Annotated in this window: 102 protein-coding genes and 3 pseudogenes (2 of these 105 only partly in view); 50 read left to right on the top strand and 55 right to left on the bottom strand. The window is 69.5% G+C overall.

Annotated features, from left to right (window positions below; all coding sequences use genetic code 11):
- A protein-coding gene (locus FNV62_RS04100; RefSeq protein WP_413083912.1) for a HEAT repeat domain-containing protein crosses the window boundary here: on the bottom strand, positions 1-375 show its beginning. The gene continues 1,467 nt to the left of window position 1, outside the view; the window shows 375 of its 1,842 coding nt (coding positions 1-375); the start codon lies at positions 373-375; its stop codon lies beyond the left edge, outside the window.
- A 265-nt stretch (positions 376-640) separates the two neighbouring features.
- Between FNV62_RS04100 and FNV62_RS04095 the strand changes: the two genes are divergently transcribed.
- Entirely contained in the window at positions 641-1,972 is a 1,332-nt protein-coding gene (locus tag FNV62_RS04095) for a hypothetical protein (RefSeq protein ID WP_143599949.1), read from the top strand.
- Positions 1,973-2,275: 303 nt separating this feature from the next.
- Entirely contained in the window at positions 2,276-2,989 is a 714-nt protein-coding gene (locus tag FNV62_RS04090) for a DUF3472 domain-containing protein (protein WP_164404825.1), read from the top strand.
- 142 nt (positions 2,990-3,131) lie between these two features.
- On the opposite strand, the gene FNV62_RS04085 is transcribed toward FNV62_RS04090, so the two are convergent.
- The 4 genes from FNV62_RS04085 to FNV62_RS04070 all read right to left on the bottom strand — a co-directional run bounded on the left by FNV62_RS04085 (position 3,132) and on the right by FNV62_RS04070 (position 7,731).
- Complete coding sequence (locus FNV62_RS04085) at positions 3,132-4,130, bottom strand: sugar phosphate isomerase/epimerase family protein (RefSeq protein WP_143599947.1); 999 nt, start codon at positions 4,128-4,130, stop codon at positions 3,132-3,134.
- A 35-nt stretch (positions 4,131-4,165) separates the two neighbouring features.
- Positions 4,166-5,362, bottom strand: a complete 1,197-nt coding sequence (locus FNV62_RS04080; protein ID WP_143599946.1) for a Gfo/Idh/MocA family protein — start codon at positions 5,360-5,362, stop codon at positions 4,166-4,168.
- Between the two features lie 84 nt (positions 5,363-5,446).
- A complete protein-coding gene (locus FNV62_RS04075; RefSeq protein WP_097288667.1) occupies positions 5,447-6,304 on the bottom strand; it encodes a sugar phosphate isomerase/epimerase family protein in 858 nt (285 codons plus the stop codon).
- A gap of 398 nt (positions 6,305-6,702) precedes the next feature.
- Complete coding sequence (locus tag FNV62_RS04070; protein WP_143599945.1) at positions 6,703-7,731, bottom strand: sugar ABC transporter substrate-binding protein; 1,029 nt, start codon at positions 7,729-7,731, stop codon at positions 6,703-6,705.
- A 444-nt stretch (positions 7,732-8,175) separates the two neighbouring features.
- Between FNV62_RS04070 and FNV62_RS04065 the strand changes: the two genes are divergently transcribed.
- Positions 8,176-9,207, top strand: coding sequence for a LacI family DNA-binding transcriptional regulator (locus FNV62_RS04065; RefSeq protein WP_060899157.1), 1,032 nt, complete (start codon positions 8,176-8,178; stop codon positions 9,205-9,207).
- Positions 9,208-9,330: 123 nt separating this feature from the next.
- Here FNV62_RS04065 and FNV62_RS04060 read toward each other — a convergent pair whose 3' ends face one another.
- Complete coding sequence (locus tag FNV62_RS04060; RefSeq protein WP_143599944.1) at positions 9,331-10,029, bottom strand: LuxR C-terminal-related transcriptional regulator; 699 nt, start codon at positions 10,027-10,029, stop codon at positions 9,331-9,333.
- Positions 10,030-10,261: 232 nt separating this feature from the next.
- Between FNV62_RS04060 and argG the strand changes: the two genes are divergently transcribed.
- Entirely contained in the window at positions 10,262-11,710 is a 1,449-nt protein-coding gene (gene argG / locus FNV62_RS04055; protein ID WP_143599943.1) for an argininosuccinate synthase, read from the top strand.
- 273 nt (positions 11,711-11,983) lie between these two features.
- Here the strand turns inward: argG and FNV62_RS04050 are convergent, their stop codons facing one another.
- A complete protein-coding gene (locus FNV62_RS04050) occupies positions 11,984-13,117 on the bottom strand; it encodes a glutathione-independent formaldehyde dehydrogenase (RefSeq protein ID WP_054233454.1) in 1,134 nt (377 codons plus the stop codon).
- 176 nt (positions 13,118-13,293) lie between these two features.
- On the opposite strand from FNV62_RS04050, the gene FNV62_RS04045 reads away from it, so the two are divergent.
- On the top strand, positions 13,294-13,485 hold the full coding sequence (locus FNV62_RS04045; RefSeq protein WP_060896721.1) for a hypothetical protein: 192 nt from the start codon (positions 13,294-13,296) through the stop codon (positions 13,483-13,485).
- Between the two features lie 175 nt (positions 13,486-13,660).
- On the opposite strand, the gene FNV62_RS04040 is transcribed toward FNV62_RS04045, so the two are convergent.
- On the bottom strand, positions 13,661-14,959 hold the full coding sequence (locus FNV62_RS04040) for an MFS transporter (protein WP_143654301.1): 1,299 nt from the start codon (positions 14,957-14,959) through the stop codon (positions 13,661-13,663).
- A 77-nt stretch (positions 14,960-15,036) separates the two neighbouring features.
- Between FNV62_RS04040 and FNV62_RS04035 the strand changes: the two genes are divergently transcribed.
- Positions 15,037-15,594 carry a TetR/AcrR family transcriptional regulator gene (locus tag FNV62_RS04035; RefSeq protein ID WP_054233438.1) on the top strand — a complete coding sequence of 186 codons (558 nt, stop codon included), beginning with the start codon at positions 15,037-15,039 and terminating at the stop codon, positions 15,592-15,594.
- Here FNV62_RS04035 and FNV62_RS04030 read toward each other — a convergent pair.
- The 3 genes from FNV62_RS04030 to FNV62_RS04020 form a co-directional block, all read right to left on the bottom strand.
- Positions 15,591-16,544, bottom strand: coding sequence for an IS481 family transposase (locus FNV62_RS04030; protein WP_144314686.1), 954 nt, complete (start codon positions 16,542-16,544; stop codon positions 15,591-15,593). The genes FNV62_RS04035 and FNV62_RS04030 overlap by 4 nt on opposite strands.
- Positions 16,545-16,922: 378 nt before the next feature.
- A complete protein-coding gene (locus FNV62_RS04025) occupies positions 16,923-17,351 on the bottom strand; it encodes a hypothetical protein (protein ID WP_144314685.1) in 429 nt (142 codons plus the stop codon).
- A 150-nt stretch (positions 17,352-17,501) separates the two neighbouring features.
- The gene (locus FNV62_RS04020; protein ID WP_144314684.1) at positions 17,502-18,953 is read right to left on the bottom strand and encodes a purine-cytosine permease family protein; all 1,452 of its coding nucleotides are present in this window, start codon (positions 18,951-18,953) and stop codon (positions 17,502-17,504) included.
- Positions 18,954-19,198: 245 nt separating this feature from the next.
- On the opposite strand from FNV62_RS04020, the gene FNV62_RS04015 reads away from it, so the two are divergent.
- Positions 19,199-20,299, top strand: a complete 1,101-nt coding sequence (locus FNV62_RS04015; protein WP_164657601.1) for a calcium-binding protein — start codon at positions 19,199-19,201, stop codon at positions 20,297-20,299.
- Positions 20,300-20,487: 188 nt separating this feature from the next.
- On the opposite strand, the gene FNV62_RS04010 is transcribed toward FNV62_RS04015, so the two are convergent.
- The gene (locus FNV62_RS04010) at positions 20,488-20,796 is read right to left on the bottom strand and encodes a putative quinol monooxygenase (RefSeq protein ID WP_097282629.1); all 309 of its coding nucleotides are present in this window, start codon (positions 20,794-20,796) and stop codon (positions 20,488-20,490) included.
- Positions 20,797-20,993: 197 nt separating this feature from the next.
- Entirely contained in the window at positions 20,994-21,368 is a 375-nt protein-coding gene (locus FNV62_RS04005) for a helix-turn-helix transcriptional regulator (protein WP_054233433.1), read from the bottom strand.
- A 365-nt stretch (positions 21,369-21,733) separates the two neighbouring features.
- On the opposite strand from FNV62_RS04005, the gene FNV62_RS04000 reads away from it, so the two are divergent.
- Positions 21,734-22,138: an ANTAR domain-containing protein gene (locus FNV62_RS04000; RefSeq protein ID WP_225900135.1), complete on the top strand. Its 405-nt coding sequence runs from the start codon at positions 21,734-21,736 to the stop codon at positions 22,136-22,138.
- 19 nt (positions 22,139-22,157) lie between these two features.
- On the opposite strand, the gene FNV62_RS03995 is transcribed toward FNV62_RS04000, so the two are convergent.
- Positions 22,158-22,970: an SAM-dependent methyltransferase gene (locus FNV62_RS03995; RefSeq protein WP_143654297.1), complete on the bottom strand. Its 813-nt coding sequence runs from the start codon at positions 22,968-22,970 to the stop codon at positions 22,158-22,160.
- A gap of 142 nt (positions 22,971-23,112) precedes the next feature.
- Here FNV62_RS03995 and FNV62_RS03990 point away from each other — a divergent pair, with 142 nt between their 5' ends.
- Positions 23,113-24,516 carry a PP2C family protein-serine/threonine phosphatase gene (locus FNV62_RS03990; protein WP_225900134.1) on the top strand — a complete coding sequence of 468 codons (1,404 nt, stop codon included), beginning with the start codon at positions 23,113-23,115 and terminating at the stop codon, positions 24,514-24,516.
- 80 nt (positions 24,517-24,596) lie between these two features.
- Positions 24,597-24,752 carry a DUF6131 family protein gene (locus tag FNV62_RS54500; protein WP_095856802.1) on the top strand — a complete coding sequence of 52 codons (156 nt, stop codon included), beginning with the start codon at positions 24,597-24,599 and terminating at the stop codon, positions 24,750-24,752.
- Between the two features lie 96 nt (positions 24,753-24,848).
- Here the strand turns inward: FNV62_RS54500 and FNV62_RS03985 are convergent, their stop codons facing one another.
- Entirely contained in the window at positions 24,849-28,058 is a 3,210-nt protein-coding gene (locus FNV62_RS03985; protein WP_144314682.1) for an alpha-L-rhamnosidase, read from the bottom strand.
- 180 nt (positions 28,059-28,238) lie between these two features.
- Positions 28,239-30,350, bottom strand: coding sequence for an acyltransferase family protein (locus tag FNV62_RS03980; RefSeq protein ID WP_144314681.1), 2,112 nt, complete (start codon positions 30,348-30,350; stop codon positions 28,239-28,241).
- 313 nt (positions 30,351-30,663) lie between these two features.
- On the opposite strand from FNV62_RS03980, the gene FNV62_RS03975 reads away from it, so the two are divergent.
- The 6 genes from FNV62_RS03975 to FNV62_RS03955 all read left to right on the top strand — a co-directional run bounded on the left by FNV62_RS03975 (position 30,664) and on the right by FNV62_RS03955 (position 35,424).
- Positions 30,664-32,139: an MFS transporter gene (locus tag FNV62_RS03975; RefSeq protein WP_164404823.1), complete on the top strand. Its 1,476-nt coding sequence runs from the start codon at positions 30,664-30,666 to the stop codon at positions 32,137-32,139.
- Positions 32,140-32,344: 205 nt separating this feature from the next.
- The gene (locus FNV62_RS03970; RefSeq protein WP_144314680.1) at positions 32,345-32,767 is read left to right on the top strand and encodes a nuclear transport factor 2 family protein; all 423 of its coding nucleotides are present in this window, start codon (positions 32,345-32,347) and stop codon (positions 32,765-32,767) included.
- On the top strand, positions 32,767-33,606 hold the full coding sequence (locus tag FNV62_RS03965; protein ID WP_144314679.1) for an NmrA family NAD(P)-binding protein: 840 nt from the start codon (positions 32,767-32,769) through the stop codon (positions 33,604-33,606). Before FNV62_RS03970 ends, FNV62_RS03965 begins: the two co-directional genes overlap by 1 nt.
- Entirely contained in the window at positions 33,603-34,376 is a 774-nt protein-coding gene (locus tag FNV62_RS03960) for an alpha/beta hydrolase family protein (RefSeq protein ID WP_225900133.1), read from the top strand. The genes FNV62_RS03965 and FNV62_RS03960 overlap by 4 nt, the downstream gene beginning before the upstream one ends.
- Positions 34,351-34,680 (top strand): hypothetical protein, encoded by a 330-nt coding sequence (locus tag FNV62_RS55315; protein WP_225900132.1) that lies wholly within the window; start codon positions 34,351-34,353, stop codon positions 34,678-34,680. The genes FNV62_RS03960 and FNV62_RS55315 overlap by 26 nt, the downstream gene beginning before the upstream one ends.
- 138 nt (positions 34,681-34,818) lie before the next feature.
- Positions 34,819-35,424, top strand: a complete 606-nt coding sequence (locus FNV62_RS03955) for a TetR/AcrR family transcriptional regulator (protein WP_144314678.1) — start codon at positions 34,819-34,821, stop codon at positions 35,422-35,424.
- Positions 35,425-35,643: 219 nt separating this feature from the next.
- Here FNV62_RS03955 and FNV62_RS03950 read toward each other — a convergent pair whose 3' ends face one another.
- From FNV62_RS03950 to FNV62_RS03940, 3 genes are all read right to left on the bottom strand, one after another.
- Positions 35,644-35,850 (bottom strand): three-helix bundle dimerization domain-containing protein, encoded by a 207-nt coding sequence (locus FNV62_RS03950; RefSeq protein WP_143612135.1) that lies wholly within the window; start codon positions 35,848-35,850, stop codon positions 35,644-35,646.
- A gap of 28 nt (positions 35,851-35,878) precedes the next feature.
- Positions 35,879-36,274, bottom strand: a complete 396-nt coding sequence (locus tag FNV62_RS03945) for a luciferase family protein (protein WP_143599930.1) — start codon at positions 36,272-36,274, stop codon at positions 35,879-35,881.
- 221 nt (positions 36,275-36,495) lie between these two features.
- A complete protein-coding gene (locus tag FNV62_RS03940) occupies positions 36,496-37,323 on the bottom strand; it encodes an SDR family oxidoreductase (RefSeq protein WP_143599929.1) in 828 nt (275 codons plus the stop codon).
- A 77-nt stretch (positions 37,324-37,400) separates the two neighbouring features.
- On the opposite strand from FNV62_RS03940, the gene FNV62_RS03935 reads away from it, so the two are divergent.
- A complete protein-coding gene (locus FNV62_RS03935) occupies positions 37,401-37,850 on the top strand; it encodes a MarR family winged helix-turn-helix transcriptional regulator (RefSeq protein ID WP_143612133.1) in 450 nt (149 codons plus the stop codon).
- A gap of 74 nt (positions 37,851-37,924) precedes the next feature.
- On the opposite strand, the gene FNV62_RS03930 is transcribed toward FNV62_RS03935, so the two are convergent.
- Positions 37,925-38,863, bottom strand: a complete 939-nt coding sequence (locus FNV62_RS03930; RefSeq protein ID WP_144314677.1) for a TIGR03620 family F420-dependent LLM class oxidoreductase — start codon at positions 38,861-38,863, stop codon at positions 37,925-37,927.
- A 188-nt stretch (positions 38,864-39,051) separates the two neighbouring features.
- Between FNV62_RS03930 and FNV62_RS03925 the strand changes: the two genes are divergently transcribed.
- Positions 39,052-39,981 (top strand): LysR family transcriptional regulator, encoded by a 930-nt coding sequence (locus FNV62_RS03925; RefSeq protein WP_225900131.1) that lies wholly within the window; start codon positions 39,052-39,054, stop codon positions 39,979-39,981.
- A gap of 82 nt (positions 39,982-40,063) precedes the next feature.
- Here FNV62_RS03925 and FNV62_RS03920 read toward each other — a convergent pair whose 3' ends face one another.
- The 3 genes from FNV62_RS03920 to FNV62_RS03910 all read right to left on the bottom strand — a co-directional run bounded on the left by FNV62_RS03920 (position 40,064) and on the right by FNV62_RS03910 (position 42,617).
- Positions 40,064-40,615 carry a DoxX family protein gene (locus FNV62_RS03920; RefSeq protein ID WP_375336680.1) on the bottom strand — a complete coding sequence of 184 codons (552 nt, stop codon included), beginning with the start codon at positions 40,613-40,615 and terminating at the stop codon, positions 40,064-40,066.
- Between the two features lie 312 nt (positions 40,616-40,927).
- On the bottom strand, positions 40,928-41,929 hold the full coding sequence (locus FNV62_RS03915) for a zinc-dependent alcohol dehydrogenase family protein (RefSeq protein WP_143654287.1): 1,002 nt from the start codon (positions 41,927-41,929) through the stop codon (positions 40,928-40,930).
- A gap of 88 nt (positions 41,930-42,017) precedes the next feature.
- Positions 42,018-42,617 (bottom strand): TetR/AcrR family transcriptional regulator, encoded by a 600-nt coding sequence (locus FNV62_RS03910; protein WP_097282615.1) that lies wholly within the window; start codon positions 42,615-42,617, stop codon positions 42,018-42,020.
- A 198-nt stretch (positions 42,618-42,815) separates the two neighbouring features.
- Between FNV62_RS03910 and FNV62_RS03905 the strand changes: the two genes are divergently transcribed.
- Both FNV62_RS03905 and FNV62_RS03900 read left to right on the top strand, forming a co-directional pair.
- Positions 42,816-43,934 carry a PP2C family protein-serine/threonine phosphatase gene (locus FNV62_RS03905; RefSeq protein ID WP_225900130.1) on the top strand — a complete coding sequence of 373 codons (1,119 nt, stop codon included), beginning with the start codon at positions 42,816-42,818 and terminating at the stop codon, positions 43,932-43,934.
- 94 nt (positions 43,935-44,028) lie between these two features.
- Positions 44,029-44,703: a hypothetical protein gene (locus tag FNV62_RS03900; RefSeq protein ID WP_205523117.1), complete on the top strand. Its 675-nt coding sequence runs from the start codon at positions 44,029-44,031 to the stop codon at positions 44,701-44,703.
- 24 nt (positions 44,704-44,727) lie between these two features.
- On the opposite strand, the gene FNV62_RS56960 is transcribed toward FNV62_RS03900, so the two are convergent.
- The 3 genes from FNV62_RS56960 to FNV62_RS03890 all read right to left on the bottom strand — a co-directional run bounded on the left by FNV62_RS56960 (position 44,728) and on the right by FNV62_RS03890 (position 46,876).
- Complete coding sequence (locus FNV62_RS56960; RefSeq protein ID WP_263985273.1) at positions 44,728-44,856, bottom strand: hypothetical protein; 129 nt, start codon at positions 44,854-44,856, stop codon at positions 44,728-44,730.
- 276 nt (positions 44,857-45,132) lie between these two features.
- Positions 45,133-46,197: an LLM class flavin-dependent oxidoreductase gene (locus FNV62_RS03895; protein ID WP_060894646.1), complete on the bottom strand. Its 1,065-nt coding sequence runs from the start codon at positions 46,195-46,197 to the stop codon at positions 45,133-45,135.
- 118 nt (positions 46,198-46,315) lie between these two features.
- Complete coding sequence (locus FNV62_RS03890) at positions 46,316-46,876, bottom strand: NADPH-dependent FMN reductase (RefSeq protein ID WP_097282612.1); 561 nt, start codon at positions 46,874-46,876, stop codon at positions 46,316-46,318.
- A gap of 85 nt (positions 46,877-46,961) precedes the next feature.
- Here FNV62_RS03890 and FNV62_RS03885 point away from each other — a divergent pair, with 85 nt between their 5' ends.
- Positions 46,962-47,423, top strand: a complete 462-nt coding sequence (locus FNV62_RS03885) for a MarR family winged helix-turn-helix transcriptional regulator (protein WP_054233414.1) — start codon at positions 46,962-46,964, stop codon at positions 47,421-47,423.
- 16 nt (positions 47,424-47,439) lie between these two features.
- Here FNV62_RS03885 and FNV62_RS03880 read toward each other — a convergent pair whose 3' ends face one another.
- The 7 genes from FNV62_RS03880 to FNV62_RS03850 all read right to left on the bottom strand — a co-directional run bounded on the left by FNV62_RS03880 (position 47,440) and on the right by FNV62_RS03850 (position 55,880).
- Complete coding sequence (locus FNV62_RS03880) at positions 47,440-48,630, bottom strand: thiolase family protein (RefSeq protein WP_144314675.1); 1,191 nt, start codon at positions 48,628-48,630, stop codon at positions 47,440-47,442.
- Positions 48,631-48,681: 51 nt separating this feature from the next.
- Positions 48,682-49,326: a CoA transferase subunit B gene (locus tag FNV62_RS03875; protein WP_097282610.1), complete on the bottom strand. Its 645-nt coding sequence runs from the start codon at positions 49,324-49,326 to the stop codon at positions 48,682-48,684.
- A complete protein-coding gene (locus FNV62_RS03870) occupies positions 49,326-50,108 on the bottom strand; it encodes a CoA transferase subunit A (RefSeq protein WP_143599920.1) in 783 nt (260 codons plus the stop codon). The genes FNV62_RS03875 and FNV62_RS03870 overlap by 1 nt, the downstream gene beginning before the upstream one ends.
- Positions 50,109-50,145: 37 nt before the next feature.
- A complete protein-coding gene (locus FNV62_RS03865) occupies positions 50,146-51,909 on the bottom strand; it encodes an FAD-dependent oxidoreductase (RefSeq protein WP_143612123.1) in 1,764 nt (587 codons plus the stop codon).
- A 14-nt stretch (positions 51,910-51,923) separates the two neighbouring features.
- A complete protein-coding gene (locus tag FNV62_RS57475; protein ID WP_144314674.1) occupies positions 51,924-53,915 on the bottom strand; it encodes a maleylacetate reductase and hydroxyquinol 1,2-dioxygenase domain-containing protein in 1,992 nt (663 codons plus the stop codon).
- A 215-nt stretch (positions 53,916-54,130) separates the two neighbouring features.
- Positions 54,131-55,006: an AraC family transcriptional regulator gene (locus FNV62_RS03855; RefSeq protein ID WP_054233452.1), complete on the bottom strand. Its 876-nt coding sequence runs from the start codon at positions 55,004-55,006 to the stop codon at positions 54,131-54,133.
- A gap of 301 nt (positions 55,007-55,307) precedes the next feature.
- Complete coding sequence (locus FNV62_RS03850) at positions 55,308-55,880, bottom strand: ester cyclase (RefSeq protein ID WP_225900129.1); 573 nt, start codon at positions 55,878-55,880, stop codon at positions 55,308-55,310.
- A 163-nt stretch (positions 55,881-56,043) separates the two neighbouring features.
- Here FNV62_RS03850 and FNV62_RS03845 point away from each other — a divergent pair, with 163 nt between their 5' ends.
- Both FNV62_RS03845 and FNV62_RS03840 read left to right on the top strand, forming a co-directional pair.
- Positions 56,044-56,655 (top strand): TetR/AcrR family transcriptional regulator, encoded by a 612-nt coding sequence (locus FNV62_RS03845; protein ID WP_054233407.1) that lies wholly within the window; start codon positions 56,044-56,046, stop codon positions 56,653-56,655.
- Between the two features lie 274 nt (positions 56,656-56,929).
- On the top strand, positions 56,930-57,382 hold the full coding sequence (locus tag FNV62_RS03840; protein ID WP_143599915.1) for an organic hydroperoxide resistance protein: 453 nt from the start codon (positions 56,930-56,932) through the stop codon (positions 57,380-57,382).
- A gap of 162 nt (positions 57,383-57,544) precedes the next feature.
- Here FNV62_RS03840 and FNV62_RS03835 read toward each other — a convergent pair whose 3' ends face one another.
- Complete coding sequence (locus tag FNV62_RS03835; RefSeq protein WP_181647689.1) at positions 57,545-58,138, bottom strand: TetR/AcrR family transcriptional regulator; 594 nt, start codon at positions 58,136-58,138, stop codon at positions 57,545-57,547.
- Between the two features lie 147 nt (positions 58,139-58,285).
- Here FNV62_RS03835 and FNV62_RS03830 point away from each other — a divergent pair, with 147 nt between their 5' ends.
- A complete protein-coding gene (locus tag FNV62_RS03830) occupies positions 58,286-59,032 on the top strand; it encodes an SDR family NAD(P)-dependent oxidoreductase (RefSeq protein WP_144314672.1) in 747 nt (248 codons plus the stop codon).
- Positions 59,033-59,101: 69 nt separating this feature from the next.
- Positions 59,102-59,851 carry an SDR family NAD(P)-dependent oxidoreductase gene (locus FNV62_RS03825; protein WP_060898169.1) on the top strand — a complete coding sequence of 250 codons (750 nt, stop codon included), beginning with the start codon at positions 59,102-59,104 and terminating at the stop codon, positions 59,849-59,851.
- Between the two features lie 49 nt (positions 59,852-59,900).
- Here the strand turns inward: FNV62_RS03825 and FNV62_RS03820 are convergent, their stop codons facing one another.
- Positions 59,901-60,341 carry a MarR family winged helix-turn-helix transcriptional regulator gene (locus tag FNV62_RS03820; RefSeq protein WP_225900128.1) on the bottom strand — a complete coding sequence of 147 codons (441 nt, stop codon included), beginning with the start codon at positions 60,339-60,341 and terminating at the stop codon, positions 59,901-59,903.
- Between the two features lie 115 nt (positions 60,342-60,456).
- Here FNV62_RS03820 and FNV62_RS03815 point away from each other — a divergent pair, with 115 nt between their 5' ends.
- Together FNV62_RS03815 and FNV62_RS03810 are read left to right on the top strand one after the other, a co-directional pair.
- Positions 60,457-61,338 (top strand): SDR family NAD(P)-dependent oxidoreductase, encoded by an 882-nt coding sequence (locus tag FNV62_RS03815; protein WP_097282603.1) that lies wholly within the window; start codon positions 60,457-60,459, stop codon positions 61,336-61,338.
- 233 nt (positions 61,339-61,571) lie between these two features.
- A complete protein-coding gene (locus tag FNV62_RS03810) occupies positions 61,572-62,738 on the top strand; it encodes an MBL fold metallo-hydrolase (RefSeq protein ID WP_143599911.1) in 1,167 nt (388 codons plus the stop codon).
- A gap of 178 nt (positions 62,739-62,916) precedes the next feature.
- On the opposite strand, the gene FNV62_RS03805 is transcribed toward FNV62_RS03810, so the two are convergent.
- Positions 62,917-63,672, bottom strand: coding sequence for a helix-turn-helix domain-containing protein (locus FNV62_RS03805; protein WP_143599910.1), 756 nt, complete (start codon positions 63,670-63,672; stop codon positions 62,917-62,919).
- Positions 63,673-63,910: 238 nt separating this feature from the next.
- Here FNV62_RS03805 and FNV62_RS03800 point away from each other — a divergent pair, with 238 nt between their 5' ends.
- From FNV62_RS03800 to FNV62_RS03790, 3 genes are all read left to right on the top strand, one after another.
- Positions 63,911-64,576, top strand: a complete 666-nt coding sequence (locus FNV62_RS03800) for a DUF4097 family beta strand repeat-containing protein (protein WP_143605145.1) — start codon at positions 63,911-63,913, stop codon at positions 64,574-64,576.
- Between the two features lie 33 nt (positions 64,577-64,609).
- Positions 64,610-65,440, top strand: a complete 831-nt coding sequence (locus FNV62_RS03795) for an alpha/beta fold hydrolase (protein WP_144314671.1) — start codon at positions 64,610-64,612, stop codon at positions 65,438-65,440.
- 773 nt (positions 65,441-66,213) lie between these two features.
- On the top strand, positions 66,214-67,194 hold the full coding sequence (locus FNV62_RS03790; protein ID WP_144314670.1) for a hypothetical protein: 981 nt from the start codon (positions 66,214-66,216) through the stop codon (positions 67,192-67,194).
- A gap of 44 nt (positions 67,195-67,238) precedes the next feature.
- Here FNV62_RS03790 and FNV62_RS03785 read toward each other — a convergent pair whose 3' ends face one another.
- Together FNV62_RS03785 and FNV62_RS56955 are read right to left on the bottom strand one after the other, a co-directional pair.
- Positions 67,239-70,157: an AfsR/SARP family transcriptional regulator gene (locus FNV62_RS03785; RefSeq protein ID WP_225900127.1), complete on the bottom strand. Its 2,919-nt coding sequence runs from the start codon at positions 70,155-70,157 to the stop codon at positions 67,239-67,241.
- 113 nt (positions 70,158-70,270) lie between these two features.
- Entirely contained in the window at positions 70,271-70,528 is a 258-nt protein-coding gene (locus FNV62_RS56955; protein WP_263985267.1) for a carotenoid oxygenase family protein, read from the bottom strand.
- Positions 70,529-70,947: 419 nt separating this feature from the next.
- On the opposite strand from FNV62_RS56955, the gene FNV62_RS03775 reads away from it, so the two are divergent.
- The 8 genes from FNV62_RS03775 (at position 70,948) to FNV62_RS03740 (ending at position 78,434) form a co-directional block, all read left to right on the top strand.
- Positions 70,948-71,580 (top strand): hypothetical protein, encoded by a 633-nt coding sequence (locus FNV62_RS03775; protein WP_225900125.1) that lies wholly within the window; start codon positions 70,948-70,950, stop codon positions 71,578-71,580.
- Between the two features lie 199 nt (positions 71,581-71,779).
- Positions 71,780-72,994, top strand: a complete 1,215-nt coding sequence (locus FNV62_RS03770) for a carbohydrate-binding protein (protein WP_143606882.1) — start codon at positions 71,780-71,782, stop codon at positions 72,992-72,994.
- Positions 72,995-73,293: 299 nt separating this feature from the next.
- Entirely contained in the window at positions 73,294-75,387 is a 2,094-nt protein-coding gene (locus FNV62_RS03765; RefSeq protein WP_144314669.1) for an FUSC family protein, read from the top strand.
- A gap of 126 nt (positions 75,388-75,513) precedes the next feature.
- Positions 75,514-76,212 carry a nitrile hydratase subunit beta gene (gene nthB / locus FNV62_RS03760; RefSeq protein ID WP_097282594.1) on the top strand — a complete coding sequence of 233 codons (699 nt, stop codon included), beginning with the start codon at positions 75,514-75,516 and terminating at the stop codon, positions 76,210-76,212.
- The gene (gene nthA, locus FNV62_RS03755) at positions 76,209-76,808 is read left to right on the top strand and encodes a nitrile hydratase subunit alpha (RefSeq protein ID WP_144314668.1); all 600 of its coding nucleotides are present in this window, start codon (positions 76,209-76,211) and stop codon (positions 76,806-76,808) included. The genes nthB and nthA overlap by 4 nt, the downstream gene beginning before the upstream one ends.
- The gene (locus FNV62_RS03750) at positions 76,805-77,143 is read left to right on the top strand and encodes a nitrile hydratase accessory protein (RefSeq protein ID WP_143599901.1); all 339 of its coding nucleotides are present in this window, start codon (positions 76,805-76,807) and stop codon (positions 77,141-77,143) included. Before nthA ends, FNV62_RS03750 begins: the two co-directional genes overlap by 4 nt.
- Positions 77,144-77,351: 208 nt before the next feature.
- Entirely contained in the window at positions 77,352-77,993 is a 642-nt protein-coding gene (locus FNV62_RS03745) for a hypothetical protein (protein ID WP_144314667.1), read from the top strand.
- A gap of 75 nt (positions 77,994-78,068) precedes the next feature.
- A complete protein-coding gene (locus FNV62_RS03740; RefSeq protein WP_054233389.1) occupies positions 78,069-78,434 on the top strand; it encodes a hypothetical protein in 366 nt (121 codons plus the stop codon).
- Between the two features lie 57 nt (positions 78,435-78,491).
- Here the strand turns inward: FNV62_RS03740 and FNV62_RS03735 are convergent, their stop codons facing one another.
- The 4 genes from FNV62_RS03735 to FNV62_RS03720 all read right to left on the bottom strand — a co-directional run bounded on the left by FNV62_RS03735 (position 78,492) and on the right by FNV62_RS03720 (position 83,592).
- On the bottom strand, positions 78,492-80,057 hold the full coding sequence (locus tag FNV62_RS03735) for a DUF1254 domain-containing protein (protein ID WP_164657600.1): 1,566 nt from the start codon (positions 80,055-80,057) through the stop codon (positions 78,492-78,494).
- A 96-nt stretch (positions 80,058-80,153) separates the two neighbouring features.
- Entirely contained in the window at positions 80,154-81,023 is an 870-nt protein-coding gene (locus FNV62_RS03730) for a geranyl diphosphate 2-C-methyltransferase (RefSeq protein WP_143605143.1), read from the bottom strand.
- 83 nt (positions 81,024-81,106) lie between these two features.
- Positions 81,107-82,165 carry a family 2 encapsulin nanocompartment cargo protein terpene cyclase gene (locus FNV62_RS03725; protein ID WP_143599900.1) on the bottom strand — a complete coding sequence of 353 codons (1,059 nt, stop codon included), beginning with the start codon at positions 82,163-82,165 and terminating at the stop codon, positions 81,107-81,109.
- Positions 82,162-83,592 carry a family 2B encapsulin nanocompartment shell protein gene (locus FNV62_RS03720; RefSeq protein ID WP_097282588.1) on the bottom strand — a complete coding sequence of 477 codons (1,431 nt, stop codon included), beginning with the start codon at positions 83,590-83,592 and terminating at the stop codon, positions 82,162-82,164. Before FNV62_RS03720 ends, FNV62_RS03725 begins: the two co-directional genes overlap by 4 nt.
- Before the next feature lie 536 nt (positions 83,593-84,128).
- On the opposite strand from FNV62_RS03720, the gene FNV62_RS03715 reads away from it, so the two are divergent.
- Positions 84,129-85,574: a glyceraldehyde-3-phosphate dehydrogenase gene (locus FNV62_RS03715; RefSeq protein ID WP_060898151.1), complete on the top strand. Its 1,446-nt coding sequence runs from the start codon at positions 84,129-84,131 to the stop codon at positions 85,572-85,574.
- 133 nt (positions 85,575-85,707) lie between these two features.
- Here the strand turns inward: FNV62_RS03715 and FNV62_RS03710 are convergent.
- Positions 85,708-86,321: pseudogene (locus tag FNV62_RS03710) on the bottom strand (Gfo/Idh/MocA family oxidoreductase); the annotation flags it as partial.
- Positions 86,322-86,747: 426 nt separating this feature from the next.
- On the opposite strand from FNV62_RS03710, the gene FNV62_RS03705 reads away from it, so the two are divergent.
- The 5 genes and pseudogenes from FNV62_RS03705 (at position 86,748) to FNV62_RS56950 (ending at position 92,662) form a co-directional block, all read left to right on the top strand.
- Entirely contained in the window at positions 86,748-86,948 is a 201-nt protein-coding gene (locus FNV62_RS03705; protein WP_095858363.1) for a DUF6229 family protein, read from the top strand.
- A gap of 47 nt (positions 86,949-86,995) precedes the next feature.
- Positions 86,996-90,181 carry a type 2 lanthipeptide synthetase LanM family protein gene (locus FNV62_RS03700; protein ID WP_318658454.1) on the top strand — a complete coding sequence of 1,062 codons (3,186 nt, stop codon included), beginning with the start codon at positions 86,996-86,998 and terminating at the stop codon, positions 90,179-90,181.
- 276 nt (positions 90,182-90,457) lie between these two features.
- Positions 90,458-91,651, top strand: a complete 1,194-nt coding sequence (locus tag FNV62_RS03695; RefSeq protein WP_225900124.1) for a PP2C family protein-serine/threonine phosphatase — start codon at positions 90,458-90,460, stop codon at positions 91,649-91,651.
- A 238-nt stretch (positions 91,652-91,889) separates the two neighbouring features.
- Positions 91,890-92,315 (top strand): annotated as a pseudogene (locus FNV62_RS55300) (cation:proton antiporter); the annotation flags it as partial.
- Between the two features lie 218 nt (positions 92,316-92,533).
- Positions 92,534-92,662: a hypothetical protein gene (locus tag FNV62_RS56950; protein ID WP_263986834.1), complete on the top strand. Its 129-nt coding sequence runs from the start codon at positions 92,534-92,536 to the stop codon at positions 92,660-92,662.
- A gap of 35 nt (positions 92,663-92,697) precedes the next feature.
- Here the strand turns inward: FNV62_RS56950 and FNV62_RS03685 are convergent, their stop codons facing one another.
- Positions 92,698-93,270, bottom strand: a complete 573-nt coding sequence (locus FNV62_RS03685) for a dihydrofolate reductase family protein (protein ID WP_060900598.1) — start codon at positions 93,268-93,270, stop codon at positions 92,698-92,700.
- A gap of 906 nt (positions 93,271-94,176) precedes the next feature.
- Positions 94,177-95,799, bottom strand: a complete 1,623-nt coding sequence (locus tag FNV62_RS03675; protein WP_225900801.1) for a glycoside hydrolase family 76 protein — start codon at positions 95,797-95,799, stop codon at positions 94,177-94,179.
- Positions 95,800-96,361: 562 nt separating this feature from the next.
- Between FNV62_RS03675 and FNV62_RS03670 the strand changes: the two genes are divergently transcribed.
- Positions 96,362-99,250 (top strand): MGH1-like glycoside hydrolase domain-containing protein, encoded by a 2,889-nt coding sequence (locus tag FNV62_RS03670; RefSeq protein WP_144314662.1) that lies wholly within the window; start codon positions 96,362-96,364, stop codon positions 99,248-99,250.
- A 54-nt stretch (positions 99,251-99,304) separates the two neighbouring features.
- On the opposite strand, the gene FNV62_RS03665 is transcribed toward FNV62_RS03670, so the two are convergent.
- A complete protein-coding gene (locus FNV62_RS03665; protein ID WP_054233377.1) occupies positions 99,305-99,640 on the bottom strand; it encodes a hypothetical protein in 336 nt (111 codons plus the stop codon).
- Positions 99,641-99,810: 170 nt separating this feature from the next.
- Positions 99,811-101,238: a cellulose binding domain-containing protein gene (locus FNV62_RS03660; protein WP_144314661.1), complete on the bottom strand. Its 1,428-nt coding sequence runs from the start codon at positions 101,236-101,238 to the stop codon at positions 99,811-99,813.
- A 155-nt stretch (positions 101,239-101,393) separates the two neighbouring features.
- On the opposite strand from FNV62_RS03660, the gene FNV62_RS03655 reads away from it, so the two are divergent.
- Entirely contained in the window at positions 101,394-102,584 is a 1,191-nt protein-coding gene (locus FNV62_RS03655; protein ID WP_144314660.1) for an RNA-guided endonuclease InsQ/TnpB family protein, read from the top strand.
- A gap of 82 nt (positions 102,585-102,666) precedes the next feature.
- On the opposite strand, the gene FNV62_RS03650 is transcribed toward FNV62_RS03655, so the two are convergent.
- Genes FNV62_RS03650 through FNV62_RS03635 form a run of 4 tightly spaced genes read right to left on the bottom strand, consistent with a single transcriptional unit; the run spans position 102,667 to position 107,366 of the window.
- Positions 102,667-104,199 carry a beta-N-acetylhexosaminidase gene (locus FNV62_RS03650; RefSeq protein WP_144314659.1) on the bottom strand — a complete coding sequence of 511 codons (1,533 nt, stop codon included), beginning with the start codon at positions 104,197-104,199 and terminating at the stop codon, positions 102,667-102,669.
- A gap of 43 nt (positions 104,200-104,242) precedes the next feature.
- A complete protein-coding gene (locus FNV62_RS03645) occupies positions 104,243-105,082 on the bottom strand; it encodes a carbohydrate ABC transporter permease (RefSeq protein WP_097282579.1) in 840 nt (279 codons plus the stop codon).
- Positions 105,079-106,068 (bottom strand): carbohydrate ABC transporter permease, encoded by a 990-nt coding sequence (locus tag FNV62_RS03640; RefSeq protein ID WP_143599892.1) that lies wholly within the window; start codon positions 106,066-106,068, stop codon positions 105,079-105,081. Before FNV62_RS03640 ends, FNV62_RS03645 begins: the two co-directional genes overlap by 4 nt.
- 29 nt (positions 106,069-106,097) lie before the next feature.
- The gene (locus tag FNV62_RS03635; RefSeq protein ID WP_144314658.1) at positions 106,098-107,366 is read right to left on the bottom strand and encodes an extracellular solute-binding protein; all 1,269 of its coding nucleotides are present in this window, start codon (positions 107,364-107,366) and stop codon (positions 106,098-106,100) included.
- A 261-nt stretch (positions 107,367-107,627) separates the two neighbouring features.
- Here FNV62_RS03635 and FNV62_RS03630 point away from each other — a divergent pair, with 261 nt between their 5' ends.
- Positions 107,628-108,467 (top strand): GntR family transcriptional regulator, encoded by an 840-nt coding sequence (locus tag FNV62_RS03630; protein WP_097282576.1) that lies wholly within the window; start codon positions 107,628-107,630, stop codon positions 108,465-108,467.
- Between the two features lie 124 nt (positions 108,468-108,591).
- On the opposite strand, the gene FNV62_RS03625 is transcribed toward FNV62_RS03630, so the two are convergent.
- From FNV62_RS03625 to FNV62_RS03615, 3 genes are all read right to left on the bottom strand, one after another.
- Complete coding sequence (locus FNV62_RS03625; protein WP_205521658.1) at positions 108,592-109,374, bottom strand: SDR family oxidoreductase; 783 nt, start codon at positions 109,372-109,374, stop codon at positions 108,592-108,594.
- A 148-nt stretch (positions 109,375-109,522) separates the two neighbouring features.
- The gene (locus tag FNV62_RS03620; RefSeq protein WP_143614098.1) at positions 109,523-110,362 is read right to left on the bottom strand and encodes an SDR family NAD(P)-dependent oxidoreductase; all 840 of its coding nucleotides are present in this window, start codon (positions 110,360-110,362) and stop codon (positions 109,523-109,525) included.
- Positions 110,363-110,536: 174 nt separating this feature from the next.
- Positions 110,537-111,412: a helix-turn-helix transcriptional regulator gene (locus tag FNV62_RS03615; protein ID WP_143614096.1), complete on the bottom strand. Its 876-nt coding sequence runs from the start codon at positions 111,410-111,412 to the stop codon at positions 110,537-110,539.
- 222 nt (positions 111,413-111,634) lie between these two features.
- Here FNV62_RS03615 and FNV62_RS03610 point away from each other — a divergent pair, with 222 nt between their 5' ends.
- The 3 genes from FNV62_RS03610 (at position 111,635) to FNV62_RS03600 (ending at position 113,494) form a co-directional block, all read left to right on the top strand.
- A complete protein-coding gene (locus FNV62_RS03610; RefSeq protein ID WP_143599887.1) occupies positions 111,635-112,507 on the top strand; it encodes a helix-turn-helix transcriptional regulator in 873 nt (290 codons plus the stop codon).
- A gap of 159 nt (positions 112,508-112,666) precedes the next feature.
- Positions 112,667-113,233: a flavin reductase family protein gene (locus FNV62_RS03605; RefSeq protein ID WP_143612092.1), complete on the top strand. Its 567-nt coding sequence runs from the start codon at positions 112,667-112,669 to the stop codon at positions 113,231-113,233.
- A 42-nt stretch (positions 113,234-113,275) separates the two neighbouring features.
- Positions 113,276-113,494, top strand: a complete 219-nt coding sequence (locus FNV62_RS03600; protein WP_225900123.1) for a hypothetical protein — start codon at positions 113,276-113,278, stop codon at positions 113,492-113,494.
- 107 nt (positions 113,495-113,601) lie between these two features.
- Here the strand turns inward: FNV62_RS03600 and tnpA are convergent.
- Positions 113,602-113,974 (bottom strand): annotated as a pseudogene (tnpA, locus tag FNV62_RS03595) (IS200/IS605 family transposase); its annotated part runs 49 nt beyond the window's last position; the annotation flags it as partial.

The raw sequence follows: 113,974 nt of genomic DNA, 5'->3' as shown, positions 1-113,974 counted from the left end.
CGCCGCCAGGGCTGCGGGGTAGGGCGGTTCGGTCCGGTCCAGGCCCGACAGCGCGGCAGCCAGGCGGACTTCCCGATCGCGGTCGTCAACGGCCGCGGCCTCGCGGGCCCGTACGGTCGATGGATCAGGATCGAGCAGGGCGAGGGCGGTAAGGGCGTCGGCCCGGGTCAGGGCGGACGGATCGCTCTCGTAGAGGTCCGCGAGCGTGCGGAGCACGGCAGGGTCGGCCGGACGCGTCCCGACGCACGCCAGCCGGATCGCGGCCTGCCGCACGAAGGGATCGGGGTCGGTCAAACACCCCATCAGCAGCGGAAGTTCGGCCAGGACCGCCGCGCGAACCCGTCCACCGAGAGACAACGTCGCCGGCCGGCCCATAGGCATGCTCAAGGGCCGCCCAGTCCACCTCGTTCAGCTCTTCGGGTGCGCGCACGCCCGCACCCTACCGACCTCGGCGGCGACCTCGACGGTGGCATCGTCGACGGACGGAGCAAGGGACGCAGTAGAGTGCTCGAACGGGCGCGCGGGGCGCCTCCGGGTCCGCGGGAAGGGCAGAGCCCACCTGGTGTACACGAGCGCGTCATGATGGCCTACCGTCCCTTCGGCCGGTTCGGCGGACCACCGGTTCACCGAAGGAGGCTCCGTGCCGACCACACCAAAGACCGTGCCCCTGCCCGAGCGCGCCAGTCTGGAACAGCTCAAGAAGCGGGCGAAGGACTTGCGGCGGGCCGTGCGCTCCCAGAAGCCCACCGCCTTGGCGCTCGTTGCGCGGCACGCGCCCGAGAGTCGGGATCCGCTGGTCGAATTCAGCCTCGACACCGCGCAGTTGGTGATCGCCCGCCTGCATGGATTCCCGAGTTGGCCGCGCCTGCGGCAGCACCTCGCCGCGCATCCCGGGGCGTCCGGTGACCAACCACGCTCCGGCATTCGTAAGGTGGAGGACTTCTATCGTCTGCGGACCGGGTGGGCCTCCACGGCGGACGTACGCCGCTGCGCCGCGGCCGCGACGCGTGCGCATCCCGATCCGGCCGACTGGCAGCCGTTGCTCACCGCGGGCCGCAACGGCATCCGGGTCATCGCTTTCGGCTCGCCGGACGGAGTGGTGTTCGCGGAACTCACTCCGAAGCGGGTCACGTTGTCCCGGCCGGCCGTCGGCGCGTCGGCCGGCGAAGGAGCGTCGGTGACGTTCCACACCGAGTTCGGCACCATCGCGGGTGTTGCCGCACCCGAGGTCGGCAGCATGGTCGTGGAACGGCCCGCGGACCGGCGCCCGCTGGGATGGACGTTGGTCGCCGACGGTGTGTTCGTGGCTCCCAACGCGTTCTTCGTCGACGCCACCGGCCTCGTGCTGCGGACCAACGGCAGCCCGAAGGGTGAGATCGTGCCCGTCGCGGCACTGCCGGCGCGCGTGACCGCCGTCGTGGACCGGCCCGTGCCGGCCGTCGAGGACTCCGCGCTCGCCACCGAGGAGCTGACCGCGGTTCTCGCGGCGGCCGACGCGCCTCCGATCGTCGATCCGGAGCAGTGGCGACCCGGTGCTCACGCCGATCTCACACCGCACGAACGAGTCCGGCTCGGCCGCTACGGCAAGCTGCTCGTCTGGCACACCACCGGTGACCGGCCGAGTGCCGAGGACCCGTTCGTGTTCGACTTCACTCCTCAACAGGGCCCGGTTCGGGACTTCGCCGTGGTCGGCAGGAACCTCGCGGCCACCCGGATGTACTACGACTTCGCGGACGGCGCCAGTGGCACCATCGCGGTTGTGGGCCTGGTGGAAGACGCCCACATCGCCTCGGTCGTCCTGCGCCGCGACGGCATGCCCGACCTGGCGGCACGAATCACCGGAGGGACGTTCCTCATCGCCGGGCCCGACCTCACCGACCTGCCGGAACGCGGCCCCGTCACGGCCGTCCTGGTCGCCCGGGACCACTCCGGAAACGTACGCGAAGAGCTTCCCTACCAGCGGCAGGACTGACGCGACCGCACGGGAAGGACGTGGACGAATACGCGCAGGTGCGGCGCGTGGACGTCGTAGAGGGGGCGTGACGGAGCACTCGGGCAGCGTGCCCTTAATTCCCCTTACGCCCCTTATGCCTTCTATGCCCGTTCGCCTAGCGTGGTGGCGCACGACCACCGCCGGGTCCGGACCGCCGACGCGGGGGTGGTCGGCGTGAACAGGGGGGTGGGGACGATCAACAACGGAATGGCACGCCCACGGGGTCGGCGCTCTCGGGCGCGCGGGGTTCTGGGATTCGTCGCGGCCGTCTGCGCGGTGCTCATGCTGAGCACCGCGCCGGCACAGGCAGCACAACACCAGGACGCCAACGAGTACGCGATATGGAACTTCCACGGCGCCAACGGGTTCTGGAACATCGACCAGCGGGTGCAGATCACACAGAAGGCGAACCACTCGTACTGGGCCATGATGTGGGACTTCACGGCCACACCGGGCAACGGCGGGTACATGGGCCTGCAGACCGACGGGACGCGCTTCAACCACACGACCGGTGAGACGGCGATCTTCTCGCTGTGGAACGCCAACGCCGGCAGGGGGAGCTGCGGGCCGTTCGGCGGCGAGGGAACGGGACTCAGCTGCCGGCTCGCTTATGCCATCGACCGGCAGACCGACTACCGGCTCCGGGTGTGGCGCCTGAACGCGGACGCGGGAGGGCAGTGGTGGGGCGCGTGGATCCGGAACATGAAGACTGGCGTCGACACCGCCATCGGAAGTCTCCGGGTGCCGCGCAACCAGACCCTGCTCGGCGTCCCGTCCAACTTCAGCGAGTACTTCGGCCCCGCCGTCGCCTGCGCCAAGGTGCCGCAGTCGGTCGCCTACTTCACCCAGCCCGCGGCGAACGCACAGGGCAACGGCACCTACCGATACGGATCCACGTACGAACGCTCGACCCGCGGCCGTTGCACGGGCGGAAACGTGCGGCTGGTCGACCTGGGCCACACGAAGGCCGCCAAGGTGACGCTCGGCGGACGGTGACAAGTTGCCCTTCCAACCAGCTACAGGTTGGCCGGGGCTGTCTCCCGGTCGTGTGACCGGGTGACCTGGGGCAGCCGATGGCCCCGTGTCTGTCAGTGGCCCCGTGCCCGTCGGTGGGCACGGGGCTGTGCGGTGCGGGGAGCTACAGGGCGGTCGCGGCGCTCTGTAGGTTTTTGGCGGCCAGGGCCAGTCCCTCGGTCTGGGAGTAGGCGGCGTCCTCGTGTTCGATGTTCACGGCCATGTCCGGGTCGATCTCGGCGAGGGCGCGCAGGAACTCCGTCCAGTAGGGCACGTCGTGTCCGACGCCGACCGCCACGAACTTCCACGCGGGGTTCTCCGGCCAGGCGTTGCACCAGAACCCGTAGCCGGTGGGCACCTTGCCCGGCGCGTCGGCGGGCACGCGGGTGAACGAGGTGTCCAGCACGCCACGGATGTCGGCGCCGGGGCAGAGCGTCGCGTCCTTGGCCGCGGCGTGGAACACCAGCGGGCCCAGCCACTTGATGCAGGCGACGACGTCCATGCCCTGCCACATCAGGTGTGAGGGGTCCATCTCCGCGCCCACGTTCGTCGCGCCGGTCTCGTCGACGAGCCGCTTCAGGGTGACCGGGGAGAAGACCAGGTTGTGCGGGTGCATCTCGATGGCGACCCGGACGTCGTTCTCCCGGGCCAGCGCGTCGATCTCCTTCCAGAACTCGACGGCCACGCCCCACTGGTAGTCCAGGACGTCCATGTAGACGCCGTCCCAGGGATTGACGACCCAGGACGGGTACGTGGCGTCGGGGTCGGAGCCCGGTGTGCCGGACATGGTCACCACGTGCCGCACCCCGAGCAGGCCGGCGAGGCGGATGGTGCGACGCAGGTCGTCGGCGTGCTTCGGGCCGACGCCGGGGAGCGGGTTGAGCGGATTGCCGTTGCAGTTGAGGCCGGTCAGCTCCATCCCGCGGCCGGCGAAGGTCGCCAGATACTCCTCGCGCGCGGTGGCCGAGGACAGCAGCAGGTCGACCGGGCAGTGCGGGGACGGAATGAAGCCGCCGGTGTTGACCTCCACGGAGGTCAGGCCGTTCTCCTTGAGGATGTCGAGGGTCTCGGTGAGGGGCCGGTCGTGCAGACAGGCGGTGTAGGCGCCGAGCTTGAGGGCCATGTGTGTGCTCCTTGGACGCGGGTGGGGGCAGGCGGTCAGGCGGCGGGCGGAACCGTGACGGCGGCGCCACCGCCCAGGGAGGACTCGACGACGGCCCGGATGATCTCCATGGTCCGCAGCGCGTCGGCGAATGTGGCGCAGGCCGGCAGCGGCTCGGCGACGCCCGCGACCTGGTCGAGGAAGGCCCGGGCCTGGTAGGTGAAGTTGTCGGCGTTGCTGGCGCCCACACCCGGCGCCTCCATCGGGACCCCGCCCGCGAAGTACGGCAGCTGCGGGCCGGCGATGATCTGACGCGCGCCTCGGGTACGAGCCTCGGGCTGGGCGTCGTCGAAGAGGTACTCGGCGGGCCGGTGCTGGTCGAACGCGGCCCGGCCACCGACCCCCAGGATGTCGAAGGACAGTCCGTTGGGCAGGCCGAAGCCGGTGCGTGTCACCGAGAAGGTGCCGACGAGACCGGACTCGAAGCGGGCGGTGAAGGACGCGGTGTCCTCGTTCTCGACCTCACCGAACTCGTCAGAGACGGGAGCCGCGTTGTGCCCCACGACCGCGCCCAGCGGCAGGGGCCGCTTGGGGATCTGCGTCGACAGCGAGGCACCGGAGACCGAGGCGATGGGCCCCGCGACGTACTCGGCGGCGTCGATGACGTGTGAGCCGATGTCGCCGAGCGCCCCGGAACCGAGGCCGCCCTTGAACCGCCAGCTCAGCGGCCCGTTCGGGTCGGTCGCGTAGTCGCACCAGTAGCGGCCGCTGAACAAGGTCGGGTCACCCAGCTCGCCACGCCGGACGTGCTCACGGATCGCGGCGATGGCGGGGGAGCGGCGGAAGGTGTAGCCGACGGCGGTCACGACATCGGCGGAGCGCTCCAACTCGGCCATGGCGCGGGCGTCTTCCAACGAACCGGCAAGCGGCTTCTCGCACAGCACGTGCTTGCCCGCGGCGACCAGTGCCTCGGCGATCGGTCGGTGCAGCGCGTTGCCGACGACGATGCTGACGGCGTCGATCGTCGGGTCCTCGGCTACGGCCTCCCAGCTCGGGAGTGCCTTCTCGAAGCCGTAGCGGCGGGCGGCGTCCGCACCGAGTTCGACGTTGGCATCGGCGATCGCGGCCAGCCGGACCGGCGGCAGACCGGCGCCGAAGACCGTGTTGACGTTGCGGTAGCCGGCGGCGTGGCTGCGGCCTGCCATACCGGCGCCGATCACCGCGACGGAGAGGGGTTTGGCGGACGTGGTCATGGGGGTGCCTCTCTCAGGGAAGGTTCGCAAGGAAGGAATGTCGGCCCGCACCCGGGACGTCCGTGCCGGGGCGGTCGTGGTCCGTCAGGACCAGGTGGCCAGGTACTCGTCGATCTTCTTCCGCATGAAGACGGAGGATTCCTTGGCGCGTTCTTCCCAGGCGAAGACACAGGCTGTGAGGGTGCCGTCGAATCCGTGCGCGCGCAGCTCGCGGAAGAGTGCGTCGAAGTCGACCTCGCCCTGGCCGATGTCGAGGTGCTGATGGATCCGGGCCGACGTGCCGGGCGGGTTGAGGATGTAGCGGTTGCCGGAGGACGCGGTGTGGTCCAGGGCGTCGGCGAGGTGGACGTGGGTGAGCAGGTCGCCGGCGTGCTTGATGATGCCGGGAGCGTCGTTGCCGATGTGGAAGGTGTGCGGAGCGCAGTACAGGAAGCTGACGTTCGGGTGGTTGATGCCGCGGATCAGGTTGATCGCGTCGTGGCCGTTCTCGATGAAGTCGTCGGGGTGCGGCTCCAGGGTGAGGCGGATGCCCTCCTGCTCCAGGAGCGGCAGCAGATCGTCCATCGACTTCCAGAACTGGGCCTCGCTGCGGTCCGGATCCTCGGGGCGGCCGTTGAGCTCGGAGATCATGCTGTCGACGCCGAGATCGGCGGTGATCCGGATGGCGCGCTTCCAGTAGCGGACGGCGGCCTGCCGGGCCTCCTCGTCCGGTCCCGACCAGCGGAACAGGGGCAGGACGGAGGAGACGCCGACGCCCGCCGAGTCCAGCGCCTTGCGGAACTTCCGTACGGTCGCGTCGTCGACGCGCGGGTGCCGGAAGAAGGGGATGAAGTCCTCCCGGGGGGAGAGTTCGATCCATTCGTAGCCCAACTCGGCGACCACAGCGGGCAGTTCGAGGAGCGGAACGTTGCGGATCATGTAGGGGTCGAGGGCGATCTTCACGAGAGTGTGCCTTTCGGTCACGGGGAGACGGTGGAGCGTTGGGGCAGGACGTCCTCGGTCCAGCGGCGGTGCCCGGCGGTGCTCGGCGGTGCCTGGCGGTGCTCGGCGGTGCCTGGCGGTGGGCGGCGGTGCCCGGCGGTGGGCGGAGGTGGGCCGCCGCCGCGTGCGGGAGGTGGGTGGAGACGGGCGGAGGTTGGTGGACCGCCTTGTGCGCCGGGATGCCGCCACGTCGTGTCCGCCCTGCGTGTGGGGTCTTTACGTGCCCGAGCGAGATCTCGCTCTTGGCGCACGGGGGAGGACGCGCGTCAGGGAGCGCCGCGCGGCCGGCCCGTCGGTCTCCTTGGGGCCGGGGGCCGGCGGTGTGGTCACCGCCGGCTCGGCCTGCTGGGCCATGCGCATCACCGGGTGCCCTTGGCGGCGAACTGGGCGACGGCGTCGACGTTGGACTTGTCGACGAAGGCCGGGCCGGTCAGGATCGGCTGCTCTCCGCCGCCGCTGTAGTTGCCGTTCGTCTTGTAGAGCCACAGCGAGTCGACGGCCAGGTAGCCCTGGAGGTAGGGCTGCTGGTCGACCGCGAACTGGATGCTGCCCTTCTCGATGGCGGAGATGAGGTCCTTGTTGAGGTCGAAGGTCGCCACCTTCGCCTTGCTGCCGGACTCGGACGTCGCCTGCGCGGCCGTCAGCGCGAACGGGGCACCGAGCGTGACGACCTCGTCGATGGACTTGTCCTGCGCGAGCTTGGCGGTGATCGTCGACTTCACTGACGGCATGTCGGTGCCGTTGACGTAGAGGTTGTCGGTCGTGCCGCTGAAGGTCTTCTTCACACCGGCGCACCGCTGTTCCAGGTTGACGTCCCCCTGGGCCTGCACGACGCACAGGGCGTGCTTGGCGCCGGTGTCGTTGAGCCTGGTGCCGAGCGCCTGGCCGGAGACGGACTCGTCCTGACCGAAGAACGACAGCAGCCCCTGCTTCTTCCATTCGGACAGGCCGGCGTTGAAGCCGACGACCGGGATGCCGGCCGCCTCGGCCTTGGCGACCACGGCCTTCATGGCGTCGGGCTTGGCCAGGGTGACCGCGATGCCGTCGACCTTCTGGTCGATCGCGTTCTGCACGAGGTTGGCCTGGTCGGCGGCGGTCTCGTCGTTGGAGTAGATGAGCTTGACGTTGTCCTTGGCGGCGGCGGCCTCGGCGCCCTTGCGGATGGTGTCCCAGAAGGTGTCGCCGGAGGGTGCGTGGGTGACCATGGCGATCGTCATGCGGGGGGTGTCGGCCTTGCCGGCCGACACCGCGGCCCCGCTCTCGGCGGCCTTCTTCCCGCCGGAGCTGCTGGAACAGCCGGCGAGGGTGAGAGCGGCCGCGGCGGCCACCGCCACGACGGGGGCGGTTCTGCGGAATCGGGGAGAACGGGGAAGGGATGTGTGGCTCATGGCGCGTGCACCTCGCTGTGCAAGTGAGAGGGAGTGACGGGCAGTGGGCTGTGGATTCGCGGCTGCTGGATGGGGCCGGGGAGGCCGCGGCGGCCTCGGTCGGGGCGCGGTGCGCGGGAGAGACCTGCCGCATCGGGTGCGGCGGGGCTCAGAAGCGGTGGGGTGCCCGGAAGCTGTTGGCAGCCGGACACAGGCCCTGGACCCGGTGGAGTCGGTGGCCTTGGGGGCGATGACCGTCCCGGGGTCGAGACGGTGCGGTGGCTCGGGGAACTCGGTCTGCGGGACGGTGATGCGGCCGGGCTCGGAATGCCGGGAGCCGTAGCGGTCCGAGCTGACTTCGTTGGAACGTCAGGACAATTTAAAGCGCTTTAAGTCCTGGTACTATCGGCTCGTTTCGTGAACGTGTCAAGGGTGTTGCCCGAGGAGATCTGCCGGGAGGTGCGAGTGGACGACGACGCTTCCGCGAGTCGCAGGGACGGCGCGAGCAAACGCCCCCGGCTGGAGGACGTGGCCGCCCGCGTGGGCGTGTCCACCGCGTCCGTCTCCCTGGTGCTGCGTGGTGTGCCCGGCCCCAGCGAGCGCACCCGGCAACGCGTCCTGAAAGCCGCCGCCGAGCTCGGTTACCAGGTGGACCGCACCGCCAGTCTGCTGGCCAGCAGACGCACCCGGCTGCTCGGCGTCATGGTCGACATCCACAGCCCCTTCCACGCGGATCTGGTCGAGCACCTCCACACGGCCGCCGAGGAGGTCGGCTACGACCTCGTCCTCAGCACCCAGACCCGCACCCGCGACGAACACACCGCCGTCGAGACGCTGCTGGCCTTCCGCAGCGAGGCTCTGATCCTGCTCGGCCCGACCGCCTCGGGGGACGCACTCGCCGCGCTTGACCGCAAGGCTCCCGTCATCGCCGTCGGCCGCCGGATCGCCGACGCCGACCTCGATGTCGTCCGCTCGGCCGACGACGACGGGGTCGGCCAGGTGGTCGACCACCTGGTGGAGCTCGGCCACCGCGCGATCACCTACGTCGACGGCGGCAAGGGGGTCATCGCCACCGACCGTCGCCGCGGCTACCGCGCCGCCATGCGCCGTCACGGCCTGGACGCGCACATCGGGGTTCTGCGCGGCGACAACACCGAGGCGGCCGGCGAACGTGCCGCCCGCCAGCTGCTCGACGGCGCCGAACTCCCCACCGCCATCGTCGCGTTCAACGACCAGTCCGCCATCGGCGTCCTGGCCGCTCTGTCCCGTGCCGGGGTCGCCGTTCCGGGCGAGGTGTCCGTGGTCGGCTACGACGACGACGCCCTCTCCCGCCTGAGCTGTTTCAATCTGACCACGGTCAGCCAGAGCGCCCGTGAGCAGGCCCGGCATGCGGTGATCGCCGCCGTCGAGCGCCTGGACCAGGGCCGCACCGAGTCCCGCGAGGTCGTACTGACCCCACGGCTCGTCCTGCGTGGCACCACCGCGGAGCGCGTCTGACAGGCGTTTTGGGGCCACCGCCTGCACGCGGGCGCGGCGCGAGGGGGAGGCGTGGCCTACGGGGAGTGGTACCGCGACGCCGACCTGCTCGCGGAGTCGGCGGCCGTGCGGTGGGGGTCGGCGTCAGGCGGCCGGTCGCACCAGGCCCGACTCGTAGGCGAAGGCCACCGCCTGTACGCGGGCGCGGGCGCCGATCTTGGCGAGGATGTGGCTGACGTGTGACTTGACGGTGGTCGGCGCGATGGACAGCCGCGTGGCGATCTCGGCGTTGGACCAGCCGGAGGCGACGGCGGTGAGGACGTCGCGTTCCCGCTCGGTGAGCATGTCGAGCCCTGTTTCCCGCTCGGGGGTGCGGGCCGGGCGCTCCTGGCGGACGGCGTCGATGAGCGCACGGGTGACGCTGGGAGTGGTGACGGCGTCTCCGGCGGCCACGATACGGACGGCCGCGGTCAGTTCGTCGGGGGTGGCGTCCTGGGGGAGGAACCCACCGGCTCCGGCGCGCAGTGCCGCGTAGGCGTACCCCTCGTGGCCGCTGGGAGTCAGGACCAGTACGCGCGGAGGGCGCCCGCCGGCTCTGACGGGCTCGGGCGCCGGAAGCGTGGTGAGGGGCCGGGTGATGCGGCGGATGGCCTCGACGCCGTTCGGATCGGCTGCGTGGTCGCCCATCACGACGACGTCGGGACCGAGCCCGGCGCTCACGCGGACCGCCTCGGTGCCACTCGTCGCCTCGCCGACGACGGTCAGGTCGGGCTCGGACGCCAGCAGCATGTGCAGACCGAGCCGGTGCAGGGACTGGCTGTGCACGACGAGTACGGAGGTCATGACGGGCGCCCTTCGTGAGGGTGGGGGCGCCCGCCGACGTGGGTCGGGTGTCCGCCACCGCACTCCCTGTGAACGAAACGGTTTCGTTCACTTCGATGTCGTCAGCGTAGCTCCGGCACTATCGAAACGGCGTCGTTTTCTTTGTGGTCTCGGTCACTTCCTCATCGGCGGGGCACCCGACCGTCGGCAGAGCGGCCTTGCATGACCATGCGAGATGTTGCATAATTTTGCCATGTCCAAGGTCCTCACTTCCCTCCCCACCGGCGAGCGCGTCGGCATTGCCTTCTCCGGCGGGCTCGACACTTCGGTCGCCGTCGCCTGGATGCGCGACAAGGGCGCCGTCCCGTGCACGTACACCGCCGACATCGGTCAGTACGACGAGCCCGACATCGCGTCCGTGCCCGGCCGTGCCACCGCGTACGGCGCCGAGATCACCCGGCTCGTCGACTGCCGTGCCGCGCTGGTCGAGGAGGGGCTGGCCGCGCTCGCCTGCGGCGCGTTCCACATCAGGTCGGGCGGGCGCCCGTACTTCAACACCACGCCGCTGGGGCGTGCCGTGACCGGCACGCTGCTGGTGCGGGCCATGCTTGAGGACGGGGTGCAGATCTGGGGCGACGGCTCCACGTTCAAGGGCAATGACATCGAGCGGTTCTACCGGTACGGGCTGCTCGCCAACCCGCACCTGCGGATCTACAAGCCCTGGCTGGACGCGGACTTCGTCACGGAGCTCGGCGGCCGCAAGGAGATGTCGGAGTGGCTGCTCGCGCACGGGCTGCCGTACCGGGACTCGACGGAGAAGGCGTACTCCACGGACGCCAACATCTGGGGCGCCACGCACGAGGCCAAGACCTTGGAGCACCTCGACACCGGCATCGAGACGGTCGAACCGATCATGGGCGTGCGGTTCTGGGACCCGTCGGTGGAGATCGCCACGGAGGACGTGACGGTCGGCTTCGACCAGGGCCGTCCGGTCACCGTCAACGGCAAGGAGTTCGGCTCCCCGGTCGACCTCGTCATGGAGGTCAACGCGATCGGTGGCCGGCACGGCCTCGGCATGTCAGACCAGATCGAGAACCGGATCATCGAGGCCAAGAGCCGCGGCATCTACGAGGCCCCCGGCATGGCGCTGCTGCACATCGCCTACGAGCGTCTGGTCAACGCGGTCCACAACGAGGACACCGTGGCCGCGTACCACAATGAGGGTCGCCGGCTGGGCAGGCTGCTCTACGAGGGCCGCTGGCTGGACCCGCAGGCGCTGATGGTGCGCGAGTCGCTGCAGCGCTGGGTCGGCACGGCGATCACCGGCGAGGTGACCCTGCGGCTGCGCCGCGGCGAGGACTACTCGGTCCTCGACACCCGGGGCCCGGCGCTCAGTTACCACCCGGACAAGCTCTCCATGGAGCGGACCGAGGACTCGGCGTTCGGCCCGGTGGACCGCATCGGCCAGCTCACCATGCGCAACCTGGACATCGCCGACTCCCGTGCCCGTCTCGAGCAGTACGCGGGCCTGGGCCTGGTCGGCAGCGACCACCCGACGCCGATCGGCGCCGCGCAGGCGGCCTCGACCGGTCTGATCGGCGCCATGGACGAGGGTGGCGCCGAGGTGATCGCCTCGCGGGGCGAGGCCACGGACGAGGAGACGATGCTGGACCGCGCCGCGATGGAGTCCGGCACGGACTGACGCGGGTCACCGGTCGTACGTACCCGGGCGGCGGGCCCCGGCGGATTCTGTTCCGCCGGGGCCCGCCGTCGTCCGCTGCGCGAGCGGAGGGGTTCACCGCCTTGGCTCCCGTCGCCGAAAGCGACCTCGCGCATGGGGAGTGGCGGGGCCAGGCTCACGCACACACCGTCGGCCGACGTTCCCTGCCCGCCGGGAAACTCCCGGCGCACCTGGCAGGGCATCACATCGCGACAGCCGGCGAGCGCCAGTGGCCGGAGGCCGCGGTCCGCAGGGCTACGGGTGCAGTATCACCTTCGTGTAGCCCTCGATCCGCTTGTCGAACTTGTCGTAGCCCGACGGTGCCTGATCCAGGGGCAGTTCGTGGGAGACCACGAAACTGGGCTTCGCCCTGCCCTCGATGATCATGTCGCGCAGGTACCGGTTGTAGCGCTTCACGTTGCACTGTCCCGTCCCCATCCGCAGGCCCTTCTCGAAGAGCTTGCCGATCGAGACGAGGAGCTTGCCCTGCTTGGCCTGCTCGTCCGGGCCGCCGGGGTCGGAGGGCACATAGAGGCCGGGCACGCCGAGCGCTCCGGTGGCTCGAACCGTGCCGACGAGCGAGTTCAGGACGGTCGCCGGTTCTTCGCGGTCCGTGCCGTGCCCTGTCGCCTGGTAGCCGACGGCGTCAATGCCCTTGTCCGTGCCGATGCCGTCCGTCTGGTCCTTGATCTGCTCGATCGGGTTGCCCTCGGAGAAGTTGATCGGAACCGCGCCTATCTCCTCGGCCTTCTGCAGCCGTTCGGGGACCCGGTCCACGACGAAGACCTTCTTCGCGCCGCGCATCAGAGCCGAGTAGGCGGCCATGAGTCCGACAGGCCCTCCGCCGTACACCGCGACGCTCTCGCCCGGGCGGACCTGGGCGAGCTCACAACCGTGGTATCCGGTGGGGAAAATGTCGGCGAGCAATATGAAATCACTCTCGTGCTCGTTTCCCGGCGGCAGCTTCAGGCAGTTGAAGTCGGCGAACGGTACGCGTAGGTATTCGGCCTGGCCGCCCTTCCAGGGGCCCATGGCGACGTATCCGTACGCGCCGCCCGCGAAACCGGGATTGACGGTCAGACAGTAACCGGTGAATCCCTCGACGCAGTTCATGCAGAACCCGCAGGCGACGTTGAAGGGCATGACCACACGGTCGCCCTCCTTGAGTGAGGTGATGCCCTGACCGAGTTCTTCGATGATTCCCATGTTCTCGTGGCCGAAGACGATGCCGGGCTCGGCGGCGGTACGGCCCTCGTACATGTGCAGATCGGATCCGCATATCGCGGTGGAAGTGACCCGTACGATCACATCGTTCGGATGCTGGATGCTGGGCTTTTCAACCTCTTCGACCGCAACGCTGAACGGCCCTTTGTAAACGACGGCCTTCACGGCTGCCACCTCCGCTCGGTGACGCATGTATGTGATGTCCACGCCCCCGCCCACATTCTCCGCGTGACCCATCTCTCATGATTCTCCGTCCTGCGCGATCGGACAAGCCGGTAACGTCGATGTGAATAACTGCCCGGTGCCGTGCAGAGAAATGCAGTGGAGAGGGAGGCCGAAAGATGTCAGCACAGCGACTGGGAACGCTGCTTGTTCCCGTGCCGGGATTGTCCGGCACCACCTACCCGCCGGGAACGACCGTGACGGTCCGCGGCCGAGGCGCTACGGTCGACGGCTTCGTCAACGGCGACTGGCTTCCGCTGTCATGGTGGGAATTCTCCGACGGCCTGCGCGAGGACATCGCCGACCGCTGACCTTTCGCGCCGATGCCGTCGCGGGCGTCGGTGGTGACGACGGTCCTGGGCGCGGTCGTGTCGTTCCTCTGGAAATCAAAGCTCCCCGGCAGTGGGCCTCTGTGCCTGCCGGGGGCTTCGTGTGCCCACCCACCCGTCATGGACGGGTGGTGAGGGTGTCCGTGTCGGAGTCTCTCTAGTGGTGGGCCGTGGCGGGCCGGCCGCACTGGCCGGTGTTCCTGGCCCGTCCCGTGCGGAGCCGTTGGGCGGCGAGCGCGAGGGCGCTGAAGGCGATGACGGCCACGCTGTAGACGACCGAGGTCTCGTGCAGGCCGACGTTCGTGGCGGCGATCCCTGCGACCACGGCCGGGATGCTGAAGGCCAGGTAGGAGATCACGAACGCGACCGCGAACAGTTCGCCCCGCTCGGCCGGCTCGGCGATCCGGGCCAGTGTGCCGAAGCTGGCGAGAGCCGAGCCGCCGAAGCCGACTCCCGCTAGGGCGGTGCCGGACGCGGCCATGGTGAGCGAGTTCGACTCCACACCGCCCAGACCCACGGCCGTGCCGAGCAGCAGCAAGGTGGCCGAAAGCGCGAGCGTGCGCTCGGTGGGCCAGCCGCGCAGCGCGAACGCCGTGATCGAGGCGGGCACGCAGAGCAGGGTGACCACGAGGCCGCCGATGACATGGCTGGACAGGCCGAACAGGTTGGCGGCCACTGACGGACCGAGTGAGAGATACAGTCCGCCCAGTGCCCAGCTCGCCACCAGGATCGGCACGAGTGCCATCAGGTCCGTGCGCAGCCGCGGAGCGACGCCGAGGCGCGGCTGAAGCGACCGTACGACGCCGGGCCGGCGCTGTGCCGTCTCGGGTATGAGGGCGATGAGCAGTCCGGCGAGGACCAGAGCCGCGAGCAGCAGCACGTAGACCAGTCGGGTCGGGTGCGGCCCGTACTCCGCGAGGACACCACAGCCCAGTGCGCCGAGGCCCAGCCCGAAGGTGGGGGCCGCACCGGTGATGACGCCGGCGCGGTGCGGCGCGTGGGGCGGGTTGAGATCGACGAGGGTCGCGCCGAGCGTGGTCATGGCCGCGCCGGTGGCGATGCCCTGGACGAAGCGGGCCACGAGAAGGATCGAGACGTCGTCGGCGACGATGAACAGTGCCATCGCCACCGCTTCGAGGGCGATGGCCGATGCCAGGACCGGTCGGCGGCCGATGTGATCGGACAGTGCGCCGAGCACCAGGAGTGCCCCGATCATTCCTACGACGTACACCGCGAATACGGTGGTCAGCGTGGTCGCAGAGAAGCTCCACTCGTGCTGGTAGATGACGTAGAGCGGCGACGGCGCGCTCGACGCGGCCATGAAGAGGACGAAGACGGCCGCGATGGAGGCGAAGGCCACCGGTCGGCTCAGCCCCCGCCGCACGCGACCGGACGGCGGGCCACCTGGGGCTGAGGCCGACGGGACCTTCTTGTGGGACGTGGATACGTCAGGCATGCGCTCTCTCTCCGAATGCAGTGATCGCTGCGTTAGCGGTCCTCCCCTAACGCAGCGATCAGTGCGATAATTTCCGCATGACCGAAGCAACAGTCCAGCCCCGTCCCGGCGGCCGCTCCGCGCGGGTGCGCGCGGCCGTTCACCGCGCGGTCGGGGAGCTGCTCGCCGATGAGCCGGCCGAGGCGCTGACCATTCCCGCCATCGCGGCGCGCGCCGGCGTGCACGCGACCACGGTGTACCGGCGGTGGGGTTCAGTGGCGCAGCTCCTGGCAGACGTCGCCACGAGTCGGTTCAGTGGCGACGTCGTGGTGCCGGACACCGGCTCCCTGGTGGGTGACCTGGAGCGGTGGACGGGCGATGTCGCCACCGACCTCGCCGATCCCGACGTCCTCGCCCTGATGCGGGCGACGATCGGCTCGGGCCCTGAGGGCGGCAGCGCCTGCACGGCCGACCGGCACGCTCAGCTCGGGGCGATCATCGAGCGGGAGCGAGCTCGAGGAGGCAAGGTGCCGAGCGTGGAGCGGGCCGTCGACGGACTGCTCGGTCCGCTGTACTACCGCGCGATCTTCAGCGGGGAGCCCGCGTCAGGCGAGTGGGCGCGGGGTCTGGTCGCGCCGTTGCTCGCGGCGGTCTAGGTGTACTGACCTGTGAGGTTGGGGACGCGGCTGGCGGGTGGTTGGCCCTTGAGCGCGGTGTGTCCGCGGTGGTGATTGTAGGTGTGGAGCCAGACGGGGTATGCCTCGCGTCGCTCGGCTTCGCTCCGGTAGGGCTGTGCGTAGGCCCATTCGTCGAGGAGGGTTCGGTTGAACCTCTCCACTTTCCCGTTGGTCTGGGGCCGGTAGGGGCGGGTGCGTTTGTGTGAAATCCCCGACTCTGCAAGGGAGTTGCGCCAGAGGTGCGATTTGTAGCAGGAGCCGTTGTCGGTCAGGACGCGTTCGACGGTGATCCCGGCCTGGGTGAAGAAGGCGTGGGCGCGGGTCCAGAAGGCGACGGCGGTCTCCTTCTTCTCGTCGGTGAGGATCTCGCTGTAGGCGAGGCGGGAGTGGTCGTCGACGGCGTTGTGGAGGTAGCTGTAGCCGGCGCCGGAGCGGGTCTTGCGGCCCGCCTGGCGTCCGAGGGTCTTGTGTCCGCCGCCGTCGGGGATGTTGCCGAGCTTCTTGATGTCGACGTGCACCAGCTCGCCCGGGCGGTCGCGCTCGTAGCGGCGGATCACCCGGCCGGTGGCCCGGTCCAGGTGCGTGAGCCGGGCCAGGCGGTAGCGGGTCAGGACGCGGTGGACGGTGGCCGGGTTCAGGCCCAGGAGGTAGGCGATGCGGGCCGGTCCCCAGCGGCGCAGCACGCGGACCTTGATGATCCGGCGTTCGGTGCGGGTCGGGGTCCGGCGCGGGCTGCGGTGTGGGCGCGAGGACCGGTCGGCCATGCCTGCCTCGCCGAGTTCGCGGTAGCGGCCGGCCCATCGCTGAGCCGTCGTGGGTGAGACCTGGAAGCGTTCGGCGGCCCGGCGCAGCGTCCAGCCGTCCTCTACGACGCAGCGGGCCAGACGCAGGCGTCCGGTCTCGGTCAGGGGTGCATTACGGTGGAGCACGAGGGCCTTTCGGTCGGTGTAGACGTCGCAATCCACACCGAACCCGGAAGGCCCTCACTCGTTCAAGATCACCCCACCGTGAAACCTGTCACCAACCTCCGTGGACAGAACATCTAGGGCCTGTCCGGCGGATCATGCCGGAGACGCGGGGTCTGGCACGCCCATCTGCGGCGTTGTCGTCACTCGCCGACGCTCCGCGTCGACTCCCTCCTCCGCCTTGCAGCTGCACGCGCCAGACCCCGCTCACCTGCGCTGATGAGGCGCCGTTGCTTCCCTCCGACCTGATCCGCCGGGCAGACCCTAGTTCTGTGACCGCACAGGTCGGTCGGGGCGGAAGGGCAGCGGCAACCGTTCGTGCGGGAGGTGGCGTCGGCTGCGTCACACGTCGTACGCCGAGAAGTCGACGACCGCTGTCGAGTCCTCGCCGTACTGCACGGTGAGGTCCACCGCCATCGCCCCGCCTTCGGCTTCGGGGTGCAGATCGATGTGAGCGCAGACGTCCACCGGTGTCCCGGAGCAGTACTCCGACGTGAGACGGGTGCCGGGATAGGCCTCCTTCAGCCACGCGTCCAGATCCGTTCGTGTGATCGTGAATCGCGCCCGGTATTCCGTGTCCAGCCAGGCGCGGACGGTGCACTTCGCGTCTTGAGCCCCCTTGGGCAGCCCGTCCTGGTCCGCGTAGCGCATGGCGTCCTCGCACGAGGCGGCTTCCACCTGGGTCATCGGGTCGGCAGTGAGGGCCGTGAAGACCGTCCAGGCGATCCACCCCACGAAAGCCGCCGGAAACGCCACGACTGCGGCGAGCACCCATCTCCGCCTCATGATCACCCTTTGCTGTTGTTCGCGCCCCGAGCGGCGGTCGTCACTCTGCAAGACAGACAGGACGCATAAAAGTGCCCTGCGGTTCTCGGCCCTTAGTTCCGGGCGCCCATGGCCAGGTCGGCGCCCATGGCAAGGTCATGGCTCTCGGTGCTCATGGGCCGCCGATTCCAGCGTCGCGATCTCCGCCTCGGCCAGGCGGGCCTCGGCATCGACGTCGATCGACCGGGTGAGCAGCCAGTACAGCGCCGCGGAGACGGGCAGCCCGATGAACAGGGCGATGTCCGCACCGCCGAGCGCGTGGGCGGCGGGTCCGACGAAGAGCGTGCCGACGGAGAAGAACGGCACCATGACCGCGAAGCCGACCAGGTAGGCGATGATGCCGTGCCAGCCCCAGCGGCCGTAGATGCCGTGCGGGTTGAAGATCTCGGCGACCGCGTAGTGGCCGCGGCGCACCACGTAGTAGTCCATGAGGTTCACGGCGGTCCACGGAATGAACAGGTAGAGCACCAACAGCAGGAAGTTGTTGAAGTTCTCGAGGAAGTGGGCGGTGGAGGCCAGCGCCCCCACCACGGAGAGCGCCGCGGTGAGGCCGATCGTCACGAGCCGTACGGCGACGGTCGGCCGCACTCTCTTGAACGAGTCGATCGCGCTGATGAGTGTGAGAGACCCGCCGTACATGTTCAGAGCGGTCACCGAGATCAGGCCCAGGGCGGAGAACAGCAGGACGATCGCGCCGAAGCCGCTGAAGACCTTGTCGCCCGCCGCGTTGATCGAGCGGACGGTCTCGAAGTCCTTGCCCGCCCACGCGGCGAGCAGAGCCCCGAGGCACATCAGCCAGATGCCGCCGAGCGCCGACCCGAAGTACGTCCAGTAGAAGGTCTTGCGGACGGTCACGTCCGGCGGGAGGTAGCGGGAGTAGTCCGAGACGTAGATGGCCCAGCTGATCTGGTATCCGGCGACCACGCCGAACTGCGCGAGGAACGGGGTCCACTGGAAGCCGCCGAGGTCGAAGGAGCCCGGGGGATAGTGCAGGGTGAGCAGGATGCCCACGGTGAAGATCCCGAAGACGACCAGGAAGGTGTAGGTGAGGATCCGCTCGGCGCGGTGGATGACGTCGTAGCCCACCAGTGCGATGACGAACCCGATGAGTGTGACCACGACGACCCACAGCTTGACGCCGCCGTGCAATGTGGTGTGCAGGGCCTCACCGGCCAGGATCGTGTTGAAGATGTTGAACCCCGCGTACTGCACATAGGCGAACAGCCATACGAGCAGGGCCCCGACGTAGCCGAACTGCGGCCGTGACTGGATCATCTGCGGCAGTCCCAGCTGCGGGCCCTGCGCGGAGTGGAAGGCCATGAAGAACGTGCCGAGGATGGTGCCCGTGGCGATCGCGATCAGCGACCAGATGAGGTTGCCGCCCTCGGTGATGCTGATCAGCCCTACCGCCAGGGTGGCGATCTGCGCGTTGGACATGAACCACAGAGGCCCCAGGTGCCAGAGTTTTCCGTGCCGCTCGTCGAGGGGGACGTAGTCGATGGAGCGGATTTCCAGACCCGATACCCGTGGCTGCGACGATGTGGTCACGAGTGCCTCCTTTGAGCGGGTTCATCATGTGATGAGAAGATTAACCATCTGTAATCACGTTCATACTCTTGTCGTACAAGCCGAGGGGGGCCGTACCGGTCACTATGTCCGGCCGGTATGCAGTGCAACCCCAGGTGCTCCACGCCACTGAAAGGATGAAAACGGCCCCCTGCCGGGCTGCTCCGGCGACGCGCCCTGGAAGGGATCCCGCGTCAGGTGATCGCGACGACCCCCGTGGGGCATCCGTGCCGGAGAACCGTCGGAAGGGACCGGGGCGTCTGGGCGTCCTGTCCTGCAGTGCCGTCGTCCTCGCGGCGACCGCCCTCGTAGGAGCGGGGGAGGCGCAGGCCGCCGTGCGAGTGCCCACTTGTTTCGGCCGGCCGGCGACGACCACGGGCACCAGCGGGACACCGGGGCCGGACGTGATCATCGGCACCGCGGGCGCCGACGTCATCGACGGCCTCGGTGGCAACGACCTGATCTGCGGTCTGGGCGGGGACGATCGTCTCATCGGTGGACCGGGTGCCGACTCCCTCGACGGCGGAGACGGCGACGACAGCCTGATCGGCGACAATTTCGGCGCCACCGGAGCCGTGAACGCCGCCACGGGCCGGGACCTGCTGTTCGGCCGTGCAGGGAACGACACTCTGGTGGGCGACAACTCCGCTCAGCAGGGCGCCGCGGCCGGCGCCTCGGCCGACCGCCTGTTCGGCGGCCCCGGAGACGACAGCATGGTCGGTGACAGCAGGGGCGACACCGCCTCCGGGGGTGCGAACGACCGTCTCGAGGGCGGCGACGGCAACGACAGCCTCATCGGGGACGCCTTGGGATTCTTCGGCGCCTCGGGGGCCGGCGACGACGTACTCCTGGAGGGGCCCGGGGAGTTGGGTGACGCGACGGGCGACAGCGTCGCCGTCTCGGGGAACGCGAGTGGGGCCGGCGGTGACGACGTCATCGACCTCGGCGAGGACGGCGGCACGATCGCGATCGGGGACCACTCCGCTTCCGGGGGCACCGCGGTCGGCTCCGGCAACGACCGGATCGCGGGAGGAAGCGCGGGGGAGTTCCTCATCGTCGGCGACAGTTCCCTGGGGGACGCCACCGGGGCGACCGCCGGGCGCGATGTGATCTACGGGCGCGGTGGCAACGACCTGCTGTTCGGCGACAACATCGACCAGAACACCCGGAGCGTCCCGGGAGTGGGCGCGATCGACTCGATCGACGGAGGAGCCGGGGACGACATCCTCAGGGGCGGCCCCAACGCCGATTTCCTCAACGGCAACACCGGTAGGGACGACTGCGACGGCGAGCAGGGGACCGACGTAGAGATCAACTGCGAGATCTGACCGCCCAGGGTTCCGATGACCGAGCCGGAGCCGACCGTCCCGCGCGAGATTCGGCCTGCACCGGCAGACTCCTCGCCACCAGGAGAGGCACCCAACTCCCGGGCCTGCCTGCGGAGTTGTTCACGTAACCGGTTTACGTATTCCTCCGGGCACAGGGCCCGGGGTCTCCACGGGCCGCGGGCCGGGGATCACGCGCGGCCGGGGAGCTTGCTCGCGAGCACGTCGACGTACTCGATGGAGGGCGGTTCACGGAGCAGCTCGGGTCCCTTGTCCGCGAGTGCCTTGCCCACGCCGCCGACCAGGTGGGCCCGGCGGCCGGCGTCGTCGGGGAACGCGTCGAAGATGGCGAAGGTGGACTCGTCCAGCTGCACGGCGAACCACGCCACCGTTTCGGGTTCATCCTCGACGACGGACCGAGCGCCGGTCAGAAACTCCGCGAGGTCCCTCTCCCTGCCGGGTTTGGCCTGGACCCGGACCCACAAGCCGACGTTGACCATGTCAGCCGCCTCCCAGCACGCAGCTTGTGGTCGTTTTGTCACTGCCTCAACCCTGCCACGCCCAAGGGGCATGTCAACCGGGGCCTCCTTGTCCGCAAAGGCGCTCGCGGCGGCGTCCGGGTTCCGTGGCCAGACACGCGATGATCAGGTCACGCAGCGAGGGGGCGGCGACGGCGCTCTCGTTCCGGCCGCGGAGGTCAGTCCGTCGCGCGCCGAGCGGAATGGTCGAACGCCAGCGAGTGCTGCTCGGGCTCGGGCCTGCCGTCGCGCCGTGCCTCGTGCTGGTCGAGGAGGGTCAGCAAGCCCTCTACGCTCAACCCGGCCTCCGCCGGGTGCCGGAGGATGGTCCCCGGTTCGATGTGGTAGACGTTGGAGCGGCCCTGGCGGGTGTGGGTGAGGTAGCCGTCCTGCTCCAGATCGGAAATGATCTTCTGGACGGCGCGCTCGGTGAGTCGGCACCGTGCGGCGATGTCGCGGATACGGGTTCCCTGATCCCTGGAGATCGCAGCCAGCACTCGGGCGTGGTTGGTGAGAAACGTCCAGCCGGTATGTCCCTGCGGTACTTCACCCATGTCTCGAGGATACGGCGCGGCATTCGCGCATTCAAAAGGGTGAAAGAAAGTTCCTGTATCTCTTGACGTGTGAGGATCCGAAGGCCGACGCTTGGAGTAGTGAGATAGGCGGATGCCCCAGGAGCGACTGCCATGCACGAACGTCCACTCTCCGTCCAGGTCGGCAGCGAAGGCTTTTGCCCGCTTCTGAAGGTCGTGGCACGTTCGGCCGGTGGGCGGGCTGCCGCCGCGATCTCCGGTGACATCGACACCGAGCACCAACTCCAGCGCTCCCTGTGCGAAGCCCCTGCGCGGTCGATCGGCGGACCGCCGACGGCCGTGACGGGCATCCCGGCAAGAACGACTGAGCGCACAAGGAGGATGGGTTGAGCGACGACGCCGAGCAGGACCTGCGCACCGAAGTCGTCCAGCTCAAACGGGCCATGCAGACCCGGCCGGTCATCGATCTGGCCCGGGGAGTCCTGATGGCCTCGTTCGGCCTGAGTGCCGCCGACGCCTGGAACGTATTGGTCGAGGTGTCCCAGCACACCAACACCAAAGTCCACCATGTCGCCGAAGACCTGGTCGGCGCCGTCAACGGAGATCCGCTTCCCGACCCGCTCCGGCAACACGTGTCCGTGGCGGTCGCCGAAGTCCTCGGTCCCCATGCCCCCAACCATCCGAGCGCCGGGTGGACCTCTCCCACCGACCGGACGTCACGGGCGGGCGGTGACGAGGACACGCCGCCGATGTCCGACCGACGTCGTGATCTGTCGTCGGACCCGCTCTGACCCCTGGCCGTTGGCTCCGTCACGCACGCTTGCGGCCGACGCCCGCGTACACCCAGTACTCCGACGGGTTCTCCGGGACGTGGTCGTCAGGGGCCGGGCGCCACAGGGGTACGTAGACGAGGTCGGGCTCCACGAGGTCGAAGCCGTCGAAGAGGTCCCGGATCTCGCCGCGGGAGCGGGCGGTCACCGGTGATGTGGCCTTGGACCGGTACAGCTGCCCCACGGCGGCGGCCGTGTCCGGGCGATCCTGGTTCGTCGCATGCGTGAGCGCCAGCCAGCTCCCCTCGGGGAGGGCGTCCCGGAACGCGGCCACGATGCCGGCGGGGTTCTCCTCGGGCGTGATGAAGTGCAGGATCGTGATCATCAGCACCGCGACGGGCTGCTCGAAGTCGATCAGCTTCCGCACCTGCGGGGACGACAGGATGTCGGCCGGCCGGCGGATGTCGGCGTCGACGATGTCCGCGCCGGGGTTGTCGGCGAGCAGGGCGGTGCTGTGGGCCACGGCCACCGGGTCGCTGTCCACGTAGACCACCCGGGCGTCCGGGCTGGCCGCCTGTGCCACCTCGTGCACGTTGCCCTGTGTCGGGATGCCCGATCCGAGGTCGATGAACTGCCGTACCCCGGCCTCGACCAGAAATCGCACGGCCCGGCCGAGAAAGGCGCGATTGGCCCGCGCCAGCGTGCGCACCTGGGGGTCGATCGCCGTGAAGGCCGCCAACGCCTCCCGGTCTATGGGGAAATTGTGCTGTCCGCCGAGCATCGCGTCGTACATCCGGGCAACGCTCGCCTTGTCGGGATCGATCCCCTGCGGGAGACCGTCGTTGTCGGCCAACTCAACTCCCTGTCATGTACGTGATCTTGACGCCCCATCATATAGTTGCCGACCATGTGTGGCGGGACGATGCCCAGGCCACGCTGCCGGAGCCGCGCCCCACCGGAAAGGCACAACCCTGCGGAACGAAGCGCACTGTCCCATGGACGACGAACCCGCCACCGCGCGTGCACCCCGCCGGCCGGTCTTTTCCCCCGCGGCCGACGCCATCGGCTCGGAACTCGACCTGCGCCTGACCGGCAGCCATGTCGTCGACGCGCTGACGCCCGGGTTCTGCGACGCGGCCTCCGTCTACCTGTTGGAGCGCTGGCTGCTGGAGGAGAACGCGTACGCCTCCGCGGAACCACCCCAGATCGAGGCCCGTCGACTCGCGCTGCGCATCGGAACGGACGCGCCCGAGGACTGGGAGGGGCTGCTGCCGGTCGGCGAGGTCATCGTCTTTCCACGCGGGACGCCCTACACACGTGCCATCGCCACTCTTGAGACGCAACTGCTCGACACGGTCGACGCCCATACGTCCGCGCGGCTCAGCACCTCCGGCGGCGGCGACGCCCGCATGGACGTCCTCCTGCGCACGGCTTCCTTCCTCGTCGTCCCGCTGCATCTGCGTGGTATCGCCGTCGGATTCATCGCCTGCACGCGCGGCCCGGACCGGGCGCCCTTCCTGCCCGTCGAAGCCGAGGCCGTGGAGTCGCTGGCGGCGCGCGCCTGTGTGGCCCTGGACAACGCGCGCCGGTACGAACGCGAACGCCGTACGGCACTGGCCATCCGGCGAAGCCTGCTCCCCGCCACCGAGCAGGTGTTCGAGGGATGCCGTATCGCCCACGGCTACCTCCCCGCCGGGCACGACAACATCATCGGCGGTGACTGGTTCGACGTACTGCCCCGGTCGGGAGGCCGCGTCAGTCTGATCGTCGGGGACGCCATGGGGCACGGTCCGGAATCGGCCGTCGCCATGATCCAGCTGCGCACCGCCGTCCGTACCCTGGCGGGGCTGGACATCGGCCCGGCCGAGTTGATGCACCGTCTCGACGCGCTCGCCTGTGACACACCGGGAGCTTCCTTCGCCACGTGCATGTACGCCGAATGGGACGCGAGGCGCCGCGTCTGCACCTTCGTCGGAGCCGGCCATCCGCCGCCGCTGATCCGCGATCCGGGCGGACGGACCGGGCCGGTCACTCTCACCAGCCCGGGTCTGCCCCTCGGACTCGGCATGGGGACGTACGAACCCACCGTTCTGCACGTGCCCGACCCGGTGCTGCTCCTGCTCTACAGCGACGGCCTGGTCGAGTCCCGCCACACCGACATCGACCAGGGCATCGCCCGCCTCGCGGGCCTTCTCGACACGGACGGCGAGGACCCCGACCGCGTCACCGGCCCGGACACCCTGGAGTCGCTGTGCCGACGGCTGCTGCGCGGCACGTCGGCCACCAACGACGGAGCGGACGACCGTACGCTCCTGCTCACCGAACTCGTACCCGCGAAGAGCGCGCCCCCGCCGCGGGAGCCGGAGAGCTCCCCCGATCGCCTGCCGCAACCGCGTTAATCGCCTGCCGCGACCGCGTTAGGAGTTGCCCTGCGGTGGTACACGGAGGTGACGAGGGGGGCTCATTGCGGGAGGTTGCCATGCTTGTACTCGGCATCATTCTGCTCGTCGTCGGTTTCGTCACGGGCATCAGCATTCTTTGGACGATCGGCGTGATCCTTGTGATCATCGGACTCGTCCTGTGGATCCTCGGGGCTGCCGGACACGCTGTCGGTGGTCGCCGCCACTATTGGTGACTGGGCACTCGCGCGTCCTGCCGCACGGAAAGGCGGAGCAGTCTCACGGACACACACCCGCCCGCGGCTCCCGAGCCGCGGGCAGGTCCGTGCCCGTTACGTCGTGAAGCGGTGCTCGCCGGAGCCGACCCGGTACACCACGCAGCCGTCCTCCGTGCGCAGAAACGTCGCGTGGGTGTGGGTCACCGCGTCCGGGTCTTCCCCGGGGACCCACACCTCCGCGGTCGTGTTGGGAGGCACGGCGCAGCTCAGTACGAACGCGCCGGATCGCTGCCGCCATCGCGTGGAGACCAGGCCGTAGCCGGAGGTGAACGTGGCGCGGGAGGAGGTGACGTCGCCGCCCGGGCGGGGGCGTATGACGATCTCGCGGTAGCCGGGCCGACCCGCCGAGATACCGGCGATGTTGGCGTACATCCACTCGCCCACCGAGCCGTACGCGTAGTGGTTGAAGGAGTTCATGGCCGGGGTCTGGAAGCTGCCGTCGGGCTGGATGGAGTCCCAGCGCTCCCACATCGTGGTGGAGCCCTTGTCGATCTGGTAGCCCCAGCTGGGGAAGGAGCGTTGCCGAAGCAGCCGGTGGGCGACGTCGGTGTGGCCGGTGTCGGTGAGGACGGGCAGCAGCCGGGGTGTGCCGAGGAAGCCCGTCGAAAGGTGCCAGTCCTTGGCCTCGATGAGCGCGACGAGGCGGTCGGCCGACGCCTTGCGCAGCGCGTCCGGCAGCAGGTTCATCGACAGGGCGAGGACATAGGCCGTCTGCGTGTCGCCCTTCACCCTGCCCACGGCGGTGACGTAGGCGTTCTGGAAAGCGGCGCGGACGCGCTCGAAGAGGTCGAGGTAGGGGGCGGAGTCCTTGCCGAGCTCCTTGGCCGTGCGGGCCGCGAGGTCGGCGCTGTGCGCGAAGTACGCGGTCGCGATGACGTCCTTGGGAGTCTCGTCGGAGACGTTCAGCCAGTCGCCGTACCCGCCGGCCGGCCGCAGCAGGTGGTCGCTGTTCTTCTCCAGGTACTTCAGCCACGCCTGGATGGAGGGCCAGGCATCTTCCAGGACCTGTCGGTCCCCGTACGCCTGGTACAGGGACCAGGGGACCGTGACGCCCGCGTCGCCCCATCCGGCGACACCGTTGCCGACCGTACCGACCATGGGTGCCACGTCCGTGAAGGCGCCCTCCGGAGTCTGTGCGTCGCGCAGGTCCACGAGCCACTTGGTGAGGAAGCGGGCCGATTCCATCGTGTACGCCGCCGTGGGCGCGAAGACGTTGATGTCGCCCGTCCACCCCAGGCGCTCGTCGCGAGCGGGCGTGTCCGTCGGTATGGACAGGAAGTTGCCGCGCTGCCCCCAAGTGATGTTGCTGTGCAGCTTGTTGAGCATCGGGACGTCGGTCTCGAAGTCGAGGGTGAAGGGTGCGGAGGTGTGCATGACGCGGCCGGTCACGGCCGTCGCCGGGGGAGTGCCGGGGAACCCGGTCACCTCGACGTAGCGGAATCCGTGGAAGGTGAAGCGCGGCTCGTACGTCTCCTCGCCGCCGCCCTTGAGGGTGTACGTGTCGGTGGCCGCGGCGGTGCGCAGATTCGCGGTGTAGAGGGTGCCGTCGGGGTTGAGCACCTCGGCATGCCGCAGACGTACGGTCGTTCCCGCCTCGCCCGAGACGCGCAGCCGTACCGATCCGACCATGTTCTGGCCGAGATCGAAGACGAAGACGCCCGGTTCTGGTTCGGTCACCGTCTTTGCCGTGAGTTCCCCGGCCACCCGGACCGGGCCGTCCACCTGCGCGACGATCAGGCCGGGAGCGGCGTCGCCCGCGGCGCGGACGTCGAGCCAGGTACGGTCGTCGAAGCCGGGTGAGGTCCAGCCGGAGGTCTCCTTGCGCGCGTCGTACGTCTCGCCGCCCAGCAGGTCGGCGGAGACGATCGGTCCGGAGGCGGCCCGCCAGTTGGTGCCCGAGACGACGCGCTCACTCGTCCCGTCGGTGTACTCGACCTCCAACTGCGCGAGCAGCGCGGGGCGTTCGCCGTACTGATGGGGTCCGAACATACCGACGTTGCCCGCGTACCAGCCCGGAGCCACGTACGCGCCCACGGCGTTGGCGCCGGGCCGCAGGAGCGTGGTGACGTCGTACGTCTGGTACTGGACGCGTTGATGGTAGTCCGTCCAGCCGGGAGCGAGCTGGTCGCGGCCCACGCGGCGGCCGTTGAGGTGGGCTTCGTACAGGCCGAGAGCCGTGGCGTACAGGCGGGCGCGGGCCACCTTCTTGCCCGGGAGCCTGAACTCGTGGCGCAGCTGGTTGGCCGCGTACGACGCCGGGACGACCCGCCCCCAAGGCCCGGCTCCCCAGGCGGCGGCCTCCTTCGCCGCCGGCCAGCCGCTGTCGTCGAAGTCCGCCTCGCGCCAGCCGGCGGCGGGCTCCATGTCCGTCGACCTCCAGGAGTCGTCGGTGACGATTCGCTGTTCGCCGGTTGCCGTGTGCAGGACGAGGACGGCTACCAGACCGGCGGGTCCCTCGGTCGCGTTGGTCGCCGAGACCGCGAGGACGTTCTTCCCGGAGCGGACCTGAGCGAGGACGTCGATCACGGCCGGCCGGCGCCAACCCTCGTTGTCCGTCGCCAGGTCGGTACGGGCCACCTCGGTGCCGTTCACGGAGACGGCGTACACGTTGTCGGCGGTGATGGCCAGGGTCGCCGCCGTGACGCCGTCCGGGAGATCGAGGGTGCGGCGGAACCAACGGGTGGCCGCTGGCGCGCTGTTGGCCGGTTCGCCCTCGGGGAACCAGATCCAGGCGCTGCCCTCCAGCGACGGTGCGTCGGTGAGAGCGGGAGGGGCCGAGACCCATTCCGCCGACCACTGCGCGGCGTCCATGAGGCCCGTCTCCCACCATGCCGCCGCGCTCCAGGCCGAGGCGTCGCCCTTGGCGTCCCAGACACGTACGGACCAGAAGTAGCGCGTCCGCGGCTTCAGTTGGGGGCCCGCGTACGGGACGAGTACGGACTCACCGGAGGTGACCTTCCCGCTGTCCCAGACATCCGGGTGCGAGAGGCCCGATGCACTGGAGGCGACACGGATCTGATAGGCGCTCTGGCGCACCCCCGGTTCGTCCGAGGCCATCGGCCAGCTCAGCCGCGGGTGTTGCGCGTCGAGGCCCAGGGGGTGCTGAACGTACTCGACGGCGGGCGTGGTGATGCGCAGGGCACCGCGTGGCGCACCCGTTCGGGCTGGTGCGGACGCCGTTGCGGCCACTGCTGATCCGGTGTCGGCGACGGCCGCGGCCGTTGTGGCCGCCGATGCCGCCAGGAAGTTCCTCCTGCTGATCACTGGGGCCCCTCACGTAGAAACGATGAATCGATTCACGGCGGTGAACGTAGGGGCGTGCGGGATGGAGGTCAATGAGTGTGCGGGATTTTCTTGCAGAGCTTCCGGGTGGGCACGTGCTTTGGGTGAAGCCGGACGCGTTCGGGACGTGGGCGATTGAACGGTTTCAATCGCCCCGTGCGCTCAGGACGAACCGACGAGGCGGTCCAAGGAGTCGGCGAGGACGGGGGTGAGGGCCGCGGCGTAAGCCTCGGAGAGGTGGCTTTCGTCGCGGTAGACGACGGTGTTGGCGACGACGACGGGGCAGATGCCGGTACGGACCGCGCAGACCCAGGGGCGGGGGTCGACGACCGCGGCGCCGGTCGCGGCGGCGGCGCCGCGGATGGCGGACTGGCGGGTCGCATCGTGGATCGCGCCCGGCAGGTGGTTCGCGCAGGCGTGCAGTTGCAGGGAGTTGTCGGCGGCGCAGTCGACCGGGTCGCCCTTGGGCCATGGGGTGTCGAGCAGGGCGGCCACATGGGCGCCGGAGGTTCCGAGGTCCCGGAAGGTGTCCTCGAAGCCGGTGGTCCACTGCCGCAGGGTGTCGTCGGCGGGCTCGGCGGGGTCGCCCGCGTCCGAGGAGGAGACGACCACCAGGGCAGGGTGAAGGGCGTTGATCCTCGCCACGGCGTTGGAACGCCAGGTGTCGCAGGCCGTGTACGGCTTGTGGCGGTTGACGATGGTCACGCCGGCGACCTTGCAGGAGGCCTTCGTTAGTGAGACCAGCTTCCATCCGCGCTCGGTCGCGAGGCCCTGCAGCGCCGGGAACCACTGGGCCGCGTGGGAGTCGCCGAAGAGCACGACGGTTCGGGAGGACGCGCGGTTGCCGTAGACGCACGGCGGATTGCGCGTGCTGTCGTAGTCGACGTGGCAGCCGTCCCGGTAGACCGCGGACCGCGAGGACTTCACCTTCGGCAGGGCCGGGGCGAGGTTGTTCGGCAGGCTGCCGGAGGACGCGGCCAGGAGCTCGGCCAGCCGCGCCTGCGGGTCCGCCGCGTCGGCCAGCTCCTGCGCCAGTACGGGCGCGGGGCCGCCGACTTCGATCGTCGGCGGGACCGCCGCCGCCGTCAGCGCCAGCACCGTCGCCCCCGCCGACAGCCCGACGCCGAGCGCCAGGGCCCGGTTCGGCCGTCCCCGGAGCGCCCGGTGGAAGCGGACCGGGTTCTCGACGAGGCGCAGCGTCAGCCAGGCCAGGCCCAGCGCGACCGCGCACAGCCCGAGCGCGAGCGGCACCCCGGCGGTGCCGTCCGTGAGGCCCAGCGCCACCGGGGCTACGACCAGCAGCGGCCAGTGCCACAGGTACCAGCCGTACGAGAGCCCGCCCAGCCACACCATCGGCCGCCGCCCGAGCAGCCACCCCGCGCCGTGCGGGGCGGGCGCGCAGCCGCCGGCCAGGACGAGCGCGACGCCGAGGACCGGCAGGAGGGCGTGGTAGCCCGGGAAGGGCGTCTCGCCGTCGTACCAGACCGCCGCCAGCGCGACGCAGGCCAGGCCGAGCCAGGTCAGCGGGGCCGCGAGGGCGGCGGGCAGCCGTTCCAGCCGGGCCGTGGCCAGCGCCACCAACGCGCCGGCGCCGAGCTCCCAGCCCCGGGTGGGGGAGCCGAAGTACGCCCAGGGCGCCGAGGAGTTCGTCACCAGGACGCTGACCACGAACGACCCCACACACAGCGCCCCGAGCACCAGCGCGATCGGTCGGCGCCGACCGCGGGCGGCCCGCCAGCTGAGCAGCAGGAGCAGCGGCCACACCAGGTAGAACTGCTCCTCCACGGCGAGCGACCAGAAGTGCTGGAACGGCGAAGGCGGACTGTTCTGGGCGAGATAGTCCGTACCGGCCGCCGCCAGCCGGAAGTTGACCGCGTACAGCGCGCTGCCGAGGGCGTCGCCCGCGTACTCGGCGAGCCGCGCCTTCGACAGGAACAGCCATGACCCGGCCAGCGTGACCGCGATGACCAGGGACGACGCGGGCAGTAGCCGCAGAGCGCGGCGGGCGTAGAAGGTGCGGACCGACAAGCGGCCGGTGGTAGCGAGTTCGCGCAGCAGCAAGGACGTGATGAGGAAGCCGGAGATCACGAAGAAGACGTCGACCCCGACGTATCCGCCGCTGACCTGAGACACCCCGGCGTGGGAGAGCACCACGAGCGTGACGGCCACCGCGCGCAGCCCCTGGATGTCCAACCTCAAAGAGTGGCCTCCGGGTGGTGCGGTTCTGCCGCCCGCTGGGATGGTACGGACCTCGGCGGGCGTGGTGCTCGGCATCAGGCGCAACTCCTTGGGGGACTGACATGGATTGATGCCGTACTGTCCGGCCGCCGCCCGGAGTTCGGGTGAACAACGCCTCAACTTCACGAGAATCCCCGGTGTGACGAGAAGCCCCGGCGCGCGCGTCCCGATCCCGCTGGTCGGAGGGCTGACCCCGCCGTACGGATGTCGGGCGGTCGAATGGGGGAGGGGAGGTAATCCGTTCGAGCGTCGCGGTCCGCCACCTGTCCGTGGCGATGGTGGCGGCGGGTCGGCTCCCGCACGATCTCCCGGGGGATTCCTGGAATGTCGTGCTCGAGTGAGGGACGTCTTGTCGACCGATTCCGCGACGATGACCGACCATGCCGCCGTTCGTGCCATGCCGCTGGGCGAGGCGCTGGACGGCGCGCCGATGTCCCGGTTCCATGTCCGGTTCTGGCTGCTGGCGGGACTGGGCATCCTGCTGGACGGCTTCGACTTCTTCATCATCGGGGTGGCCAATCCGCTGGTCGCCAAGGACTTCACGGTCGGCTCCGCGCTGCAGGGACTGGTCTCGGCTGCCGCGATCGTCGGTGCGATGTGCGGCGCCGCGCTGCTGGGGCCGTTGGGGGACCGGATCGGCCGCAGCCGGATCTTCCGGCTGGACCTGTGGATGTTCGTGGTCTTCTCGGTGCTGTGCACCCTCGCCTGGGACGCCTGGTCGCTGGCGGCGTTCAGATTCGCACTGGGGCTGGCGGTCGGTCTCGACTACCCCATCGCCGCCGGCTACCTCGCCGAGATCCTGCCGTCCAAGAACCGCGGGCGGTGGTTGGTGGGCGCGTTCAGTCTGCAGGCCGCCGGGATCCTGCTCGGCGCGGTGGTCGGTGTCGTGGTCCTCAACGTCCGGCCGGAGGTCGACTCCTGGCGGATCATGCTGGGGTTCGGCGTGCTGCCCGCCCTCCTGATCATCTGGCTGCGGCGCGCGGTGCCGGAGAGTCCGCGCTGGCTCGCCCAGAACGGACACGAGGAGGAAGCCTGCGAGATCGGGCGGGCACTCGCGGGTGTACCCGTGACGGTGACCGGTGCCGACCGGGAACGCCTGGAGGGTCCCCCGGAGGGGTTGCGCGCGTTCCTCCAGCCGCAACTGTTCTCCCGACGGTGGAGGCGGCGCACGATCTTCACCGCGGTGCCCTGGTTCCTGATGGACATCGCCACCTACGGCGTGGGCATCTTCACCCCCACCCTGCTGGCCTCGTTCGCACTGGCCGGCGCCAACAGCACGTTCATCGCCGATGACATCGCCTCCACCAAGGGCACCGCGGTGCTGGACGTCTTCCTGGTCATCGGCTTCTGGCTGGCCATCGTGCTGGTCGACCGGGTCGGCCGGGTACCGCTGCAACTGACCGGATTCGGCGTCATGGCCCTCGCGCTGTGCATCCTGGCCGGGAGCGCCCAACTGCCGGGCGGACCGCAGGCACACCTCTCCATGGTCGTGGTCGGGTTCGCCCTGTTCAACACCTTCATGAACCTGGGCCCCAACTCCACCACCTTCACGCTGCCCGCCGAGGTGTTCCCCTCCGAAATGCGAGCCGCCGGCCACGGATTCGCCACCGGGTGCGGCAAGTTGGGCGCGGCCCTGGGCACCTTCCTGTTCCCGGTGCTCCTGGCGCGGCTCGGCGAGAGCCTGTTGCTCTACGGCGTGGCGGTCACCAGCGCGCTCGGCTTCCTGGTGACGTACCTCTTCCGCATCGAGCCGCGCGGACGGTCGTTGCAGGAACTGTCGGGACTCGATGCCGCCGCACTGGCGCCCCGTATCACCCCTCCGTGACCCGTCCGCGTCACCGGTCGCGCTCAGGCTTGCGAAGCGGACTGGCGGTCCGTATGCTCCGGTGCATACGGACTGTCGGTCCGTTTTCATTCGGGTGTCCCGCCGCGGGAAACCGTCATCACTGGATAGCGCGCTTCTCGTGACGAGTGGCCGTACCCCACGGGCTGGGATCACCGTGTCTTCGAGCAGAACGGAAACCTTGATCATGGCAATGCCGATGACGGCCGCTGAGCTGTACCGCCACGGTCTGCGACTGCTGGTGGAGAAGGAGATCCCCGGCTGGGTGGACCTGTGGGACGAGGCAGGCGTCCTCGAGTTCCCCTTCGCGCCCCAGGGCTGGCCCCAGCGGCTGGAGGGCCGGCAGGCCGTCGGGGAGTACATGCGCCACTACCCCGACCACGTGGACGTGCACGACTTCCCCGACGTGACGATTCACCAGACCACCGTCCCCGAGACGATCGTGGTGGAGATGCGCGGAGTCGGCCGCCTGGTCGAGACCGACAGCCCCTTCGACATGACCTACATCGCCGTGGTCACGGTCAGGGACGGACGCATCACCTCCTACCGCGACTACTGGAACCCCCTCGCCGTTCAGCAGCCCGGCGCCGACTTCGTAGGAGCCAACTGATGAACGCCCCCAGTGCCACCCTGGTCATCGGGGCCACCGGCACCACCGGTAGCCGTGTCGTCGCCGGGCTGATCGCCGAAGGCCACCGCGTAAAGGCGGCCGGCCGAAGCGCCACCCCGGTGGAGGGTGCGGAGGCTGTCCGCTTCGACTGGAACGAGCCCGCGACCTTCGGTGCGGCCCTCGACGGCGTCGACCGCGTCTACCTCATCCCGCCGATCGGCTCCTCGGACCCGGCCGCGGTCATGCTGCCCTTCCTCCGCCGGGCCCGATCGGCCGGCGTGCACCGCGCGGTGCTGCTCAGCTCGTCGGCGATCCCCTCGGGCGGTCCTGCGGTGGGACAGGTCCACCAGGCCCTTCCCGGCCTGTTCGAGCAGTGGGCGGTACTGCGGCCGTCCTGGTTCATGCGGAACTTCGCCGGCTTCACCCCCCACGCGCGCAGCATCCGCGAGGACGGCGTCATCCTGACGGCCACGGGAGACGGCCGCGTCGGGTTCGTCGACGCGGAGGACATCGCCGCCGTCGCCGTACGTGCCCTGACCGACGAGCAGGCCCCCGACGCCGACCTGATCCTGACCGGTCCGCAGGCGCTGAGCTACGACGACGTCGCCGCGATCATCACCGAGGTCGGCGGCCGGCCCGTCGTGCACCGGCATCTGACGTTCGACCAGCTGCGCGACCGCTGGGTGGCGGAGATACCGCTGGAGTTCGCCACGATGCTGGCCGGCATGGACCGTGCCATCGCCGACGGCGCGGAGGACCGTACCTCGGACACCGTCCAGCGCCTCACCGGCCGCCCTCCGGGCACGTTCCGCGCCTTCGCCGAACGGGAGTTGTCATGAAACAGCCGATGTTCCACGACGATCCACCCTTCTGGTTCGAGACCCTGCGCAACCTGGGTCTCGCCGCCTACGGCGGCTCGGACGTCGGCGAAGTCATCGCCACCGCCGCCCGCGTCACTCCCGGCGACTACGACAGCTGGCACGACGCCTGGCTCTCCACCGCCGAACGCCTGGAGGCCGAGGCACGCGGAAGCCACCCCGTCAGCGCACGCGACGGACTGCTGCGCGCCTCCAGTTACTACCGGGCGGCCGAGTTCTTCCTCCACGGCCACCCCGAGGACCCGCGCGTCGACCACGCCTACGAGCGCGGCGTCTCCTGCTTCCGCGACGCCATCGCCCACTTCCCCGGCGTCACGCCCGTGGAGATCCCCTACGAGGACACCGTGCTGCACGGCTACCTCTACCGGGCGACGGGCGAGGGCCCGAGGCCGGCGGTGGTGATGCACAACGGATTCGACGGCGCCGCCGAGGAACTGCACTTCTCCGGCGCACTCGGCGGGCAGGAACGCGGCTACCACGTCCTGACGTTCGACGGCCCGGGGCAGCCCGCGGCCATCCACCGGGACGGGCCGGCCTTCCGGCCGGACTGGGAGAACGTGGTCGGTCCCGTCCTGGACTTCCTCACCCGGGACCCCGGTGTCGATCCGGCCCGCACCGCGCTGCTCGGCGTCAGTCTCGGCGGCTACCTCGCGCCCCGCGCGGCCGCCTACGAGCCGCGCCTGGCAGCCGTCGTCGCCCTCGACGGTGTCTCGACGCCGTCTCCGCCCTGACCGCGCACCTTCCGCTGCCGCACGAGGAAGCCGTCCGGCGCGCGGCAGCCGAGCACGACGAGGAAGCTTCAAGGACGGGAGCGCCGGGAAGATCGCCTGCCCCGTACTGGTCTGCGAGGCGACCGACGACCTGTTCTACTCCACCACCGAGGAATCCGATCCGCGCAAGCTGTACCGGCACCTCACCGCACCCAAGACGCTTCTCAGCTTCACCGAGGAGGAAGGCGGCGACGCCCACTGCCACCCGGGTGCCCTCCGTCTGGCGGTCGCGCGTATCTTCGACTGGCTCGACGACACGATCTGACCCGTTGCGCGTCACGCGGAACGCTCGGCTGCAGCCCCTGTGCGCGGGAGGCGCAAGCCGGGCGCGAGCCGCCACTCACGCGAACCCACCGCATATCATTCCCGGGGGCCGGGACAGGCCGAAGACCAAGGAGGCCCCGTGGCCCAGCGCACAGAACGCGCGGACGCCCTGCGCAACCGAGAAGCCGTCCTGGCTGCCGCCGACGCCCTCTTCGCGGCCAGCAGCAGCCCCCACGGCGTGTCGATGGACGACATCGCCGCGGCCGCGGGTGTGGGCAAGGGCACCCTCTTCCGCCGCTTCGGCGACCGCGCCGGCCTGATCGGCGCTGTGATCGCCTCCCGTCTCGACCCCCTGCAGCGAGCCGTACGGGAAGCGCAGGACGCGGCCGGCTCCTCACCGCGGCAGCTGGTGCTGGACCTCCTCGATGCCTCACTCCGCTTCAAGATCGAGAACCGGAACCTGATGACGGCCGCGGAGGACGCCGGTCTGAGCAGCCCCTACCAGGCCGAGCACTACGGCTGGTGGCACGAAATCCTCCGTGCGGCACTGGAACGGGTGCCAGGCGTCCACAACGCGGATTTCACCGCCCACGCCCTGCTGGCCGCCATCCGCGCCGACCTCGTGGCGCACCTGATCGACGATCAGAAGATGACGCCCGAAGGCCTGCGCTCCTCGCTCGCGGTCTACATCGACAGCGTCCTTGGCGGCAGTTCCGATCAACCCGGCACGCGCAAGGACGCGTGAGTGACCGCTCCCGGCCCGCAAGCCGATGTTCGCCACCGGCCTGGACGCCGCCGCACGTAGCGCGTCATCGCCGACCACGGGCCGGCAGGGGATGACCAGTCCGGTGAGTTCCCGGGCGGAGGACGTCACGCGAGAACCGTCCCCGCAGGTCAGGAGAGAGGTACACGAGTACCTACTTCGGCGGGCGCGCCTGCCCTCGCCGCCGCGCGAAGCGCGATGTCAGCCCTGAGCCTCGTTCAAAAGGGCGCGCGCCTTGCGTTCGACCAGGACCGGAACGAAGTCGCGCACGGGCCGCTCACTGAAGGCGGTGTGAGCCGTGGCTACGGCCGCCTCGACCTGCTCGGGCGTACATGTCTTCTCGTAGGCGCTCGTGAGACGTTCGACGACTCCGCGGATGGCGTCTTCCTCGCGCGTCTCGACAGCCACGACGTCCCCTGCCCGAAAGATGTGTTCCTCAGCTTCCGCCGGAATTGTCACGCGGAAGCGCCATGTCGTGGTGATCATTGCACTCGGCCGACGGCGCGTCGCGGGAAACCGGCCACGCCTGATGGGCCTGAAGAGCGAGGCTCACCAGGGTCAGCAGCAGATCCATGTCCGTCTCGACTTCGAGGCGTATCGTCACCCACCGCGAACCGGGCACCAAACGGACCGCGGTCGCGCCCCTGAGGTGGTCTTCGAAACGCCGGATGGCGCGGGCGGTGAGGTGCAGGTCAACGTCCTGGTCCGTATGGAAGTGGACGATCTCGTGATGGACCGTGCGCAGCGCCCGCCCCGTGCCACAGCTGGGCGGTGTCTCCGTGAGGTCCGGCCAACTCGCCAGTTGCGCCATGGCGCGCAAGGCCATCGTCATGTACCCATCATGCCCAGCTCACCACGAAGTCACCATGACTTGGGGAAGCCGTAACTGAGGCGCACCGTCTGAATGTCCGGATACCGGCTCGCAGGCCGACGGGGCCTCTGCGGCGCCTTTGGCTCCCGGCGTCCGCCGTGGGTGACGTGCCATCACTGAGGCGGCATGTCGGAGCGGTCGCCGAAGCCGACGTGGACAAGGTGGTCGTCGACCTGCGGCTCTCACGCCCCGAGCCACGAGGCGGTCAGAGCCTGTACGGCCGAGCCGTCGGCGTCGGCCAGCTTGACCGCGGTGAAGCTGGCCGCGGACTCGGAGCTCTGGTAGCGGAATCGGGGCTCGGCGGCGGTCAGCGCGCCCACGACGGTCTCCGCGCACTCCCGGGCCGACTGCGCCGCGGAGAACGCCTGCTGGGTGCGGGCCAGATAGCTGTTGATCACCGACTGGTAGTCCCCGGCTCCGGCGACCAGAGCCTCGACGTCCCGGTCGGCCCGCACGTTCGCGACGAACTCGGTGGCCACCGCGCCGGGCTCGATCACGCTCACCGGGACACCGAGCTTGCCGACGACCGGGGCGAGACTCTCCATCCAGCCCTCGACCGCGAACTTGGCCGCGCAATAAGCCTCGTTGAACGGCTGGCCGACCACGCCTCCCACGCTGGTGACCGTGATCAGACGCCCTTCGGCAGCGCGAAGGTGCGGCAGCGCGGCCTTGGTGACCTGGACGACTCCGAAGAAGTTGACCTCCATGACGTCGCGGACGTCGTCGACGCTCTCCAGCTCGATGGTGCCGAGGTGTCCGGCCCCGGCGTTGTTGATCAGCGCGTCCAGCCGTCCGTGATCGGCGATCACACCGTCGACGCAGGCCCTGACCGAGTCGGGATCCGTCACGTCGAGCTGTCGGACGTCGGCGTCGGGCAGCCGCTCGAGGAGTGCCGAGGCCTTGGCGGTGTTCCGCATGGTCGCGACGACCTTGTAGCCCGCCTTTGCGGCGAGTACGGCGGTTTCCAGACCGATGCCGGTCGACGTGCCGGTGACGAGGGCGATCTTCATGACGAACCTCCATGGTTGCGTGTACACACACATATTAGAGTTGTGTGTGCGTGCACGCAAATTGGTAGACTCACCTGGTGACGGACATCAGGCTCAAGCAGGCGGAACTGCCTGTCGAGGACCAGGCGTACTACCGCCTCGTGGGGGTGAGCACTGCCCTCACCGCACGCGCGAGCGCCCGGTTGGAGGAGGACTTCCGCCTGCCGGCCTCGTGGTTCGAGGTACTGCTGTGGCTCTACCACCAGGACGGGCCGCTGTCGGCCACCGATCTCGGCTCCTGTGCGTTGATCAGCCGCAGCCAGGTCTCCCGGGTGATCGACGCCCTCCAGGCCCGCGAACTGGTCATCCGCGCCCCCTCGGCCACCGACGCCAGGTCCGTCGAGGTGACCATCACACCGCAGGGCCGCGACCTCTTCGAGCGCGCGGACGCCGCCCGCCGCGAAACCCTGTCGCCGGTCCTGGCGGACAGGCTGGACCCGGCCGAGCTCGAAGAACTGGCCCGCATTCTCCTCAAGCTCAAGGGCTGACGGCGGTATCGGCCGGCGCCGCCCCGGTGCGTGTCTGAGGGCGCACCGGGACCGGACCGCCGGACAACGCCGGCTCAACCTGAGGTGTCGACGCCGGCCAACGCCGGGGCGAGCCATTCCAACTGGTCCACGCCGACCGAGAAGTCGGTGCCGACCTGCGACAGCAGCGCAACGTGATCCGCCCCGGCGGCCAGGTGCTCGCGCACCTTGGCCGCGATCGCGGCCGGATCGCCGTGGGCGATGATCGCGTCCACCAGCCGGTCACTCACCTCGGCGATGTCCTGGTCCGAGTAGCCCAGCCGGGCCAGCCCGGCGGCGTACGACGGCTGGCCGAGGCCGGCCGACACCCGCTCCCGCGCGATCGCCCGCGCCCGGTCGCGGTCGCTGTCGGGGACCACGGACAGTCCCACGACCAGCAGCTTGTCCGGGCCGAGCACCTGCCGGGCCTGCGCGGTGAACTCGGGGGGCTGTACGGCGGGCAGCGCTCCGTCGGCGATCTCGCCGGCCAGCGCCAGCATCTTCGGACCGTTCGCGGCGATGATCCGGGGAACGGCGACGTCGGGCGCGGGCGGCTGGGTCGGGGCGGCCATCCGTTCCACGTAGTCGCGCATGGTGGCCAGCGGGCTGCCGAACTCCTGGCCCACGTCGGCCGCCTGCTGCGGGTGGCCGACCCCCAGGCCGAGCACGAACCGGCCGGGATGGGCCTGGGCGAGTACGGCCGCCGCACCGTGCATGGTCTGCGGTTGCCGGGCCCAGATATTCGCGATGCTGGTGCCGAACGCCAGCCGCTCCGTCGCCGACAGCAGCACGGCCAGCTGGACGAGGGCATCCTTGCCACCGATGACCTCGTTGGTCCACACGGCCTGGTAGCCGACGCGTTCCAGGCGGCGGACGGCCTCGCGCTGGAGATCGATGGACAGGGGGGTGGTGAAGGAGACCGGCAGGGTCACGCCGACCGGCCCCAGGGCCCGGCGGGCCGCGTCGATCACGGTAGTGGTCCCCGTGGACCCCATGAATATCCTCCTCGGATCGCCGGCCCGACACGGAGCTGGACGGTGTCCGACCGGTGATTCCACTGTGTGACCCCCGTGCACTCCAGGTCCAATGAATGTTTCGCACTACGCATCCCGATTTGCGCAACACCCCAGTTCGCGGCGGCCATTCGGGCATACGTCGATCGGCGAGGGGCTACGCTGCAGATGTGCCCGACTCGCCACCACCTGCCCAGGACCTCGACCTGAAGCTCGTGCGGTGCTTCACCGTCGTCGCCGAGCACCGGCACTTCGGTCGCGCGGCCACCGCCCTGCACCTCACCGCGTCCTCGCTGAGCCGGCAGATCAGTCGTCTCGAACAGCTCGTGGGCGCCCAACTGCTGGACCGCACCCCGCAGGGCAGCCGGCTCACCGAGGCCGGCGAGGTCTTCCTCCCGCTCGCCACAGCACTCCTGCGCTCCGCCCACCAGGCCACGGCACGGGCCCGGGCCGCCGCCCGGCCGGCCCGGATCACCATCGGCTACATCGCGAACATCATCGTCACTCCGGCGGTGCGCGAGTTGCGACGGCGGCACCCCGACGCCGAGGTGCGCTCCGTCCACCTGCCCTGGAACGAACCACGGGCCGCGCTGCTCGATCACCGGGTGGACGTGGCGGTGGCCCGGCTGCCGTTTCCCACCGACGAACTGCACGTCACGGTCCTCTACGACGAACCCCGGGCGCTGCTGGTGCCCCTGGACCATCGCCTGGTCGGCAAGGAATCGGTCACCCTCGACGACATCGCCGACGAACCCCTGTCCCGGACGCTCGACCCCATCTGGAACGCCTTCTGGCGAGTCGATCCCCGACCCGACGGACGCCCGGCACCCGATGGTCCGCTCGTCGAGGGGACCATCGAGGACAAGATCGAACTCATCGCGGGCGGGCAGGCCGTGGCCATCGTCCCGGCCTGCGCCCGCATCAACAGCCTGCGTCCCGACCTCACCACGATCCCGCTGGAGGGTGTCGAACCCAGCCACGTCGTGCTGGCCACCCGCGCCGGCGAGCGCGGCCGTCTCGTGACCGCCTTCCGCCGATACGCCGAAGCCCACCTCACCGTTCCCGACCCAGGGAGCCCTGAGGTTGGCCCTCCCGCGTGATCCGCGGAATGACTCCGTGGCGCGGCTGGCAAATGGCTGACGGCTGACGGCTGGCGAACGGCTACTGGCTACTGGCGAATGGTTAGAGGATGAGGACGATCGCGGCGCCTGTTCCGCCCAGGAACAGAGCGAGGGCCGCTTCGGCCCAGCCTCCTTTGCCCCACGGGAAAAGACGGTCGACGGCCAGCTTTCCCGGGCCGATGGCCGCGACGGCGAGTGCGGTGACAGTGATGCACACGCTGTACTCCACACCGCCTTGGGTGTCCCACAATCCATGCGCCCCGCTCACGGTCGCCATCGCATTGATCATCACGCCGATCAGGGCAGCCGCCGCCAGCGGCGTGAACAGGCCCAGAGCGAAGCCGATCCCGCCCAGGAATTCGGAGCCGCCGCCCATGGCGGCGTAGACCTTTCCGGGACGGTACCCCAGCGCGGCGAATCCCTTGCCCGTGGCGGTGAGGCCGTCGCCACCGAATATCCCGAAGAGCTTCTGGGCGCCGTGTCCTGCCATGAGCAGGCCGAACGTAAGTCTGATGAGAAGCAGGCCGCAGTCACCGGCGGAGACCGCTGCCCGCGCGGGGGCGTCGACTGTCGGAGCGGTGGGAGAGCGCAGTCGCTGCGTTAGGTAATTCACGGGGTGCTCTTCTCCGCAACGCGCTCCGGAACGGTACCGGCTGACCATCCAGGAGCTCGCAGAGCTGATCGTCCGGTCGCCCTGGCGCGTTGAACACCTTCAAGACCTTCAGGACGCCATGTACGGAGGGCTACAACGCTGCCGCACGCGGCCGGAAAGGAAGTTCTCGCGTCGGATCGCGTCGGGCCGCCGGTCGTTTTCTCGTGCGGCGATACGGCCGCACTCTCCCATCCTTACTCCATTCCTTTCCGCACGGTCGAGCGTTCGACGGGGAAGGTGCGCGAGCACTACAGGCGGGATACGAAGCGCGACTCACGGTCCGCCGGGAGTCTGGGCGATGTCCACCACGACCTTTCCTGCCGCGGTGCCCTGTTCGACCGCCGCGTGTGCGTCGGCGACGGAGTCGAGGGTGAAGGTGCGTGGGTCGAGCCGTGGCTTGAGGGAGCCCGCGTCGGCGAGGGCGGTGGCCTCGCGCATGATCTCGCCGTGGTGCGCGCGGTGGCTGCCGGTGAGCATGGGCATGAGGGTGAACACGCCGGAATAGGTGGCGCCCCGGAAGGAGAGGGGAGCGAGGGCGTGGGTGCCCCAACCGAGGGCGCTGACGACGTGGCCGGTGTACGTGCGCACGGCGGTGAAGGAGGCGTCGAGCACGGGACCGCCGACGGTGTCGAAGACGATGTCGAAGCCCTCGCCGCCGGTGTGTTTGCCGACGTACTCCGCCACGGACATCGCGGTGCGGTCGATGGGCGTGGCGCCGAGGCGCGCGACCGTCTCGGCGTGGGCGGGGGAGGTGGTGGCGTAGACGTCGGCGCCGTGGGCGCGGGCGATCTGGATGGCCACGTGTCCGATGCCGCCGGCTCCGCCGTGGATGAGGACCTTGTGTCCGGGACGGACTCGGGCGCGGTCGATCAGGCCCTCCCACGCGGTGATGAAGACCAGCGGCAGTGCGGCGGCTTCGCGCATGGACAGGGCGGCGGGTTTGACGGCCAGCAACCGGGCGTCGACCGCCGCGTACTGGGCGAGGGAGCCTTGGAGGTCGCCGACCCCGCCCGTGAGTCCGTAGACCTCGTCGCCGACTTCGAATCCGGTGACGTCGGCACCGACTTGCTCGACGACACCGGCGAGGTCGAGGCCGAGTACGGCGGGCAGGACGGTCCGGGCGTGTGCGGCCTTCCCCGCCCGGATCTTGATGTCGAGCGGGTTCACTCCGCTGGCCGCGATCTTCACCAGGACCTCGCCCGGGTCGGGGGCGGGCCGGGGGAGGTCCTTGAGGATCAGGGGTGCCCCGAACTGTTCGAGGATCGCTGCGCGCATGGCCCTGCCTTCCTTCCTGGAAGTTGTTCGTGCGTACGGAGCCGGAGGCGTGGGGCGTCTCGCGGTCACGGGTGTGCCCGGTGGCCGGTCACGGGAGGTCGTCGGTCCTGTCACGGCGGGTGTGGTCGACGAGGAGGCGCCGGGCCGCGGATCTGGCCTGATCCACCACCGCGCGGTCCTGGAGCAGCCGTCCGGACGCGAGGGCGCCGTCTATCAGGAGGCCGAGGTGGCGGGCGAGGGAGTCGGGGTCGGCGGCGCCCGCCTCTGTGCTGAGCCGTGTCAGCCAGGTGTGACGGCGTTCGGTGTGCTGCACGGTGATGGCCCGGGCCTCGGAGTCGAGCGCGGTCTCGACGGCGGCACTGACGAAAGGGCAGCCGAAGAAGCCGTGCCGGTCGAAGGCGTCGGTCAGTGCGTCGAAGAGCCCGGTGATCCGGGCCGCCGCGTCGTCGCCCGCCCGCTCGGCGGCCGCCTCCAGTTGGGCGCGCCAGGATATGTCGGTTCTGCGCAGGTAGGCCGCGACCAGCTCGTCCTTGGTGCGGAAGTGGACGTAGAGGGTGGATTTCGCCACCCCTGAGGCGGCGATCACCTGGTCCACGCCGACGCCCCGCAGGCCGTTCGCGTAGAACAGCTCGGCCGCCGTGTCCAGGATCTTCTCGACCGTGTTCGTCCTTCTCGTGCGCGTCGCCATGTGCGGGCACCTCCCTTAATCGAACAGACTAGTCCGTTCGATTAAGGGGGGCAATGTCGGCCAACGAGATCGACACCCGTCGGCGCCGAACGTTTTGGACCACCGCTCCACTGTCCCGCCGTGCGTCTGGGGTCCCGAGCCCGGCCCGACCGCCCGGTGCCCCGCTCCATATCCACTTCGACCGATATGATGCGTTTTGTGATCATGTCCGGACGGCTGCGGCGCCGTCGTTCCCCCGGCGGTGGCTGGTGGGAAGCTGCCCCGCTGTCACCGGTGGTCCTCACCGTCCTCATCACCTGCCTGGCGTTCTCCACACCGAGGGAGATCGCCGTCAGCCGACTCCTGCCCGCCGCCCCCGCCCTGGCCGCCGCGATGTGGCCCGTACTGCCCACGATCCTGCTGGGCACGTTCTGCCTGCTGGTCATGATCGGCCTCAGCTTCGTCTACACCGACCTGGGGACGCAGTACACCGCGGCCGCGATCGTCGCGGTCACCCTGGCGGCCGCCTACGCCAGCCATGTCCGACTTCAGCGGGAGGAGGCGCTCTTCCACATCCGCCTCGTCGCCGACGCGGCCCAGAAGGTACTGCTGCGCCCTCTGCCACGCCGCATGGAGGACGTCGAGATCGAGTCGCTGTATCTGGCGGCCCAACAACAGGCCAGGATCGGCGGTGACTTCTACGAAGCCGCCGCTACGCCGTACGGGGTCCGGCTGCTCATCGGCGACGTACGCGGCAAGGGCCTGTCCGCGGTGGGGGCGGCGTCGGCGGTGATCAGCTGCTTCAGGGAGGCCGCGTACGACGAGCCCGACCTGAGAGGCGTCATCCATCGTCTGGAGGTCAGCATCATCCGCTACAGCGCCGCGTTTCCGGCGCAGGACCTGCCGGAGCGCTTCGCCACCGCTCTCATCGCCGAGATCCCGCACGGCGGCGGCCACGTCAGACTTCTCAACTGTGGGCACCCTCCGCCGTTGCTCGCGCATCGCGGGAAGATCCGCGTCCTGGATCCCACCGCTCCCTCGCCGCCTCTCCATCTCGCGGCGCTCCTCGGAGACCACTACTGCGTCGACACCGTCGCCTTCACCCCGGGCGACCAGCTACTGCTCTACACCGACGGCGTGTCCGAGACCCGGGGCCGCACCGGCGAGTTCTTCCCGCTCCCGGACTGGATGCGGCGGCAGGGCCCGAGGCCGCCGCGTGAGCTGCTCGACCGGCTTCACCAGGACCTGCTGCACTACAGCGGCGGCAGGCTCAACGACGACGTCGCGGCCCTCGCGGTGAGGGTCCCGAGCACCCAGCCACCGGAGTACCCGGTGTAGGTGGCCGGATGCCGTGGTCGGGGCCCGCGGTCGGATCCGCGGTGCGGCGTGGGCGGTGACGCGACGAAGCCGACCAAGGCTCGTTGATCACCGCATGAAGAACGTCATCATGCGGCGGCAGTTGCACGTCCTGGCCACGGTTGCCGCCCTGACGCTGGGAGTTGCGGACGCGGGAAGCGCGCAGGCAGGCCCGGCGGCTCGGGGTTGCCCCACTGCGGAGATCTTCGCCACCGACAACACCGCGATCATCACGGATCCGGCCGACTCCCGGCTCAACACCCGCCTGACGCGCTTCGACCAGGAGGTGCGCAAGATCATCCACGCCCACGGAGCCAGGTCCGGCTCCTCGACGCTCCTGGACGGCGTCTTCTGGTCCGGCGACCTGAGGAAGGCCACCTACGAGCGTTCACGCGAGTTCGACGTCGACCGGGTCGGCCGCGACGGGCTCCACCACATCGCCGACGTCGTCGCCAAGCAGTACCACCAGGAATCGGTGCTCACGTTCCGCTGCCTGCCGCGCACCTCGACGGACACCGACGCGGTCGAGATCCAGGCCCCCGGCGTCAGCCGGACCCGTCTGCATGACGCGCTGCTCGCGGACGCGGAGGCCCGCGACCGGCTCGGCGGCGGCTCGGTCACCCTGGACGGGCGGCTCGTCCTCATCGCCCCGCTCGCCGACCTGCCGGTGGCCCAGAGGTTCACGGCCGAACTCGGCGTCGACTGGAACAGAGCCGAGGTGCGCTACGGGGACGAGGAGTCCGTGAGCTGAGACTGCGTCCCGCCCGGCTGAACGTCACGCGCGCCGGGGGCCGGCCGGTATGTGCGTGACGGCCACGAAGGTCACGAAGGCGGCCAGACTCCCGCACGCGAGACCGGGCCAGTCGGCCCAGTCGGCCCAGTCGGGATCGGTGGGAGCGGACATCACGGCTCTGATGAGCCTGTCCGTGGACCATGCTGTCAGCTGGACGCACGGCAGGGAACGAAGGTTGCGGCGTCAGCAACGGGAAGGGGCGGTATCCGTCGGCCCTCCGTCGCGCACTCAGTGCGCGGGCCACGGATACCGCCCCGACGGACACGGCTACGGCCGTGTCCGATGGGTCGCGTGCTCCCACAGTCGCGACCCTCCTGCAGCCGTGTCAGCCATCACGGGGTGCAGGCGGCTTGGACGGCGACGCCGGTCGGCTTGAGGGGGAACACCTCACGAGGCGATCAGCTCCCGCACCCGCGGGGCCACCTTGGTGCCGAAGAGCTCGATGGTGGTCATGAGCGTCTCGTGCGGCAGACCGTTCATCCCGTACTTGAGGTCGAAGCGGCTCGCGTCGAGCTCCCGGAGGGTGGTGGCGATCTTCTGTGCCACGGTCTCCGGTGATCCGACGAACAGCCCGCCGCCGGGGCCGACATCGTTCATGAAGTGCTCGAAGGTCGGGACGCGGAATCCTCGCTGCCGGGCCATCATGCGGATGGTCTTCTCGTAGTACGGCCAGAACTCCTCCACCGCCTGCTCGTCGGTCGCGGCCACATGCCCCGGACTGTGCACGCCGACCGGCACATCGGGCCGGTCGAACTTCTCCAGTGCCTGGCGGAAGAGCTGCGAGAAGGGGGCGAACCGCGCGGTCGGACCGCTGATGATCGCGAGCATCAGCGGGAATCCGTAGCGTGCGGCACGGACGACGGACTGAGGATTGCCGCCGACGCCGATCCAGGTGGGGATCGCTCCGGACTCGCTGTGCGGGTAGACGGGCTGGTTCGCCAGCGCCGGCCGGGTGCTGCCGGACCAGGAGACGGGCTTCTCCTTGCGCAGTTCGGCGAAGAGGCCGACCTTCTCCTCGAAGAGGGTGTCGTAGTCGCCGAGGTCGTAGCCGAACAGCGGGAAGGACTCCGTGCTCGAGCCCCGGCCGAGGATCACCTCGGCACGGCCGTCGGACACGGCGTCGAGGGTCGCGTACCGCTGGTAGACGCGCACGGGGTCGTCCGAGCTGATGACGGTGACACCGGATCCCAGACGTATGCGCGACGTACGCGACGCGATCGCCCCGAGCACCACATCCGCCGCCGAGAGCGGCATCCAGTCGACGTGGTGCTCACCGATGGCGAAGTGGTCGAGTCCGACCTCGTCGGCGAGGACACCCTCCGCCACCAGGTTGCGGATCGTCTCGCCGTGCGAGAGCGGTCGGCCCTGGGCGTCGTCGGTCACGTCGCCGAACGTGTCCAGTCCCAGCGTGATCGGGTGCCCGCCCGCGGGGGAGGCAGCACGTTCTGACATCGGCGGATTTCTCTTTTCCCGTAGCGGTCGAAAGGGGGCTCAGGCTCCCGCACCCCGCACCGGTGTCGGACGCCGGTGCGGGGCATGGGTGGGCGGCGGCGCCCCGTGATGGCTCGCGTCAGGCGGCGCGCAGCGGAGCGAGGGCGTTGCTCCACGCCACGACCTGGTCGAGGGTGGCGGTGACGGCGGCATGGTGGCTCTCGGCGGGCTTGAAGACGCTGAAGTTCTCGAAGTCGGTGAACAGGGAGAGCGCCACCTGGGAGCGGACGTCCGCCATCTGCAGTTCACCGGCGATCAGGCGCAGGTGCTCGACGGCGCGGACGCCCCCGGTGGAGCCGTAACTGACGAAGCCGACAGCCTTGTTGGCCCACTCGGCCGCCAGGAAGTCGATGGCGTTCTTCAGCGCGCCGGGCACCGAGTGGTTGTACTCGGGGGTCACGATGACGAAGCCGTCGAACGAGGCGATCTTCGCGGCCCACTGTTGCGTGTGCGGCTGGCTGTACTGGCCCATCGCCGGCGGATAGGCCTCATCCAGCAGCGGCAGCTTGTAGTCCACCAGGTCGACGAGCTCGTACTGTGCGTCGGTGCGGCGCGTGGCCAGCTCGTGCACCCAGTGGGCGACGGCCTCGCCGTTGCGTCCGGGGCGCGTGCTGCCGAGGATGATGCCGATCCTTGTCATGGTGTGCACCTTCGCTTGTATGTGTGCTTGCCGTGTCAAGTAAATGTATGAGTGCTTGCCGTGTCAAGGAGATAGGGTGTGAGGCATGCCCTACGACGAGCAGCCCCTGCGCCCCTTGGACCAGACCGAGGAGTCGCTCGTGCGCGCCCTGGCCCACGTCATGATGGCCCTGCCCCGACTGGTGGACGCGGACATGGTCGGCGACGGAGGGCTGCCCCTCTCCGAGTACACCCCGCTCATGTTCCTGTCCGAGGCGCCCCACCGCCGGATGCGGATGAGTGAGCTCGCCACCGCCTGCAATCTCTCGCTCAGCGGCATGACCCGTGTCGTCAACCGCCTCGAGAAGCAGGGATTCGTCCAACGAGCCAAGTGCCAGGAAGACCTGCGCGGTTGGAACGCCGTCCTCACCGACGACGGTCTCGCCCGCCTCCAGGAGGCCTGGCCCGCCCACCTGGCCAGCATCCGACGGCACGTCCTCGACAACCTCGCCGGCCATGACCTCGCCGCACTCACCGCCGCACTCGAACGCGTGGCGACGACACCCTGACCCGGTGGCGGTCGCCTCAGCGCTCCAGGACCAGGGCCAGGCCCTGCCCGACACCGATGCAGAGCGCGGCCAGGCCCGTGCCCGAGCCGGCTTCCGCGAGCTGATGGGCGACCGCTCCGGTGATGCGAGCGCCGGAGGCGCCGAGGGGATGCCCGATGGCGACGGCGCCGCCCTTCGGGTTGAGGATGCCGGAGTCGAGTTCCGGCAGGGCGGCGAGACAGCCCAGCGCCTGGGCGGCGTACGCCTCGTTGAGTTCGACGGTGTGCAGGGCGTCGAAGGTGCGGCCCGCCTTCGTCAGGGCCTTGCGGATGGCGTCGACCGGGCCGAGGCCGAAGTACTGCGGCTCGATGCCCGTCACCGCACTGGCGCGGATTCTGGCCAGTGGCTCACGGCCCGTCTCGGCCAGCCCGGCCTCGTCGACCAGGAGCAGGGCAGCCGCGCCGTCGTTGAGAGGCGAGGCGTTGCCGGCCGTGACCGTGCCGCCCGCACGGAAGACCGGCTTGAGGCGGGCCAGCGCTTCGAGTGAGGTGTCGTCCCGGATCCCCTCGTCGCGGGGCAGGTCCACACTCTCGACGGGGACCACCTCGGCGTCGTACGCACCCTCCTTCCACGCCCGGGCGGCCTTCTCGTGACTGGCGAGCGCGAAGGCGTCCTGGGCCTCGCGGGTGATGCCGTACTTGTCGGCGATCAGCTCTGCGCTCTCGCCGAGCGGGATAGTCCACGCCTCGGGCATCCGCGGGTTGACCATCCGCCAGCCGAGGGTGGTGGAGTACAGCTCCTGGTTGCCGACCGGGAAGGCCCGCCCCGGTTTGGGCAGGACCCACGGGGCACGGCTCATGGACTCCACTCCGCCGGCCACGGCGACGGAGGCGTCGCCGAGCGCCACCGCGCGGGCGGCCTGGATGACCGCCTCCATCCCCGAGCCGCACAGCCGGTTGACGGTGGTTCCGGGGACCGTCACGGGAAGACCGGCCAGCAGCACGGCCATACGGGCGACGTCCCGGTTGTCCTCCCCGGCGCCGTTGGCGTTTCCGAAGAACACGTCACCGATGAGGGACGGGTCCAGGGCGGGACTGCGGCCGAGCAGTTCACGTACGACTCCGGCGGCGAGGTCGTCGGGGCGCACGGCGGACAGGGCACCGCCGTAGCGGCCGATCGGGGTGCGGACGGCGTCGACGACGTAGACGTCCCGCAGGCGCTCGTTCATCGGGACTCCTTGTGGTGGGGGGGAGTTGGGCAGGGGAGGGCTGAAGCGGGGTCAGCCGACGGTGTCCGGCACGCGCACGGGGGCGCCGGTACGGCTGACGATCTCGTCCGTGCTGACGCCGGGAGCGGTCTCCACGAGGACGAGTCCGTCCTCGGTGACGTCCAGCACGCCGAGGTCGGTGATGACGCGGTCGACGCAGGCCACGCCGGTGAGGGGCAGGGAGCACACGTCGACGAGCTTCGGACTGCCGTCCTTGGCGCAGTGGTCCATGACGACGACGACCCGGCGGGCGCCGTGGATGAGGTCCATCGCACCGCCCATGCCCTTCACCATCTTGCCCGGGATCATCCAGTTGGCGAGGTCTCCGGTGGCGGAGACCTGCATGGCTCCCAGAATGGCGGTGTCGATGTGACCGCCCCTGATCATTCCGAAGGACAACGCGGAGTCGAAGAAACTCGCACCCGGCAGTACGGTGACCGTCTCCTTGCCCGCGTTGATCAGGTCGGGGTCCACGTCCTCCTCGGCCGGGTACGGCCCGACGCCGAGGACACCGTTCTCCGACTGGAGCACCACGTGCACTCCTTCGGCCACGTGCTCGGGCACCAGCGTGGGCAGTCCGATGCCGAGGTTGACGTAGTCGCCGTCCTGGATCTCCGCCGCCGCGCGCGCGGCCATCTCGTTCCTGGTCCATGGCATCAGTGCCGCACCGTCCCTCGTGCCGACGGCGCGGAGACAGTGCGCCGTTCGATGTGTTTGTCCGCGGCCTGTTCCGGCGTCAGTTCCACCACACGCTGGACGAACACGCCGGGGAGATGGATCTCGTCCGGGTCGAGCTCGCCGGGCTCGGCCAACTGCTCGACCTCGGCGATCGTGACGCGGCCGGCCATCGCGGCGAGCGGGTTGAAGTTACGGGCCGAGCGGTGGAAGACGAGATTGCCGTGGCGGTCGCCCCTGGCCGCCCGCACCAGTGCGAAGTCGGTGGTGATGCCGTGCTCGAGCACATGACGCCGGCCGTCGAACTCGCGGACCTCCTTGGGCGGTGAGGTGACGGCCACGCTGCCGTCGGGGGCGTAGCGCCAGGGCAGGCCGCCCTCGGCGACCTGGGTACCGACACCGGCGGGCGTGAAGAAGGCGGGGATGCCGCATCCGCCGGCGCGCAGGCGCTCGGCGAGCGTGCCCTGGGGCGTCAGTTCGACCAGCAGTTCACCGGAGAGGTACTGGCGGGCGAACTCCTTGTTGTCGCCGACGTACGAGCCGGTGACGCGGGCTATGCGACCGGCGGCGAGCAGGATGCCCAGGCCGCCGCCGTCCACGCCGCAGTTGTTGGAGACCACGCTCAGTCCGGTCACACCGGTCGCGTACAGCGCGTGGATCAGCACGTCGGGGACGCCGCTGAGGCCGAAGCCGCCCACGGCCAGGGACGCTCCGTCCATGACGCCTGCCAGTGCCTCCTCGGCCGTGGCAACCACCTTGTCCATGTGCACTGCGCTCCGTTCCGGTCCGGCAGACTCGCCGTCAACGGTGCAGTACGGTCCTCAGGGCTTCGAGCAGCTCGCCGTACGCCGCGGAGTCGGCGTCCGGCGCCGAGGAGGCCCGCCAGGCGATGTGTCCGTCCGGGCGGACGAGCAGGCACCCGTCCTCGGCCACCTCCGATGCCCGGCGCCACTCGCCGTAGGCGTCGCGGCTGTCCTCGGCGCCGATGCGGACGCACTTCAGAGGAATCCCCAGGGCCTCGGCGCAGTCGGCCGCGGCCGACTCCCACACGCCCCCGGACAGGCCGGTGATCAGTGTCAGGGTTCCCTTGCCGACGACGTCCAGCGTGGACAGGCGGTGGCCGTTGCCGTCGACGAGCCAGGCGTGCGGGAGTTTCGCGCCGGGGCGGGTCGTCGGCTGGTGGAAGAGCTCCGGATCCCGGGTCCATTCCTCGGCGGCACCGGTGTCCTGGACGACCGCGGAGGAGTCGTAGCGCTGGTTCATCTCGACGCCATGAGCGTTGAACTCGTAGTTCTTCAGCTGAATGGCCTCTTCCAGCGCCTGCCGTCGCTTGGTGCCCTCGGCCGTCCCGCTGCGGCACGCGGCGAGACCGTCGACGATGTCCTCCTCCTCGCTGTACTCGTCGAGTCCCAGTGCCTGGAAGATCGGGCCGAACTGGTCACGGCTGAGGTTGGCGCGATCGACGATCTGCCGGCCGACCGGTGCCCGCTCCGCGGTGTACGTGTCGAGGAGCCCCGGGCCGGCCTGACCGCGGATGACCATCGCGAGCTTCCAGGCGAGGTTGTACGAGTCCTGGATCGAGGTGTTGGAACCGAGGCCGTTGGACGGCGGGTGCCGGTGCACCGCGTCCCCGGCGCAGAAGACCCGTCCGGCCGAATACGTCGTGGCATAGCTGTGGTTGACCGTCCACAGCGAGCTCGACATGATCTCGACGGGAATGTCGCGGTCGCCGATGAGGTCGTGGACGATGTCACGGGCGGTCGCCTCGTCCATGTGGGGCGGGGGCTGGTCGATGTCGTATCCCCACACCAGCAGCCATTCGTTCCACGGCCGCACCATGCGCACCAGCCCCATGCCGATGCCGCCCATGTGGGCGCCGGGACGCATCACCCAGTACAGAACGCTCGGGCGGTGGGCCACGTGCCGGGACAGGTCGGCCTTGAAGACGATGTTCATGCTGCCGGCCTTGCCGCTCTGCCCGGCGATCGGCAGTCCGATCTGCTCCGCCACGCCGCTGCGGCCGCCGTCCGCACCGATCAGGTAGCGAGCTCGCACGGTGAACTCGTCTCCGCGCACCCGGTCCCGGAGCCGGGCGGTGACGCCGTCGGCGTCCTGTTCCAGGCTGAGGAACTCGGTGTCGAAACGGATCTTGGCTCCCCGCGCCGCGGCGTTCTTCACCAGGATCGGTTCCAGAAAGGTCTGCGGAAGGTCGATCATCTGCGCGGGGCTGGCGGCACCGTACTCGGTCGCCGCGTGCGGGCCGGTGCCCCAGCTGCGGATCCGGCCGATCTCCTCGCCGGCCAGGGCGGTGCACAGAACGGTGTCGCCCATGAGTTCGGCGGGGCTCCCGGCCGCGGCGGCCTCGCCGTCCACGCCGAGGTCGCGCAGTACCTCCATGGTGCGCTGGTTGGTGATGTGCGCACGTGGGGTGTCGGCCAGCCAGCCGTACTTGGTGACGAGCAGGGTGCGAATGCCGTACGTGGCCAGGAGCAGGGCCGCGGATCCACCGGCGGGGCCACTGCCGACCACGAGGACGTCGGTGTCGTAGGTGTGGGTCGAGTCCATGAGACTGCTCCAGGTCAGTGTGCGGGGCCGTCGGCCAGGCGGGCGATGCGGAAGGTGAACTGCAGGCTGCGCCACTCCCCGTCGACGGCACGGCCGTCCGGGGTCGGTCCGACCCGGGGGGTGAAATCCACGATCAGGCCCTCCTTGACGCCGAACACGGTGTCGGAGTCGATGTAGTGGCCGCCCTTCACGAACAGCTGGGTGACCAGGCGCTGGTGGCCGGCGGCGGAGATCATGAAGTGCAGGTGGGGCGCACGGTAGGGATGTCGTTCGACGGCCTGGAGCAGCTGTCCCACCGGTCCGTCGTCCGGGATCGGGTACTCGGCCGGCAGGGTCGTCCAGAAGCGCAGGCGTCCCTGCTCGTCGGTGCGCAGGCGGCCCCGCAGCACCGGCCCGTCCAACTCGGGCAACTGGACGTCGTAGAAACCGTCCTTGTTGGCCTGCCAGACGTCCGTGACGGCATCGGGCACGGGCCGTCCGTCCGTGTCGGTGATGAGGATGTCGGCCCACAGGGGAGTGCCGGCCACCCCCTGCGAGATGTCGCCGCCCTGCGCGGTTTCCGGCGGCCCGTCCGTGTAGAAGGGGCCGAGGACCGCTGACGGTGTGGTCTGCGGGGTGCGTGAGTGGGTGAGCAGGTCGACGATGCTGGAGACACCGAGTGTGTCGGACAGCAGCACGAACTCCTGGCGGGTGCTGGTGGAGATCTGTCCGGTACGGGTCAGGAAGTCGATGGCCTGCTCCCACTCGGATTCGGTGACGTCATTGCTCGTCACGAAGTGGTGCAGGTGCCGTACCAGGTCGCTGAGCAGCTGCCTGCCCCGCGGATCGGGTGCGTCCGCGAAGCTCTCCACCACCTGGGCGGTCAGGCGCTCCACGTCCGAAGCCACTCCGTGCGCCGCGGGGGCCGCCAGTCCAGGGGTTCGCTGAGCAGGAGTCGACGCCGCGGGAACCGCCGGACGACGGCCCTGCCAGGCGTCGCGCAACAGGCTCTCGATTCCCGTGGGCGTCAGCTCCCGGGGGTTGGGGTACGGGGTGGCGACCGCGAGCCGCGCGGCCTGCGGCAGATCCGTCTCCGCCATGCCCAGCTCGCGCAGCGAGGTGGGGCCCCCGAGCGAGGTGATCAGGTCGAACATCCCGCTCGGAGCGTCCGGCACGCCGAGTGCGCCGGCGATGCGGCTCATGGCGTCCCGAGCGGCCGGGGCGTTGTAGGCCATCGCGTGCGGCAGGATCACGGTGTGTGTCGCGGCGTGCGGCAAGTCGAACGCGCCCCCCAGCGTGTGGCACAGCTTGTGATGCAGGCCCATACCGACGGAGCCGAGGCAGGTGCCGGCCAGCCACGCGGCACGCAGGAGGTCGGCGCGAGCCGCGGTGTCGGACGGCTCGGCCACGAGAGCCGGCAGGGCGCGGGCGCTCAGCGCGATCGCGTCGAGCGCCATGGCGTCGATGACGGGGTTCGCCTGTGGCGCGTACAGGGCTTCCACGGCGTGTGCCATGGCGTTGACCGCGCTGGTGACCGACAGGCCCACCGGCAGGCCGAGGGTGAACTCGACGTCGTAGACGACGGTCTCGGGCAGGATCGCGGGCGAGGCCACCGTGGTCTTGCGTCCGTTCTGTGTCTCTCCGAGGACGGGGGTGACTTCCGAACCCGCGTAGGTGGTGGGAAGGATCAGCTGCGGCAGATCGGTGCGGAGCGCGAGTGCCTTGGCCAGCCCCGTGGTGGAACCGCCGCCGACGGCCACCAGGCAGTCGACGGAGTGTTCCCGAAGGACGTCGAGGGCCCGCTCGGTCACCTCGACCGGAGTGTGCATGGTGGCACCGTCGAACTCCGCCACGACGACGTCACCGAGGACGTCACGGACCCGGGCGGCGGCCTTGGCCACCGACGGAGTGGACAGGAGGAGGACTCGCGAACTGCCGAGTCGCTCGACCTCCTCGCGGACCTGGCCGACCGTTCCGGTGCCGAAGACGATCCGCGAGGGATGGGAGGTGTACACGAAATTCCTCATGGGGGTCCGCCTTCGCGTTGCCGTGGGTCCCTGAATTTCTGACACCGAGTGTGGGGACGGCGGGCCCTCGGACTCCTGCACGTTTCGAGCGTGTTTCTGCAGGATCGGCGCGGTGCGGTGGCTCTGGCGGGGGGCGCGGGGCGGATGCCGTGCCCGTGGCGTGCCGGAGGAAAGGGGCGGGCGGGCAGGGCCGGGGCGGGCCGCGGAACGCTGCGTCAGCCCGCGCGTCGGACCGCGGCGGGGGTCGTGCCGAGCTTGGCGCGCATCACGCGCGTCAGGTGTTCCTGATGGGAGAAACCGCAGTGGACGGCCACGTCGGGGATGGGCAGGACCGTGGTGCGCAGCATCCGGCGCGCGTGGTCCAGCCGCAGTTGCAACAGGAACTGGTGCGGAGACTTTCCGGTGCTGGTCCTGAACTGCCGACTGAACTGGCTCGCACTCAGCCCGGTGGCCGCGGCCAGATCGGAGACGCGCAGTGGGTCGGAGATGTGCTGCTCCATCAACTCCCGTGCGGACACGAGCTGCTGAGAGGTCAGCCCCGACATCGCGCCGGCCGGGGCCGCGGGCCGACCGGCCGTGTGCGCGTGGGCGAGCTGGGCGGCGAGCATGCCGACGAGGTGATCGACGTAGGTGCGCGCGGAGGGCTCCCACTGCCGCACGACGCCGTCCAGAGTCAGCATGACCTGCTCGATCAGGGGATCCGAGCTGCCCAGTTCCTCGGCGAGTTCGACCGCCTCACGGCCGCCGTGCGCTTCCTGGAGGGCCGAGTCGCTGAGATAGAGGTGGACGGTGTCGAGGCCCCCCTGGAGTTCGACATCCAGCGCGCGACCTGCCGGGTGGACGAAGAGCCCCCCTGCCGGGATCCGCTGGGCCCGCATCGACCGGCCGGACCGGCGTCGGACGGTCACCGGGCCACTGAGGTGGAGGATCAGCAGATGAGTGGGGGCACCGTCGAAGGTCGAGTGGTACGGCGTTTCCCGCTGGGTGGACAGATACGCGTGCTCCCAGCCCAGACCCGAGCTCGTCCGGTCCGGGGCGACCCATGCCTGGCGCAGGATGCCGCCGGTGTCGAGGAGCCCCAGCTCAGACATAGTTCCATCCCCGATCTCGGCGGTGGTGCCCATGCGAGCCTCCCATACGGTCGGCGATCAGGTCCATATTGTTGAGTGCTAAATCATTGTCGGATATTCCCGCCGGGGGAGGGAGTGAATCGGTCGGCGGGACGCCGACGAATGGTCGGGTCGGCCGGGCAGGCCGGGGCCGGAACGCACGGTCGTCGCGTGGTCGCGTGAATGTTGTCCCTGTAGTCCCGGCGGGGCCTGGCCTGCCGGGACGTCGAGGAGGCTTTCGGTTCAGCCGCTCAGCCGCTCAGCGACTCAGCAGTTCAGCGGTTCAGTGGCTCGGTCCCGGGGTGCCCTGCGGGCGGCCGGCCGCCTCGACGGCTTTCGCCGTGACGTCGGTCGCGGCGCGCGTGGCCCTTCCGGTCACTCGCCAGGCGACCATGCGCAGCGCGGTGGCCGGAGCGGGCGGGAAGACGCCGAGCTGGCCGAGCATGGTCATGTCGTCGCGCACCGCCTCGTGTCCGACCACCTGGCCGTCGCGGAGTTCGAGCACGTGGATCTGTTCGAAGTCGATGTCACGCCCGGTGGGGGGTATGGCCTGGTCGAGAGCGCCGTCACGGAAGCGGACGAAGGGACCTGTGTGGCGGCCCTGCATGCGAAGCCGTACCCAGACCTGCTCGTCGTTGCGGGCGATGCCGAGAACGGGGAAGGTCAGGCCGCTGAAGGCGAAGCGCATCCACGCGCCGGAGGCAAGGACTCCCGCCGGTCCGGGCAGTGCACAGGCCGTGGGCGCCACGGCTGCCTCGCGATTGTGGAAGTCCTTGTGCACCACCTCGGCGGCCAGTGCCGGATCGCCTGTCTCGAGGACCCGGAAGAGTCCGTGGGCCAGGTCCGTGGCATCCATGCCCATTGCGTTGATCCCTTTCGACGGGTGTGTGATCCGAGGGGTGACGCCGACCGGTCCGAGGGGGACGGGTGGTGCGGTCGTGGCCGGGGCCGAGCGCGAGGCCGACCGGCGATATTGAGGTTATAGCACGCCTAATGAATTCACGCCTTAGGATGACGTCATGCCGTCCAAGCGCCGCTACGTCTCTCCGCTGCGCGAGCAGGCCGCCGCACGGACGCGGGCGCTGATCCTGGGTCAGGCCACGGAACTGTTCGCCGAACACGGCTACGGTCGCGTGACCGTCGCCGACATCGCTTCAGCGGCCGGCGTCGCCTCGAAGACCGTCTTCGCGAGTGTCGGGAGCAAGAGCGACATCCTGAACCGGATCGTCGACCAGGGTGTGATCGCTTCTGGTTACGAGCAGGCCATGGAGGACCTGCTCGCCCTGCGGACGCCGGAGTCGGTCCTGAAGGCCTTGGCCCACGGCACGCGGATGGGCAACGAGGGGCAGTTCGCCGTGCATGAAGCGATCCGCAAGGCGCTGCCCGTGCATGAGAACGGCGAGGCCCTGTGGGAGCGCGCGACCGCGGCGTACCGGGACGCGCTCCGCGCGACCGCCCAGCACCTGCACCACCTGACTCCGCCGCCCTCCCACTCGGTGAAGGAGACGGCCGACCTTCTCTGGTACTGGTTCGGTCCCACCGGCTGGCGAACGCTCGTGGTGGAGAACGGCTGGTCATGGGAGCGCGCCGAGGAAGTCCTCTACCGCACTTCGGTCGCCACCCTTCGCTGACACCGTTCGCCGAAATCCGCCGGCACGACGACGCTGGTCCGGACGCCGCTCGACAGCTCCACACGCTCAGGACTCACTCCGGCGGCTGAAGCCGCGCCACGCACCGCGATGCCGCGTCGCTCTCTACGACCGTTCGAAGAACCGGAGACGGTTGTGTCCGAAGAGGGCAGGGACTTCGAAACGGATGGGTTCCTCAGGGTGCGATCAGCGGCAGACTTTGGAAGGGTCCCGGCTGTGGGCCGGGGCGATCCGCGGGTCCGGAAGGGAGATCGAGATGGCACGAGTTCTCTACACGGCGGAGGCAACCGTGACCGGCGGCCGTGTCAGCGGCCACGGGCGCACCCATGACGGAGTCCTGGACGTCCAGCTCCGTGTGCCGAAGGAGATGGGTGGCGACGGGGGTGGCACGAACCCCGAACAGCTCTTCGCGGTGGGTTATGCGGCCTGCTTCGAGGGCGCACTCGGCGTGGTGGGCCGTCGCGAAAGGGTCGAAACCGGCGACGCCACGATCGAGAGCCGTGTCAGCCTCCTGCCCACCGAGGATCGTGGGTTCGCACTCGCCGTGGAGCTCCACGTGACCCTGCCGCAGATCTCGGATCCCGAGCGGGCGGCGCAGATCGTCGCGGCCGCACATCAGGTGTGTCCCTACTCGAACGCCACCCGGGGCAACATCGACGTCACCTTGACCGCCAACGGTCACGAGGTCGACTCGGGCGTCGGCGACTGAGTCGGCGCGGCCCAGGCCCGGCCCACTCCCGGCGGGGGAGCGGCTCCTACTGGGGCGGGCCATCACGACGACGGGTGCGCGCGGTCGACGACGACGCGATCGACGACAGGTGCGCGCGGTCGGCGACGACGGTTGCGCGCGGTCGCCGTCGGGCGGTCCGTCTCAGTCCGGGACGGCGGCCTCGACCAGGGTCGCGGCTACGGAACGGGCCGCTGTTTCGGCGCTGGGGTCGCGGTCCAGCCAGGCACTGATCCCGGCGCCGTCGTAGAGCAGGATCAGTTGGTGGGCGAGTGACTTCGCGTCCGTGGCGCCTGCCTGCTGGGCGAGGTCGAAGAACAGCTCGTGCAGCCAGGTGCGGTAGTCCTGCGCGGCCTGTTCGACGACACCGCCGGGCGGGGCGTCGGCACTCGCGCTGATGAACGCGCAGCCGCGGAACCCCGGCTCGGTGAACGACAGCCCCTGCACCTCGAACGCGCCGACCAGGCGCTCTTTCGGGGTGTCGTAGCGGGCTTCGAGTTCGCGTGCCATGCGCTCGGCGGTCGCCGCGTGCCGTGCCTGGAGATAGGCGCGGACCAGGCCGTCCTTGCTCCCGAAGGCGCTGTACAGCGTTGCCTTGGCGACTCCGGCGTGCTCGATGACGCGGTCGATCCCGACCGACTGGACTCCCTCGGCGTAGAACAGCTCGTTGGCGGCGGCCAGCAGCCGCGCCCGCGCGGCCACGCTGCGCTCCCGGGGGGACAGCACCTTCTCGGACATGGATGAACATTAGCAGACAGATCTGTCTGTCTTCAATTGGTCGCCCCTTTCCCACCCATCTCCCTTGACGCATCCAGACAGGTCTGTCTAGGTTGGAATTGTTGCCAGACAGACCGGTCTGGATAACATCTTCGGAAGGCGCATCCCATGTCTGTGGAGCGCGAGGACAACCTCGATCTGCGACCCATCACCGCCCTGGTCACCGGGGCCACGTCCGGCATCGGCCGGGCGATCGCCAAGCGGCTCGCCGCCGACGGCATGTCCGTCGTCGTGACCGGCCGCAACGCCCAGCGCGGCGCCGAGACCGTCGACGAGATCACCGCGGACGGCGGCCGCGCCCGGTTCGTCGAGGCGGACCTCGAGGACCCGGCCGGCATCGACCGGCTCGCCGCCGAGGCCGGTGAGATCGACGTCCTGGTCAACAACGCCGGGCGCGCGGTCTGGGCACCGACCGAGGAGATGAAGGTCTCCGACTACGACGCGATGTTCGCCGGGAACGTCCGCGCGGCGTTCTTCCTCGTGGCGGCATTCGCCCCCGCGATGGCGGCGAAGGGATCGGGTAACGTGATCAATATCGGCAGCATGGCGGGCAGCCTCGGCCTGGCCACCGGTGCCGCGTACGGCGCGACCAAGGCCGCGCTGGCATCCTTGACGCAAGGCTGGACGGCCGAGTACAGCGGCCGCGGTGTCCGCTTCAACACCGTCGCCCCCGGTCCTGTCTACACCCGGCCCGAGGCCCGCGACCTGTTCGACGCCCTTGGCGAGACCACCGCGATGAAACGCGCGGCCGAGCCGGCCGAGGTCGCCGAGGTCGTCGCCTTCCTCGTCTCGCCGAAGGCCGGCTATGTCACCGGTGCGACCATCGCCGTCGACGGCGGCCGCACCGCCATCTGAACCCGCCCGCTCTTTATGCGGGGATCGGGCGCCAGAGCTGATATGACGCACATATGAAAGGTCACAGCCATGAACAGGCTGGACGGCAAGGTCGCCGTCGTCACCGGCGGCAGTAGCGGTATCGGATTTGCGACCGCGCAACAGTTCGTGGAGGAAGGTGCCTTCGTGTTCATCACCGGACGGCGCCGGCCCGAACTGGACAAGGCGAAAGACGAGATCGGCAGGAACGTCACGACCGTCCAGGGTGACGTCAGCGTCTCCGCCGACCTCGACCGGCTCTTTGGGACCGTCGCGGAGGAGAAGGGGAAGATCGACGTCGTCGTCGCCAACTCGGGTCTGGTCGATCCGCAGGTGTTCGGCCAGATCACCGAAGCGAGTTTCGACCGTATCTTCAACGTCAACGCCCGGGGCACGCTCTTCACCGCCCAGAAGGCCTTGCCCTTGATGAACGACGGCGGTTCGATCATCCTCGTCGGATCGATCGCGGGCCACGTCGGCGTCGAGGGCTACACCACCTACAGCGCCACCAAAGCCGCCCTGCGCTCCTACGCCCGCACCTGGACCAAGGAGCTCAAGGGCCGCGGCATCCGGGTCAACGTCCTCAGCCCCGGCCCGATCGACACCCCGATCATGGACAGCCAGGCGGACTCCAAGGAAGGCGCCGACGCGATCAGGGCTGCCTTCGCATCCGTCGTCCCGCTCGGACGCATGGGACGTCCCGAGGAAGTCGCCGCGGCCGCCGTCTTCCTCGCATCCGACGAGAGCAGCTTCTGCGCAGGCATGGAACTGAGCGTCGACGGCGGCATGGCACAAGTCTGAGGCGGAGCAGGTCGAACGGGGGCTCTCGACCCCGTCACGTCGCGGCAGGTCAGGAGGCTCCCGACAGGGCCGCCCGGAGGACGTCGAGCAACTGGTCCAAGTTCCCCAGCTGTTCGGCGCCCATCGCCCCGAAGACCTCCCGCAACACCTGTTCCCCCGCCGCGGTCCCCGAGATGAGCGCCCTGGTGCCCTCCGGGGTGAGGCGCACCTGCTTGGAGCGCCCGTCATGAGGATCCGCCGTCCGCTCGACCAGTCCCTCACGCTCCAGGGCCTCGACGGACTGGGTGACCGACCGTGGGGCCTGGCCGAGCTCCTGCGCCAGGACCGACTGACGTACGGTGCCCCGACGGTCGAGCACCTGCAAGACCTTCGTACGGGCAAGGGAAAGACCGCCGGTGGTCATGCTGTCGTCGACCACTCTGCGCAGGTCGTATCCGAGCGACAGATATCGCAGCCCGACCTCTACGGGCGTCACCTTCCGACCACTCACGGCCTTCGCTCCTCGGGGCTCTGTCCGGGTTCTCTCCCGGCCCTGGATTGGTGAGGTACCTCAGTGAATGTTACGTTGATGAGGTACCTCAATATCAACTCGAGGAGAGAACCGCATGGATCTGCGGCCCGTCATCGTCATGACCGGCGCGACGAACGGCATCGGCCGGCTCGCCGCTCTCGACCTGGCCCGCCGCGGTGCCCGCCTCGGCATCGTCGCCCGCAGTCGACCGAAGGCCGATGCGCTGCGGGAGGAGATCGAACGAGCGGCGCCGGGGACCCCGATCGACGTCTTCCGGGCCGATCTGTCCCTGCTGGCCGAGGTCCTTCGGGCGGGCGGGGAGATCGCTGCGCACTATCCGCGGATCGACGTGCTGATCAACAACGCGGGCTTGCATGCCTTCTCCCAGCGGGTCACTTCGGAGGGGTACGCCGAGATGACCGCCGTGAACTACCTCGCGCCGTGGGTGCTCACCGACACCCTGCGTGACAGGCTCACCGCATCCGCACCCGCCCGGATCGTCACGGTCGCCTCCCGGGCCTCGCTGCGGGCTCACACCATCGACCCGTCGCTGGACCTGACCGACACCGCGGACTTCACGCGCGTCGGGTCGAGCCCGCGCTACGGCCGGTCCAAGCTGATGGACATCATGTTCACCCAGGAACTCGGCCGCCGGCTCCAGGGCACGGGCGTCGCGGTCACCTGCTGCTGTCCCGGCTTCAACGCCACCGGCCTTGGGCGTGAACTCCCTCTCGCCGGTGCCCTGGAAAGGGCCCTCGCCGCGCTGGGCATCGGCAACCCCCAGCACGGGGCCGACATCATCGTGAAGCTCGCGACCGACCCCGAGTTCGCCGACAGTACCGGTGGCTACTTCGCCGCCAGGACCGCAAAGCCCCTGCAGTGCCCTGAGATCGGGAGGGGCGAAGCGGCTCAGCGTGCGCTGTGGGAGGCCACGGCCGAGCTCGTCCACGACATCCGGCGGCCGTACAACGCCTGAACGCCCCGCCCGCCCCGCCCGTCGGGAGTGCTCCAGTCGGCGAATGGCCATGCCCAGAAGATGTAGACACTGGCGACATTGTTGTCGTTGACATCATTGTTTCCAGTGACTACATTCAGGGGCGCAGATCCTGCGGAAACCCCGAGGGCTGTTGGTCGAGGCGACAGGTCGACAGTGAACCTTCCGTCTCACCTCAGCCTCGGCCCACCCGGCTATCACTACGGAGACCTCTCATGCCTCTGCCGCGCCTCGGGCGGTTGCTTCGCCCCGCCGCCTTCGGTGGCATCCCCACCGGTGCACGACTGGAACGTATGCAGGCATCTCCTCAGTACGCCGACGGCAGCTTCCGCAACCCGACCAACACCCTGACCATGGCCTCCGGCTCCGCGCTCGACTTGGCCCGGACGAACGTCCACCGTGCCGATCGCGTCCGGCGCAGGCCGGCCACGGCGATCCCCCTGCACCGACCGGCCGTTACGGGACCCGACGCGGCGCCGGAATCCGGTCTGCGACTGACCTGGACGGGGCACTCCACCGTTCTCACCGAGATCGACGGCGCGAGGCTGCTGTTCGACCCGGTATGGGGCGAGCGTTGTTCACCGGTGGGCTTCGCGGGACCCCGACGACTCCACCCGGTCCCGCTGTCCCTTGAGGACCTCGGCCCCGTGGACGTGGTGGTGATCTCCCACGACCACTACGACCATCTGGACATGCCCACCATTCGCGCCCTCGTCGGCACGGGCGCCCAGTTCGCGGTCCCGCTGGGTGTGGGGGCGCACCTGGAGCGCTGGGGAGTCGCCCCCGAACGGATCACGGAACTGGACTGGCACGAGTCGACGCAGGTCGCAGGTCTGACACTGACTGCCACACCGGCCCGGCACTTCTGCGGACGAGCCGTGCACCGCCGCACGCTCTGGGCATCCTGGGTGGCGAGCGGTCCCAGGCACCGGGTCTTCCACAGCGGGGACACGGGCTACTTTCCCGGCTTCGCCGAAATCGGGGCGGCACACGGTCCGTTCGACGCGGTGATGATGCAGATCGGCGCCTACAGCGACTTCTGGCCGGACATCCACATGACACCGGAGGAGGGTCTCCGCGCCCACCTCGACCTGGGCGGAGGCGAGCCCCACGGCGTGCTGCTGCCGATCCACTGGGGCACCTTCAACCTGGCCCCGCATCCGTGGGAGGAGCCCGCCGAGCGCACGTACGCGGCCGCTGCTGAAGCAGGTGCTCGGGTTGCCCTGCCGATACCGGGTCAACCCTTCGAACCTGGCGGCGAATTGCCTCAAGCCCCGTGGTGGCGCACGGTGGCAGCGCCCGCATCCGACGCAGCCTCGACCGTCTCCAAGGCTCGCCGCCCGGCGAGCGCTCGCCCCGCTCCGGCCCAGCAGCAGCCGTAACTCCGACACACAACAGGGCCGCGAGTGGTGTCTCGCGGCCCTGCATCGACCCGCGTCGCGCTGGCGCCTGCGCGGAGATTTCCGCGCGCTGTCGCGGACGGCCGCCGTGGTGGAACCTCATGTTTCCCCGAAGGGGCAGCCGACTTCGTCTCATGGCTGTGACGCTCGAGAGGGTTGTCTATCCGTGGTCCGGACCTGGTGGGGCGGTGTCGTTCGAGGTTGCTTCGGGTTTGGTGTGGAGGACTTCGCGGGCCTGTTCGGCGGCGCGGGTGATGCTTTCGCTGATGAAGTCGAGGAAGCGGGCGATGTTCTCCAGGCGGGTGGCGGCGGGGGTGTGGGGGCCGAGGATGGCGACGCCTTGGCGTGCGGTTTCGACGAGTTGGTCGTTGGCTCGGGCGCTGGCGATCGTCGCCTGGTAGAAGAGTTCGTCGTCGACGACGTAGCGGTCGCGGCGGCGTTCGTCGCGTTCTCGGCGGACGAGGCTCTGGCTCTCCAGGAAGGCGATCGCCTTGGAGATGGACGCCGGGCTGACCTGGAGGCGCTGGGCGAGCTGGGACGCGGTGAGGCTGCCCGCGTCGGTGGTGAACAGGCAGGTCAGCACCCGGGCCGTCATCTTGGTCAGGCCCGAAGCCATGAGGACGGTGGTGAACGTCTCCTCGTACTCGGCCACGGCCTCGGCGTCACGTCCGTGCGGCTGGGCGACTGACTCCGGTCCTCGGGAGGAGGCGGGCCTGCGCCGGTGGGCGCGGCGTTCGGTGGCGCGGTGGGCCAGGTCGGCGCGGTAGGCGGTGGGGCCGCCGTTGCGCATCACCTCACGCGTGACCGTCGAGGTCGGGCGGTCGAGGCGTCGGGCGATCTCGGCGTAGGGGAGGCTGTCGGCCAGCCCCAGCGCGATCTGCTGGCGTTCCTGCTGGGTGAGCCTGCCTCCCGGCATCGCAATCTCCTCGGTGGTCCTTCGCGGCGGTACCTGATCCCCCCACTGTAGCGTTCACCTCTCATCCATTGCAATGATCAGGGCAGCTCCCGTTGCGTTACTCTCAAGGCTGTTGCAACAGTTTCCTGCCATCTACCTGGGTAGATGTCAATTCGGTGCAACAAGCTCGTTGTCGGATAGTGGAAAGCAACGTAGCGTTTCCGATGTCAGAAACACCGAGCGAGCACGGGAGAGCATGATGCAGAAGTTCGACACCCCCGCCCCGATCTCCGCCGTCCTGGACATCCCTGCCGGACGCATCCAGTTCATCGCCGCGGACCGCGCCGACACCACCGTCGAGGTCCTGCCCGCCGACCCCTCCAAGAGCCGCGACACCAAGACCGCCGAGCAGACAGAAGTCGCCTACGCCGACGGCGTCCTGCGGATCACGGCCTCGGCCTCCCACAACCAGCTCTTCGGCCCCTCCGGATCCCTGGAGGTCACCGTCCAACTGCCCGCCGGCTCCCGCATCGAGGCCAAGACCGCCAGCGCCGAGCTCCGCGGCGTCGGACGACTCGGCGACGTCGCCTTCGAAGGCGCGTACCGCCAGATCAAGATCGACGAGGCCGCGAGTGTCCGTCTCACCGCGATCGACGGCGACGTCGAGGTCGGCCGACTGGGCGGCTCCGCGGAGATCAGCACCGCAAGGGGCGACATCCGGATCACCGAGGCCGTACGCGGCACGGTCGTGCTCAGCACCCAGTCCGGCGACATCTCGGTCGGCGCCGCCGCCGGCGTCTCCGCCGCCCTGGACGCCGGCACCGGCCACGGCCGCGTCAGCAACGCCCTCAAGAACGACGGCACCGCCGAACTCGACATCCGCGCCACCACCTCCCGCGGCGACATCACCGCCCGCAGCCTCTGAACGAACTGAACCAGAACCAGCCAGGGGGAACACATGACGAAGAACAGCACATCCTCGATCAGTTCGAACCGTTCGAAGTGGACCGGCATGGTGCCGGTCGACGACACGGCCCTGGCCGTCACCGACACGGGCGGACCCGGCATCCCCGTGGTCTACCTCAATGGCCAGTTCGCCACTCAGGGGTACTGGCGGCGGGTCATCGCCGAACTGGGCACGGGGTGGCGGCACATCACCTACGACGAGCGGGCCCGCGGCAGATCGAAGCGCTCGGCGGACTATTCCTTCGAGGCGGCCGTCCGGGACGTCGATGCCGTTCTCGCGGCCAGGGGTGTGGACCGGGCGCTGCTGGTGGGCTGGTCCTACGGGGCGGTCGTCGGGGCGCACTGGGCCGGCCGGAATCCGGAGCGTGCCCTGGGCGCGGTCCTGGTCGACGGCGCGTTCCCCTACGACTGGCTGGACGAGGCCATGGAGCAGCGGATCCGGAAGCTGTTCCGGCGGATGGGCTGGTTCCTGCCGCTGCTGCGCCCGACGGGCCTGGCCCCGCGGATGACCGCCGAACAGCAGGCGAACAGCAACATCGAGCTCGGCAGGCTCTCCCGCGAGCGCGAACTGGGCCCCGTGCTGGACGACATCACCGTCCCGGTGCGGTACGTGGTCGCTTCGGGGACGTCCTTCGGGAGCCGCGGCGACGAGCAGGAACGGATACGCACCGGCCTCGACGCGGTGACCGCCCGCAACCCGAACATCCAGATCAGTGCGAAGGTCGCCGGCAACCACGGTGCGATCCTCAAGAAGGACTTCCCGTCCATCGCCGAGGCCGTACGCGAGGTCGCCAGCCTCGACCGCGCGGGGCGGACGGGGTGAAGCTGTAGCGGCCGAGCGCGTTGAGGGGGCCATGGAAGCGCGGGGAGAAGCGCAGGCGAACTTCCCGTAGGGCTCGGCCTGTTCATCCGTAGTGCCGGTTCGGGCCCCTTGGGCGCGGACCGGCACACGCGGGTCGATCGATCCCGTCAGTGGCCGTGGCCGCCACCGCGGTGGCCGCCGTCGCGGCCGACGATCGTCCACGGACGCATCAGGTCGTCGTCTTCGTGTTCGAGGAGGTGGCAGTGGTGGATGTACGTCGCCGGGAGCTCGGCACCGCTGTTCGGAATCGACGCGATATCACGCTTCGTCCGCGATGGCTGTCATCGGCGCCGCCGCCTCAGGTAGCGCCCAAGGAATTCAGGGACCGATTCGGAACGTAACCGCAGCACGCCAGTCCGTTCCGGGAAGGACAGTCATTGAGCCGATCTCGGCAGCGAATCACAAGGCATCGGGATCGCGGGGGCGCGATCTGACGATCGGTGAAGTTTCGTCCTCGGTCACCGTGAACCGTGGTCAACATCGTCCTAGCATCGGTCAGTTGGAGATCCATGGAATATTCAAAAAGGGCCTGAGACCCGCTGCGGCCACCGCGTATTTGGCGGTGGCCGCAGCGGGGTCGACCAGGTCCTCGCCAGTGCCAACCACCCGATGCGGAACGCGGCGGACTGCTACGGCACCGAGACGGCCGCCCTACCGGTGAAACCGACCGCTGAGTCCGCGTACTGCTGGGACACCGGTGACGCGGTGACACACAGGACTGGCTGCCGCAGTCCGTGACCTCCTCCGGAGACGCGGACAACGACGGCGTGTGGGGCACCAACAAGGTCATCCTGTCCGGGTGGGGACAGAACGGCACGACCACCACCGACCACATGGGCCGTATCGCCTTCATCGACGCCAACGACCCGAACAACCTCAAGTACCGCTGGGTGCTGCCGGTCATCCCGCTCAACGGCGGCACCGACTACCGCGCGCTCAAGTCCCACATGGGCGGCATGGTCTGGTACCAGGACAAGCTGATCGTCACGTCGTGGGAGAAGGACTCCGACAACAACGTGATGTACATCTTCGACATGAAGCGCATCCTCCAGGCGACCGTCAACAGTTCCGCGGTCGGCAAGGTGAGTGGCGGATGGTCGGCGGACGGCTACCAGTACGTGATGCCGGCCGTCGGCTCCTACAGCCTCGCCGGAGGAGCCTGTAGTTCGACCAACGACGACTCCCGGCCGTGCTTCGGCTCCATCTCGCTGGACTGCGGCAGCGTGCCGGACAGCCTGGTCGCCACCGAGTGGTTCTCCTCCGGCGGCACGGAGCCGGCCCGCATCTGGCGGTACGACTTCAGCTCCGAGCCCGGCTACCTCGCCACGGACAGCAGCAGCCACGTGAACGCCTCGGCGGCGTACGAGACGAACGCCGTCGGGCTGCAGGGCGTGCTGTCGCACAGTGTCACCAGCGGTGGCACTCCGAACTTCTACGTCGACGACGCGCGCGGCGGTGTCGGCCAGCACGGCATCCTGTGGCGGCAGAACACCAGCGGAGCCACGGCGGCAGCCAACTGCGGGCGGGACATCATGTACGCCTGCTGGGGCCAGCACACCGAGAGCATGTCCTACTGGTGGAGTACGGGCCGGGTGTGGACGCTCACCGAATGGGCGGCCGACAGCACAGGGCACTGGACAGGAACCGACCATGCGATTCCGCAACGGGTGCTGTTCTCCGTACCGTTGGCGTCGATGGACAGCTCACTCAGCTGACCGATGTGTGCCCCGGGCCGGAGATTCCCGGGGCACACATCCCGTCACGCGTCACCGGGCGGTTCGCCCAGTTCCTCAAGGCGGACACGGACGCGCTCGGCGTCGGGGTGGGCGAGTTCGGTGAAGAGGGTGAGGGCGCTGCGCCAGGCGGCGCGGGCGGCCTCGTGGTCGCCTGTCGCACGGTGTGTGTCACCGATACGGACGAGGGTGCCGGCCTCCTCGGCCGGCACGCCCAGGTCCCGGAAGATGGTGAGAGCGTTGCGGTAACTGGTCAGGGCCTGCGGGTGGTCGCCGAGGTTGTGGTGGGCGTAGGCGATGCTGTCCCAGGTGGCGGCCTGGCCGACGTGGTCTCCGAGATCCCTCTGAATGGTCAAGGCCTCGAGGCAGTGGTCGAGGGCCTGTTGGTGATCCCCGAGCGTCGCGTGGTCCCAGCCGACCGCGTTGAGGGCGGTCGCCTGCGCGGCCTGCCGACCGGTGGCCCGGAAGAGATCCAGGGCCAGTTGGTCGTGCCGGAGGGCGCCGGGGAGGTCACCGCGCTGCTCGGCCTCCCAGCCGAGGCTCAGATGGACGTAGGCCCGTCCGACGTCGTCGCCGAGTTCGGTGAAGAGTCCCAGGACACGGTCGAGGTGGGCACCGGCTTCGTCGCGCAGGCCCAGTCGGCCCGCCACCCGGGCCAAACCGAGCAGGCCGTGAGCCTCCACGACGGGATCGGACAGCCGCAGTGCGGCCTCGAGTGCGGTCCGTTGGACGGCCGCCCAGTCGTGCCAGTGCCCCTGCCGGTCGAAGAAGCGCTCCAGGGACGAGACGAGCAGGCAGACAAGGCGGTCCGCACCCGAGTCGGTGGCCACGTCGATGACGGCGAGCAGCACCGCGTACTCGGCCGCGAGCCAAGCCAGGGCCGACTCGTCGTCGGCGAGCGGTTCGGGGAGGATCCCCTCGGGGAGAGGCGGGAGCGGCATGGTGTCCACGTACGGTGCGATCAGCCGACCGGCGGCGTGCGCCGTGTACAGATAGTGCTCGAACAGCTGGTTCACGGCCGCCCGGCACTCGGCCTCGCCGTGCTGGGTGTGCGCCAGTTCGGCGGCGTAGGCGCGGAGCAGGTCGTGGAAGGCGTACCGGCCGGGGGCGTGCTCGTTGATGAGATGCACGCGGGAGAGCTCGGTCAGCAACAGCCGCGCCTCCCGTACCGCGAGCCCGGCCAGGGCGGCCGCGGCCGGCGCGGTGAAATCAGGTCCGGGATGCAGTCCGAGCAGTCGGAACAGGCGGGCTGCGGCAGGAGAGAGGGCGCGGGAGGACCAGGAGAAGACCGCGCCGACATCGGCCGACGTGTCGGCCTCGATGAAGGCGTCGAGGCTGCCATGGGCCTCGCGCAGCTCGGCGGCGACGGCCGACAGCGAGAAGTGCGGATGGGTGGCCGCGCGGGCGGCGACACAGGCCAGGGCCAGCGGCAGACCGCCGCACAGTGCCGTGATCTCGGCCGCCGCCTCCCGCTCGGCGGAGACCCGCTCGGCCCCCAGTCGGCGGATGAGGAGTTCCCGTCCCTCGTCGGTGCCGAGCGGACGCAGGGTGAGGGAGTGGGCCCCATGAGCGGCCACCAGACCGGAGAGCTGGTTGCGGCTGGTGACGATCGTGAGGCAGCCGGGCGTGCCGGGCAGCAGCGGCCGCACGTGATCGGAATCCCGCGCGTTGTCCAGCAGGACGAGGAACCGGCGTCCGGCCAGCATGCTGCGGTAGAGCGCGGCCTGGGCGTCCAGACCGTGCGGGACGCGTTCCGGCGGTACCCCCAGCGTGTCCAGAAAGCCGCGGACCGCTTCGTCGGGACGCATGACGGCCCCCGATGGGTCGAACCCCCGCAGATTGACGTAGAGCTGCCCGTCGGGATAGCGGTCCGCGACCCGATGGGCCCAGTGCACGGCGAGCGTGGTCTTTCCGATTCCGGCCATTCCGCCGATGGCACTGATGACCACCGTTTCGGCGGACCGCCCCTCGCTGGACCGCGGTGCGAGGACCTCGGCCAGTTCGGCCCGCCGACCGGTGAACGTCGCTAGATCGAGCGGCAGTTGCGCGGGCACCGGCAGGGAGGTCGCTCGCGGACCGACGAGGTCCGAGGCCGCTGGACCCTGGGCGGTGCGCGCCTCGGAGACGCCGGCCGCGGGCCCGGCCGCCGTGGATGCCGTGTCGCGCAGCACCGCCTGGTGGGCGTCGCGCAGCTCCGGTCCAGGATCGATGCCCAACTCGTCGGCGAGACGGTTCGACACGGTGACGTATGTGCTCAGCGCCTCGGGCCGTCGACCGGTGGCCGAAAGAGCGAGCATCAGCCTGGCCATCAGCGGTTCGTCCAACGGGCTGTCGGCAGCGGCCTCCCGGAGCCGGGGGAGGACCACACCCGGCACGTCCGCACGCAGCGCGACATCGGCGGCCTCCTTCACGGTCGCGAGGCGCTCGCCCTCCAGCGAGACGAACGCCGGGTGCGCGCGCGCCTCCACGGGGATCCCGTGGGCCGTCGGCCCCTGCCACAGCGACAATGCCTCGGTGAGGAGATCCACGGCCCGTTCGGGTGCCCCGTCCGAGGCGGCCCGCCGGGCCTCGACCCGCAACGCACGGAAGCGCAACAGGTCCAGAGAGTCGCTGTCGGCCACCAGCCGGTATCCGCCCGTGTCGCGGAGCAGCCACTGGCCCGTCGCCCGCGTGGGAAGGCCGGGCTCCAACAGGCGGCGCAGTGCCCCGACATGCCGGTGGACCACATTGACCGCGGTGTCCGGCGGACGCCCGCCCCACAGGACGTCGACGATCTCGCTCACGGAGACCGGCTGACCTGCCCGTACCAACAGCAGTGCCAGCAACGCCCTTTCCTGTGGACGTCCGAGGTGCAGCTCCGTCGCCGCCCGCCAGACCCGAACCGGTCCGAGTACCGCGAACCGCACCGGATCCGGCGCCACCTCTTGCCCCCTCTGGTCATCCATCCCCGGCGCTCACCCTACGTCACGCCGCTGGGACACCTGTCCGAAGGACGACCGGCATACGGCAGTGCCCTGAAGGCCTCCGGCATCGTCTGAACTCCCCGCCGTGTGTGCCGTCACTCCTCCGTCGGCTGCCGGCATCCGTGCAGTCCCAGTGGCACTCGCACCGGGATCCGTACGCGTGCCACCGGGCCCGCCTCCGGTTCCCGCGCCGCGAAGACCAGCAGCCGGCTCGTCCCGTCCGTCGCGTACGTCGTCCAGTACCCGTGATCCTCCGACGGGTCACCCGGCCCCGGCGCGAACACCGGTTCCCCGACCGAGAGGTTCCCCGCATGCCACGAGCCCGCGGCGCCCTGGGTGTCGTAGCAGCGCAACGCGTCGAATTCGCCCGAGAGGGGTTTCGCACCAGGGGTACGCGCCGCCGGCGCGCAGCGTCCGTGGCGGCGGCGATCAGACGGTCGTCGACGCCCGGGAACTCCACGTGCGAGTCGTCGAGCAGGGTGCGCCACAGCCAGAAGGCCTCGTCCTCGGCCCATAGCGCACCGGCCCCCGTTCCGTGGTACGAGCGCCACCGTGTGCCGCGCTCGGGGCGCCGCTTCCGCAGCGGATGCGGCGGGGTTGGGGCGGCCGCAGCATGAGAAGCAGAGGTCCTCGCCTCAGCGCCCGGCCGGGGGTTTCCTCGCGCTCTCGGTTTCCGACATGGAGGCGCCATCCGCGGAGGTGTCCGATGGCTCAACCCGATGCGAATCGAGGACTCGGAGTGACGGGGAGCGGCGAGTCTCCGCCGTCCGGAATGACGTCGTCCGGAATGCCGTCGGCCGATGCGCAGACCGATGTGCGGGCCGATGTGTCCATCGGCGAAGCCCCGCGCACCAACAGTGTCTTCCTCGGTTTCGCCCCCTGGATCATCTTTGACGTGGTGGCGAGCCCCAGTACGTGGAAGTACGCCGCGCTGGCGGCGCTCATCGCCGCCCTGGTGCTCAATGTCCCCGACCTGCGGCGCGGGAGCTTCAAGATTCTGGAGGCGGCGAGCTTGGTGTTCTTCGCCGTCCTGTTCGTACTCGGGCTCGCGGTGGACCGCCAGGACCTGTTGTGGCTGGAGACCTACGCGCAGACGCTGGCCAACGGGGTGATCGCCGTCGTGGCACTCGGTTCCCTCGCCTTCACACCGTTCACCGAGCAGTACGCACGTGAGTCGGTGCCCCGCCAGTACTGGGACACACCCTTGTTCCGGAGCACCAACAGGATCCTGACGGCGATGTGGGGCGGGGTGTTCCTGGTCACGGCCCTGCTGGGGCTGCTCGCACTGCATGTGAGGTCGGGGTCGGACTGGCTCAACTGGGTCATCCCGATCGCCTTGCTGGTCGCAGCGATCCGCTTCACGAAGTGGTACCCGGCACATGTCAGGGCGCGGGCGCGGGGCTGACCCGGCGGAGGCCACGCTCCGCGGTGCGTGTGCGTCGACCGTGATGTCTCACCATGTTCGGTTCCTCCCGTAGCGGGGGAGAGGTAAAGCAATCGTATGGTCTAGTCCAAGAGTTATCTGGTCTAGGCCAATCTATTGGCATGGACGCAACACCTGCAGGAAGCTGGGGCGACTCTCCCCCACCTCCTGGAGGCACGCAGTGAGACGTCTTCGCGCATGTCTGGGCGCGGCAGCCGCCGTTGGACTCGCCGCAGCGGGCACGACCGCACTGGTCGCGGGCAGCGCTTCCGGCGCGACCTCCGCACTCGGCAACCGCTGGTACGCCGCGGCTCCCTACCTGATGCCGCTCGACAACGACCCGCCGGACCCGGCCGCCATCATGGACGCCACCGGCCTCAAGGCGTTCCAGCTGGCCTTCGTCCTCGCCCCCAACGGCGGTGGCTGCAGCCCCACATGGGGCGGTACGGCCGCGGTCTCCTCGGACACCGCCGTGCAGTCGGTCGTCAACACCATCCGAGCCAAGGGCGGCGACGTCTCCGTCTCCATCGGCGGTTACGGCGGCACCAAGCTCGGCCAGGTGTGCTCGGACGCGGCTGCCACGGCGGCGGCGTACCAGCAGGTCATCACCAAGTACGGTCTGCACGCCATCGATTTCGACCTCGAAGAGCCGGAGTACGAGAACACGGCGGCCATCAAGAACGAGATCGGCGCCGCGAAGATCCTCCAGCAGAACAACCCCGGACTCTACGTCTCCGTCACCACCGCCGGCACCGCCGACGGCACAGGCTGGTTCGGCAAGCAGATGCTGCTGGAGGCCAAGTCGCAGGGTTTCACCCCGAACAACTTCTCCATCATGCCGTTCGACGGCGGCTTCAACGGCGCCGCGTCGCAGACCGGCGCGCTGACCAACTTCAACCAGATCCTGCAGTCCACCTTCGGATGGGACCAGGCGACCGCCTACGCCCACGAGGGCTTCTCCGGGATGAACGGGCGCAGCGACACCGGCGAGTTCTTCACGCAGACCGACTTCCAGACCGTGCTGGACTACGCCACCAGCCACAACATGGACCGCTTCACGTTCTGGTCCCTCAACCGCGACCGTCAGTGCACCCCGGCCGACAACGGGGGCCGGACCTCGGGCACCTGCTCCAGCGTGGCGCAGAACTCCTGGGACTTCGCCAAGTACTCGGTGAAGTTCGCCGGGGCCACGCCGCCCTCCTCGACCCCCACCCCGACGCCGACGCCCACGCCCCCTGGTACCGGGTGCAAGCCGGCCTGGAGCTCGACCGCGGTCTACACCGCCGGCAACGAGGTGTCGTACAACAACCACAACTGGAAGGCCAAGTGGTGGACTCAGAACGAGACCCCCGTCGCCTCCGACTGGGGTGTCTGGCAGGACGAGGGTGCCTGCTGACGATCTGACCGCCTGACGGCCTGACCGCCCGAGGTCTGCCGGACCGGATCGGCGGGGCCCGTGAGGTGCCCCGCCCACCGGGCGCCGCGCGGCCCGGAGCCCAGTGCCTGGTGCGTGCCCGTGCGTCGATCAGGGCCGCCACCACGTGCGCCGGCCCTTCAGAGGGTCGAAAATGGGCAGAGGCCCGGTCGTCGAGGACACGCGGTGCCTGCCGAGAGGAATGTCGCCATGCGCGGACAGCCGCCACTGCCGTCAGGGGCCGTTCGCGGTGCACGTACCGGCGCGGGTGGCGAGCAGGCATGAAGCCGGGGCCGGGCGGCGCCGTGATCCTGCGACGGTCGATTCAGGTCACCTGCTCGGCGAGCGTCGGCTTCTACACGTTCCTCTACGGTCTTCAGCAACCCGTGGCGGCGCTGTACGCACTGTTCACACCGATCGCGCTCGGGCTGCTGTCCACCATTCCCGGGACCGGCCGGCAGCAGGCATGGATCACCTTGCGGACCCTGCCGTTCGGAGTGGCCTTCGTCGCGCTGGGCACGGCACTCGCGGTGAGCACGGCAGCCGCCGTGGCCGGCATGCTGATCGCCGGATTCCTGTTGAGTTTCACCGTGGTGGCCGGACCTCGTACGGCGGGTCCCGCCCCAGGTCTCCAACTCCTCTACATCCTGGCCTGCTTCCCGCCGTACGCCCCTCAGACGCTGGGCGCCCGGCTGACGGGCGTGGCCGTGGGCGTCGTGCTCCTCTCCCTGTGTCAGGTGTTCGTGCTGTCCGGTCCACCTGCCACGAGCTACCGGATCGTGCTCGCCGACGCGCTGGAGACGGCCGCCGCGGCAGTGGTCGATCCGGCCCGCGTCTCCGTCGCGAGGCTGCATGATCTCAGCGAGGGGATGCGGCTGTCGCAGGTTTCCCCGGGTGAGCGCCCGACCGGCCCGGGGCGCCGGGACCGGGCCCTGGCACAGGCGGGAGCCGCGGTCCGCCGGGTCGTGGACCAGTTGGCGTCGCGGAGCACGACGTCCGTGCCCCCTGGCGCGGCACCGCGCACGGATCGATCGTCCGCCGCGCTCCGCGAACGCGTCGCGCGGACGTGCGAGGACACGGGTGCGGCCCTGCGCGCCGGTGAGCGGCCACCGACGGCCGACGCGCTCGACAAGGCGATCCGGCAGTTCCAGGCGGAACGGATCCGCCGTGCGGCCGACCCGCGGGCACCGGGCGCGGACACCGACGTCCTGCGGCGACAGGCGACGGAGCTGACACTGGCCGAGTCGACGTGGATCGCGGTGACAGCCGTCGGTGTCTCTGCCGCCGGGCGCAGAACCTCACCTCTCCGGCCCCGCGAACTCTTCTGGTACGCCGACCTGCCCACGACGCAGTTGTGGGCGCGTCGCATCGTGGGCAACGCGACACATCGCTCGGTGTGGTTCCAGAACGCGGTACGGGTCGCGTGCGGCCTCGCCATCGCCCGTCTTGTCGCCGGCACCCTCGACCTCGCGCACGGATTCTGGGTGCTCCTCGCGGTCCTCACGCTGGGGCGTACCACGGTCGGCGCCACCTGGCGGGCCGTGCGCCAGGCCATGGTCGGCAACCTGGTGGGGGCTGTCGCGGCAGGTGCGCTGCTCATCGCCCTCGGCCGGCACCTGGACGCCTACGCCGTCCTGCTCGTGCCGGGCATGCTCATCGCCTTCGCTCTGGGCCCGCGGCTCGGAATCGCCTACGCACAAGGGCTGTTCACGCTGGTGGTCACCCTCGCCTTCGCCCAGATCACCCCGACCAGCTGGCGACTGTCGGAAGCCCGCATCGTCGATGTCGTCACCGGCAGTGTCATCGGCCTCCTGTGTGGGCTGCTCGCCTGGCCGGCGGGGGCACGGAGAGAGGTCCACCGCACCATGGCGGGCCTACTGCGGTCGTGCGGGACGCTGGTACCCGCCACGGTCGAGGCGCTGCTGGCCCCGTCGGCGGCCGGTCCGTCTCCGCCCGCGACGTTGCCGACGCTGCGGCATCTGCGTCTGGCGGAGGCCGCCTACGCGCAGTTCCGCAGCGAGCCACCCACCGCCTGGGAGGGCGCCCAGGCCGACTGGCACGGGGTGCTCATCGTGGCGTACCACACGGTGCTCGGTGCCCAGCGGCTTCCTTGCTTCGAAGCCCCCCTGGCCGATGTGCCGCCGGACGCGCGCGCATGGGTCCGCGGGACGGCCGCCGAGCTGACGACGGACGCCGACCGCATCGCCACGTACTTCACCACCCACGAACGCCCCGCACCCGGCCGGAGCCCCCCTGGCCCACCGCTTCCGGAGCACCTCCCGGCCCTGCCCACGCTCATCGATCTCGAAGTGTGGTTGACCGACATCGACCACCAGCTCGCCCGCATCGAGGACTCCGTCGGACCCACGACCTGATCCCCACGGGCCCCGGCGGGTCGTCGCGGCCCGCCATTCGCCGGGCGTCCACCGCGGCGGGGAAGGCTCCGTGCGCATAGAATTCGAATGGCTGGTCCGTTATGCGGCCATTTGAGGAGTCGCGTCATGGAGGGCATCGCTGACATGGGGGGCACCTCGGGATGGGGCCCCGCGCGCCCGCCCAGGGCCGATGAGCCGGTCTTCGCGGAGCCCTGGCAGGGCCGGGCCGCCGCGCTGACGATCCTGGCCACCCGGGTGTCCGGTCGGAATGTGGACGCCTTCCGGCATGCGCAGGAACGCCTGGACCGAGCCGCCTACCTCGATGAGGGCTACTTCGGCCGCTGGCTCAACGCCGCCGAACTGATGCTCATCGAGGGCGCCATCCTCGCCCCCGGTGAGATCGACGCCCGGGCCCGCGACCTGCGCGGCGAACACGTCGAAAATCCCCCCGTCTCCGTCCCCGAATCCGCCCGGCCCGACGCCGGCCCACCCACCGCGGCGATCGCCGCCTGGCGGTCCGCTCCAGGTTCGCTGCGCACCATCGACGCCGCCCCTGCCTTCGCCGTCGGCCAACGGGTCCGCGCCAAGAACATCTCGCCGCCCGGGCACACCCGCCTGCCCGGCTACGTCCGGGGACACGCCGGAATCGTCGAGGTCATCCAGCCCGCCGCCGTCTTCCCCGACACCCACGCGCACTTCCTGGGCGAGAACCCCCAACACGTCTACTCCGTACGGTTCGCCTCGCACGAACTGTGGGGTGAGGGTGCCGACTCCTTCTCCGTCACCGTGGACCTGTTCGAGAACTACCTGGAGACCACCTCATGACGACCTCCAGCGAATCCGGCGAGACCCCTTCCGCGGCCCTGCGTACCGAGGCACTCGAACAGCTGCTCACCGAACGCGGTCTGATCGACCCCGAGATGGTCGATGCGTTCATCACCAACTACGAGACCAATGTGGGTCCGCTCAACGGCGCCAAGGTGGTCGCCAAGGCCTGGACCGACCCCGAGTACCGCCGACGGCTCCTGACGGACGGCACCTCCGCCATCAAGGAACTCGGCTTCGGCGGCCCCCAGGGCGAGCACATCGTCGTCGTCGAGAACACTCCCACGACCCACAACGTCGTCGTCTGCACCCTGTGCTCCTGCTACCCCTGGCCCGTGCTCGGCCTTCCGCCGAGCTGGTACAAGGACCCTGCCTACCGTGCACGCGTGGTCAAGGAACCCCGCACCGTCCTCTCCGAGATGGGCCTCGACCTCGGCGACGACGTCGAGATCACCGTGCGGGACTCCACGAGCGAGGTTCGCTGGCTCGTCCTGCCCGAGCGGCCCGCCGGCACCGAGCACCTGACCGAGGAGGAGCTCGTCCCGCTCATCACCCGGGACGCCATGGTCGGCGTGGCGAAGGTGGCAGCCGCGTGACCGCCCCCCTCGACATCGACGGGACCGCGGCCCCACCCCGCGCCAACGGGGAACTAGTCTTCTCCGAACCCTGGGAGAGCCGTGCCTTCGGCATGGCCGTCACCCTCTACGAGGCAGGCGCCTTCACCTGGCCCCAGTTCCAGAGCGCACTCATCGCCCGCATCGCCGCCTGGGAGAACGCACTCGACCAGGACCGGCCGTGGAGCTACTACCACCATTGGCTCGCCGCGCTGGAAGACGTACTGGACGAGCAGGGAACCGTCTCCTGCGACGAAGTCGCCACGCGTGCACTCACCCTGGCCCAACGCCCGGCCGGTCACGACCACCACCACTGACCCCGGCGCCCCCGCACCACCATCGCGCACCCGACGGCGCCCTCGAGCTCCCCCGGTTGTGAGCCACCTCTGATCCGGCTCTGATCAAACCCTGATGGAGCGCTGCGAGGCTCATGAACGAGATGAACGCCGATCGCACGTCGCCGAAATTCCTCCACCGCAGTCGGCGCGACATCCCCCGAAATCCGCCCTCCTCATGGAGTGATCAATGGCATTCGCGCACCGCAGGAACGGATCGGCCAGGCATATCTCCCGTACGGCCGGGACGCTCGCAGCTCTGACCATGGGCGCTTCACTGATCGTGGCCCCCCAGGCATTCGCGGCCAGTAGTCCGACCAACGCCGAACTCCTGAAGGCCTGCAACTGGGCAAGTCTCTGCAAGTTCCACCCGCAGAGCTACTGGGGTTACACCGGGCCGAAGCACCAGGTCGGCAGCACCGCGTACAACTGCGGGAGCAACACCAACCAGCACCGGATCGACTGGTCGGACACGACCACCGCCGGCAACACGGTCGGCGTCTCCGTCTCGGCGACCTACAAGTTCTCGTTGGTCTTCGAGGCCTCCGTGGAGACCAGCTACAGCCACAGCTGGGAGAACTCCCACACCGACACCGAGTCCAACACGATCAACATCTCGCCGAGAAGTGTCGGGTGGCTCGAGCGCGGAACCTCGAAGCAGCAGGCCAAGGGCTGGTGGGAGATCCAGTTCAAGAACAAGTACTACGACCACTACGTCTGGTACATCTACGACTTCCAGCAGTCCGGCTTCAACAAGGACAACCCCAGCTACGGCTACGTCAACTTCAAGGACCGGCCGATGACCCCGGCCGAAATCGGCGCACACTGCTGACGGCTCCGGCCCGTCTCGACAACCCGCTGTCCAACCCGGTCCAACCGGTCCAAGAACAAGAATGGTGACAGTCCCATGCACAGTCTCAAGCGCAAAGTCGCCACGGCGGCACTCGTCGCAGGCGCACTGTTCGGCAGCCTGGCGGTTCCGGGAACGGCCTACGCCGCCAACAAGTACGTACAGCTCAAGGTCTGCAGCGGGTCCACCGAGACGGTGAAGTTCTACTTCGTCGGGGAGAACCAGTACGGCGACTGGGGCGGTTCGAGGTTCTGGGAGATCGCCCCGAAGGGGTGCACCGTGGCGGAAGGCTACTGGTGGATAGCCGGGCAGTCGGTCGAGTTCCACCACCGCAAGCCCAGCACCGGATGGCGGTGGGAACCCCGGCTCATCTCGGCGAACGACACCAGCAACGGCGCCACATACCAGCTCTACATCGGCTGAGCGGGGCCCCGCGCACGGGTCCGTGGGCCGCCACGCGCGGCCTGCGGACCCGTCAGGTCACTCGACGCGGGTGAGCGCAGGGCATTCCCATACCGCGTCCACGACCTCGCGGTGCGGACGGTACATGCGCAGGATCACGAACCAGGTGCCGGTTTCGGGTGTGGGCAGCCAGTTGGACTCGCGGTCCTCTCCCGGTGATGTGGACTGCAGATGGAGGGTCAGACCGCCGTCAGGGTCCATGACGAGCCCGGTCGTGCGGTCCCCGACCGAGTAGCGGCCGGCCGGGTTGGGGATCAGGTTCATGTCGTCGCCGTACGCGGACAGGGACCAGAAGGCATCGACGGGTGGCATCGCGCCCGCGTCGAAGCGCAGCGCGTACCGGCCGGACGACAGCTTGTTGCCGTCCGCGTCGTCGTAGTTGAGCAGATAGACCGCCTCGTCGGGATCGTTGGCCATGATGCCCGCCAACGACTGGTCGGCGGCACGCTTGACGAAGTCGTCGCCGAAGCGGCCCATCTGCGGTGGCGGATAACGCCAACCGTTGACCACATGTGCCCACCCACCGCTGAGCATCTGCTGTTTGAGCATCGGCGTGCCGACAGCCGCAGCCCTGATGAGGTTCTGTCTGACCGCCTCAGGCTGGACCTCGACGTCGAGACCGGGACCGATGCCGACCTCGGCGAACTGCTTGAGCAGGATCGCGTGGTGCGCCGGTGGCGGGTTCTCGGCCAGCATGGCGTTGAGCGTCTTCCAGGGGCCGAGGGGATCCTGCGCGGGGTCCACCGGCGCCGGCACCTCATGGCTCGCCGGGAGCCGCGCCGGGTCAACGGGCCCGCCGCCCTTGTCGAAGAAGCTGAGCGGAGTGAGCCGGTACTGGGCCTGGAGCGTCTGCACGTTCGGCACGTCGTCCTCGCCGTCGACCAGCGTCCTGCCGAGGATCAGGATCCACGGGCTCGGCGCGGTCGCGACACGGCGCACACCATCGGGGAGCTTCCCGCTCCAGTCCGGACCGACGATCGCGAAGTGGCCCGCCTCGGATCCCGTGGTGCGCTGGCCTATGTAGTCGAAGTTGTCGGAGGTGATGCCCATCAGCTCGAAGGAGAAGTAGCGATCACCCATGTCCGGATGCGAGAGAATGACCGGCTCGCCGCGCAGGTGCACCCACGCGGTCGAGTACAGGGTGTCGTTGTTGGGACAACCGCCGTCCCGGTACGAGGCGTCCAGGAGTTGCTGTGCGTGCCAGAAATGGTTGACCGCGGCGTACGGCACCGTCGCCGGGTCACGCGGCTGGGTCACCCACTGGTGGCGCAGCCTGGCGTTGTAGATGTACGGAAAACCGTAGACGAATGCCTGCTCACCCAACGTGTAGGCGTACTCGCCACGCCAGTCACGCACTCGTCCGGTGAGGATGGGTGTCACCGCCTGCCGCACCAGCGGCAGTGTCTGAGGCAGCTGCCGCAACCGGTCCACCACGGCCTGGGGGTGCCGTACGGCTTCCGCCGCGGCCCGACCGGCGGCGCCCGCGGCGCTCGCTGCCCGGTTGATGGTGGCCGTGACGCCTGTGGCATCGTCGTGCGTCCGCCGAAGCGGACGGTGATGTGTGGGATGTGTGGCTTCGGACATGATCATGTCCTCCCCGTTGTGAACACCTCGTGGGAAGCCTCTGCACCACTTCCCACCATAGGTCGCATCAGCAGGAGCGCCAACGCGGGGGAGACGTCAGACGCGGTCGGCCGCGATGAGCAGGTACTGGAAGCTGCCGTTCTCGTAGGCGCTCAGGAACGTTTCCTCGATGCCGGTGACCAGGTGGTCGGCCTGCTTGCGGAGTTCCCAGTAGGGGATGGTGTCGGCGGTCAGGTCCTGGACGTGGACGGGTACGAGGCGGTTGCGGGCCATGGCGCGGAAGTATTCCGACCGTGGGTGGATGTCGCAGATGTAGTGGGCGTTGATGAGAGACACCTCCCGGGAGGCCCGCCCGTAGGCGTCGTTGTAGCAGCCGGTGATGGTCACGTAGCGTCCGCCGCGGCGCAGCAGCCGTGCGTGCTCGGCGAACAGCAGGTCGAGTTCCACGTACATGGTGGACTCGTTGTTCCAGGAAGCCGCATACGCGCCGGAGGGCAGGCCGGTGTCGAGCATGTTCCGGTGGTGGTAGCGGACCTTGTCGTCGATGTTCCGAGTGCGGGCCTGGGCGTTGGCGAAGTCGGCCTGTTTCCTCGAGATGGTGACGCCGTCGGTGTGGCATCCGTACCGCAGATGGGCCACCACACTTCCGCCGCCGCGCCCGCAGCCGGCGTCGAGGACGCGGTCGGCGCGGGAGAGGGGGCCGAGATGGGAGGCGAGGAGGTCGGCCTGTGCCTGTTCCAGACGGTGCAGTTCGGCGGTGATCCGGTCACGGCGCAGGGCAGCGCCGTCTCCGCCCCCATCCCGGCTCTCGTCGAGTACCGACCAGTCGACGTCCCCGATGCCGTAGTGGTGGTGGTACAGGTCGTCGATCTTTCCGAGTTCGAGGTTGACCGGGTTCTCCTCGGCGTTCCAGTAGTCCGCGACGCGGGTCTGGTACGTCGACTGGCAGGTGGCCTGGGTCGGCATCGGTGCTGCCGCGGTACCGGCATCGGTGATGGGCAAAGGTGACTCCTCGTGGCGCGGTGGACGACGGGCCGGGCGGCAGGGCGTTACCAGTAGTTCGGCAGGTGGTAGCGGTGGGTGTTGGTGGCGTGCCATTCGTGGTTGCCGGACACCCAGGCGGCCAGGCCCCCGGCGTAACGCTCTACGAGCGGCGAGGTGGCGGACAGAGCCGCCGCCTCCTCCTCGAACGCCTCCATGACCTGGTTGTGGATCTCGACGGCCTTCAGGAAGGCGGCCTTCAGCCCGCACCGTTCGTTCGCGGCGATGACCTGAGGCAGATTGAGATGGCTGGGATCGTTGGCCAGTTCCTTGGTGAAGGAGTACAGGTCGTTGACGATCGTCGTGGCGTTGCCGGCGAGTGCGGTGATCCGCTGGATCTCGGGCCGGACGTAGAGGGCCTCGGGCAGCTCGTAGCCGTCCACGGCGTCGACGATCGACAGGCAGGGGCGGAAGTTGTTGAACTGCCGCATCATCAGGTACTCCCAGACCGGTGGCACGTACCGGATCTCGGCCCAGGCGGCCTCACCGAGATAGCCCAGATGCAGCCGGGCGAGATCGTGCACCAGCCGGTCGGTCTGGCTGGGGGTGGCGAAGACGGCGTAGTCCTTGAGGGCCCCGTGATACGAGCGCAGCGGCCCGTCGGCCTGTACGCCGCGCCGCCACCGCGCTTCCAGTTCGGGAGTGGAATGGAAGGGGTCGAGTGCGGACTGGGCCCTGATCAGCCTGCCGCCGAGGCCGCGTGATGAGCCGCCTCTGTCCTCGTCCTCCTCGCAGTAGCAGTTGTCGACGAGGTTCTCGGCCAGCAGCAGCTTGCCGGCCGCGGTGAGACGTTCGAGGTCGGCCGCGCCCGGATGCTGGAGTACGACGGCCCGGCCGAACTGGAACCCCGCGAAGTCCCCCGTCCACGCCTTGGGGAACGCGTCGAGCCGACGGACCCAGGCCTCCAGCCTGCGGTCGACCTCCGCCGCCTTCCCCGCGTCCGCGGGGCCGGCGGGCCGGTGGCGCAGCCCGGGGATCGCCCCGCTCCGCCGGGCTTGTGTGACGGGGACGAGGCGGGGCGGCCCGGGCAGTCGCGTCGGCGATCCGGAAGCCGATGATGTGCTCATTCCGCGGTCCGCCCGATCTGGACGTTCTCCAGGATCCCCGCGGCGTCGGGTACGAGGATGGCCATCGCGTAGTAGGCGGTGACCAGGTAACTCATGATCGCGGTGCTGTCGATGCCCATGAACCGTACGTTCAGACCCGGCTCGTACTCCTCCGGAATGCCCGTCTGGTGCAGGCCTACGACCCCTTGGTCCTTCTCTCCCGTGCGCAGCGCGATGATGCTGCTGGTGTGCTGGGGGCTGATCGGGATCTTGCTGCACGGAAAGAGCGGAACGCCGCGCCACGCCGGTACTTCGTGGCCGTCGAGGTTCACGGTGCCGGGCACCAGCCCGCGCCGGTTGCACTGCCGGAAGAAGGCCGCTATCGCCTTCGGGTGGGCCAGGAAGAGGCGGGTCTTGCGGCGCATCGACAGCAGTTCGTCGAGATCGTCGGGCGTGGGGGGACCGGAGAAGGTACTGACGCGCTGGCCGTAGTCGACGTTGTGCAGGAGGCCGAACTCGCGGTTGTTGACCAGCTCCCACTCCTGGCGCTCGCGGATCTCCTCGATGGTCAGGCGGAGTTGCTGCTCGGTCTGGTTCATCGGATGGTTGTAGAGGTCGGCGACCCTGGTGTGGACGCGCAGGACGGTCTGGGTCAGGGACAGCTCGTATTCGCGCGGGGCGAGGTCGTAGTCGACGAAGCCGCCGGCGAGGACCGGTTCGCCCACGTGCCCGGCCTGTACGGGTACGTCGGCCTCGCCCTTGCGGTTCATGGGCTTGCTCTGCTGCTGTGCGAAGGCGTCCAATTGGGCGGCGAGCGACGGGGTGCGCTCCACGCACGCCATGAGCGTGTCCCAGTTGAGTGCCAGCACCACGCCCGGAGTCTCGGCCCGTACCGAGCTGAACCACAGCGGGTCGGCCTGGCCGATGGCCTCGTCCCCCATTCCGTCGCCGTCCGTGATGACTCCGGTGACTTCCTGCTCGCCGTACTTGCCGGTGGTGTAGCGGGTGAACCGGCCGTGGACGACGAGATAGGCCTCGGTGACGGGCTGTCCGGCGTCGAAGAGGACCTGGCCCGTACGCACCTCACGCACCCTGAACCGTGAGGAGATCTCCTGCAGGGCCACGGTGTCGGAGTAGCCGCGCAGGGCGGGCAGCTCGGTCAGTGTCTCGGGGATGACCCTGATGTCGTCCGCGCCGTTCTGCTCGAACTGCACCCGGCCCCGGCCGAGGCGGAGTTGGAGTCGCCGGTTCACCCGGTAGGCGCCGCCCTTGACGTCCACCCAAGGCAGCATCTTGAGCAGCCATCGCGAGGTGATGGCCTGCATCTGAGGTTCGGACTTGGTGGTGGTGGCCAGCTGACGTGCCGCGTCGGTGCTGAGACTGGTGGACCGTGGTCCGTCGGCGGTGGGCCCGGCGGCGCTTTCTGGGGAGCTTTCCGGGACTGTCACATGTCCTCCCGATACGTGAGCGGGCGTGGGTGGATACGCACGAAGATCAGTGATCAAGGCGGGGCGTCGACGCCGTACGCCTCGGGCAGGGGCTCCTATGGCCCGGCCATGGACGACGTCTGCCTGAACCCGTGTCGAAGGTGCGCCCCGGCGACGCGTGAGAAGCCGTGCGGCGTGGGTTCACGGAGGCGGTGGAGGTCGAAGACGGATTCCGGGGAGGTGGGCGCCAGGACAGTAATCTCGTGACGGTCCGGGCAGTTGGGCAGCGCGCGCCCCATGTCAAGCGAAACAGTCACCGGTGGCGGTCGGAACCGCGTGAATGGGGCGCATTCGTGTCCTCGAAGTGGGCGTCCAAGGCGCGAGGCAGACCGGCCATGAGGGCGCGCTCGCACGCCGGTCGCCGGGACCCGCGCCACCGGCGCGAGGGCGCACGAGCGGCTCAGCTGCGTGTTCCTCTTGATCAGGTGGCCCCGCTCGAATGATCAAAAGAGGGTCGGGCTACCATCTGAGCGCCACCTAGCTCGAAAGATGAATCTGTGACTGTCAATGACGACTCGTTCACCAACTGGAACAACCGCGAGGAGATCGCGGAGTCGATGATCCCGATCATCGGGAAGCTGCACCGGGAGCGGGACGTCACGGTCCTGCTGCACAGCCGTTCCCTGGTGAACAAGTCGGTGGTGAGCATCCTCAAGACCCACCGGTTCGCCCGGCAGATCGCCGGCGAGGAACTCTCGGTCATCCAGACGCTGCCGTTCCTGCAGGCGCTCACCACGCTCGATCTCGGCCCGTCGCAGATCGACATCGGCATGCTCGCCGCGACCTACAAGTCCGACGACCGTGGTCTGTCGGTGGCGGAGTTCACCGCCGAGGCCGTGGCCGGCGCCACGGGCGTCAACAAGATCGAGCGCCAGGAGCCGCGCGACGTCGTCCTCTACGGGTTCGGCCGCATCGGCCGCCTCGTCGCCCGCCTGCTCATCGAGAAGGCCGGCTCAGGCAACGGCCTGCGGCTGCGCGCCGTCGTCGTCCGCAAGGGTGCCGGCCAGGACATCGTCAAGCGCGCCTCGCTGCTGCGGCGTGACTCCATTCACGGCCAGTTCCGGGGCACGATCACCGTCGACGAGGCGAACAGCAAGATCGTCGCCAACGGCAACGAGATCAAGGTGATCTACTCCGACGACCCGCTGTCGGTGGACTACACGGAGTACGGCATCAAGGACGCCATCCTCATCGACAACACCGGCAGGTGGCGTGACCGTGAGGGCCTGTCCCAGCACCTTCGCCCCGGCATCGCCAAGGTCGTCCTGACCGCACCGGGCAAGGGCGACGTTCCCAACATCGTCCACGGCGTCAACCACGACACGATCAAGCCGGACGAGCAGATCATGTCCTGCGCCTCCTGCACCACCAACGCGATCGTCCCGCCGCTGAAGGCGATGGCGGACGAGTACGGCGTTCTGCGGGGTCACGTGGAGACCGTCCACTCGTTCACCAACGACCAGAACCTGCTGGACAACTACCACAACTCCGACCGCCGCGGTCGTTCGGCGCCGCTCAACATGGTCATCACCGAGACCGGTGCCGCCTCCGCCGTCGCGAAGGCGCTGCCCGACCTCAAGGCGAAGATCACCGGCAGCTCCATCCGCGTCCCGGTGCCGGATGTGTCGATCGCCATCCTCAACCTGCAACTCGCCCGCGAGACCACGCGCGAGGAAGTCCTCGACCACCTCCGCGATGTCTCGCTGACCTCGCCGCTCAAGCGCCAGATCGACTTCATCAGCGCCCCCGACGCGGTCTCGAGCGACTTCATCGGCTCGCGTCATGCCTCGATCGTCGACGCCGGCGCGACCAAGGTGGAAGGCGACAACGCGATCCTCTACCTCTGGTACGACAACGAGTTCGGCTACTCCTGCCAGGTCGTCCGCGTCGTCCAGCACGTCTCCGGCGTGGAGTACCCGACCTTCCCGGCCCCGGCGGTCTGATCGCGGCGGCCTCTCCCGGTCGGCATCCAGGTGCCCTCCACTCCCACCGTGCCCCGGCGGTCTTCCGACCGTCGGGGCACGGTGGGTCGCGCGCGCGTATGGGCGCGGAACATGTACGGGTCGAGGGCGATCTTCATGCGGCGCCTCCGTAGAGGGCGGGGCGGGGCTTCATGTCCACGGTGGCGACGGTGCCGTCGGACTCCAGGGAGCGGAGCGGAGGGTGGCGGCGTAGCCGTCCCAGGCGGACGGGCCGGTGGGCTCGCTGCCGGTGCCGACGGCCGCGAACCATTCGCGGAACTCGGTGTCGAAGGCGTCGGCGAAACGCCCCTGCCAGTCCTGCGGTACGGCGGTCTCGTGGTGTCCGGTGGTGCGGACCCCGACGGCGGCCGGGTCGGGCAGTCGGACCAGGTCCTCCTCACCGACGGTCTCGCACGGGATGTCGTAGCCGTACCGGCAGTTGACGAAGACCTCCAGGCCGATGCGGACCCCGTTCGCGGTCTCGAAGAGCATGATCTGCGGGTCCTTGAGGTGCGCGAACCGCTTGCTCGTGGCGCGTGGGGTGATCACCTGGGCGGAGACGATCTCGTCGTCGAGTAGCCGGCGCAGCACGTCGATCTCGTGCACGGCCGTGTCCTGCGCGGCCATCACGGAGGTGTACGCCTTGGGCACGGCCGGGATGCGGTGGGCGCAGTGCACGATCAGCGGGGCGCCGATCGATCCGGACGCGAGGACCTCCTTCGGTGCCCGGATGTGGCGGTGGGGGCCCTCGGTGGCCGTCGACTGCTTGGGTGCCGGCATCGGAGACCGCCAGTGCGCTTGTTGGCCAAGTGACCGGTCTGGACCGGGACATGAGGGTGCGCGGGATCGGGGTCGTTCGGTTGCCGACCGGCCCGCGATGACCGGACGAGCGCCGAGGCGCCCTTACTCCGCTCCTCAGGGGCTCCCCGTAGGTGCGCAGCCCAGGCCGGAGCTTGCCGTCGGAGTCTCGGCGTCCGCTGCGCCCGCCCGGTCGGCGCTCGGCCGTGCGACCGTCCCACCCGTCCCGTGGGAGGCGGCAGGCCGCATGAACACCACATGGCTTTGGCCAGATTGGACGTCTGACGGGTGTTCGAACCCGGCGATACTCAGGGCTGGGCAATCCGCCCCAATCCCCACATCCACCGGAGGTCTCTCATGCCCCAGACCAGCGTTGCCACCACCGCCGTGCTCGATGCCTGGCTGGCGGGCGCCGAGAGCGCGTACGGCCAGACCAACCCCGCCGGGCCCCTCTACGTCGGCGGCGCCGCCGCCGAGGCCGCGCTCACCGACCCGAGCGACTCCCTCTACGGCTTCTGTTCCAGCCCGAGTGGGTCGCACGGCAGCTGGTGTTGCTGATCGCCCGCGGTGACTCCAGGGCCCTTTGCGGAGGGCCTGCCCGCTGAGTGCCCTCTCCAGGGCGCGCTCATCGACCGTATCGCCTGCGGAGCACGCCTCTTCGGGAGCGCCCCTGCGGAGTGCGGTTCATAAAGCCGGAGCGTGGGAAACCGCGCGCCAAGCCACGACGCGTCCGCACCCGGGAACGCGCCGCAGCCTGCCGAGTCGGTTGCCGCCCGCCCCGCGCGCGTCGGGGATGCGGGGGTGTGCGGCTCGGTCGGTTGCTGCCGGGTGCGGACGGGTCCGGGCTGGTCGCACAGTTGCCGTGCTCCCTGGGAACGACCGCAAGAAGCGAGTTCACGGCGGAATGGGGAGGGTGGACGGTGAGCGGATCGGCGCCGGAAAGATCGGAAAGGCCGGGGAAGCCGGGGGAGTCGGGAAGGCGGGACGAGGCGGAATGGTTCGCCCGACCCGTACGGACCATCGCCCGGCCTTGGCGGGAAGAGCTGGCCCGGCGGCTGGCCTCCATTGACGCCCTGAGCCGGAAAGAACAAGAAGCGGTGCTGGAAGCCGGCCACACCGCCCTGCTCAAGTCCCTGCACGCGAAGCTGTCCCGCCTGTTCCTGATCGAACTGCACGCGCTGCGCATGACAGCGGGCGGCGGACACCACACCGAGGGCGCGGGGACGGGATCCGACACGCGGACGTGGACCGCGTTCCTGGAGCAGGCCGAAGAGGAGGGCTACCTCGACCGGCTGGGCGGCCGATACCCGAACGTCGGCCCGCGGATCGCGTCGGTGGCGCGGCTCTCGGTGGCGGCGACGGCCGGATTCGCGGAACGGCTCGCCGCGGACCGCGAAGTGCTGCGGCCGCTGCTGGGGGGACCCGCGGGGGAGATGCGAGCCGTCGCCTTCGGGGCGGGCGACACCCACCGGGGCGGCCTGACGGTCAGTCGGGTCGACTTCGCCGGCGGGAGCGTCATGTACAAGCCTCGGCCGTCCGAGTCCGACGTGGCGCTGGGCGCGCTGTTGGACGAGCTCTACACGGACTTCCCCGGCGCACCGTCGCCCGACGAGCGCATCCGGGTGCCGCGGACACAAGCACGCGAGGGCTACGGCTGGGCCGAGTTCGTCCACCACCGCTACTGCGCGGGCGAGGCCGAACTCGCCGCGTTCTACCGGAACGTAGGGCACTGGCTGGCCGTCCTCCGCTTCACCGGCGGCACCGACATGCACGCGGAGAACATGATCGCCGCGGGTCCGGTGCCGGTGATCGTGGACGCCGAGACGCTCTTCGACGCCCCCGCGCCCTTCCCGCCCAGCGGCCGGGGCGACGCCGTGGACGTGGCCGCGGCGGCCATCCGCCGTACGGTGCTGCGTACCGGACTGCTGCCCGTACGCGGCACCGGCTTCGCGCTCGGCGGGGTCGACATCTCCGGAGTCGGGTCGCTGCCCGGCCAGCAGCCGCTGATCCCGAACCCGGTGATCGCGGACGCCGGCACCGCGGCGGCCCGCTTCCAGGTTGACCTGGTGGCGATGCCCACCGCGGGCAACCACCCCAGCCCCACTCCCGTGCTGAGCGCGTACTGGGACCGGATTCTGGCCGGCTTCCGCGAGATGACCGCGCACCTGCGCCGGCCCGGGACGGATCCGCACCGGCTGCTGCGCCGCTTCGAAGGCGCCCAGGCGCGGCGGATCCTGCGGCCGACGCAGGCGTACGTCGACATCGGCCGGATGCTCTGGCACCCGGCGTCGTTGCACGACGAGGCGGCCGCGGTCGAACGGGCCCGGGACATCCTGCGGCGCAACGCCGAGGTGCTGCCCGGCGCGCCGACCGAGCGCGCGGCCATCGACGGCGAGATCGCGGACCTGTTGGCCGGTGACGTGCCGATGTTCACCTTCACCGTGGACTCGGCCGCCGTACGGACCACCGTGGAGGACTGGCGCACCGCCGACCTGGCGCTGGAGGAGGCGGTGATCCAGGACGCGCTGGTCGGTGCGTATCTCAACGAGCGTTCGCTGCCCACGCGGACGCAGGCCGCCGCCCGCGACCCGCACGCCCGGGACCGGGAGCGCCGCCGCCGCGACCTGGCCGCGCAGATGGTACGGCGGCTGTGCGACGGGGCGGTGCGCGGCGAGGACGGTACGGTCACCTGGATCAGCCCCGTCTTCACCCCCGCGGGGTGGTCGATCAGGGTGCTGCCCGCCGACCTCTACACCGGGCAGGGCGGGGTGGCGCTGACGCTCGCGGAGTACGTGACCGAGGTGCGGGCCGGGCGGGCGGAGGAGGTGCCGGGCGTCGCCGAGACGTTCCAGGGGGCGCTGCGGGTCCTGGTCGGCACCGAGGACCGGACACCGACGCCCTCACCCGGGGCGTTCAGCGGTGCCGCGTCGCAGGTGTGGACGTGGCTGGCGCTGCACCGGGTGCTCGGTGAGGACTGGCTTCTGGAGCGGGCCGCCGAGAGGGCCCTGTTGCTCGCGGAGGGCCGACTGGTCGAGGACGACGTCGAGGTGGACCTCCTCAACGGGGCGGCAGGCGCGGTCGTCCCCCTGCTCAACCTGGCCGCGGCGACCGGGCAGGACCGCTGGCTCGACGCCGCCGCGCACATCGGCCGCCGACTGACCGGGCTGGCCAACCTCGACGCGAGCGGCGCCCGCTGGACGACCCGGCTCAACCCCGAGGGCATCGGCGGCTTCGCCCACGGCGCCACCGGCATCGGCTGGGCGCTGACCCGGCTCGCGCTCGGCGACGCGGGTTCCGCGGCCGAGCGGCGCGACTGGAACCGCCTCGCCGAGCGGGCCTTCACCTATCAGGAGTCCCTCTACCAACCCGAGCACGGCAACTGGCTCGATGTCCGCATCGGCGCCGAGGAGGACTTCTTCACCAGTTGGTGCCACGGCAGCGCGGGGGTGGGCATCGGCATGCTCGACCTCCACCGGCGCACGGGCGATCCCGCCCACCTCGACATGGCCCGTCGGGCCGCACGTGCCTGCGCCGCCGAGGGCTTCGGCTGGAGCCATACCCTGTGCCACGGCGACCTCGGCCTCTGGGAATTCCTCACGTCCATGGACTTCGGCGATCCCACCGACCTCGACGCCGAAATCCTCACCGGCCTCGAGCAACGCGGCCCGGTCGGCGGCCTGGCCCGCGAGGCGTTCTCGCCCAGCCTCATGTCCGGCCTCTCAGGAGTACTTCACACCCTCCTGCGCATGCACCCCGAGGCCACCCTGCCGAATCCCCTCCTCCTCGACTGATCCGACCTCGGGCGTCGCAACGGAGGTGGTCGCGCTCCGTATCCGACCGGGCTCGTGGTGGCCGCGACGCCGGACGGGCAGCGTGAGCCCCCTGGTCGCATGCGGTGGGCAGCCGGGCGGCAGCCCTGCCGACCCCGCGCCGACGCCGGTGCGGGGTCGGTCCCGTCGACGCGCGGTCCGGCGCGTGCGGGACGCGCTGGGCAGTCCCGCCGGCGCATTGCCGAGAGATCTTGGCTGCGCTCGCAAGCTGTCCTGGGGCGGTGCACTGTGGAACATGTGGGGATCTGGAATCGCTCTACCGGCCTCGGCCCGGGGCCGTCGAAGCATGTGCTGCTGGCGATCCCCGTCCTGCTGGTCGTGGTGATCACGGTCATCGACATCGTTGCCCCGGCCGACGTCCACCTGGGCCCGCTGCTGGTGATCGCGCCGGCGATCACCGCATCCTTCGCCGGTCCCCGGCTGACCGGGGCGATCGGCGTCCTGGCGCTCGCGGCCGAGGCCGGCATCGCGCTGCACGACGGCATCCTCTTCTCGCGCAACGTCGTCGTGCAGATGGTCGCCCTCGCCGTACTGAGCCTTCTGATCGTGGGCTACTCCGTGGTACGCGAGCGACACGGACGGGAACTGGCCCAGGTGAGATCGGTCGCCGAGGCCGCACAGCACGTACTGCTGTGGCCGCTGCCCAGCGGGATCGGCCCCCTGCGTACGGCGTCCGTATATCTGGCCGCCGAGGACGAGGCCGAGATCGGTGGAGACCTGTACGCCGTCACGCGTACCGACGACGCCACGCGCGTGCTCATCGGAGATGTCCGGGGCAAGGGCTTGGCGGCCATCGGCGAGGCCGCCCTGCTGCTCGGCGCGTTCCGCGAAGCCTCCCATCAGCACGCCGACCTCACCGCGCTGACGGACGCGCTGGAACAGAGCGTCGGCCGCTACCACGGCGAATTCACCCCGCCGGAGGACGAGGCCGGGGCCGAGGAGCGCTTCGTCACCGCCCTGTTGCTGGAGATCCCCGACGATGCCACCCTCGTCAAAATGACCAGCTGCGGGCACCCCGCGCCCCTGCTGCTCAGCCCGGAACACTCCGTCACCGCACTGAGGCTGCACCCAGCACCCCCGCTGGGAGTCGGCGTCCTGGTCCCATCGCCGCGCACGCTGGACGTGTTCACCTTCGAAGTCGGGGAAACCCTCCTGCTCTACACCGACGGTGTCATGGAGGCGCGCAATCGGAGCGGTGACTTCTATCCGTTCGCCGAACGAGCCGCCCAGTGGACCGAGTGCGGCCCCGAACCGCTCCTGCGTCACATCCGGCGTGACCTCCTCGCCCACGTCGGTGGACGCCTAGGCGACGACGCCGCGCTCATCGCCCTTCGCCGGGCGCCCACCCACTCCGGCCACCACCTCGCCAGGCTCATCCGCGCCGAGTCCTCCAGAGGGCGGGTGCGGGACTCCCCGGAACGCAGCTTCTGAGAAAGTCGTGGCCTGTTACCCGTGCGTCGGGGCGTGACCGTCGAGCCATGAACACGAACGGCACCGACGTGGGAAGCCCGGAACTGATCGTTGTCGTCGCCGTCGGCGTACTGGCGACGGGCCGGCCATCGCGTCGTACGGGCCTGAGTGAACCGCTGCCGCTGCTCGGCGCGGGCTGCCTCGTAGGACTGACACCCGCCTTCGCAGGGTTCGCGCTGTCCCCGAAGTCCTGCCGGCCGTGGCCATCGAGGCCGTCACCGACGAGCGACCCTGCTCCTGGTCCGGTACGGCGCTCGCTTTCGTCGAGTCCTACGCCGGCGGAATCGTGATCGGTGCCGCGATCGCACTGCTCCTGATCCCCGTCAGGCGTCGGCCGCCCGAGCCCCTGCTCCACAGCGTGCTGAGTGTCGCCACCCCTCTCCTCGCCTACCTGTCCGCCGAACCTCTGCACGTGTCCGGCGTCCTCGCCGTCGTCACCTGCGGCCTTGTGACCACCCGGTTCGGCCCTCGCGTCATCGGTTCCGACGCCCGGATCCAGGTCATCGTCTTCTGGGAGGTGGCCGGTTACCTGCTCAACAGCGCGCTGTTCATGTTCGTCGGTATCCAACTGCCCGCCGCGGTCGGGGCATTGACCTCGCTCTCCCTGGCGCAGGCGGCGATCGCCGCCTGCGCCGTGAGCGTCGCTGTGATCGGGACACGGCTGCTGTGGTTCTACTCGGTCCTTGTCCGGTCAGGTCCTGGACCGGCGTCCTCAGCAGCGGGACCGCCGAATCACCGCCCCTCAGCGCCTGCCGCGGGCATGGGCGGGGATGCGCGGAGCCATCTCGCCGGCCGCGGCACCGACCGAGCCCGCCGTGACCGCCGAAGGACATGTCGTCGAGCATGCGACGCCGTCGGGCCCCCGCTCCCGGCTCCATTCGACGCCGTGAGAGCGTGCGGCGCCTCGAACCCGCCCTGCTTCAGGTCGAGCGGGACACGCTCAGGGACCTGCGCGACGCCGGCCGCATCTGATCGCGTCCTGCGGCGTGGAAAGACCCGGGGCTTGGTCAGTGGACGACGTCGAGGACGTTCATCTGCAGGCCGTTGGAGTACACGGCGTGCTCGACGAGCTTGAGCTTCTGGGTGTCCTTGTCGGTGGCGGGGAACAGGCGCTTGCCCGCGCCGAGCAGCAGCGGGTGGACGAGCAGGTGGTAACGGTCGATCAGGCCGGCGTCGGCGAGGCCATGGTTCAGGGCGACGCTGCCGTGGACGATGATCGGGCCTCCGTCGGTCTCCTTGAGGGCGGCGACCTCGTCGAGGGAGCGCAGGATGGTGGTCTCGCCCCAGTTCGAGACGAGCTTGTCCTCGGTGAGGGTGGTGGAGACGACGTACTTCGGCATGGTCTTGTAGTGGGCGAACTCGTTCATGTCCGGCCACACCGGGCTGAACGCCTCGTAGCTGGTCCGGCCCATCAGGACGGCGGTGGACTCCTGCTGTTCCCGTGCCTTGATGTCGAACGCCTCGGGGACGAACTCGACGTCCTTGAAGGTCCATCCGGAATTGCGGTAGCCGGGTTCGCCGCCGGGGCCCTCCACGACGCCGTCGAGCGAGATGAAGGCGGAGCTGATCAGGGTACGCATGCTGATTCCTTCGGGGTTTCTGGTGTGCGGTTTTCGATTGCTGGCCGCCCCTTGGAGGGAGGCCGGTGCGACGCCGTCGGTATCCGGTGCGGTCCCGTGGCGGGCCAGGGCGCAGGCCGCGCGGACGGGTGTCCGGACGCGTCTGCGGACGTCGGTCGAGAAGCCCCTCCTGCGGAGCGGACCTGGATGCCCTCGTCGTCCGACCAGGCCGGCTCGCCGTCCAGCGGCGGCAGGCCCGTCGGTCGGCTCGGCATGCGCCCCAGCTCCTTCAGGTGGTCGTTGACCTTCTGGCGGGGCAGCCCCGGGCCGGGCTCGGCCAGGGCGCCGAGGATCCGGGCCCGTATCGGGTCCAGGGACGCCTCGGCCGCGGCGGGTTCTCGATCACGGCGTCGTCCAGCACCGCTCCAGAATCTCTCCGACAAAAAAAATTGTCAAGGCGGGAAATGTTGTCGGTGGGGGATCGGCGGTGGGCAGGGCGGGCGTGGGAACCGTCGGACACTGGGAAACGGTCTGGGATCCAGACGGCGGTGGGTCCCCAACGCCTCTGCCCGCAAGTCTCACGAAGCCGGTTTCATGAGCGCTTGTGATCCACGGCTGGTGAGGTCCTCGGCTCGTGCAGCGAGGGCGGTCGGTGCCCCCTTGCGCGCGGTGTGAACCGGCAAGCGGGACCCGTTGAGTTGCTGGGGCATGCCGTGCGTTCGAGATCGGCTTGCCCGGGACCACGCCCGGGAAGTGCCACTGTGACCTGGGTGGATCAGCGAGAGCCGCGGCCGTAGCCGGGGCTGTTCGGCCTTCGGCGAGGCGCCGGAGGAGCTCGTCGAGTCGGGGAGGGCCGAGCGCGCCCACGCCGACCGGCTCGCACGTGGGTCGGGGACCCGCGTGCGAGCCGGCTCCCGGAACCGGTCGTCAGCCCGCGGCGGCGGTGAGCGCTTCGAGGGCGCCCGCCTGGGTACGCCAGTCGGTCTGGTTGGGGCTGGTACCGGCCCAGCGTTCGCCCAGGGCGTTGAGGGAGCTACGGTCCCGCGCCCACAGTGTGTCGGCCTGCTTCTGGACGTAACTCTGGTAGGTGCCGGAACCTGTGGCCTTCGCGAGGTCGGCGAAGTTCCGCATGAAGATGCCCTTGAACTGCTTCTGGTTGTCGTCGCAGGACGCCGAGCCGACGTCGCAGGACTCGGTGAGCACTCCACCGGAGGTCAGCGTAGGGCTGCTGATCGCGGCGTCGGCCAGGGTGCGCGCGGTGGTCAGCAGCGAGCCGTCCCCGGTCGTTCTCCACAGTTCGGTGAAGCCGCCGATGGCCAGTCCCTGGTTGTAACTCCACACGGTGGAGCCGTTGTTGGCGCAGGCGGAGGTGAGCCCGTCGTTCACCAGACCCGAGGAGTTGATCATCCCGCTGGACCGGTACCAGGCGGCGGACGTCTTGGCCCGCTGCAGCCATACGGTGTCGCCCGGGATGCGCTGGTGCAGCGCCGTGGTCAGCCAGAGGTACTGCCCGTTCGTCACGGCGTTCTTGTAGGTGCGCTCGCGGTCCCACCACACGCCGCCCCCGCAGGTGCCGGGGTCCCAGTACCGCTGGACGTAGTCGGCGATGGTGACCGCCTCGTTCAGATAGCGGGAGTCACCGGTGTAGTCGTACGCGTCGATCCAGGCGATGGCCCACCAGCCCGAGTCGTCGATGGAACGGCTGATGAAGTCGCCCTCGATCGCGTCCGAACTGCGCACACCGGCCGCGAAGATGCCCTTGTTCTGGTCGAAGGTGCGCGCGATGACCCAGTCGTAGTCGTGCCTGCCGGTGGCCCGGGAGGAGTCGATGAGCGCGGTGAGGGTGGCGGCGGAGTTCCACCAACTGCTCGGCCACCAGCCGTTGTAGGGGTCGTACGAGGACATCAGCGCGTCGGCCGCCGCGCGCGTCCTGGTCTGCACGGGTCTGACCCACGCGGTGCAACTGCCCTCGTTGTGGCTCGCCTCCCGGCCGCAGGCGCGGACCGCGCCGCCGTACAGGAGCCCGCGCGGATCGCGGGTGGCGTACATCGCGGTACGGGTGCCGGTGGCACCGGACGGGGTGCTGGTGCGGCCGAGTGAGGAGCCGTCCGGCCAGGTCGAGCCGCCGTCCCAGGAGCGGTCGAGCCAGATCTCGTCGCCGGCGCCACCGGTGTCGATGCTCGCCCAGGCCATGGAGTTCTTCTGGTCGACGTGCAGCCGGATCGTGCGGCCGTAGAGAGTCGTCGACGGCGCCGGCTGGTCGTCGCCGGCCGCCTTGCTCGCGTCGGTGCCGTCGCAGAGCGTGTCGCAGACCGTGGGGTAGACCCAGTTCGTACAGCCGACCCCCGCGGCGTCTCCGCAGGCCCGCACGAGACCGCGCCGGTGGTTGCGAGGGTCGGTGATGTCGTACATCAGCGTCCTGGTGCCGGTCCAGGTTCCCGGGACGCTCGCCTTGCCGAGCAGTCCTTCCCAGGTCGCGCCGCCGTCCCAGGAGCGGTCCAGCCACACCGAGTCGCCGGTCACGCCGTTGTCGATGCTCGCCCAGGCCATGTCGTCCGCGTCGGACACGTGCAGTTCGAGGCGACGGCCGTTGAGGTCCTTGTTCGGCACCGGGAAGCTCTCCTGCCGGGCCTGCGAGGGGTCCAGCGTGTCACAGGCCAGTACGCACACCTGGGTTGCGGCGGCCGCGGGCGTCGCGACCGGGACCAGTGCCACGAACGCGAGAGCGGCCGTCAGCAGGAAGCTGAGAAGCCGTGGTCTGACAACGATGTCGGATTGCTGTGAGGGCACCGGAACTCGCCTCGATTTCAGGGTGGGGGACGCCGGTTGGGTCTCACTGAGCCGGGCGGGGGACGGGCACTGGTCCATACCTGCCCGGGAGGCAGTGAACCGGCTTGGTGGGGGACTGTCAATGTCTCCAACGGGAGTGATTCCAGGGGTGGTTCACACCGGCTGTGACGGGTTGACACCCCGCTGTGGGGCGCACATCATCGGTGGAACTTCGGCGAGGCGCCTCGCACACCCACCGCTTCATGAGTCACAGGCTTTCGTCAGCAATCGATTTGAATCGATTCAAGAACCTCGTTCCCGCATCCAGACCCGGGAGGTACCCATGCGGCGCCGCCGCCCCTCGCTGATCCGAACGCCCAGCCCAGGGCGCCTACTCGGCCTCGCCACCGTGGTGGCCGCCGCACTGCTCATGGCTCCCGCGCCTGCCACATCGGCGGCCGCCTCGTCGACCGCAACAGGGGTCGGCAAGGCGACCCTTGACGCCCTGAACTACTCGCCGACCTCGCGCACCCTCAAGCCGACCGCGATCTATCGGACGTCCGGCAGTGTCGCGAACCCGCAGAACGTCCTCAGCGGTCAGCCGACGCGGATCTCCGGCTCGCAGTCGGCCGTCACCCTCGACTTCGGCAAAGAGGTCGGTGGCGTGACAACGTTGTCCTTCGGTAGTGCGAGCGACAGCGGCCAGCGCGTCGGCCTGGCCTTCAGCGAGTCGTCCCTGTACGTGGGCAACAACAGCGACCGCAGCAGCGGACGCGACGGCGAGGACGGGGCGCTCTACGCCACGGCCTCCGCCAACGGCACCTACACGGTGCCCACCGCTCAACAGCGCGGTGGCTTCCGCTACTTGACGGTCTTCCTGGACACCTCGGGTTGGGTGGATCTCACGGGCGTCAGCCTCAACTTCACCGCGGCTCCGGGCAAGACCGACCCGGCCGACTACGCCAACTACTTCTCCTCCAGCGACGACCTTCTCAACCGCATCTGGTATGCCGGGGCGTACACCGTGCAGCTCAACACGATCGCCTCCCACCAGGGACGCGCCTGGCCCCCGCCGTCCTCGGCGTGGGACAACGGCGCCACCGTCGGCGTCGGTGACTCCGTCCTGGTCGACGGGGCCAAGCGCGACCGTACGGTGTGGCCCGGCGACATGGGTATCGCCGTACCCACGCAGTACGCGTACTCCAACGACCTCGTCTCGACCCGCAACGCGCTCACCACGATGTACAACGCGCAGTCGGCGGAAGGTGAAATCCCCTGGTCGGGACCGCCGTTCAACCTCACCGGCTCGGACACGTACCACACCTGGACGCTGCTGGGGACGTCGACGTACTACTCCTACTCGGCCGACCGGGCGTGGCTGGACTCCGCATGGTCCGACTACAAGCGCGGGATGGCCTTCATCACCAACAAGATCGACGGCAACAACCTGCTCAACGTGACGCGCACCCAGGACTGGGCCCGGGTCGGCCAGGGCGGCGAGAACATCTCCGCCAACGCGCTGCTGTACGCCGCGCTCAAGGGCGGCGCCACCCTGGCCGCGGTCGAGGGCGACAGCGCGCTCGCCGCGAGCTGGAACGGCAAGGCGGCCGCCATCAAGACGGCGGCCAACTCCCTGCTGTGGGACGCCGCGAAGGGCATGTACAAGGACAACCCGACCAGTGGCCTGTACCCGCAGGACGGCAACTCGCTCGCCGTCTGGTACGGGTTGACCGACTCCGCGGCCAAGTCGAAGAGTGTCATCGCGGGGCTCGGGAAGAACTGGGGCATCTACGGCCCGACGACCCCCGAATGGGGCGGCAACGTGTCGCCCTTCGCCGGCGGCATGGAGCTCAACGCCCGCTTCACCGCCAATGACGACTACACCGCCCTGGACCAGATCCGCCGCACCTGGGGCCACATGCTCACCAGCGACATCGGTACCAAGAGCACCTTCTGGGAGGGCATCAAGGCCGACGGCGGCCTCGCCTACGGCGGTTCGTTCATGAGCCTGGCCCACGGCTGGTCCACCGCGCCCACCTCCACGCTCACCTTCGACGTGCTCGGCACCGCACCCGAGTCCGCGACCGGCACGTACCGCTTCGTCCCGCACCCCGGCGACCTGACCAGCGTCGAGGGCCGCATCACCCTGCCCCAGGGCGCCGTCAACGCCTCCTGGTCCCGCGACCCCGCCGCCGGCACGTACTCGGCGCACCTCACCAGCCCGGCAGGCACCACCGGCCGCATCGGCGTCCCGAAGTTCGGCGGCGGCAACATCTCGGTGTCCGTGAACGGCACCGTCGTCTGGAGCAACGGAACGTTCACACCCACCTCGGGAATCACCGGCGCGAGCCAGGACGACACCTACGTCTACCTCACCGGCGTCACCCCGGGCGGCTACACCGTGACCGCCACCGGACTGGGCAATCCGTCGCCGCCCGCCGATCCCGGTACCGGCGCGCTGCGGCCGGGCTTCACCCGGTGCGCGGGCGAGGGCGGCACCTGCTCCTTCAGCGGCACCCGCTCGGTGGCCTACGGGGCTGGGACCTACACGTACAAAACAGTGACCGGCAGCACCGCCTGCACCAACGACTCCTTCGGTGGCGACCCGGCGTCGAATCTCGTCAAGTCCTGCTACGTCGCCGACGCGGGCGGCCCGCCCGGATACACCGTCTGCGCGGCGGAGGGCGGCACCTGCGCCGTGCCCGGCTACAACCGTGACGTCGTCTACGGCGCCAACGGCAACTTCGCCCACCAGGTCACCAACGGGTCCGTCGCCTGCACCAACGCCCACTTCGGCGATCCCATCGACGGAGTGGCCAAGTCCTGCTACGTGGCGTCCGCAGGAGGACCGTCCGGCGGCTGGACCAAGTGTGCGGACCAGAACGGCACCTGCCCGGCCGCCGCGGGGCAGCCGGTGACATACGGCGCCTTCGGCGCGTTCACGACGATCACGGCCACCGGCGACACCCCGTGCACCGACGCCACGTTCGGGGATCCGATCCCCGGCGAGTCGAAGACCTGCTACACCGCCACCGGCGGTCCGGTCGGCTACGCCACCTCCTGCTCCACCGAAGGCGGCACGTGCGCCTTCAGCGGACAGCAGACCGTCGCCTACGGTGCCCGGGGCCGTTTCCTCTACAAGGCGTTCACCGGCGGCACCGGCTGCACGACGGCGGCGTTCGGCACCGATCCGCTGCCGGGCGTGAGCAAAACCTGCTACCTCACCTCCTGAGCAGCGCACCACCTCCGGCAGCCTCCGTTCCCCGCGTGTCAGGGGGCTGCCGGATCACTCCGGATGGGCCACTGCCTCCTTCTGCAGTTGCACCGCCGCCAGCAGGCTCAGTTTCGGTTCCGCCTGGCGCAGCGCCCGCACCGCCGCGACCGAGGTGATGTCCCCGGTGAAGCCGACCTCGGCCAGCCGGGAGCGGACCCAGCGGGCACGCAGCTGGGTCTCGGTGGCTGAGGCGGTGGACTCGACGAGCGCGGCAGCGCGTTCCAGACCGAGGCGCTCTTCCGGCGAGGCCTCGGCCAGTGCCCGGCGCAGGGTCGCCGCGACCACGTCCGCGTCCCGGATGGCCAGCACGAAGTTGTTCTTCTTGCTCAGTCCCGTGATTCCTGTCATGGGGATCAGCCTGACTGCCATGTTCGCCGCGCGCCAAGCGACTTGAGGAGGCTCAGAGGGTCGGCCACTCGCCGTCGGCCCGTGCGGTCGGGGCGGCGGACCGCGCACCCGGTGCGTGCCTGCGCGCCGGGTGTGCGGTCGCCCCGGCCTTTCGTCATCGGGCGATGGGATCAGCTGCTGGGGACGGTGTCCTCGAACGTGGTGCCCGCGCTGCGGTACGCCGTCACCTTGGCGGCGACCTGCGCCGGTGTGAGGACCTGGTCCTTGACGTGCAGGACGTAATCGACCTGCTCGTCGTACGCCCGCGCGGTGGTGCTGGTCTGGCCCGCGAGGTCGATCAGCCACTGGTTGAAGTTGATCGACATCGGCCGCTCCGGCAGGTACGCGGAGTCATGGGTGCCGAAGAGCTGTCCGTCGATGTAGTACTTGATGCTGCTGTTGTCGATGGTCAGCACCAGGTCGTGCCAGCCGTCGTAGCTCTGCCGGCCCTCGGTGTGCTGGTTGACCGCCACCCACGGGTCGGCCTGGTAGGTCTCCCAGGACGTCGTGTAGAGGATGTCGGAGGTCTCGCCCCAGCCGCCGTTGGGCAGGTACTCGAAGTCGTACTCGGAGTAGTCGTCCGCCATCGGTGCCGTGAGGTCGTTGATGGTGAAGAACGTCTGGACGAGGTGGTCGCCGTCCGGGCCGTACTTGGGCGCGTCGTTGAACTTGACCCGGGCCGCGTAGGTGCCGTTCTTGAACTTCCGTGCGTTGGTGACGACTTCGGTCTGCTTGGTGCTCTCGCCGGTGCCCGCGGTCGAGGTCTCCAGGTTCATGACGGAGTTGCCGCTCGTGGTGGCGAAGGTGACGTTCTCGGGCGCCCACGTGGCGCCGGACACGCCGGGGCCGCCGGAGGCGGAGCGCACGCTCCAGCCGTGCGCCGAGATCTTCGGGTCGTTGTAGGCGCTGTAATTGAAGTCGTCGAACAGCGTGGCGCCGGTGGCCGGCGGGTCGGTCGGCGGGTCGGTGGGCGGGTTCGTCGGGTCGTTGCCCGCGGGGGCCTGGCCCCACAGCGTGGTGTTGGACAGCTGCGCGGTGACCTTGGACCAGTCGGCGTACGACGTCTGGGAGGCGCCGAAGGAGTAGTCGTCGCTCTGGTTCAGCGACTGCCACGTCGACTGGTAGAAGCGCAGCTGCATGTCGCCGGTGTCGGCGCCCGGCGCGAGCGTGCCGGCGCCGGAGGTGAAGCCGATCTCCAGGTAGCGGTCGGCCGTGGCGGTCGGGTTGGCGAGCGTGCCGAAGGTGCCCGTGACGTTGGCGCAGCCCTTGACGGCCCAGGAACAGGCGAAGCGATAGGACGCGCCGGCCGAGTCGGACCTGAAGTAGTAGCGGATCTTGACGTTCGCCAGTTGCACGGTCGTGGTGCCGGTGTTCTTCACCTTGAACCAGGGTTCGGACTGGTCGGCGGTGGCTCCCGTGGCGCTCGTACGGTACTGGACGCTCAGCCCGTCGTCGGCGGCGCTTGCGGTGGCCGGGAGCGCGGTGAGCGCCGCGGCGCCCATGGCCACCGCGACGGCGGCGGACGCCGCGGCGCGTAGCCGGTTCTTCGCGAATCTCATATGTTCCCTCCGTAGACACTCCGTCCTTCAGGGCGGAGAGGACTCGGACTCCTGCGGAACAGGGCAGGGAAAGACAATTCGCCGACAGGGCGGATCGTCGTTCACCACCAACTACCCTTAGGGAGTCACATGTTGACGTGGTATTTTGTGGGCTTATGTCCATTCGCGTGAAGCGGGCGTTCAAGTACCGCTTCTATCCGACCGATGCGCAGGCAGCGGAGCTGTCGCGCACGTTCGGGTGCGTGCGGAAGGTCTACAACATGGCGCTCGCGGCCCGTACCGAGGCGTGGGCTCGGCAGGAGCGGGTCAACTACCACCAGTCCTCCGCAATGCTGACGGCCTGGAAGAAGACCGAGGAACTGGCCTTCCTCAACGAGGTGTCGTCGGTTCCGCTCCAGCAGACGCTGCGTCACCTGCAAGGGGCGTTCGCGAACTTCTTCTCCAAGCGCGCCAGGTACCCACGGTTCAAGTCGAAGCGGAAGTCCCGCGCCTCGGCGGAGTACACCAGCTCGGCGTTCACGTTCCGTGACGGCCGGTTGAAGCTCGCGAAGATGGCCGGGCCGCTGGACATCGTCTGGTCCCGCCCCCTGCCCGAGGGCAGTGTGCCGACGACCGTGACCGTGTCGCGGGACGCGGCCGGCCGCTGGTTCGTGTCGATGCTGTGCGACGACCCGACGGTGAAACCGCTCGCGGCCACGGATGCGGCGGTGGGGATCGACGTCGGCCTGGACCACCTGCTGGCCCTGTCGACCGGTGAGAAGATCGCCAACCCCCGGCACGAACGCCGCGACCGCGACCGCCTCGCCACGGCACAGCGCCACTGTGCCCGCAAGGAGAAGGGCTCCGCGAACCGGGAGAAGGCACGCCGCAAGGTCGCCAGGATCCACGCCCGGATCACGGACCGGCGCAGGGACGGCCTGCACAAGATCACCACTCGACTCGTGCGCGAAAACCAAACGCTCGTGATCGAGGACCTGACCGTGCGCAATATGGTCAGGAACCGGAAACTCGCCCGCGCCATCAGCGATGCCGCGTGGGCAGAGTTCCGGAGCCTTCTGGAGTACAAGGCCACCTGGTACGGGCGGGACGTGGTGGTCGTGGACCGCTTTTTCCCCTCCTCCAAGTTGTGCTCCCACTGCGGTGCCCTGCAGGACAGGATGCCGCTGAATGTCCGCACCTGGACGTGTGACTGCGGAACGGTCCACGACCGGGACGTGAACGCGGCGAAGAACCTTCTGGCCGCCGGGCTGGCGGTGTCTGTCTGTGGAGCTGGTGTAAGACCTCAACGGAGAACTCCGGGCGGGCAGTCGGCGACGAAGCAGAAAATCTCACGGCGCGAGCCGTAGGAATCCCCCTCGTTTACGAGGGGGAGGAAGTCAAGGTTGTTCCTCTCCAGAAAGGTGGGGTGATTCCCGGAACGGGACAGGGTCAGGGGTGTTGCCGGACATCGAGGGCGTCGAGCCGTACGGTGTGCTCGTCGAGGCGGGAGCGGAAGTCGGCCCAGTCGGTCGCGCCGCTCCAGGCGCGGTCGGCGAGGGCACACAGCCGCGGGTAGGTGAGGTACTCGATGTGGGCGGGCGTCGTGACGAACTCGGTCCACAGCTGGGTCTGGGTGCCGAGCACCCGCCCGGCCACGTCTCGGTCCGCGTTCTCGGGTACGGGATCGTGGGCGTGGACGGCGCGCAGATCGACGACGCCTCCGGGCTGGGCCAGTGGCTCGCGTGGGTCGCCGGACTGGGCGTAGTCGAGGTAGGTGGCGCGGTGGTAGGCGTTGACGACGGGGTGGCCGCGGCGGGCCGCCGTCAGCGTGTGGGCCGAGTCGCGCCAGGTCATCACGGTGAAGTCGAGGGGCAGTTCGGCGCCGGTCTCGGCCCAGCCGACCGGGCGGCGTCCGTGCCGGACAAGGAAGTCGCCGATCTGCCCGAGGAACCAGCCGTGCAGGGCCGCGGGGCCCGGCAGGCCCTGCGCCACCGCTCGTTCCCGCGCGGCGACACTGTGCGTCCACTCGGTGGTGGGGCACTCCTCGCCGCCGACGTGGATGTACGGCGAGGGGAAGACGTCCATGACCTCGTCGAGGACGGTGCGGCAGAAGTCGAGGACGCCGTCGTGGACACCGAGGACGGTGTCGCACACGCCCCAGCGGGTCCAGACGTCGAGGGTGCGCTCCGGATGGTTGCCCAGGTCGGGGTAGGCGGCGAGGGCGGCGCGTACATGGCCGGGCATCTCTATCTCCGGCATGACGGTGACGCCGCGAGCGGCCGCGTACCGGACCAGGCCGACGAGTTCGTCCCGTGTGTACGCCCCGCCGTGCGGGATGCCGTCGTAGGTGTCGCTGCCGGCCGGGCCCTTCTGGGACTCGGCGCGGTGGCCGCCGACCTCGGTGAGCTTGGGCAGTGCGGCGATGGGCATGCGCCAGCCCTGGTCGTCGGTCAGATGCAGGTGGAACACGCTGATCTTGTGCAGGGCCAGCAGGTCGACGTACCGGCGCAGGTAGGAGACGGGCTGGAAGTGGCGTGCCACGTCCAGCATCGCGCCGCGCCAGGGGTGGCGGGGGACGTCGGTGATCTCGGCGCACGGCAGCAGCCACCGTGTACCGCGCTGCGGAGTGTCCAACAAGGCTTGAGGAGGAAGGAGTTGACGGAGCGTCTGGATGCCGCGCAGCAGACCGGTCAGGTGTGCGGCGCGCAGCAGCACGGCGTGCGGGGCGACGGTGAGCCCGTACCCCTCTTCACCGAGGCCGGTGAGTCCGGGGTCGAGCGTCAGGGCGAACTGTCCGTCCGGGGACGGCCGCAGGGACAGCCCGGTGGCGGGGGTGAGCAGGGTGCGCAGCAGGTCCGCGGCCGGTTCGGCGCCCGCGCCGATGTGCAGAGCGGTGCCGGCGTCGAGCGTGAAGTGTCCCGGACGGAGTGCGGCCTTGGTGGGGCGGGGTACGAGGGTGAGCACGGATCGCTGTGCGGGCATGGATCAGCTCCGGGACGGGGTCGCGTGGGGGTGGGGTGTGAGGTCAGCCCTTGACTGCGCCGGCGGCGAAGCCGGAGGTGACATGGCGCTGGAGCAGCAGGAACACCACGAGCGCCGGGGCGGCGAAGAGGGTCGAGGCGGCCATCGTGGCGCCCCAGTCGGTGCCGAAGACGTTCTGGAACGAGGACAGCCACACGGGCAGGGTGCGGTTGTCCTGATGCTTGATGATCAGGAAGTTGGCGTAGGCGAACTCGTTCCAGGCGGTGATGTAGCCGAACAGCGAGGTGGCCATCAGGCCTGGTGCGAGCAGCGGGAACGCCACATGCCGGAACGCGCCGAGCCGGGTGCAGCCGTCGACCTGGGCGGACTCCTCCAGCTCCGGGGGGATCGTGCCGATGAAGCCGCGCAGGACGATGATGGTGAAGGGCAGCGTCATCATGAAGTAGACGAGGGTCAGGGTCGGCAGCCGGTCGAGCATGTCGGTGTCCCGGGAGATGATGTAGACCGGGATGATCAGTGATTCCCAGGGCGCCATCTGCGCGATGAAGACCATGAGCATGAACTGCCGGCGCCCCTTCCACCTCATCCGGGCGACCGCGTAGGCGGCGCCGAGCGCGATGACGAGGGCGAGCAGGACGGCGCTCAGTGTGACGAGGATGCTGTTGCGCCAGAACAGGCCGAAGCCGGCGGCGCCGACGGCCGTGCGGAAGTGGTCGAGTGTCCAGGTCCGAGGGACGATCCGGGGGTTGTCGGACTGGATGTCTCGGGTCGGGGTGAACGCGGTGGCGACCATCCAGTAGACCGGGAAGAGACAGACCACGACCGTGACGACGGCGGCGGCGTTCAGGGGCAGGCGGCGGATGCGGGGCCGGGTCGTGCTCATGCGAGCTCGTCCTCCTGGCGGAACATCTGGCGGAAGTAGAAGACGAGCACGCCCGACATCAGCACGACGGTGACCATGGAGGCCGCCGAGCCGAGGTCGTAGCGCTGGCTCGACAGGGCGGTCTGTACCGCGTACACGGGCAGGATCGTGGTCGCGTCGCCGGGCCCGCCGTTGGTCATCACCCAGATCTGGACGAAGGCCTTGAAGGTCCAGATCACTTCGAGCGAGAACACCAGCATGAAGATCGGCCGGACCATGGGGAAGGTGATGGAGCCGAAGATTCGCGGCCCCGACGCCCCGTCGAGCCGCGCCGACTCGTACAGCTCGGTGGGGACGGTGGTGAGGGCCGAGTACAGGGTGATCGCGGCGAAGGGCACGGACTGCCATGCGACGAGGACGACCACGATGGCGAAGGCGGCCGGACCGTGCGCGAACCAGGGGTAGCGGTGGAAGGACTCGAACCCCAGGTCGGTCAGGACCGCGTTGACGATGCCGAACTCCGAGTGGAACAGCCACTGGAAGACGGTGGTCGCCGCGATGACGGGCATCGCCCAGGTCAGCACGAGCGCGCTGAGGACCGCGGTCCTGCCGAACCGGCCGAGCCGCTCGACCATGAGCGCGACCAGCGTGGACAGCACCATGATCAGGACGACGTTGATCGCCATGAAGAGGAAGGTGCGGCGCACGACCTCCCAGAAGCGGCCGTCCCCCAGCAGCGTTCCGTAGTTCTTGAATCCGACGAAACGCGCGCCGCCCAGGATGAGTTGGCGCAGGCCGAAGTCCTGCAGCGATATCACCACGGCGCGGACCAGGGGATAGACGAGCAGATAGAGCGTGCCGAGGACGGCGGGCGCGATCAGCACGTACGGCCAGATCCCACGGCCGGTGGACTTCGACGGGCGGCGCGGCCCCGGACCGGTGGAGCGCCGGGGCGGCCCGGTACCGAGTGGGGGGCGGGGGACGGTCTGCTCGCGGACGGCCGGCACGGCGCTCCTCCTTCCGGTGCGTGGACGGTTCAGGAGCCGGAGTTCATGGCGGCGGTGATGGCCTCGGACGCGGTGGCGGCCTTCTTCTGGATGTCGCCCCCGGTGAGGACGGCCGTCATGTAGTCCTTGATCGGGTTCTTGGCCTCCACGGCGGCCCAGCCCGGGGTGTTGGGTGTGGCGTGGCCCTGGGCGGCGCCGACCGCCATGGCCGCAGCGCCGGGGTCGGCTGCGACCGCGGAGGCCAGGGTGGTCTTGTTCGGGACGTAGCTCATGGCGACGGCGAGCTTCTTCTGCCAGGTGTCGCCGGTGAGTTCCTTGACGAAGGTGTAGGCCGCGTCCTGCTTGGTGGACGCCGTGGGGATGACGAGGTCGGAGCCGCCGGTGAAGACCGCGCCGGGCTTGTCGGCGGCCTTCCCCGGGATCGGGAAGAAGCCGAGCTTTCCCTTCAGCGCCGGGTTGTTCTGGATGACGACGTTGGCGCCGCCGGGTGTCGAGATGACCTGGGCGACCTTCCCCTTGGCCATGACGTCCGCCTGCGGAGGGTTGGCCTCGTCGGAGTCCCTGGGGCCCTTGCCGAGGGCCTGGAGCTTCTCGTAGAACTCCATACCGCGGATCGCCTCGGGGGAGTCCAGCGTGCCCTTCCACTTGCCGCCGGACTCGGTGGCGAGGTCGCCGCCCTCGTCCCAGACGAAGCCCGCGAGGGTGTACCAGTTCTGGCCGGGCAGATAGATGCCTTGCGTGCCACCGGTGTTGAGCTTCTTGGTGGCGGCGATCCACTGGTCGCGGGTCTTGATGGCGGTCGCGTCGACGCCCGCCTCCTTGAAGAGGTCGGTCCGGTAGATCACGACGCGGTTGGCGGCGTAGTACGGAATGCCGTACTGCTTGCCCTCATAGACGCCGGGCTCCGCGAGACCCTTGAGCCAGTTCTTCCCCCCGAGGCCGTCGACCTTGTCACTGAGGTCGAGCAGCCCCCCGCTCTGCGCGAACTGGGCGACCTGGGTGTTGCCGGTCTCGATGACGTCCGGTGCGTCGTTGCTGGCGAGCGCGGCCGTGACCTTCTCGCCGATCCCGTCCCACTCCTGGATCTGCACCTTGACCTTGATGTCCGGGTGAGCGGTCTCGAAGCCCTTGACGAACTCGTTCTGGAACTGGGCCGAGACGCTGTCGCGCATCAGCCAGACGTCGATGGTGGTGTTCCCGCCGGAGCTGTCGCCGGAGGTATCGGAGGAGCTACTGCAGGCACTCAGCCCGGCCGTCATCACGAGCGCGGACACACCGGCAAACAAGCGGAGCTTCACGGTTCACCTCTGGAGGACATGACCTGACCACCTGACCAGTGAAGTCCACTGGACAGCTCACCTCTTGATGTGGGGTTGAAGGTGGCATAGACCAATCGAGGCGTCAACCCCCCGTACTTCAAAGGGTTTTAGGGCGCAGGCCAGTCGAGATCTGGGCGATCAGCCCTCGGTGGCAGTTACACTCGCTTGATCAAGGGGGCAGTTGCGAGTGACCACTGGTCAACTGGTTAACTGGATATTCCGCGCATGAGGGAGGGCACCATGAAGGCTGACGCACCAGGTGCGGTGCTCAAACGGGAGCGAGTTCGCGACTTCATCCTCGACCTCATCGAGTCACACCGCCCGGGGGACGCGATCCCCTCCGAGCGTTCCCTGTGTGCCCGCCTGGGGGTGTCCCGCCCGACCCTGCGCGCGGCGGTCGACGAACTCGTCGCCGCGGGTCTTCTGGTACGGGAGCACGGTCGCGGCATGTTCGTGGCACCCGAGAAGATCACCCAGGAACTCGTCTCGGGTCAGCAGGCCATGACGGTGCCCCAGGCCTCCGGGACCTGGTCGAGCCGCCTGCTGGAGTTCACCACCATCCCGGCCGGCGCGCGCGTCGGCCGCAAGTTGCGCATCTCGCCCGCTGTCGAGATCGTGTACGTGGCACGGCTGCGCCAGGTCGACGGCGCCCCGATGGCCATCGAGCATCTGCACATCAGAGCCGATCTGGTCCCCACCCTCTCCGCCCAGGAACTGGAAGCCGGCGACCTGTACGAGCACCTGCGCGAACAGCATGGCGTGCACGTCCAGGAGGCCGTACAGGCGATCGAGCCGACCGTCGTCACCCGGGCGGAGGCCGAGCTGCTCGACGTGCCGGAGCTGTCCCCGGCGCTGCTCTTCGAGCGGCTCACCTCGGACACCACGGGGCAGCCCGTCGAATACGTCCACTCGATCTACCGTGGCGACCGCTATCGCATCGTCTCCCGGCTCACCCTCGGCCCCTCGGCCGCGGTGCCGCCGGCCCGGCTCGGACACCACCCCGGCATCCCCCCGGGCGACTTCGCCCACCGCGACACCATCGAGTCCTCCACACGCGGGGACATCCAGTCGGCACCGTGAGTCACCGCGGTTTCCGGCTGGGCGGGGGAGAGGCGCCCCGGCGAGCGCCGGTCGTCCATCAATGTGCGGGGGCGGGGGAGGAACAGCCGAGTGCTGTTCCTCCCCCGCCACGACGGGACGGACCTCAGATGGCCTGGGCCGTGGGCAGGATGGTGATCTCGGTGAGGTTGACGTGGCGCGGGACGGCGGCCATGAATGCGACGGTTTCGGCGATGTCGGCGCTCTGGAGGACATCGATGTCATGGATGAGGTCGGCCATCAGCCTGGAGGCGTCGGGGTCGGTCACGTGGTCGGGGAGTTCGGTGTCGACCATGCCGGGTTCGATGGTGGCGACGCGGACCATCTTGGGGCCGAGTTCGACGCGGAGCAGTCGGGTGAGGTGGCTGATGTAGGCCTTCGTGCCGGAGTAGATCGAGAACTTCGCCAGGATGCGGGTGGCCGCGATGGACGAGGTGTTGATCAGGTCGGCGGCCTTGCCCTGGGCGGCGGATTCCGTCAGGTGGGGGAGGAACGCGGCGATGACGTTCATCAGGCCGGTGATGTTGAGGTCGATCTGGCGCTGCCAGTCGTCGACCTTGAGTTCCTCGATGCCGGAGATGAGCTGGACTCCGGCGTTGTTGAACACGAGGTCGGCCTTGCCGAAGCGCTCGGCGACCTGGTCGGCGGCGGTCTGGACGGCGGCGCGGTCGGTGACGTCGACGGCCAGGGCGAGTGCGGTGCCGCCGGCGGCCTCGATGTTCTTGACCAGGCTGTCGAGGCGTTCCTTGCGCCGGGCCAGTACGACCACCGTGGCACCGAGCTCGGCGAGGCGCTCGGCGGTGACGGCACCCATGCCGCTGGAGGCGCCGGAGACGACAGCGACACGGCCGGTCAGGGGAGTGCCGGTGAGCAGAGCAGCAGACATCACAAAACCTCGGTCTCTTTGATCGCAGGGCGGGGAGTGCGGGATTGATCGGAAGGCGGGGACGGCCGCATCGGTGTGGTGCCCGGCCGGGCCGGTCATCCTGCCCGGCAGGGCTGCTCGAAGGGGCTGTGGGTGCCCGATCGCGCCGGGGTCAGGCGGCGTCGTGGTGCGCGGTGGCGGCGGACTTCTCGCGCCACGGGGCGAGGTCGTCCTGCACCTGCTGGTACTTGACCTCGAGCCGCTCGATGGTGTCGCGCCCGAGGTAGAGGTGCGTGGGCAGCTTCTCGGTGGAGGCGACCTCGACGATGAGCGCGGCGCCCTTGACGGGGTCGCCGAGCTGGGCGTGGTTGGCCTGGTCGATCCAGTCCAGCGTCACGTGCGCGGGGGTGTCGTCGTAGTCGGTGATGCGGTGCGCGGCGACCGACAGCGAGCTGGCGTCGAGGAAGTCGGTGCGGAAGACGCCCGGCTCGACGACCATCGACTGGATCCCGAACGGTGCCATCTCCGCGGAGAGCGCTTCGCTGATGCCGGCGACCGCGAACTTCGACGCGCTGTACAGGCTGACGCCGGGCTCGCCCTCGAAACCCGACCGGGAACCGATGTGCACCAGCCTCCCGGACCCCTGCTTGCGCATGACGGGCAGCACGTCACGGGTGACATTGATCAGGCCGAAGACGTTGAGGTCGAACAGCGACCGGGCCTCCGCGTCGGTGATCTCCTCCAACGCGCCGAGCAAGCCGCGGCCGGCGTTGTTGACCAGGACGTCGATGCCCCCGAACCGGTCCACGGCGGCCTCGACCGCCTGCGGGATGCTGTCGTTGTCCGTCACGTCCAGGGCGACCGCGAAGACGTTGTCGGAGCTCTTCAGATCGGCCGGCACGCGTTCCGGGTTTCGTACGGCGACCACGACATTGTTACCGCCTGCCAGCGCGGCGCGGGCGATTTCAGCGCCGATTCCACGGGAGGCGCCGGTGACAAACCACGTAGCCATGGGAAATACCTCTTTCGTCGCTTCCCCTTCTCGGGGATTTCCTGTTGACGTATTCGAGTGTGCCCGTCGGCCACGGCGGTATGAAGGCTGCGCTTTTCCTGGGAGTCCCACACCCAGGAAGACGTGGCGGCCCTTTCTTGGATCGAATTCCGGGTGCCGTCGACGGCACCCGGCTCAGGCGCCGTGCGCGGGATTCTGCTGGTGAGGTACTTCAGGTGCGCCGATGGAGCCCAGCAGGGCCAGGCCGTCGGCGGAGGGGGAGCCCGGCTCGGCCTGCAGGATGACGAGCTGCTGTCCCGGAGAGCTGCGGATGTTGAGGGCCTCATGCCGCAACTCCAGGTCTCCCACGCCGGAGTGGTGGATCTGCTTGACGTCGTAGGGCGGCACCCGGGTGTACTCGCGTGCCCACAGGGAACGGAACTCCGGGCTGCGCACCGACAGTTCACCGACGAGCTCCAGGATGCGGGGATCCTCGGGCGTGCTCGCGGCGGACTGCTGAAGGTCGGCGACCGCACGGTGCTTGGCCCGCTCCGCGTTCCTGTAGAAGGTCTTCGCCGCGGGGTCCAGGAAGAGCATGCGCAGCACGTTGTCGCGCTGCGCGAAGTCGCGGTAGAGGGCATCGGCCAAGGCGTTGGTGGCCAGCAGGTCCTGGGCATGCCCGACGATGAAGGCCGGCGTCCTGGTCCAGCTTTCGATCAGTTGCCGCAGGTGCGGGCGGACACGCTCGACCCGGAAAGGTCGCTTCGTGCGGCGGGTTGCCGGCCGGGCCAGCCGGAAGAGTTCCCGCTTGTCCTCTTCCCCGAGTTGCAGGACCCGGGCCATGGCCTCCAGCACCCGGAGCGAGGGGCTGAGTTCACGGCCCTGCTCGAGTCGGCTGTAGTAGCTCGGACTGACACCCGAGAGCGTCGCGACCTCGTCACGGCGCAAGCCGGGCACTCGTCGCCGGCCGGCGACGGGCAGTCCTGCGTCCACGGGGCTGAGGCGTTCCCTGTGGGCGCGGAGGAACTGACCCAGCCCTTCAACCGAGTCAGGGCGCGTGTCCTTGTCCATGTTGCCGAGGCTAGGCGGAAAACGTCCGGAAAACTTCCGTCGACGGTGGGTGCATTACACCCAGGATTGCGGGCCCCCGGCCGGCGCAAGGAGCTGACGGACGACGAGAGGCCTCCCAGGCGTGCCAAGAGGGCGAATTACTCTGTGTGCCGGGTGTGCCACCTGATGCAATAGTCCGCGACCGGCACTTCTCATCGGCCGGAAACCATCTAGTCTTGCCACATGAGCAATGGGACACCTTTGGGTGATTTCCTCCGAGCCCGCCGAGAGGCCCTCAAGCCGCACGATGTCGGTCTCCCCGAACACGGGCGACGTCGGGTGCCGGGACTGCGCAGAGAGGAAGTCGCGCTGCTCGCCGGAGTCAGTTCCGACTACTACGTCAGGCTGGAACAGGGGCGCGAAAACAGTCCGTCCCCGCAGGTGCTCGAGGCCGTGGCACAAGCGCTGAAACTGGATGCGGAGGCTGCCGACCATCTCAACCGCCTCTGTCTGACCGCCTCGCAGCGCCCCCACGACTGGGGCGAGGCGGACGTCAGCCGACAGCTGTTGCAGCTGATGGACGGATGGGAGCACACTCCGGCCTTCGTCATCGGCCCGGCCCTCGACATCATGGCGGGCAACTCCCTCGCCACGGCTCTCCACAGCGGGTTCGACCAGTTCGACAACCTCGCCCGCATGGTGTTCGTCGACCCGGCGGGGCGCGAGTTCTACCAGGAATGGGAGCGCGCCGCGCACTCCTGTGTCGCCGAACTCAGGGCGGCCTACGGCCACGATCCCGAATCGGCCCGCATCGCCGAGGTCGTGGCGGAACTGTCCGCCCAGAGCGAGGAGTTCGCAGGGATCTGGCAGATGCACGAGGTCAAGGGAAAGTCCCAGGAAGGAAAACATCTCAAGCATCCCCTGGTCGGAGACCTGCACATCAAGTTCGCGGCTTTCACGGTCAATGGGGCCCCGCACCAGCAACTGGTGGTCTATCAGGCTGAACCCGCCAGCCCGACCGCGGATGCCTTCGAGACGCTGAGGACCATGGCCGCCGAGCCGAAGCATGTCCAGGCGGCTGTGCCCGCGGCCGACCTCGCCGCCAAGGAGCAGTAGCGGGACACATGAGCATGTGCGCCCGGTGGAGGCTGGTCCTGCCGCACCCAGGAACAACGCGGCCTTCATAGCGGTGTGCCCGTCTGCCGACACTCGACGCGACAGACAGTGCGCCGGCCAGGATGCCGACGCGCGGAGCGCACGGCAGCAGGAGCACACATGATCACCGTGAAGGACCTTCAGCCCCACCCCCTGGACCAGGTTCACCGGCTGATCGAACCTGGCCCCGTCATCCTGGTCACCACCCGGCATCGCGGAATCCCGAACGTGATGACCAACGGGTTCAACATGATGGTGCGCCATGACCCGCCCCTGATCGCGTGCACCATCGGCCCCTGGGACCACAGCTACCAGGCCCTGGTCGAAACCGGCGAGTGCGTCATCTCGGTCCCGACGGCGGACATGGCGGCCACCGTGGTCGACATCGGGAACTGCTCGGGCGCCGACGTGGAAAAGTTCGAGGAGTTCGACCTGACCGCCGTATCCGGCGCGGAGGTCCAGGCACCACTCGTGGCCGAATGCTTCGCCAACATCGAGTGCAGGGTCGCCGACAGCAGCCTCGTGGCCCCCTACAGCCTCTTCCTGCTGGAGGCCGTCCGGGCGTGGACAGACCCCTCTCAGCCCCAACCCCAGCTGTTTCACCATCGCGGAGACGGGACCTTCACCCTGGACGGGCCGACCGTGGACCTGAAGGACCGCATGACCAAGTGGCAGTACCTCGTGTAGGCCAGTAGGGCCAGTGGGCCACTAGGCCAATGGCAGGCCAAGGTGAAGACCGGGGTCACATGGGCTCAACTGGCCGAAGCGGTCGGCAAGCCGTCGGCCTGGACGACGACGGCCCTGCTCGGTCAGCACCCGATGGGCAAGGACGAGGCGGCCACAGCGGCGGCCCTGCTCGAACTCGGTGACGACGCCGCCCTCGCCTTCCAACTCCAGCCGCCCCGGGGAGCCCTGGATGCGGCCGTCCCCATGGATCCCACGATCTAGCTTTGATCTTGGCCGGTGCTCCGTCGTTTACGGCAGGGGTGAAGGCCATCTCGGAACTGCTCTGACTTGAGTGTGAGCTTGGGTCTGTGCTGTCTGCCGCAGCTCTTGGGGCGCTGCTGGTTTTCGATGTACTGGCGTACGGCGGTCAGCGGTGCTCCGTCGCATGAGCCGCGAAGTAGGAGCCAGACCAGAAGTGCCCGCCCCACAGATACTTGCGGACGTGGCTGTCGTACTCCTGGCGCAGGCGTCGGGATGAGACGCCCTTGAGGCTGTTGACCAGCTTGGAGAGCTGCACCTTGGGCGGGTAGTGCACGAGGAGGTGGACGTGGTCCTGTTCTGCGTTGAACTGCTTCAGCTCGGCCTCGAAGTTGGTGCAGACCTCGCGCATGACCTCCTCGCAGCGGGTCAGCAAGGTGTCGGTGAACGCGTTCCGCCGGTATTTGGTGACGAAAACCAAGTGGACGTGCAGGTTGTGCAGGA

The sequence above is a fragment of the Streptomyces sp. RLB3-17 genome, from assembly GCF_007113425.2.
Classification (GTDB): Bacteria; Actinomycetota; Actinomycetes; order Streptomycetales; family Streptomycetaceae; genus Streptomyces; species Streptomyces mirabilis_D.
This window is presented reverse-complemented; position numbering and strand designations above follow the sequence as displayed.

Coding starts and splice junctions, on each gene's coding strand:
- FNV62_RS04090 (WP_164404825.1), top strand. CDS start 2,276: ATGCTGAGCACCGCGCCGGCACAGGCAGCACAACACCAGGACGCCAAC.
- FNV62_RS04085 (WP_143599947.1), bottom strand. CDS start 4,130: ATGGCCCTCAAGCTCGGCGCCTACACCGCCTGTCTGCACGACCGGCCC.
- FNV62_RS04080 (WP_143599946.1), bottom strand. CDS start 5,362: ATGACCACGTCCGCCAAACCCCTCTCCGTCGCGGTGATCGGCGCCGGT.
- FNV62_RS04070 (WP_143599945.1), bottom strand. CDS start 7,731: ATGAGCCACACATCCCTTCCCCGTTCTCCCCGATTCCGCAGAACCGCC.
- FNV62_RS04060 (WP_143599944.1), bottom strand. CDS start 10,029: ATGACCTCCGTACTCGTCGTGCACAGCCAGTCCCTGCACCGGCTCGGT.
- argG (WP_143599943.1), top strand. CDS start 10,262: ATGTCCAAGGTCCTCACTTCCCTCCCCACCGGCGAGCGCGTCGGCATT.
- FNV62_RS04045 (WP_060896721.1), top strand. CDS start 13,294: ATGTCAGCACAGCGACTGGGAACGCTGCTTGTTCCCGTGCCGGGATTG.
- FNV62_RS04040 (WP_143654301.1), bottom strand. CDS start 14,959: ATGCCTGACGTATCCACGTCCCACAAGAAGGTCCCGTCGGCCTCAGCC.
- FNV62_RS04035 (WP_054233438.1), top strand. CDS start 15,037: ATGACCGAAGCAACAGTCCAGCCCCGTCCCGGCGGCCGCTCCGCGCGG.
- FNV62_RS04010 (WP_097282629.1), bottom strand. CDS start 20,796: ATGGTCAACGTCGGCTTGTGGGTCCGGGTCCAGGCCAAACCCGGCAGG.
- FNV62_RS04005 (WP_054233433.1), bottom strand. CDS start 21,368: ATGGGTGAAGTACCGCAGGGACATACCGGCTGGACGTTTCTCACCAAC.
- FNV62_RS03990 (WP_225900134.1), top strand. CDS start 23,113: ATGGACGACGAACCCGCCACCGCGCGTGCACCCCGCCGGCCGGTCTTT.
- FNV62_RS54500 (WP_095856802.1), top strand. CDS start 24,597: ATGCTTGTACTCGGCATCATTCTGCTCGTCGTCGGTTTCGTCACGGGC.
- FNV62_RS03980 (WP_144314681.1), bottom strand. CDS start 30,350: ATGCCGAGCACCACGCCCGCCGAGGTCCGTACCATCCCAGCGGGCGGC.
- FNV62_RS03970 (WP_144314680.1), top strand. CDS start 32,345: ATGGCAATGCCGATGACGGCCGCTGAGCTGTACCGCCACGGTCTGCGA.
- FNV62_RS03965 (WP_144314679.1), top strand. CDS start 32,767: ATGAACGCCCCCAGTGCCACCCTGGTCATCGGGGCCACCGGCACCACC.
- FNV62_RS03960 (WP_225900133.1), top strand. CDS start 33,603: ATGAAACAGCCGATGTTCCACGACGATCCACCCTTCTGGTTCGAGACC.
- FNV62_RS03945 (WP_143599930.1), bottom strand. CDS start 36,274: ATGACGATGGCCTTGCGCGCCATGGCGCAACTGGCGAGTTGGCCGGAC.
- FNV62_RS03940 (WP_143599929.1), bottom strand. CDS start 37,323: ATGAAGATCGCCCTCGTCACCGGCACGTCGACCGGCATCGGTCTGGAA.
- FNV62_RS03930 (WP_144314677.1), bottom strand. CDS start 38,863: ATGGGGTCCACGGGGACCACTACCGTGATCGACGCGGCCCGCCGGGCC.
- FNV62_RS03915 (WP_143654287.1), bottom strand. CDS start 41,929: ATGCGCGCAGCGATCCTCGAACAGTTCGGGGCACCCCTGATCCTCAAG.
- FNV62_RS03910 (WP_097282615.1), bottom strand. CDS start 42,617: ATGGCGACGCGCACGAGAAGGACGAACACGGTCGAGAAGATCCTGGAC.
- FNV62_RS03900 (WP_205523117.1), top strand. CDS start 44,029: ATGAAGAACGTCATCATGCGGCGGCAGTTGCACGTCCTGGCCACGGTT.
- FNV62_RS56960 (WP_263985273.1), bottom strand. CDS start 44,856: ATGTCCGCTCCCACCGATCCCGACTGGGCCGACTGGGCCGACTGGCCC.
- FNV62_RS03895 (WP_060894646.1), bottom strand. CDS start 46,197: ATGTCAGAACGTGCTGCCTCCCCCGCGGGCGGGCACCCGATCACGCTG.
- FNV62_RS03890 (WP_097282612.1), bottom strand. CDS start 46,876: ATGACAAGGATCGGCATCATCCTCGGCAGCACGCGCCCCGGACGCAAC.
- FNV62_RS03885 (WP_054233414.1), top strand. CDS start 46,962: ATGCCCTACGACGAGCAGCCCCTGCGCCCCTTGGACCAGACCGAGGAG.
- FNV62_RS03880 (WP_144314675.1), bottom strand. CDS start 48,630: ATGAACGAGCGCCTGCGGGACGTCTACGTCGTCGACGCCGTCCGCACC.
- FNV62_RS03875 (WP_097282610.1), bottom strand. CDS start 49,326: ATGCCATGGACCAGGAACGAGATGGCCGCGCGCGCGGCGGCGGAGATC.
- FNV62_RS03870 (WP_143599920.1), bottom strand. CDS start 50,108: ATGGACAAGGTGGTTGCCACGGCCGAGGAGGCACTGGCAGGCGTCATG.
- FNV62_RS03865 (WP_143612123.1), bottom strand. CDS start 51,909: ATGGACTCGACCCACACCTACGACACCGACGTCCTCGTGGTCGGCAGT.
- FNV62_RS57475 (WP_144314674.1), bottom strand. CDS start 53,915: ATGAGGAATTTCGTGTACACCTCCCATCCCTCGCGGATCGTCTTCGGC.
- FNV62_RS03855 (WP_054233452.1), bottom strand. CDS start 55,006: ATGTCTGAGCTGGGGCTCCTCGACACCGGCGGCATCCTGCGCCAGGCA.
- FNV62_RS03850 (WP_225900129.1), bottom strand. CDS start 55,880: ATGGATGCCACGGACCTGGCCCACGGACTCTTCCGGGTCCTCGAGACA.
- FNV62_RS03845 (WP_054233407.1), top strand. CDS start 56,044: ATGCCGTCCAAGCGCCGCTACGTCTCTCCGCTGCGCGAGCAGGCCGCC.
- FNV62_RS03840 (WP_143599915.1), top strand. CDS start 56,930: ATGGCACGAGTTCTCTACACGGCGGAGGCAACCGTGACCGGCGGCCGT.
- FNV62_RS03835 (WP_181647689.1), bottom strand. CDS start 58,138: ATGTCCGAGAAGGTGCTGTCCCCCCGGGAGCGCAGCGTGGCCGCGCGG.
- FNV62_RS03830 (WP_144314672.1), top strand. CDS start 58,286: ATGTCTGTGGAGCGCGAGGACAACCTCGATCTGCGACCCATCACCGCC.
- FNV62_RS03825 (WP_060898169.1), top strand. CDS start 59,102: ATGAACAGGCTGGACGGCAAGGTCGCCGTCGTCACCGGCGGCAGTAGC.
- FNV62_RS03815 (WP_097282603.1), top strand. CDS start 60,457: ATGGATCTGCGGCCCGTCATCGTCATGACCGGCGCGACGAACGGCATC.
- FNV62_RS03810 (WP_143599911.1), top strand. CDS start 61,572: ATGCCTCTGCCGCGCCTCGGGCGGTTGCTTCGCCCCGCCGCCTTCGGT.
- FNV62_RS03805 (WP_143599910.1), bottom strand. CDS start 63,672: ATGCCGGGAGGCAGGCTCACCCAGCAGGAACGCCAGCAGATCGCGCTG.
- FNV62_RS03800 (WP_143605145.1), top strand. CDS start 63,911: ATGCAGAAGTTCGACACCCCCGCCCCGATCTCCGCCGTCCTGGACATC.
- FNV62_RS03795 (WP_144314671.1), top strand. CDS start 64,610: ATGACGAAGAACAGCACATCCTCGATCAGTTCGAACCGTTCGAAGTGG.
- FNV62_RS03785 (WP_225900127.1), bottom strand. CDS start 70,157: ATGGATGACCAGAGGGGGCAAGAGGTGGCGCCGGATCCGGTGCGGTTC.
- FNV62_RS03775 (WP_225900125.1), top strand. CDS start 70,948: ATGACGTCGTCCGGAATGCCGTCGGCCGATGCGCAGACCGATGTGCGG.
- FNV62_RS03765 (WP_144314669.1), top strand. CDS start 73,294: ATGAAGCCGGGGCCGGGCGGCGCCGTGATCCTGCGACGGTCGATTCAG.
- nthB (WP_097282594.1), top strand. CDS start 75,514: ATGGAGGGCATCGCTGACATGGGGGGCACCTCGGGATGGGGCCCCGCG.
- nthA (WP_144314668.1), top strand. CDS start 76,209: ATGACGACCTCCAGCGAATCCGGCGAGACCCCTTCCGCGGCCCTGCGT.
- FNV62_RS03745 (WP_144314667.1), top strand. CDS start 77,352: ATGGCATTCGCGCACCGCAGGAACGGATCGGCCAGGCATATCTCCCGT.
- FNV62_RS03740 (WP_054233389.1), top strand. CDS start 78,069: ATGCACAGTCTCAAGCGCAAAGTCGCCACGGCGGCACTCGTCGCAGGC.
- FNV62_RS03735 (WP_164657600.1), bottom strand. CDS start 80,057: ATGTCCGAAGCCACACATCCCACACATCACCGTCCGCTTCGGCGGACG.
- FNV62_RS03730 (WP_143605143.1), bottom strand. CDS start 81,023: ATGCCGACCCAGGCCACCTGCCAGTCGACGTACCAGACCCGCGTCGCG.
- FNV62_RS03725 (WP_143599900.1), bottom strand. CDS start 82,165: ATGAGCACATCATCGGCTTCCGGATCGCCGACGCGACTGCCCGGGCCG.
- FNV62_RS03705 (WP_095858363.1), top strand. CDS start 86,748: ATGCCCCAGACCAGCGTTGCCACCACCGCCGTGCTCGATGCCTGGCTG.
- FNV62_RS56950 (WP_263986834.1), top strand. CDS start 92,534: ATGCGACGCCGTCGGGCCCCCGCTCCCGGCTCCATTCGACGCCGTGAG.
- FNV62_RS03685 (WP_060900598.1), bottom strand. CDS start 93,270: ATGCGTACCCTGATCAGCTCCGCCTTCATCTCGCTCGACGGCGTCGTG.
- FNV62_RS03675 (WP_225900801.1), bottom strand. CDS start 95,799: ATGGCCTGGGCGAGCATCGACAACGGCGTGACCGGCGACTCGGTGTGG.
- FNV62_RS03670 (WP_144314662.1), top strand. CDS start 96,362: ATGCGGCGCCGCCGCCCCTCGCTGATCCGAACGCCCAGCCCAGGGCGC.
- FNV62_RS03665 (WP_054233377.1), bottom strand. CDS start 99,640: ATGACAGGAATCACGGGACTGAGCAAGAAGAACAACTTCGTGCTGGCC.
- FNV62_RS03660 (WP_144314661.1), bottom strand. CDS start 101,238: ATGAGATTCGCGAAGAACCGGCTACGCGCCGCGGCGTCCGCCGCCGTC.
- FNV62_RS03655 (WP_144314660.1), top strand. CDS start 101,394: ATGTCCATTCGCGTGAAGCGGGCGTTCAAGTACCGCTTCTATCCGACC.
- FNV62_RS03650 (WP_144314659.1), bottom strand. CDS start 104,199: ATGCCCGCACAGCGATCCGTGCTCACCCTCGTACCCCGCCCCACCAAG.
- FNV62_RS03645 (WP_097282579.1), bottom strand. CDS start 105,082: ATGAGCACGACCCGGCCCCGCATCCGCCGCCTGCCCCTGAACGCCGCC.
- FNV62_RS03630 (WP_097282576.1), top strand. CDS start 107,628: ATGAAGGCTGACGCACCAGGTGCGGTGCTCAAACGGGAGCGAGTTCGC.
- FNV62_RS03620 (WP_143614098.1), bottom strand. CDS start 110,362: ATGGCTACGTGGTTTGTCACCGGCGCCTCCCGTGGAATCGGCGCTGAA.
- FNV62_RS03615 (WP_143614096.1), bottom strand. CDS start 111,412: ATGGACAAGGACACGCGCCCTGACTCGGTTGAAGGGCTGGGTCAGTTC.
- FNV62_RS03610 (WP_143599887.1), top strand. CDS start 111,635: ATGAGCAATGGGACACCTTTGGGTGATTTCCTCCGAGCCCGCCGAGAG.
- FNV62_RS03605 (WP_143612092.1), top strand. CDS start 112,667: ATGATCACCGTGAAGGACCTTCAGCCCCACCCCCTGGACCAGGTTCAC.